Annotated in this window: 92 protein-coding genes, 1 tRNA gene and 12 pseudogenes (1 of these 105 only partly in view); 51 read left to right on the top strand and 54 right to left on the bottom strand. The window is 61.0% G+C overall.

The annotated features are described in order from the left end of the window. The 3 genes in view from WDB88_RS16185 to WDB88_RS16175 are tightly spaced (at most 16 nt apart) and all read right to left on the bottom strand, a layout consistent with a single transcriptional unit that may run on beyond the window. Positions 1 to 757: the 5' portion of a hypothetical protein gene (locus tag WDB88_RS16185; protein ID WP_330629551.1), read on the bottom strand. The gene continues 77 nt to the left of window position 1, outside the view; only the first 757 of its 834 coding nucleotides appear in the window; the start codon lies at positions 755 to 757; its stop codon lies beyond the left edge, outside the window. A 16-nt stretch (positions 758 to 773) separates the two neighbouring features. Continuing rightward, positions 774 to 2,312, bottom strand: coding sequence for a hypothetical protein (locus WDB88_RS16180; protein WP_330629550.1), 1,539 nt, complete (start codon positions 2,310 to 2,312; stop codon positions 774 to 776). Then, complete coding sequence (locus WDB88_RS16175; protein WP_330629549.1) at positions 2,309 to 3,160, bottom strand: AAA family ATPase; 852 nt, start codon at positions 3,158 to 3,160, stop codon at positions 2,309 to 2,311. The genes WDB88_RS16180 and WDB88_RS16175 overlap by 4 nt, the downstream gene beginning before the upstream one ends. Positions 3,161 to 3,435: 275 nt before the next feature. Here WDB88_RS16175 and WDB88_RS16170 point away from each other — a divergent pair, with 275 nt between their 5' ends. From WDB88_RS16170 to WDB88_RS16145, 6 genes are all read left to right on the top strand, one after another. After that, entirely contained in the window at positions 3,436 to 5,892 is a 2,457-nt protein-coding gene (locus WDB88_RS16170; protein ID WP_339110021.1) for a tetratricopeptide repeat protein, read from the top strand. Positions 5,893 to 6,064: 172 nt separating this feature from the next. Beyond that, the gene (locus WDB88_RS16165; protein WP_330629547.1) at positions 6,065 to 6,652 is read left to right on the top strand and encodes a polysaccharide biosynthesis/export family protein; all 588 of its coding nucleotides are present in this window, start codon (positions 6,065 to 6,067) and stop codon (positions 6,650 to 6,652) included. Positions 6,653 to 6,657: 5 nt separating this feature from the next. Further along, positions 6,658 to 8,070, top strand: a complete 1,413-nt coding sequence (locus WDB88_RS16160; protein ID WP_339110020.1) for a hypothetical protein — start codon at positions 6,658 to 6,660, stop codon at positions 8,068 to 8,070. A 154-nt stretch (positions 8,071 to 8,224) separates the two neighbouring features. Further along, positions 8,225 to 8,818, top strand: coding sequence for a rhomboid family intramembrane serine protease (locus tag WDB88_RS16155; RefSeq protein ID WP_330629545.1), 594 nt, complete (start codon positions 8,225 to 8,227; stop codon positions 8,816 to 8,818). Positions 8,819 to 9,279: 461 nt separating this feature from the next. Beyond that, positions 9,280 to 9,876, top strand: coding sequence for a sugar transferase (locus WDB88_RS16150; protein WP_330629543.1), 597 nt, complete (start codon positions 9,280 to 9,282; stop codon positions 9,874 to 9,876). Between the two features lie 307 nt (positions 9,877 to 10,183). Next, positions 10,184 to 10,630 carry a VPLPA-CTERM sorting domain-containing protein gene (locus WDB88_RS16145; RefSeq protein ID WP_339110019.1) on the top strand — a complete coding sequence of 149 codons (447 nt, stop codon included), beginning with the start codon at positions 10,184 to 10,186 and terminating at the stop codon, positions 10,628 to 10,630. Between the two features lie 72 nt (positions 10,631 to 10,702). Here the strand turns inward: WDB88_RS16145 and WDB88_RS16140 are convergent, their stop codons facing one another. Together WDB88_RS16140 and WDB88_RS16135 are read right to left on the bottom strand one after the other, a co-directional pair. After that, positions 10,703 to 10,921: a hypothetical protein gene (locus WDB88_RS16140; RefSeq protein WP_339110018.1), complete on the bottom strand. Its 219-nt coding sequence runs from the start codon at positions 10,919 to 10,921 to the stop codon at positions 10,703 to 10,705. A 324-nt stretch (positions 10,922 to 11,245) separates the two neighbouring features. Next, a complete protein-coding gene (locus WDB88_RS16135; RefSeq protein WP_330629540.1) occupies positions 11,246 to 12,469 on the bottom strand; it encodes a glycosyltransferase family 4 protein in 1,224 nt (407 codons plus the stop codon). Positions 12,470 to 12,986: 517 nt separating this feature from the next. Between WDB88_RS16135 and xrtD the strand changes: the two genes are divergently transcribed. Both xrtD and WDB88_RS16125 read left to right on the top strand, forming a co-directional pair. After that, positions 12,987 to 14,576: a VPLPA-CTERM-specific exosortase XrtD gene (gene xrtD / locus WDB88_RS16130; RefSeq protein WP_339110017.1), complete on the top strand. Its 1,590-nt coding sequence runs from the start codon at positions 12,987 to 12,989 to the stop codon at positions 14,574 to 14,576. A gap of 102 nt (positions 14,577 to 14,678) precedes the next feature. Then, positions 14,679 to 15,626, top strand: coding sequence for a sulfotransferase (locus WDB88_RS16125; protein WP_339110016.1), 948 nt, complete (start codon positions 14,679 to 14,681; stop codon positions 15,624 to 15,626). Between the two features lie 3 nt (positions 15,627 to 15,629). Here WDB88_RS16125 and WDB88_RS16120 read toward each other — a convergent pair whose 3' ends face one another. Continuing rightward, a complete protein-coding gene (locus WDB88_RS16120; protein ID WP_330629537.1) occupies positions 15,630 to 16,379 on the bottom strand; it encodes a WecB/TagA/CpsF family glycosyltransferase in 750 nt (249 codons plus the stop codon). A 255-nt stretch (positions 16,380 to 16,634) separates the two neighbouring features. Here WDB88_RS16120 and WDB88_RS16115 point away from each other — a divergent pair, with 255 nt between their 5' ends. After that, positions 16,635 to 17,708: an acyltransferase gene (locus WDB88_RS16115; RefSeq protein WP_339110015.1), complete on the top strand. Its 1,074-nt coding sequence runs from the start codon at positions 16,635 to 16,637 to the stop codon at positions 17,706 to 17,708. Positions 17,709 to 17,717: 9 nt separating this feature from the next. Here WDB88_RS16115 and WDB88_RS16110 read toward each other — a convergent pair whose 3' ends face one another. From WDB88_RS16110 to WDB88_RS16095, 4 genes are all read right to left on the bottom strand, one after another. Beyond that, entirely contained in the window at positions 17,718 to 18,965 is a 1,248-nt protein-coding gene (locus tag WDB88_RS16110) for a glycosyltransferase family 2 protein (protein ID WP_339110014.1), read from the bottom strand. Between the two features lie 90 nt (positions 18,966 to 19,055). Continuing rightward, the gene (locus WDB88_RS16105; RefSeq protein ID WP_339110013.1) at positions 19,056 to 20,735 is read right to left on the bottom strand and encodes a DUF6798 domain-containing protein; all 1,680 of its coding nucleotides are present in this window, start codon (positions 20,733 to 20,735) and stop codon (positions 19,056 to 19,058) included. Continuing rightward, a complete protein-coding gene (locus WDB88_RS16100) occupies positions 20,732 to 21,139 on the bottom strand; it encodes a GtrA family protein (protein ID WP_339110012.1) in 408 nt (135 codons plus the stop codon). Before WDB88_RS16100 ends, WDB88_RS16105 begins: the two co-directional genes overlap by 4 nt. A gap of 423 nt (positions 21,140 to 21,562) precedes the next feature. Then, positions 21,563 to 22,042, bottom strand: coding sequence for a PEP-CTERM sorting domain-containing protein (locus WDB88_RS16095; protein ID WP_339110011.1), 480 nt, complete (start codon positions 22,040 to 22,042; stop codon positions 21,563 to 21,565). A 525-nt stretch (positions 22,043 to 22,567) separates the two neighbouring features. On the opposite strand from WDB88_RS16095, the gene WDB88_RS16090 reads away from it, so the two are divergent. Then, a complete protein-coding gene (locus WDB88_RS16090; RefSeq protein ID WP_339110010.1) occupies positions 22,568 to 23,245 on the top strand; it encodes a sugar transferase in 678 nt (225 codons plus the stop codon). A 1,065-nt stretch (positions 23,246 to 24,310) separates the two neighbouring features. Here WDB88_RS16090 and WDB88_RS16085 read toward each other — a convergent pair. The 3 genes and pseudogenes from WDB88_RS16085 to WDB88_RS16075 form a co-directional block, all read right to left on the bottom strand. Then, entirely contained in the window at positions 24,311 to 24,520 is a 210-nt protein-coding gene (locus WDB88_RS16085; protein ID WP_339110056.1) for a hypothetical protein, read from the bottom strand. Positions 24,521 to 25,006: 486 nt separating this feature from the next. Continuing rightward, complete coding sequence (locus WDB88_RS16080) at positions 25,007 to 25,249, bottom strand: hypothetical protein (RefSeq protein ID WP_339110009.1); 243 nt, start codon at positions 25,247 to 25,249, stop codon at positions 25,007 to 25,009. A gap of 350 nt (positions 25,250 to 25,599) precedes the next feature. Next, a pseudogene (locus tag WDB88_RS16075) lies at positions 25,600 to 25,815 on the bottom strand (IS110 family transposase); the annotation flags it as partial. A gap of 310 nt (positions 25,816 to 26,125) precedes the next feature. Between WDB88_RS16075 and WDB88_RS16070 the strand changes: the two are divergent. The 3 genes from WDB88_RS16070 to tssI (WDB88_RS16060) all read left to right on the top strand — a co-directional run bounded on the left by WDB88_RS16070 (position 26,126) and on the right by tssI (WDB88_RS16060) (position 28,958). After that, the gene (locus tag WDB88_RS16070; RefSeq protein WP_339110008.1) at positions 26,126 to 26,542 is read left to right on the top strand and encodes a hypothetical protein; all 417 of its coding nucleotides are present in this window, start codon (positions 26,126 to 26,128) and stop codon (positions 26,540 to 26,542) included. A gap of 801 nt (positions 26,543 to 27,343) precedes the next feature. Further along, the gene (gene tssI / locus WDB88_RS16065; RefSeq protein WP_339110007.1) at positions 27,344 to 28,207 is read left to right on the top strand and encodes a type VI secretion system tip protein TssI/VgrG; all 864 of its coding nucleotides are present in this window, start codon (positions 27,344 to 27,346) and stop codon (positions 28,205 to 28,207) included. Continuing rightward, entirely contained in the window at positions 28,158 to 28,958 is an 801-nt protein-coding gene (gene tssI / locus WDB88_RS16060) for a type VI secretion system tip protein TssI/VgrG (protein WP_339110006.1), read from the top strand. Before tssI (WDB88_RS16065) ends, tssI (WDB88_RS16060) begins: the two co-directional genes overlap by 50 nt. A 53-nt stretch (positions 28,959 to 29,011) precedes the next feature. Here tssI (WDB88_RS16060) and WDB88_RS16055 read toward each other — a convergent pair. The 3 genes and pseudogenes from WDB88_RS16055 to WDB88_RS16045 form a co-directional block, all read right to left on the bottom strand. Next, a pseudogene (locus WDB88_RS16055) lies at positions 29,012 to 29,404 on the bottom strand (aminoacyl--tRNA ligase-related protein); the annotation flags it as partial. A 23-nt stretch (positions 29,405 to 29,427) separates the two neighbouring features. After that, positions 29,428 to 29,583 (bottom strand): annotated as a pseudogene (locus WDB88_RS16050) (MATE family efflux transporter); the annotation flags it as partial. 452 nt (positions 29,584 to 30,035) lie between these two features. Next, on the bottom strand, positions 30,036 to 30,719 hold the full coding sequence (locus tag WDB88_RS16045; RefSeq protein ID WP_339110005.1) for an AraC family transcriptional regulator: 684 nt from the start codon (positions 30,717 to 30,719) through the stop codon (positions 30,036 to 30,038). A 186-nt stretch (positions 30,720 to 30,905) separates the two neighbouring features. Here WDB88_RS16045 and WDB88_RS16040 point away from each other — a divergent pair, with 186 nt between their 5' ends. The 4 genes from WDB88_RS16040 (at position 30,906) to WDB88_RS16025 (ending at position 37,033) form a co-directional block, all read left to right on the top strand. Further along, positions 30,906 to 31,496 carry an NAD(P)-binding domain-containing protein gene (locus tag WDB88_RS16040; protein WP_339110004.1) on the top strand — a complete coding sequence of 197 codons (591 nt, stop codon included), beginning with the start codon at positions 30,906 to 30,908 and terminating at the stop codon, positions 31,494 to 31,496. A 446-nt stretch (positions 31,497 to 31,942) separates the two neighbouring features. Further along, positions 31,943 to 32,377 carry a hypothetical protein gene (locus WDB88_RS16035; RefSeq protein ID WP_339110003.1) on the top strand — a complete coding sequence of 145 codons (435 nt, stop codon included), beginning with the start codon at positions 31,943 to 31,945 and terminating at the stop codon, positions 32,375 to 32,377. Further along, positions 32,292 to 33,743, top strand: a complete 1,452-nt coding sequence (locus WDB88_RS16030; RefSeq protein WP_339110002.1) for a DNA polymerase Y family protein — start codon at positions 32,292 to 32,294, stop codon at positions 33,741 to 33,743. The genes WDB88_RS16035 and WDB88_RS16030 overlap by 86 nt, the downstream gene beginning before the upstream one ends. Next, entirely contained in the window at positions 33,740 to 37,033 is a 3,294-nt protein-coding gene (locus WDB88_RS16025) for an error-prone DNA polymerase (RefSeq protein ID WP_339110001.1), read from the top strand. Before WDB88_RS16030 ends, WDB88_RS16025 begins: the two co-directional genes overlap by 4 nt. 164 nt (positions 37,034 to 37,197) lie before the next feature. Here the strand turns inward: WDB88_RS16025 and WDB88_RS16020 are convergent. The 3 genes and pseudogenes from WDB88_RS16020 to WDB88_RS16010 all read right to left on the bottom strand — a co-directional run. After that, a pseudogene (locus tag WDB88_RS16020) lies at positions 37,198 to 37,766 on the bottom strand (hypothetical protein); the annotation flags it as partial. 66 nt (positions 37,767 to 37,832) lie between these two features. Further along, a pseudogene (locus tag WDB88_RS16015) lies at positions 37,833 to 38,696 on the bottom strand (IS110 family transposase); the annotation flags it as partial. A 256-nt stretch (positions 38,697 to 38,952) separates the two neighbouring features. Continuing rightward, the gene (locus WDB88_RS16010) at positions 38,953 to 39,339 is read right to left on the bottom strand and encodes a flavin reductase (RefSeq protein ID WP_339110000.1); all 387 of its coding nucleotides are present in this window, start codon (positions 39,337 to 39,339) and stop codon (positions 38,953 to 38,955) included. A 5-nt stretch (positions 39,340 to 39,344) separates the two neighbouring features. Here WDB88_RS16010 and WDB88_RS16005 point away from each other — a divergent pair. From WDB88_RS16005 to pstB, 3 genes and pseudogenes are all read left to right on the top strand, one after another. Further along, positions 39,345 to 39,644 (top strand): annotated as a pseudogene (locus WDB88_RS16005) (DDE-type integrase/transposase/recombinase); the annotation flags it as partial. Positions 39,645 to 39,699: 55 nt separating this feature from the next. Next, a pseudogene (locus WDB88_RS16000) lies at positions 39,700 to 39,858 on the top strand (phosphate ABC transporter permease PtsA); the annotation flags it as partial. After that, positions 39,858 to 40,706, top strand: a complete 849-nt coding sequence (gene pstB, locus WDB88_RS15995) for a phosphate ABC transporter ATP-binding protein PstB (RefSeq protein WP_339109999.1) — start codon at positions 39,858 to 39,860, stop codon at positions 40,704 to 40,706. The pseudogene WDB88_RS16000 and the gene pstB, both read left to right, overlap by 1 nt. Before the next feature lie 183 nt (positions 40,707 to 40,889). Here the strand turns inward: pstB and WDB88_RS15990 are convergent, their stop codons facing one another. The 5 genes from WDB88_RS15990 to WDB88_RS15970 all read right to left on the bottom strand — a co-directional run bounded on the left by WDB88_RS15990 (position 40,890) and on the right by WDB88_RS15970 (position 45,552). Next, on the bottom strand, positions 40,890 to 42,161 hold the full coding sequence (locus WDB88_RS15990; protein WP_339109998.1) for a TRAP transporter large permease: 1,272 nt from the start codon (positions 42,159 to 42,161) through the stop codon (positions 40,890 to 40,892). 69 nt (positions 42,162 to 42,230) lie between these two features. Continuing rightward, the gene (locus tag WDB88_RS15985) at positions 42,231 to 42,710 is read right to left on the bottom strand and encodes a TRAP transporter small permease (RefSeq protein WP_339109997.1); all 480 of its coding nucleotides are present in this window, start codon (positions 42,708 to 42,710) and stop codon (positions 42,231 to 42,233) included. 75 nt (positions 42,711 to 42,785) lie between these two features. After that, positions 42,786 to 43,715, bottom strand: a complete 930-nt coding sequence (locus tag WDB88_RS15980) for a C4-dicarboxylate TRAP transporter substrate-binding protein (protein WP_339110055.1) — start codon at positions 43,713 to 43,715, stop codon at positions 42,786 to 42,788. Between the two features lie 80 nt (positions 43,716 to 43,795). Continuing rightward, complete coding sequence (locus tag WDB88_RS15975; RefSeq protein WP_339109996.1) at positions 43,796 to 44,533, bottom strand: FCD domain-containing protein; 738 nt, start codon at positions 44,531 to 44,533, stop codon at positions 43,796 to 43,798. A gap of 122 nt (positions 44,534 to 44,655) precedes the next feature. Beyond that, the gene (locus WDB88_RS15970) at positions 44,656 to 45,552 is read right to left on the bottom strand and encodes a GntR family transcriptional regulator (protein WP_339109995.1); all 897 of its coding nucleotides are present in this window, start codon (positions 45,550 to 45,552) and stop codon (positions 44,656 to 44,658) included. Between the two features lie 204 nt (positions 45,553 to 45,756). Here WDB88_RS15970 and WDB88_RS15965 point away from each other — a divergent pair, with 204 nt between their 5' ends. The 4 genes from WDB88_RS15965 to WDB88_RS15950 are packed head-to-tail and all read left to right on the top strand — an operon-like array spanning position 45,757 to position 50,298. After that, the gene (locus WDB88_RS15965; protein WP_339110054.1) at positions 45,757 to 46,746 is read left to right on the top strand and encodes a zinc-binding alcohol dehydrogenase family protein; all 990 of its coding nucleotides are present in this window, start codon (positions 45,757 to 45,759) and stop codon (positions 46,744 to 46,746) included. Beyond that, positions 46,743 to 47,864 (top strand): mannitol dehydrogenase family protein, encoded by a 1,122-nt coding sequence (locus tag WDB88_RS15960; protein ID WP_339109994.1) that lies wholly within the window; start codon positions 46,743 to 46,745, stop codon positions 47,862 to 47,864. Before WDB88_RS15965 ends, WDB88_RS15960 begins: the two co-directional genes overlap by 4 nt. Beyond that, positions 47,861 to 49,357, top strand: a complete 1,497-nt coding sequence (locus tag WDB88_RS15955; protein ID WP_339109993.1) for an altronate dehydratase family protein — start codon at positions 47,861 to 47,863, stop codon at positions 49,355 to 49,357. Before WDB88_RS15960 ends, WDB88_RS15955 begins: the two co-directional genes overlap by 4 nt. Beyond that, a complete protein-coding gene (locus WDB88_RS15950; protein WP_339109992.1) occupies positions 49,354 to 50,298 on the top strand; it encodes a sugar kinase in 945 nt (314 codons plus the stop codon). Before WDB88_RS15955 ends, WDB88_RS15950 begins: the two co-directional genes overlap by 4 nt. Positions 50,299 to 50,431: 133 nt before the next feature. On the opposite strand, the pseudogene WDB88_RS15945 reads toward WDB88_RS15950, so the two are convergent. The 4 genes and pseudogenes from WDB88_RS15945 to WDB88_RS15930 all read right to left on the bottom strand — a co-directional run. Then, positions 50,432 to 50,575: pseudogene (locus tag WDB88_RS15945) on the bottom strand (dihydrodipicolinate synthase family protein); the annotation flags it as partial. A gap of 48 nt (positions 50,576 to 50,623) precedes the next feature. Further along, a complete protein-coding gene (locus WDB88_RS15940; protein ID WP_339109991.1) occupies positions 50,624 to 51,334 on the bottom strand; it encodes an IS6 family transposase in 711 nt (236 codons plus the stop codon). Between the two features lie 48 nt (positions 51,335 to 51,382). Beyond that, positions 51,383 to 52,221 (bottom strand): annotated as a pseudogene (locus WDB88_RS15935) (IS3 family transposase); the annotation flags it as partial. Between the two features lie 172 nt (positions 52,222 to 52,393). After that, a complete protein-coding gene (locus WDB88_RS15930; protein ID WP_339109990.1) occupies positions 52,394 to 52,627 on the bottom strand; it encodes a hypothetical protein in 234 nt (77 codons plus the stop codon). Between WDB88_RS15930 and WDB88_RS15925 the strand changes: the two genes are divergently transcribed. Together WDB88_RS15925 and WDB88_RS15920 are read left to right on the top strand one after the other, a co-directional pair. Continuing rightward, positions 52,608 to 53,705: an AAA family ATPase gene (locus tag WDB88_RS15925; protein ID WP_339109989.1), complete on the top strand. Its 1,098-nt coding sequence runs from the start codon at positions 52,608 to 52,610 to the stop codon at positions 53,703 to 53,705. The genes WDB88_RS15930 and WDB88_RS15925 overlap by 20 nt on opposite strands. 151 nt (positions 53,706 to 53,856) lie before the next feature. Then, positions 53,857 to 54,407, top strand: a pseudogene (locus tag WDB88_RS15920) (transposase); the annotation flags it as partial. 200 nt (positions 54,408 to 54,607) lie between these two features. On the opposite strand, the gene WDB88_RS15915 reads toward WDB88_RS15920, so the two are convergent. The 3 genes from WDB88_RS15915 to WDB88_RS15905 form a co-directional block, all read right to left on the bottom strand. Continuing rightward, positions 54,608 to 56,191, bottom strand: a complete 1,584-nt coding sequence (locus WDB88_RS15915; RefSeq protein ID WP_339109988.1) for an ABC-F family ATP-binding cassette domain-containing protein — start codon at positions 56,189 to 56,191, stop codon at positions 54,608 to 54,610. A 299-nt stretch (positions 56,192 to 56,490) separates the two neighbouring features. Next, positions 56,491 to 57,378 carry a GIY-YIG nuclease family protein gene (locus WDB88_RS15910; protein WP_339109987.1) on the bottom strand — a complete coding sequence of 296 codons (888 nt, stop codon included), beginning with the start codon at positions 57,376 to 57,378 and terminating at the stop codon, positions 56,491 to 56,493. Between the two features lie 366 nt (positions 57,379 to 57,744). After that, entirely contained in the window at positions 57,745 to 59,241 is a 1,497-nt protein-coding gene (locus WDB88_RS15905; RefSeq protein ID WP_339109986.1) for a DUF6882 domain-containing protein, read from the bottom strand. Positions 59,242 to 59,724: 483 nt separating this feature from the next. Here WDB88_RS15905 and WDB88_RS15900 point away from each other — a divergent pair. Continuing rightward, positions 59,725 to 60,114, top strand: a pseudogene (locus WDB88_RS15900) (NUDIX domain-containing protein). A 328-nt stretch (positions 60,115 to 60,442) separates the two neighbouring features. Here WDB88_RS15900 and WDB88_RS15895 read toward each other — a convergent pair. Next, a pseudogene (locus WDB88_RS15895) lies at positions 60,443 to 60,934 on the bottom strand (IS110 family transposase); the annotation flags it as partial. Positions 60,935 to 60,978: 44 nt separating this feature from the next. Between WDB88_RS15895 and WDB88_RS15890 the strand changes: the two are divergent. The 4 genes from WDB88_RS15890 (at position 60,979) to WDB88_RS15875 (ending at position 65,203) form a co-directional block, all read left to right on the top strand. After that, a complete protein-coding gene (locus WDB88_RS15890; RefSeq protein WP_339109985.1) occupies positions 60,979 to 62,007 on the top strand; it encodes a Mu transposase C-terminal domain-containing protein in 1,029 nt (342 codons plus the stop codon). Between the two features lie 2 nt (positions 62,008 to 62,009). Continuing rightward, positions 62,010 to 62,963 carry a TniB family NTP-binding protein gene (locus tag WDB88_RS15885; RefSeq protein WP_339109984.1) on the top strand — a complete coding sequence of 318 codons (954 nt, stop codon included), beginning with the start codon at positions 62,010 to 62,012 and terminating at the stop codon, positions 62,961 to 62,963. A gap of 10 nt (positions 62,964 to 62,973) precedes the next feature. Further along, positions 62,974 to 64,512, top strand: coding sequence for a TniQ family protein (locus WDB88_RS15880; protein ID WP_339109983.1), 1,539 nt, complete (start codon positions 62,974 to 62,976; stop codon positions 64,510 to 64,512). A 136-nt stretch (positions 64,513 to 64,648) separates the two neighbouring features. After that, the gene (locus tag WDB88_RS15875) at positions 64,649 to 65,203 is read left to right on the top strand and encodes a hypothetical protein (protein WP_339109982.1); all 555 of its coding nucleotides are present in this window, start codon (positions 64,649 to 64,651) and stop codon (positions 65,201 to 65,203) included. A gap of 253 nt (positions 65,204 to 65,456) precedes the next feature. Here WDB88_RS15875 and WDB88_RS15870 read toward each other — a convergent pair. Beyond that, positions 65,457 to 65,531 (bottom strand) — tRNA-Gln (locus tag WDB88_RS15870). 105 nt (positions 65,532 to 65,636) lie between these two features. Here WDB88_RS15870 and WDB88_RS15865 point away from each other — a divergent pair. Further along, positions 65,637 to 66,824 carry an NAD(P)/FAD-dependent oxidoreductase gene (locus tag WDB88_RS15865; RefSeq protein ID WP_339109981.1) on the top strand — a complete coding sequence of 396 codons (1,188 nt, stop codon included), beginning with the start codon at positions 65,637 to 65,639 and terminating at the stop codon, positions 66,822 to 66,824. A 98-nt stretch (positions 66,825 to 66,922) separates the two neighbouring features. Here the strand turns inward: WDB88_RS15865 and WDB88_RS15860 are convergent, their stop codons facing one another. Beyond that, positions 66,923 to 67,285, bottom strand: coding sequence for a cupin domain-containing protein (locus WDB88_RS15860; RefSeq protein ID WP_330629494.1), 363 nt, complete (start codon positions 67,283 to 67,285; stop codon positions 66,923 to 66,925). Between the two features lie 256 nt (positions 67,286 to 67,541). Between WDB88_RS15860 and WDB88_RS15855 the strand changes: the two genes are divergently transcribed. Next, on the top strand, positions 67,542 to 68,156 hold the full coding sequence (locus WDB88_RS15855; protein ID WP_330629493.1) for a trimeric intracellular cation channel family protein: 615 nt from the start codon (positions 67,542 to 67,544) through the stop codon (positions 68,154 to 68,156). Positions 68,157 to 68,175: 19 nt separating this feature from the next. Here the strand turns inward: WDB88_RS15855 and WDB88_RS15850 are convergent, their stop codons facing one another. The 4 genes from WDB88_RS15850 to WDB88_RS15835 all read right to left on the bottom strand — a co-directional run bounded on the left by WDB88_RS15850 (position 68,176) and on the right by WDB88_RS15835 (position 72,800). Beyond that, on the bottom strand, positions 68,176 to 69,216 hold the full coding sequence (locus WDB88_RS15850) for a DUF475 domain-containing protein (protein WP_330629641.1): 1,041 nt from the start codon (positions 69,214 to 69,216) through the stop codon (positions 68,176 to 68,178). Further along, a complete protein-coding gene (locus tag WDB88_RS15845) occupies positions 69,203 to 70,165 on the bottom strand; it encodes a 2-hydroxyacid dehydrogenase (RefSeq protein ID WP_339109980.1) in 963 nt (320 codons plus the stop codon). The genes WDB88_RS15850 and WDB88_RS15845 overlap by 14 nt, the downstream gene beginning before the upstream one ends. A gap of 198 nt (positions 70,166 to 70,363) precedes the next feature. Then, the gene (locus WDB88_RS15840) at positions 70,364 to 71,599 is read right to left on the bottom strand and encodes an AGE family epimerase/isomerase (RefSeq protein ID WP_339109979.1); all 1,236 of its coding nucleotides are present in this window, start codon (positions 71,597 to 71,599) and stop codon (positions 70,364 to 70,366) included. Position 71,600: 1 nt separating this feature from the next. Further along, complete coding sequence (locus WDB88_RS15835) at positions 71,601 to 72,800, bottom strand: replication initiation protein (RefSeq protein ID WP_330629490.1); 1,200 nt, start codon at positions 72,798 to 72,800, stop codon at positions 71,601 to 71,603. A 577-nt stretch (positions 72,801 to 73,377) separates the two neighbouring features. Between WDB88_RS15835 and WDB88_RS15830 the strand changes: the two genes are divergently transcribed. Next, a complete protein-coding gene (locus WDB88_RS15830) occupies positions 73,378 to 74,793 on the top strand; it encodes an AAA family ATPase (protein WP_330629489.1) in 1,416 nt (471 codons plus the stop codon). 2 nt (positions 74,794 to 74,795) lie between these two features. Then, complete coding sequence (locus tag WDB88_RS15825; protein ID WP_330629488.1) at positions 74,796 to 75,896, top strand: ParB/RepB/Spo0J family partition protein; 1,101 nt, start codon at positions 74,796 to 74,798, stop codon at positions 75,894 to 75,896. A gap of 192 nt (positions 75,897 to 76,088) precedes the next feature. Here the strand turns inward: WDB88_RS15825 and WDB88_RS15820 are convergent, their stop codons facing one another. The 6 genes from WDB88_RS15820 to WDB88_RS15795 form a co-directional block, all read right to left on the bottom strand. Continuing rightward, positions 76,089 to 76,841, bottom strand: a complete 753-nt coding sequence (locus WDB88_RS15820) for an ABC transporter ATP-binding protein (RefSeq protein WP_330629487.1) — start codon at positions 76,839 to 76,841, stop codon at positions 76,089 to 76,091. Beyond that, the gene (locus WDB88_RS15815) at positions 76,838 to 77,647 is read right to left on the bottom strand and encodes an ABC transporter ATP-binding protein (protein WP_339109978.1); all 810 of its coding nucleotides are present in this window, start codon (positions 77,645 to 77,647) and stop codon (positions 76,838 to 76,840) included. The genes WDB88_RS15820 and WDB88_RS15815 overlap by 4 nt, the downstream gene beginning before the upstream one ends. Further along, on the bottom strand, positions 77,647 to 78,444 hold the full coding sequence (locus WDB88_RS15810; protein WP_330629485.1) for an ABC transporter permease: 798 nt from the start codon (positions 78,442 to 78,444) through the stop codon (positions 77,647 to 77,649). Before WDB88_RS15810 ends, WDB88_RS15815 begins: the two co-directional genes overlap by 1 nt. After that, on the bottom strand, positions 78,441 to 79,391 hold the full coding sequence (locus WDB88_RS15805) for an ABC transporter permease (RefSeq protein ID WP_339109977.1): 951 nt from the start codon (positions 79,389 to 79,391) through the stop codon (positions 78,441 to 78,443). The genes WDB88_RS15810 and WDB88_RS15805 overlap by 4 nt, the downstream gene beginning before the upstream one ends. A 31-nt stretch (positions 79,392 to 79,422) precedes the next feature. After that, positions 79,423 to 80,916: an ABC transporter substrate-binding protein gene (locus tag WDB88_RS15800; protein ID WP_339109976.1), complete on the bottom strand. Its 1,494-nt coding sequence runs from the start codon at positions 80,914 to 80,916 to the stop codon at positions 79,423 to 79,425. A gap of 94 nt (positions 80,917 to 81,010) precedes the next feature. After that, positions 81,011 to 81,286 (bottom strand): hypothetical protein, encoded by a 276-nt coding sequence (locus WDB88_RS15795; protein WP_330629482.1) that lies wholly within the window; start codon positions 81,284 to 81,286, stop codon positions 81,011 to 81,013. A gap of 149 nt (positions 81,287 to 81,435) precedes the next feature. Between WDB88_RS15795 and WDB88_RS15790 the strand changes: the two genes are divergently transcribed. The 5 genes from WDB88_RS15790 to WDB88_RS15770 all read left to right on the top strand — a co-directional run bounded on the left by WDB88_RS15790 (position 81,436) and on the right by WDB88_RS15770 (position 86,792). Next, positions 81,436 to 82,209: a M48 family metallopeptidase gene (locus tag WDB88_RS15790; RefSeq protein WP_339109975.1), complete on the top strand. Its 774-nt coding sequence runs from the start codon at positions 81,436 to 81,438 to the stop codon at positions 82,207 to 82,209. Positions 82,210 to 82,284: 75 nt separating this feature from the next. Continuing rightward, on the top strand, positions 82,285 to 83,544 hold the full coding sequence (locus WDB88_RS15785) for a DUF2254 domain-containing protein (RefSeq protein ID WP_339109974.1): 1,260 nt from the start codon (positions 82,285 to 82,287) through the stop codon (positions 83,542 to 83,544). Positions 83,545 to 83,646: 102 nt separating this feature from the next. Further along, the gene (locus tag WDB88_RS15780; RefSeq protein WP_339109973.1) at positions 83,647 to 83,955 is read left to right on the top strand and encodes a DUF6455 family protein; all 309 of its coding nucleotides are present in this window, start codon (positions 83,647 to 83,649) and stop codon (positions 83,953 to 83,955) included. A 58-nt stretch (positions 83,956 to 84,013) separates the two neighbouring features. Beyond that, entirely contained in the window at positions 84,014 to 84,268 is a 255-nt protein-coding gene (locus tag WDB88_RS15775) for a DUF6455 family protein (RefSeq protein WP_330629478.1), read from the top strand. Positions 84,269 to 84,869: 601 nt separating this feature from the next. Beyond that, positions 84,870 to 86,792, top strand: a complete 1,923-nt coding sequence (locus WDB88_RS15770) for a methyl-accepting chemotaxis protein (RefSeq protein WP_330629477.1) — start codon at positions 84,870 to 84,872, stop codon at positions 86,790 to 86,792. A gap of 40 nt (positions 86,793 to 86,832) precedes the next feature. On the opposite strand, the gene WDB88_RS15765 is transcribed toward WDB88_RS15770, so the two are convergent. Beyond that, positions 86,833 to 87,531 (bottom strand): GntR family transcriptional regulator, encoded by a 699-nt coding sequence (locus tag WDB88_RS15765; protein WP_339109972.1) that lies wholly within the window; start codon positions 87,529 to 87,531, stop codon positions 86,833 to 86,835. A gap of 79 nt (positions 87,532 to 87,610) precedes the next feature. Between WDB88_RS15765 and WDB88_RS15760 the strand changes: the two genes are divergently transcribed. From WDB88_RS15760 to WDB88_RS15750, 3 genes are all read left to right on the top strand, one after another. Then, positions 87,611 to 88,957, top strand: a complete 1,347-nt coding sequence (locus WDB88_RS15760; RefSeq protein WP_330629475.1) for a glutamine synthetase family protein — start codon at positions 87,611 to 87,613, stop codon at positions 88,955 to 88,957. Next, positions 88,957 to 90,258 carry an FAD-binding oxidoreductase gene (locus WDB88_RS15755; RefSeq protein ID WP_339109971.1) on the top strand — a complete coding sequence of 434 codons (1,302 nt, stop codon included), beginning with the start codon at positions 88,957 to 88,959 and terminating at the stop codon, positions 90,256 to 90,258. Before WDB88_RS15760 ends, WDB88_RS15755 begins: the two co-directional genes overlap by 1 nt. A 99-nt stretch (positions 90,259 to 90,357) precedes the next feature. Continuing rightward, positions 90,358 to 91,293 carry an MYG1 family protein gene (locus tag WDB88_RS15750; RefSeq protein ID WP_339109970.1) on the top strand — a complete coding sequence of 312 codons (936 nt, stop codon included), beginning with the start codon at positions 90,358 to 90,360 and terminating at the stop codon, positions 91,291 to 91,293. An 84-nt stretch (positions 91,294 to 91,377) separates the two neighbouring features. Here WDB88_RS15750 and WDB88_RS15745 read toward each other — a convergent pair whose 3' ends face one another. The 9 genes from WDB88_RS15745 to WDB88_RS15705 form a co-directional block, all read right to left on the bottom strand. After that, on the bottom strand, positions 91,378 to 92,184 hold the full coding sequence (locus WDB88_RS15745; protein ID WP_330629472.1) for an SseB family protein: 807 nt from the start codon (positions 92,182 to 92,184) through the stop codon (positions 91,378 to 91,380). Between the two features lie 146 nt (positions 92,185 to 92,330). After that, positions 92,331 to 94,118, bottom strand: a complete 1,788-nt coding sequence (locus WDB88_RS15740) for a capsule biosynthesis protein (RefSeq protein WP_339109969.1) — start codon at positions 94,116 to 94,118, stop codon at positions 92,331 to 92,333. Beyond that, complete coding sequence (locus WDB88_RS15735) at positions 94,102 to 94,755, bottom strand: ATP-binding cassette domain-containing protein (protein ID WP_330629470.1); 654 nt, start codon at positions 94,753 to 94,755, stop codon at positions 94,102 to 94,104. The genes WDB88_RS15740 and WDB88_RS15735 overlap by 17 nt, the downstream gene beginning before the upstream one ends. A gap of 209 nt (positions 94,756 to 94,964) precedes the next feature. Continuing rightward, positions 94,965 to 96,221, bottom strand: coding sequence for an FAD-dependent oxidoreductase (locus WDB88_RS15730; RefSeq protein ID WP_339109968.1), 1,257 nt, complete (start codon positions 96,219 to 96,221; stop codon positions 94,965 to 94,967). A gap of 181 nt (positions 96,222 to 96,402) precedes the next feature. Beyond that, a complete protein-coding gene (locus tag WDB88_RS15725; protein ID WP_339110053.1) occupies positions 96,403 to 97,713 on the bottom strand; it encodes an MFS transporter in 1,311 nt (436 codons plus the stop codon). A gap of 183 nt (positions 97,714 to 97,896) precedes the next feature. Then, a complete protein-coding gene (gene uvrB, locus WDB88_RS15720; protein ID WP_339109967.1) occupies positions 97,897 to 100,083 on the bottom strand; it encodes an excinuclease ABC subunit UvrB in 2,187 nt (728 codons plus the stop codon). 143 nt (positions 100,084 to 100,226) lie between these two features. Then, the gene (locus WDB88_RS15715) at positions 100,227 to 101,333 is read right to left on the bottom strand and encodes a phosphotransferase (RefSeq protein WP_339109966.1); all 1,107 of its coding nucleotides are present in this window, start codon (positions 101,331 to 101,333) and stop codon (positions 100,227 to 100,229) included. 20 nt (positions 101,334 to 101,353) lie between these two features. Beyond that, the gene (locus tag WDB88_RS15710) at positions 101,354 to 102,709 is read right to left on the bottom strand and encodes a C69 family dipeptidase (RefSeq protein WP_339109965.1); all 1,356 of its coding nucleotides are present in this window, start codon (positions 102,707 to 102,709) and stop codon (positions 101,354 to 101,356) included. A gap of 9 nt (positions 102,710 to 102,718) precedes the next feature. After that, positions 102,719 to 104,215: an amidase gene (locus WDB88_RS15705; RefSeq protein ID WP_339109964.1), complete on the bottom strand. Its 1,497-nt coding sequence runs from the start codon at positions 104,213 to 104,215 to the stop codon at positions 102,719 to 102,721. A 525-nt stretch (positions 104,216 to 104,740) separates the two neighbouring features. Between WDB88_RS15705 and WDB88_RS15700 the strand changes: the two genes are divergently transcribed. The 8 genes from WDB88_RS15700 to WDB88_RS15665 all read left to right on the top strand — a co-directional run bounded on the left by WDB88_RS15700 (position 104,741) and on the right by WDB88_RS15665 (position 115,208). Beyond that, complete coding sequence (locus WDB88_RS15700) at positions 104,741 to 106,330, top strand: ABC transporter substrate-binding protein (RefSeq protein ID WP_339109963.1); 1,590 nt, start codon at positions 104,741 to 104,743, stop codon at positions 106,328 to 106,330. Between the two features lie 7 nt (positions 106,331 to 106,337). Further along, positions 106,338 to 107,279: an ABC transporter permease gene (locus WDB88_RS15695; protein WP_330629462.1), complete on the top strand. Its 942-nt coding sequence runs from the start codon at positions 106,338 to 106,340 to the stop codon at positions 107,277 to 107,279. A 101-nt stretch (positions 107,280 to 107,380) separates the two neighbouring features. After that, positions 107,381 to 108,211 carry an ABC transporter permease gene (locus WDB88_RS15690; protein ID WP_339110052.1) on the top strand — a complete coding sequence of 277 codons (831 nt, stop codon included), beginning with the start codon at positions 107,381 to 107,383 and terminating at the stop codon, positions 108,209 to 108,211. Positions 108,212 to 108,222: 11 nt separating this feature from the next. Further along, complete coding sequence (locus WDB88_RS15685) at positions 108,223 to 109,839, top strand: ABC transporter ATP-binding protein (protein WP_339109962.1); 1,617 nt, start codon at positions 108,223 to 108,225, stop codon at positions 109,837 to 109,839. A gap of 11 nt (positions 109,840 to 109,850) precedes the next feature. Next, positions 109,851 to 111,392, top strand: coding sequence for a M81 family metallopeptidase (locus tag WDB88_RS15680; protein WP_339109961.1), 1,542 nt, complete (start codon positions 109,851 to 109,853; stop codon positions 111,390 to 111,392). A gap of 24 nt (positions 111,393 to 111,416) precedes the next feature. Beyond that, positions 111,417 to 113,051 carry a gamma-glutamyltransferase gene (locus tag WDB88_RS15675; protein ID WP_339109960.1) on the top strand — a complete coding sequence of 545 codons (1,635 nt, stop codon included), beginning with the start codon at positions 111,417 to 111,419 and terminating at the stop codon, positions 113,049 to 113,051. Then, complete coding sequence (locus tag WDB88_RS15670) at positions 113,051 to 114,466, top strand: amidase family protein (RefSeq protein ID WP_339109959.1); 1,416 nt, start codon at positions 113,051 to 113,053, stop codon at positions 114,464 to 114,466. The genes WDB88_RS15675 and WDB88_RS15670 overlap by 1 nt, the downstream gene beginning before the upstream one ends. A gap of 46 nt (positions 114,467 to 114,512) precedes the next feature. Continuing rightward, positions 114,513 to 115,208, top strand: coding sequence for a GntR family transcriptional regulator (locus WDB88_RS15665; protein WP_330629457.1), 696 nt, complete (start codon positions 114,513 to 114,515; stop codon positions 115,206 to 115,208). Positions 115,209 to 115,343 lie beyond the last annotated feature (135 nt).

Raw genomic sequence — 115,343 nt, 5'->3', positions numbered from 1 at the left:
GACGCGTCTGGTCGGAGAGCTTCTGCTCGAGCGCGTCAATCTGGCTTTTCGAGGTGACTTCGGCCTCGATGACCATGATCACCCCATCGACATGACGCAGGAACCCGTAGGCATCATCGGCCACCAGAAGCGGCGGCAGATCGAAGAGCATCAGATCCGGCGTATAGGCGTCCTGCACGGCATTGAGGAAATCCTCGATCCCGTCGCTTTGCAGCAATTCCGCAGACGAGGGCACCGGCGCGTTATTCATCCCCACCGCCAGATTGTTCCCGTAGCGCATCATATGATCGGCAAAGGCGACCTCGCTATTGATGACCGCGCCCATATTCGATTTGGGCGACTGGCCGAAGATCCGCGCCAGCGTGGGGTGACGCAGATCGAAATCGAACAGCATCGTGCGCAAAAAAGGCAGCCGCCCGAAAGACAGCGCCAGATTGCTGATCACGGTGCTTTTGCCCGCATTCGGCCCCGCCGAGACAATGGCGATCCGCCGTGCCTCGTGGCGACGTATCTCCTCGCGCAACCGCGTGCGCAACAGATCGAAATGCGCACTTTCCGCGGTATTGCCCGAAAGCAGCAGACGGTTGGTCTTGAGCAACTTTCCGTCCAGACGCATTTCAGGCAAGGCCAGCCACGGTGCCGAATGCGCTTCGGCTGTGGGCGCGGCAGTCATGTTCGGACGCGCGCGCCCGTCGGCCGCGAGCCCTGTCGCGCGGTTCGCCCGCGCCTTTTCGAGAGCCTGTTGAAGCTTTTCCATCGTCACAAGTCCCCGTTCAGATATAAAGGCCGACTTTCGCAGCGATCTTCTGGGCGATCACCTCGAAGGGCATGTAGAAAGTGTGGATCATCAGCAGCGCGAAAGGAATACCCAGACAGACGATCAACGAAATCGTCAGCAGGCGTTTGCGGTTACGCTGCACCTCCCCTTGCGTGCGCATATAGGGGATCGTGGCCAAGGGCGTGATCCCGAGACCGTTGATCAGATCGCTCGAACGTTTCACCGTGGTCGAAAGCATCTCGATCAGGACAATCAAGCCCAGACCGGCCATGATGCCACCGGCAATCCCCAGCACAGCGATTTTCTTGCGCGAAGGTTTGATCGGCTCGGTCGGCACGGCGGGTTGCTCGATCACACTGACACGCTGGCCGCGCGACAGGCTTTCGATCCGCTCGCCGGTGGAGGCGGTCGCAAGACGCTGCACCGCGCCATTATATTGCGACTGAGCGTTATCGTAATCGCGCTGCAGGGCCTCTAGGGCGATCGCGTTCGCAGGGATCTTCGACAGGGCATCCTCCACCTCGGCCAGTTGCGCGGTGTATTGCGACTGTTCGTCCTTGAGCTGGTCAAGCTGGCGGTCAAGATCGGCAATCTGCAGGTCGAACACCGCCTCCGACGGGTCTTTCGCCGTCTGGCTGTCATCGCTCTGGTTGCCGCTGATGGTTTTCTCAAGCTGCGTGATCCGGTTTTTGATCACCGTCACACGCGCGCTGTCGGGGGCGTAGACCGCTTCCAGCTCGGCAAGCTGGGCCTTGAGGTCCAGCAAACGCTTCTGCTCAGGGGGCAGATTGGACTGGCGGCTATCGATCCGACCGGTGGTCTCGTAGATCTGGCGCAGGCTGCTTTTCTGTTTTTCAAGTGCGGCAGCGTCGCTGGAAATCTGGTCCAGACGGCGCTGGTAGTCGCGCTGCTGGGTGCGGAAATAGCTCTGGTTCTCGGGCAGCGCATCGGCATGCTCTGTCTTGAACTTCAGAATACGCGCGCTTTGCTGGTTCATTTCGGTTGCCAGACGGGACACTTCGTTTTCGAAGAATTCCTGCGTCTGGTTCGCCGTCTCCGTCCGGTTGCGGGCGTCTTCGTTGAGAATGAAGGTCAGATAGTCATTGACCACCTTCGCCGCGACCTGCGGGTTATGGTTATCGAAGGTGACAACCATCGTTGTGGCCGAATTGCGCCCGCTCGAACTTTCGACATCGGTTGCAGCCCGCATTCCCTGCACGATCTGGTCGGGGTTCAGGGTCGCCTGATCCGGCAGAACGTTATACTTGCGGGCGATCTCCAGCAGGTTCGAGCGCGTCATCAAACGGCTTTCAAACAACTGGAGTTGCTCTTCAGCGGGAGTGTTGACCGTCGATTGCGCCAGCTTGTCGGGGATCTGCGACCCTTCGACCACGATCTGCATCTGCGCGCGATATACTGGAGGGAGGGTAAGAGCTGCGAAAATACCGCTGGACGCGATCAGAACAAAGACAAGCAAAAACAGCGGCAAACGCCGCATGAAAATCGCCAAGTAAAATCGGATATCGGCATTCATGGTGCGGGTTCCATTTCTGTATCGCCAAAGAAGACGCCATCAGCCAAGACTGCGGCAACCGTGGGTGCGGTAATCTGCTTTTCTTCGTCGTTCCAAGCGTAAAGCATTGAAAAATCACATAGTTGGTTCACAAGGCGGGGGATGCCAGCGGTATGGTCATAGATCATGTCACAGGCGTCCGGAGCAAATTCCTGCCCCGTTCCCCCCACGGCGCGCAACCTATGGGCGATATACGCGCCTACGCCGTCGCGGTCCAGCCTATCAAGGTGATAACTTGCCGAAATCCGCTGGGCCAACTGTCTCATATTGGGGCCGCGGATGATATCGCGCAGCTCGGGCTGTCCAACCAGCACAAGCTGGATCAGCTCGTCCTTGTTGGAATTGATATTGGTCAGCATGCGGACTTCTTCGAGCCCTTCCGCCGAAAGGTTCTGCGCCTCGTCGATGATCAAAACGACACGGCGTCCTGTGGTATATTGCTCCAGCAGGAAATCTTGAAAGCGCTGGAACAGCGCCACATATTCGTTGGGAAGGTCATCGGTATCCACGCCGAAAGCATTCAGGATCCAGCGCAGCAACTCGCCCCGTCCGCCTTGGGCGTTCGAAATGAGACCGATGGTCAGGTCGGCATCCATTTCCCGCAAAACGGCTTGGACCAAAGTCGTCTTGCCAGCACCGATCTCGCCTGACACCAAGGTGACAGGCGCGCGCGACAGCAGGCCGTATTGCAAAACCGAGTATGCCCGCTTGTGCTGCACTGACCAGTAGATCAGCGACGGGTCAGGGACCAAGGTAAAAGGACGTTCGGAAAGGCCGAAATAATCTGTGTAAAGCACCACTTCAGCCATGAATGTGGTCCCGATTTATCAACAACACCTATGGCTCCGTGCTTATTGTTTTTTAGTTAACCGTTCGGCTTTCCCTATCTAGCGAAAACTCCGGCAAAGTCGAACTCCACAAGAATAAACCGTCAGCTTCCGGGTAGTTCAATGCGTTTCCGCAAAAAATCTCGCGATTAGCGGGAATTTACCAGTTGTGATATGGGCGGGTGAATGGCGTGTTGTCTCGCGCAAAGCAATGAGGCATGGTGACCCCAAATTTGGATAAAAATGGATTGATCACCTTGAAACGTGTCCTTCTCGCCTTTGTAACTGCAGCTTTTCTGGCCGGTTGCGATTCTGCATCTGAACAGGCGGCCAAGCATCTGGCCCACGCGCAGCAGTTGCTGGATGAGGGCGATACGGCGCGCGCTCAGGTAGAATTACGTAACGCGCTTTCCAAGGACGAGAGTCTGGTCGCGGCCCGGCTGCTATTAGCGCAAATTCTCGAACAGAATGGTCAGTCATCACAAGCCTTTGCGCAGTACCGGAAAATCTCCGAACAGGACCCCAAAAATCTGGAAGCGATTCGCTCTCTGGCATTGCTCGCTCTGGATATGCACGCCTTCGATGATGCGGAACGCTATGGCAATGCCGCTCTTGCGCTGGCCCCTGATGATGCGGATCTACAGGCGCTGGCCGCCACAACGGCCTATCGCAAGGCCAATCTTTCGGAAGATACGGACGGGATGGAAGCCGCCGCCAAGCAGGCGCGCGCCCTGCTGAAGGCCGACTCCAAAAACCTGCAAGCCCGTCGCGTCGTTGTGACAGAAGATCTGCGCCTTGCCGATCTGACCTCGGCCCTGAGCACCATTGACGAAGGGTTGCAGCAGGTGCCCGACGACCGTGACCTGCATAATATGCGTCTGCTGGTGCTGACGCGTCAGGATGACAAGCCCGCTATTGAGGCAGAAATCCGCAAAATGATTACGCTTTGGCCAGAAGATGAAACGCTGGATCGGGTACTGGTGCAATTCTACCTGCAGGCGAATCGCAGCGACGAGGCCGAGGCATGGCTGAAAGGCCGGATCGATCCCAGCTCCGACAAGCCGCAGACGCGGATGGTCTATCTGCGTTTCCTCGCGCAACTGCGCAGCACGGAGGCGATGCGGGACGCGCTGACCCAGATGCTGGACGAAAAACCGCTGCCCCATGATATCGAGGCCAATCTGGCGCAGTTCCGTGCGCTGCGGGCGGGGGCCGATTTCACCCTTGGGCAGCGCGATCAGGGCATGTCCGAGATGGAATCCATTCTGGACGGCGTCTCGAGCGATGACAAAACCGCGCCCGAGACCGAGAACCTGCGCATCCAGCTTGCGCAGATGCGCCTGACGGCCGGAAACCCCGTTGGCTCGCGCGCTCTGGTCGAGCAGGTCCTGAAGGACAATCCCGAACATGTCGCCGCGCTGAAAATGAAAAGCTCGTGGCTGATTGACGAGGACAAAACCGATGATGCCGTTGCCACGCTGCGTTCGGCGCTGGCCAATGCGCCCAATGACGCGCAGGTTCTGACGCTGATGGCCAAAGCCTATCAGCGCGAGGGCCGCAACGAGCTGATGTCCGACATGCTGGCCCGCGCCGTCGAGACCTCGAACCAAGGGGTCGATGAATCGCTGCGCTATGCCCGCTATCTTGCGGGGCGGCAGGGCTATGGCTCGGCAGAGACCGTGCTGGTGGATGCGCTGCGCCGCAAGCCGGTCAGCCAGCCGCTGCTGACGACGCTGGCACAGGTCCATCTGGCGATGAAAGACTGGGGCCGGATGCAGCAGGACATCAAGGCCCTGCGCGAACGTTTCCCCAATGATGCCAACGCCCAGAGCGCCGCAGACGAATTGCAGGCCCAGATGCTCACAGGTCAGGGTCGTGACGACGATCTGGGGCGTTTCCTTGAAGGTCTGTCCAGCCATGCGGGTGGCTCCTTGGGGCCGCAGATTGCAATCATCCGCAACAGCGTGCGTCAGGGACAGGCCGATGTCGCCTATCGGGATGCCCAGAAACTGGTCACGGACTATCCCGATGCCCCCGAAGCCATAGTGCTTCTGGCACAGCTTGAGGCCCTGCGCGGCGAGACCGATGCCGCCCGCACACGCATGACCGCCCTGACCGAGGCGCATCCCGACTTCGAAACCGGCTGGCAGGCCTTCTACGGCCTCGAAATGCAGGCGCGTCAGCCCGATGCCGCGCAGGCCGTGCTGACCCGCGCGCTCGCCGCCCTGCCCGACAGCCGTGCCCTGAACATGCTTCAGGCCGGACGCTCGGAACAGGCCGGAGATATCGACGCCGCGATCGCCATTTACGAAAAACTCTATGCCGCCAATAGTAACGATGTGATCGTTGCCAATAACCTCGCCAGCCTTCTGGCCTCGACCCGTTCGGACAAGGCCTCGCTGGATCGGGCATGGACAGTGGCACGCCGCCTGAACGGCTCGAAAGAGCCCGCCTTCCGCGACACCTATGGCTGGCTGGCCTTCCTGCGCGGCCAGAACGAGACCGCGGTCAGCGAGCTTCAGGCCGCAGCGGCTGGCTTGCCGAAAGATCCTTCGGTTGCCTACCATTATGGCCGCGCGCTGGCGAAAGCGGGCGAAGCCCAGCCCGCGCAGGCCCAGTATCAGCGCGCCAGTGACCTGCTGGCCAATGGCGCGCATGGCTATCCGGGGCTGAAATCCGAAATTGATCAGGCCCAACAATCTCTTGTGCAATAAATGCCGGTCCGGCGGACAAATGGCAAAACTTTGCGCATGAAACCAATGCAACGCAACGAAACACAACCATGACGTGTCATTTTTGGTCTTTCAGGGCTTCCCCCCGGCTCAAGGCTTTGGCAAGACCACAGGCGTGACCATGGTTTTCACCAAGAAAGAAAAAGGTTCAGGCATGTCGAGATTCATTTCGGTTTTCTTTGCGCTGGTTCTGCTGGCCCTGCCAGCAACGGCAATGGCCGCCTATGTCATCAAGCCCGGCGATACGCTGCAAATCGAAGTGGTCGAGGATAGCTCTCTCAACCGCACGGTGCTGGTGCTGCCCGACGGGTCGATCTCCTTCCCCGGTGCGGGCACGGTGCGCGCGGCAGGCAACTCGGTGGATACCGTGCGTCACGCGCTGTCCAGCCGCCTCGCCGCCGAATTCACCGCTCCGCCTTCGGTCTATGTCGCGGTGCAGAAGCTTTATGACACCGACGAATTCATGCCCGAGAAGGCAAAGATCTACATGATGGGCGAGGTCAATTCCCCCGGCATGCTGGAGGTCGAGAAAGGGATCACCCTGCTGCAAGCCATTGCTTCGGCAGGTGGTTTCACCCGCTTCGCGGCCACCAAACGTGTCGAGCTGCATCGCGTGGACCCGCAGACCCATGCCGAACAGATCTACCTGTTCGACTATAAGCACCATAAAGGCATTTCCGGCGGCACGCTGTTGACCGATGGCGATGTCATCTCGGTGCCGGAACGCCATCTGTTCGAATAAGAGTGATGACGAAAATGCACGAGAGGCTCCGGCACAAGACCTGCGGGGCAAGACAGCGTCTTGCCACCAAAGGACCCAAAGCACAGGTCGCGCGGATTGCGCTGGCCTGCGCCACCGGTGCCCTTCTCGGCACGCCCGGTCTGGCGGAAGAGATAAAGGGCAATCACAGCCAGCTTGGCTATAGTCTCGGGATCGAAAGCGGCACCAATCTCGATTTGCGTCGGGAAAATGACGATTATGAATCCCGCCTGAATGCGGGCCTGACCTATGATTACAGCCGCGCCACGCAAAGCTCTGAGTTGCATTTCGGCAGTGACCTTCTGTGGCGTCTGGAGGATGGCGGCGAGACCGTCTTCCTGCCCAAGCTGGCCCTTGATTACAAAACCCAGAGCGCGCGCGATGCGCTGAGCTTCGGGTTGAATTACACACGGACCGAAGTCACCGATCAGTCTGTCAGCTATGACGAAACCGGTTCGGTGCTGGATTATGACGGGCGCGGCCAGCGCGGCGTGGCCGATCTGAAACTGGGGTATCAGGGCGGCATCGACAGTCCGGTCAGCTATAGTGTCGGCTATCGCTATACCGACCTGCAATATTACGATACACAATCGACAAGCTACTCGAACTCACAGCGCGCCTATTACGACCTCGGCCTGACGCTGACGCCCAATGCGTCCAGCAGTTACCAGCTTGCCTTGCATTATGATGACTACAATGTGGACAACATCACCGAGACCGAGCGCCAGACAAGCTCTGTCAGCGTGCTGACCACCCAGCGTCTCGATGCCGTAACCACCCTGCAATTCGGCGTCGGCTATAGCGATGTGCAAACCGACCGGATCACCTATGACGAGCGGGTGAATGGCGCGATCTTCAATCTCGGGCTGGAACGCGAGGACCGTCTGGGCACCTACGGGGTGATGCTGTCGAGCCAGATCGAAGGGTCGGGCCGCCGTCAGGAACTTAGCGCCTCGCGCAAACGCGCCCTGCAAAATGGCACCCTGAGCGCGATGGTCGGCCTGAGCGCATCCGATGAGGGCGACACCAACTGGATCGGCGCGCTCTCGCTGAGCCATGAATTGCCGCGCGACAAGCTCAGCCTGCTGCTGCGCCGCAGGGTCTATAGCAATGATGACAACGAAGATGTCGTCGTCACCCGCATATCGGCGAAGGTCAGCCACGATCTGTCCGAAGTCTCGGCGCTGAATTTCGGCCTGTCTGCCAGCACCAATGAACAGGAAAACGGCACCGATAGCCGCCGCATCGACGCCTCTGTCTCGCTCTCGCGCGAGCTCGCCCGCGATACACAGCTTTCGGCAGGCCTCTCCAAGCGCTATTCGAAAGACACCGCAGACCGCACGGCCGATTCCGAGATGCTCTTTGTGACATTGGAAAAAGACCTGGATTTCCTGCACTGATCGTCACGTCAGCGCGTTAACCAAGTTTTACCTCTCTGCGCCTATTCGGATAGGATGAGGACGAAACGGCGGGCCAACGGCCCCCCGTTGTGACCATTGGTAGAGATTGCGCAGCACGAGGCCATAAGAAATGAACAGGGTCAGGATACCGCGGGTGCTTGTCTTGCTGGTTTTGGCCTGCGTGATTCCGGAAGCCATCCTATCGATCTCCTCGGGCTATTTTCGTGGCTGGATCTATCAGAATTTCGCCTTCTGGCCGGGCCTCCTACAGGGCTGGAGCGGCAATTACCCCGGTCAATGGGCGCTGATGTTTGTCAGCTACGCGTTTTTGCATGGCGGAGTGCTGCATCTGTCTTTCAATATGCTGACGCTTGTCTCTCTCGGGCGGCCTTTGGTCGATGCCTTGGGGCAACTCCGGTTTCTGGTGCTCTATCTTCTGTCCGCCTTGGGCGGTGCGGGCGTCTATGCCCTTCTGGCGCATGATCCGGTGCCAATGGTGGGGGCGTCGGGGGCGTTGTTCGGCCTTGCCGGTGCTCTTGTCGGCGAGCAAATCAGCCTCGCCCGCAAGAATGGCGGCGCCGCGGCGGCGTGGAAGGCACTCATCCCACCGAGCCTGTTCCTGATCGGCATCAATGTAGTGATGTATGTCACCTTGTCGGGGCAGCTTGCATGGCAGACCCATCTGGGCGGCTTCCTGAGCGGGCTGGCGGTGATGGCTGCACTGCAGCATCAACAGCACGGAAGCTGACCAAGGGGAAGGCCCGAGGCGACCCGACGTCACCCCAAAGGTCTACCTTAGGTTGAAATTGCAGCACCCCCACAGATTGCGTAGAGACTTGGTCATCTCACCTCATGGCTGATTCGCATTGCCTTTTCAAATATGTCGAAAAAACAAGCAAAGGGCCCGTTGATAGCGGTAATTCTCGACCTTTCATGAAAGGTGATCGAGAACTCGTGAACTGAAATTTCGGTGTCTTTTCGCGCCCTTATCGGCAGTTTTTCGCCTCAAATATGGAAAAAATTTGATCGTTGAAACGTTAAGTATATTCTCAGAAGCGCTGCGATGCGGCATGATCGGTAACGTTAACTGCTTTAGCCAAGAACTGCGCCAGAAGCTTGGAGATTAAAGTTATGAAATCTGTGTTGATTGCGACCCACTCATCCTCCGGTTCAAAGGGGATTCGCATTCGCCGTGTCTATGCACGCGGTATGAAGCGGTGTTTCGACATCGTCTTCGCACTCCTGATGCTGCCGGTCCTCCTCCCGATTATCGGCGTTCTATGGATGCTGGCCCGCCGTGATGGCGGCCCCGGTTTCTTCGTGCAGCCGCGCATCGGCCGCCACGGGAAAGTCTTCAACTGCTGGAAAATGCGCACCATGGTTGTCGATGCCGAAGCGGCCTTGCGCAAGATGTGCGAGGAAGATCCCGTGAAGGCGCATGAGTGGCATGTGAACCAGAAGCTGATCGACGATCCGCGCATCACCCGTATCGGTAAATTCCTGCGCGCAACCTCGCTGGATGAACTGCCGCAGATCTTCAACGTGCTGACCGGCGACATGAGTTTTGTCGGCCCGCGCCCCTTCCTGATCGATCAGGAAGAGCTGTATCGCGACGCAGGCGGCAAGTGGTATTTCAATATGCGCCCCGGCATTACCGGCCTCTGGCAGGTCGAAGGACGCAATGCCACCAGCTTTGTCGAGCGTGTCGGCTATGACAATAGATACTTCCGTGGGTTGAGCTTGTCGCGCGACATGGGACTGCTGGTCCGTACTGTTTCCGTCGTGTTCAAGCGCACAGGGAAATAACAAAAAAGCAACAGTGCACGGAAAATAGATTTAGTATGCGATGCTCACGAAAAACTACATGTAGTTGTCGCGGCTAGGTTCCATAAATAAATGTATTAAACCACCACGCGCATGGACAGGATTCAGAATAGCCAAAAGCAAAATCGTGCAAATAATAAAAAAAATGTTGCCGCGTTGCAGAAAGCTATCAAATTCGAGATACATTTAGTTTACCATGATTTGCGCGCGTATCGGGATTCTCCCTCAGGTAGATCATGGCGTGCTTTCCCTCCTGCTGGCGAAGCCGGCTTAACAAAAGGTGAAATTTATGAAAAAAACTCTCAAGACCGCAGCACTGGCCACCGCAATCGCGTTCGGCGCAGGCGCAGCAGCCCAAGCGGCAACCCTGTCCGCATCGGGCGCCCTCGTTGGCATGTACTCGCCCTTCACCTACACCTTCACGCTGGACGAAGCTTCCAGCGTTTCGGTGAACGCGTCGAGCAGCGTCATCGACCCCTACTTCAACATCTTCGACACGACCGATTTCACCAACTCGATCGTCTCGTTCAATGTTGGCGATGAGTCGGGCACCTATACCCTGGCCGCAGGCACCTACACCCTGCTCGTGTCCTCGCTGAGCGCGATCACGGGTACCGTTGACGTTGCACTGTCGACCACGCCGGTTCCGGTTCCGGCAGCTCTGCCGCTGCTGGCAACCGCGCTGGCAGGTGCTGGCTTCGTTGCACGCCGCAAGAAAAAAGCATCGCAAGCCTAAGCGCCTGCCTGCCATAATCTCCGGCATACGGGCCTGCCCCAGAGGACTCCTCTGAGGGCAGGTCCTCAAATTTTAGAAAAACAGCGAAACGACCGCCCATCCAAGGGCGATCCAGAACATCAAGCCAAGCAAGGCGGCAGGCAGAATCCACCAGCCCGATCCGATCTTGTAGCCGGACAGCTTCGCGCGTCTGGTCGTGCCAGCACCTCCGAGGCAAAGCCCCTGCGCATCAGATGCCGATGTTGCGACCGGCTTGTTCAGAGCGACATCCCGTCCCAAGACATCCTCCATTCCTCGCGTTCCTTACCCCACCATGCCTTGCATGGCCCACATAGGATCGCATCCGCGCGCCATCCTGACCCCAGAATAACCCCAAAGCCGGATCACGGACATATCTCTTTTACGCAATATTTCGCTTAAATTAGAAATTATCACGGGAACGTGAGCATCGGTCGGTTGCGCCTGTCACATTCGTTAATTTCTCACCATTAAAAGGTTAACGGCGCACAAGTTATGATCATCGCACCAGAAACACTCCGCCGCGACGCAAGACAGAAAAATCGCCCCAACCGCGAAGGGAAGGGGCGATGCATTCGTTAGGCGTGTGAAAGTGATTCACCGGCAGGCTTGGGAATAGATCGCATCCAGCGTCGCCGCGGCCTGCGGATGGGTATAGGCTTGCAGATAGCTCTGGGCGCGCTTGCCCATCTCGACGGCCCGTCCGCGATCTTGTGCAATCTCGGTGACGGCCTTCACGATCCCCTGCGCGAAACTCTCCATAAGATCAGGCCACGCCTCCATCGCCTGCGGACCGGCAAGATGGATCCAGCGTCCGTCGCGATCCGCCTCCATCGGCAGGATCCACCCCGTTTCGCCATGCCGGACCAGTTCGGGCTGGGCGAACGTCCCACCAACAATCGACGGCACGCCACATAGCGCGGCCTCGATGGTCACCCAGCCCAAGGATTCATCGACCGTAGGGAACAGAAGCGCATCGGAGTGACGCAAATGCGACCAGATCCGCGCATTGGGAAGGGTCTGATAATGCGTGATGAAGGGTGCGTCGGCCAAACGGCGCGACAGTTCCTCTCCTGCAATCCGCTGGCCTCCGACGACATAGCTCCGCTCGGTCACCTTCCCGATCACGGTCAGCTCGATCTCCATGCCTTGCGCATGCAGCCGCTCTGCCGCGGTCACCGCCGCCCAAAGCCCCTTGCGCAGCCCGTCACCGCCAATAAACAAAAGCCTGATCGGCCCCTCACGTTTTTCCGGCGCGACCGGCAGTGGATCGGGCGTGCGCACACAGCCACGGAACAGCGTCAGCTTGTCCACCAGATGGCCATACCCCCAGTCTTCGAAACGGCGCGTGGCATAGGCCTTTGCCGCCTCGCTCAGCGGCAGGATGCCACGGCAGCGGTCGCTTGAAAGACGATCCAGCGAACGCTTGAGCTGCGCATCGCTCCACTGCCCCAAAGTGCGCGGCAGTTCCAGTTCGTAGCTGACCACAAAGTCGCCATTGCAGGGGATATGATTGAAGGTATGCACCAGATCCGTGCCCGGTGCGAAGACCCACGGCGAATAATCCCAATAGCTGCCTTTCAGCAACCGGCGGGCCGTCCCCCCATAGACGCCCGAAAACTTGGTGTCGGGCAGGTCAATCCCATAGGTGACATGCTCCAGACCGTAATTCGGTGCAAAGACACCGACACGGCGCGTCACTCCCGCTTCGGACCGGGCATAGAGCGTTTTCTGCGGGGCTTCGATGGCCGTTTTGACATCTCTGCCTTTGGCGGGTGGGGCAAGCGTTTCAATAGGGGAAGAAAGGGATGCATCAGACATAGGGGAGGCCTCGCGCAGTCAGGGGGGGGAAGAAGAGAAGCGAATGGTTAAGGACGAAACCCTGCCATGCAGCGCGCATGGTACAGGATGTGGGGCCGTAAATAGCTTCAACTGTAAGGGGTGCGCCAAGAGTGGCAAACTTGACGTCGCGCCACAATCCTGAGGGGAGGTGGATTTTTGCCGATTCTGCCCAGAATTGCGCATTTCTCCGCGCAAAATGAGGCAGAAAAATATCGGCTCGTGGATTTTCGCTCAAAAATCGGCGCGGCGGCACTTTCTTGCGCAAATCGCTGGTTCACGAAGTTTTTTGCCACATATGCCGCAAAGACACCGTAACAGCCGGCAAAAACGATGCGCTAAAAGGGCGAAAACAACGATCGGCAAAACCTTCCCTTCCCCAGAGGACACAGCTGGGTTAAAAATGCGTTAATAATAACGTTGATTGTTTCGCCAGCCCGATACCCTGCACGCTCCTGCCGGTTTTTCTTGGGGCCCCAATGCGGATAAGGAATTGAATATGACAGACTATCTGGCCGGGACCGATGCCAGTTCATCGCGCATCTCCCCACTGGGCCTGATCTGGTTCGGATTGGCGACGATTGCCGCCGTGGTCTATTTCCACGAAGGTTTCGACGCCCTGCTGACGGCATGGGCCACACCAGAATACAGCCACGGCCCGCTAATCCCGCTGCTGTCTGCCTTTATGTTCTTTCAGGAGCTGAAATCCGAACCGATCTATCGCGGCCCCGTCAATCGCTGGCCCGGCCTTGCCGTTCTGCTCTTTGCGGTGGCACTGGGGGCGCTGGGGAAATTCTCGCAGATCGATGATGTGGTCGCCTATGCGATCATCCTCTGGGTCGGCTCGATGCTGCTGATCAGCTTCGGCTGGACGCAGGGCAAACATTTCTGGGTGCCCGTTCTGCACCTGATCTATATGCTGCCCCTGCCCGGCGTGCTGTATTACAAACTGTCGACCTTTTTGCAGAGCATCTCCTCGGAACTGGGCGTGGCGCTTCTGGGGCTGCTGCAGGTGCCGGTCTTCCTTGAAGGCAACATCATCGATCTGGGCGTTCTGAAACTGCATGTGGCCGAAGCCTGTTCGGGGCTGCGCTATTTGTTCCCGATCATGTCCTTCTCCTATGTCTTCGCCGTGCTCTATCGCGGCCCGATGTGGCACAAGGCCGTGCTGCTGATCTCGGCAGCCCCGATCACCGTCGTGATGAATTCGGTGCGAATCGCGATTGCCGGCTGGCTGGTGCAATATCTTGGCGAGAGCCATCTGGAAGGGTTCTCGCATTTCTTCGAGGGCTGGGTCATCTTCATGTCCTCGGTTGTCATCCTGTTCGGGCTGGCATGGACCATGCTGAAGCTGCAACGCTCCAAGATGAGCCTGCCCGAGGCGCTGGATCTCGACTTCACGGGGCTCTGGCCGCAGGCCAAACGCCTTGGTCTGATCGAGCCGTCCAAGGGGCTGATCGCGGCCACGCTTATTCTGGGCATTTCGGCGATTGGCTGGGAAATCCGTCCGGCTCCGGCCCCGATCCAGATCGACCGCGACCCTTTCGCGCTGTTCCCGCGCCATCTGCAGGACTGGCAGTCGCGCCCGATGGCCCGTCTGGATACCGCGGTCGAACAGTCCTTGGGGGCCAATGATTATTACGGCGCAAGCTTCACCCGCCCCGGCAGCACGACCCCTGTCGAATTCTTCTCGGCCTATTATAACGACCAGACGAAGGGCGGCACCCACTCGCCAGAAATCTGCCTGCCCAGTTCGGGATGGGAGATCGCCAAGCTTGACCGCGTGAATATCGCCCCCGAGGTCGGGCTGAAGCAGCCCTTCCGTATCAACCGCGCGATCATCCAGAAGGGCGAAGCGCAGATGATGGTCTATTACTGGTTCGAAAGTCATGGCCGCCATATCGCATGGGATATGGAAGCCAAGCTGATCCTGCTCTGGGACGGCTTCACCATCCGCCGCACGGACGGGGCGCTCGTGCGCCTGACCACCCCCATCAACGAGGGCGAAAGCCAAGCCCATGCCGAGGAACGGCTGAAAGAGATGTTCCTTGAAGTCAACTCTGTCCTGCCGCGCTTCGTGCCGCAGTGACGGAGGGTCATTCCAATCGCCTATGGCCTGCATGTCGGGTTGGCCATAGGGTCCTTTCTCCAGCAAAGAACAACCATAACGCGAGGAATGTTTATGGATAACATGGCGAAGACGAAAGATATCGTTTTTGTTTACGGTGCCTTACGCTCGGGAACGACGGTCTTCCGGTTAATGCTGGACCACCACCCGATGATCGCCAACCCGGGCGAACTGGATTTCCTGTTCGACTTTCTCTGGCCCGACCCCTCGCATCCGACCCAATGGCGCTATGACATCGACAAGATGCGCCTCGACTGGATCTTTCAGGCCTACGGGCTGATTGTGCCTGCCGATAAAGACGGTTTGGACCTGCTGGAGAATTTCCTCTACCAGATCGATGCGCGGTACGGCTCGAAGCCGGTCATGACCATCAACATCCATCGCAATGTCGATAAGGTCCGCGCCATTTTCCCCGAGGTGAAGCTGATCCACATGCTGCGCGATCCGCGTGATGTGGCACGCTCTTCCATCGGTATGGGGTGGTCGTGCAATATCTATTACGGGGTGGATCACTGGATCAAAACCGAAGCGGCCTGGGACAAGGCGGGCATTGCCCCCGATGATCCCAACACCTTGCAACTCACCTATGAAAACCTGTTCCGCGACATTGACAGCCAGCTCCATCGCGTCTGCGATTTCCTTGATGTGCCGTGGGACGAGGAGATGCTCTCCTATCACAAGAACAGCACCTATGACCCGCCCGATCCCAAGCTGATCGAACAATGGCGTCATAAATGTTCGGCAGAGGATATCGCCTTGCTTGAAGGCAAAGCCCGCGCCTTGCTGGTTGCGCGCGGCTATGTGCCTGCCGGAGAAGGGCATGTGCCAGGCTCTGCCGAGAAGCTGGCGCTTTTCCTGCGCCAGCGCATGTTCCAATGGCGCGGCGGGATCGAGAAGCTGGGCGCGGGCCTGTTCTTCGGTGAAAAACTGACGCGGCATCTCAAGCTTCACCGGCAACACCGCGCCCTTGTCCACCAGATCAACCTGATCAAGCAAAAAAGCGTGCGCTGAGCTTCAGCGCCGCTTATCCGCCATGTAAAGCGCGAAGATCTTCGGCGCATCGATCAGATAGCGTTTCCACAATCTGCGGGGATTGCTGAGCAGACGGTGCGCCCATTCCAGACCCGCCTGACGCATCCATTGCGGTGCGCGGGTCTGATGGCCGGTCAGGAAATCGAGACTGGCCCCGACGCAGAACCCTGTCCCACGGGCAATGCCGCGCGCCTTCAGATCCGCGGCGAAAAACTCCTGTTTCGGGAAAGACAGGCAGAACAGATAGATATCAGCCGGAACCGCCTCTACGGCTTCCAGCGTCGCGCGCCATTCGGGGCTACCCTGCCGCATGAAAGGCGCCTCGACGCGCACCAGATCCAGATCAGGATAAAGCGCCGTCAGTTTGGCGAAATCTTCCGCAGATGGCCCGATGGCCTGAATCCGCAGCCGCTTGGCCGCCCGATCATGCAGCAGGTCCGCGACCATATCCGATCCGGGATAGACCTGCAGATCAAGCCCCCGCCGCCGCGCCAGTTTCTGCAGGATACGGCTGTCGCAGATATGCCAGCGCGCCGCATCATAAACCGGCCGGATCTCCGGCTCTCGGGCGAGGCGCACGATATGATCGACATTGGGCGTCACCACATAATCGAACCGCTCGCCTGCGGGGCGGAAAAGGAGGTCGCGCCATTCCTGCTGCGAACAGAGGTCGAAACGCACAGACAGGAAATCGGCATCTGCCGGCGCAGAGGAGGTAATCAGATCGGTCATGGAAATACCCGTGAAACTGAGCCCATTGAGGGGGGAGGGGACACAAGAGGTATTATGGCATTGCCCGCCGACAAGAGGCAATGCGTTTCAAAGATGCATTCGCGTCAAAGGCGCGGTTTTCTGCGCATAAAACACCGGAAAATAAGGCGCTATCAGAAAAAGAGATTGATCTGCATTCAACTATGCCGTGTAGATTAACCCTATTACCCCGATACCCGCCGCCACTGATTTTCCGACGTTGAAGAGATTTGCCCGATGCCTACGCCAATGCCCCTGTCCCCGCCCCGCCGGAATACCTCGATTGATGCGCTCCGTCTGGTCGCGGCCTTGGGAGTGATCGCGCTGCATGCGGGCCGCTATCCCGAATGGCCCGCGCTGGCCGGAGACCTCTGGACATCGGCCTTTCGCTGGGCCGTGCCGTTCTTTCTGGCGCTCAGCGGCTATTATCTGGCCGATAGCGAACGGCGTTTTGCCAAGATCACCCTGCCCCGCATCACACGGATCTGCGTGATTTTCGCGCTGGTCTGGGTGCTGTACCTGCCTGTTCAGGTCTGGCGCGGCGGGATCGGGTCGATTGACATCGAAACCCTGATCCGTGGCAGCTATTTCCACATGTGGTTCCTGTCGGCAATGGTCATGGGGTTTCTGGCCAATGCCGCTTTCGCCGAGGTCAAAGCCTTCCGGCTGGCCATCGCCTTGAGCCTCCTCATCCTTTTCGCCAATATCGCGGCAGGCTATATCAACCTGCTGCGACCGGGACGTTTCGGGGACACGGTCGTGACCCTGCGCCAGCTTACGGGCTTGCCCTGCCTGATGGCAGGGGTCGCGCTGCATCGGCTAACACATTGGCAGGGGCGCCATTTTCTGGCGATCCTTGCGCTTGGCATGGCAAGCTGTCTGGCCGAGGTGCTGGTGTGCCACCGGCTAGGACTGCGCGCGATGGATCTGCAATGGGGCCTGCATGTGCCCCTGATCACCTTGGGCCTTCTGGGCACCGCGCTGCGCTGGCCTGATCTGGCCCCGCGATGGATGGCCCGCTGGGGGCTGCGCGACAGTCTGACCCTCTACCTGCTGCATCCGCTGGCGCTACTGCTGGTTGCCGCGCTCTGGACGGGGCATCCGGTCAAATGGCTGCCGCCGGACTTGCCCGGCCTGCTGCTCTGGGCAAGCGCCTCCGTGATCACCGTTCTGGCGGCAGCGATCATCGCCAAGCTGCCCCTGCTGAACGCCTTTATGAATGGCGATCTCTCGCGGTTGCTGGCCCCGACAAAGCGCACCGCGACAGATGCGCACCGCGCCGAACACGGCCGGAGGAACAGCCCGCCCTAAGCGTCACCCTCAGGCGGAATGCGACCCCGCCGCCATCTCCGCAGACGGCGTCGCCTTGGGGTCCTCGGGACGCGCCTCGGGCCTCGGAGCCGCGCCAGCCTGCCATTCGGCGTGGCCCTGCGGTGTCAGCCTCCCGCGCCGTTCGGCCGCAACCAAGGGCTCTGATGCGGCAGGGAAACGCTCGACATGGTCAATGATATAAAGCGGGCGGCCCTTGGCCTCCATGAACATCCGGCCCAGATATTCACCGATGACCCCCAGCACCAGCAGCTGTGCGGCCCCGATAAAGAGCATGGTCATCATCACCGATGCCCAGCCGGAGACCGTTGTGAAAAAGGCCCATGAAATCAGGGTATAGGCCAGCAAAATAACCGCCCCTGCAGCCGCAACAAGCCCCAGATAGGAGGCCATGCGAAGCGGTTTCACCGAAAATCCCGTGATGGCATCAATCGCCAGAGATAGCATCTTGCGCAAAGGATAATGGGTCTGACCGGCAAAACGCTCCTCGCGGATATAATCGAACGGCTCCTGTCGCAGCCCGATCCACGCGACCATCCCGCGAATAAAGCGGTGACGTTCGGGCATCGACAGCAGATGGTTTAGCGCACGGCGGCTCATCAGACGGAAATCGCCGGTATCGGCAGGGATCGGTACATCGACCATATGATTGAGCAACCGATAGAACCCCGCGGCCGTGCCCCGCTTGAAGGCGGTTTCCCCCCGCCTTGCAACCCGCCGGCCATAGACCACATCCACCCCCTGATCCATGCGCGCCATCATCGGGCCAAGCAGCTCTGGCGGGTCCTGCAAATCCGCGTCGATAATGAAAATGCGCGCGCCGCGTGCCAGATCCAACCCCGCCGAAAGCGCAAGCTGGTGCCCGTGATTGCGCGCCAGCCGGATGGCCACCACCTGCGGCACATCCCGTGCCATCCGCGCAATCATCGGCCATGTCATATCTCGCGAACCGTCATCGACCAGAATGATCTCGAAATCCTCGCCACACACGGTCTCGCAGGCGCCGAGCAACCGCCTGAGGGTCTCGGGCAAGGACTGCTCCTCGTTATAGCAAGGCACCACGACCGATAGTAACGGCCCTACGGCCATGCGGGTCGCAGGCGGGCCGTCCTGCTGCGGCGCGCGCGCGCGCCCGTCCTCGGGCTTTGCGTCGGGCCGGATATGGGACGGCGCGGCATGAGGCGGCGCGGTATGGGGCGGTGGGGTTTGCGGTCGATCCAATTCGGTTTGAGGCGTCATGATCACTCTCCGGTCACGCCCCCTTCAAGGGCTGTATGAATAGGTGAGAACACAAGGCAACAGGAAATAAACCAAAAGTTGTGCAAACTGCTATCGCGCGACAGTGCCGGACGGCACAGCCGCCAGCGCCTTTTCCGCAGAAAGAGTCTGTAAAACCCTGTAACGGGCATTGCTCCAGACCGGACGGGTGCAGTCCTGCAGGCCGTCGCGCGCTGCGCCCTCCCCGTTGCGCTCGATGACAAGGTAATCCACCGGACGAGAGGTCGGCAACTGCCCCAGCGCGGCGCAATCGCCCGCAAAAACCTGCTGACGGAGCTGCAACAGACGATACCAGCGAATGATCTCCGAAGGGGTGGTGGGCACGAATTTCCAGTTCACCAGAGTTGCCCGCTGGCTAAGCCGTTCCAGCCCCAATCGCGGCATGTCGGCATCGCTGCGCATGTCGCCTTTGGCAGGCGCAATCAGGAACAGCGCCTCGGGCGGCGTCGATCTGCGCATCCATGCGACCAGCTCGGCATCCTCGGCCGACAGGCTATGGGCCAGATCGGGCACAGGCTGATGCGCCAGATTATAACCCAGCATCAGATATTGCGGTGCCACCCATGCCCCTGCCAGCAGGAAGGCCGCCAGAACGGGGCGCAGCATCGGCCTGCGGACCTTCTGGGGCGCCGCCTGCCCCGAGCCATCGGACAGCCGCGCCGTGATCCAGCGCAGCCCCGCCATGAAACTCAGCAGCAGGATCAATGATCCCGGTCGGAACATATAGAACATCCCGAAACGCTGGGTCTCGCGGTCGAGAAAGGCCAGACAGACCGCCAGCACCAGATAGAGGTTCAGACAGGCGACAAGCAGCATCAGACGCCGGTCCCGCGCCTGCGACAGATCCTGCCGCGCAAGGCCGAACGCCAGAGCCGCGATCACCGCCGCCATCAGGACCCCCGGAAACCACGTATGCGCGAACTCGCCCATAGAGACAAAGGGGGCAAGATGGTGCGGATTGCGGAAAACGGCATAGATCTGGTTGAGCGTCATCGACAGCCCTGCCATATCGGGTGTGCCGCCGGCCATCCTCTCGGAAAGGATGATCCAGACCAGCGGGGCCGTCAGCAGCAGATAGATTGCGAAAAACACCGCCATGCGCCGCCCTCTGGCCCCCTTGCGTCCCAAGGCGAACATGCCCAGCACCACCAGCATCCAGAACCCGCCCACAAGGAAATGCATCCATGTGGCCAGCGCGAGGCACAGCGCCGCCGCGAAAGCCGGAAACATGCGCGTTGCGGCACCGTCCGACCATGCCACCGCCAGCCCCGGAAAAATGAAGACATAGGCCAGAACCTTGGCCTCGACGCCCTGAAACAGCCATTCCTGCCCGAAGAGCGATTGCGGGGTGGCGACAAACAGCACCAAGGCGACCGTGGCCCCCGCGAGGCTTAGATGAAAGGCACGGGCCATCAGGCTGTAGCCCAAGGCAAGAGCAGGCAGGCATAGCGCCAGCAACGCAAGTTTGGCCCCGTCAAACCCGAACAGGTTGATCAAACTGCCGATCACGGCAAAACTGGCCACCCGCGCTTGCGAGGCATCGCGCACAGCATGATCGGGGCCGGACAGCTCGGGGTGGAAATGCGCCCAAGCAAGATCGAAGTAATTGACTTCATTGCCGGACCACCCCATGCGCCACATTTCGGGCACCAGCACGAACACCGCCGCAGCCCAGAGCAGCAGAAATGCGGCAGGCCCGGACCGCGCGACAGGATCGGTCAGAAGTCTCATAAAGGACGCTCCTGTCGTTCGGTCGGCGGGCGGAACACGACCGTCCGCGCAAGAAGGAAAAAGGCCGCGCTGTAGCCGATCATCGCAACAGCCTGCGCCAGCCAGGAGGGCCAGAGGCGGAGACCGATCGAAAGGAGCGCGAGATTCAGCAGCCAGCACAACGCCACACACAGCACGAAGCGCAAGGCATGCCGCAAACCGCTTTGCGGGTGCTTGCGTGCGGCAAAAGTGATCCGGCTGTTCAGCACGAAAGAGGTGACCAGCCCCAACACATAGCCGCCCGCATTGGCCCAGACCGGTCCGACCCCGCCCCACATCAACAGCAAGATAGTGCCATAGCCCACAGCCGTGTTGATCAGCCCGACAAGGGCAAAGCTTACCGCCTCGAAGCCTATCCCGCGCATGGAAGGGCGCATAGGGCCGCAATCAGAGGCGTCAAAAAGATCTTCCGCGGGTTCCGCCATTGCCAGAAAACCTCCGAGAAGGACGCAGGGCAAGCTTTTCAGGTGCTCCGGACGACGGATCCCCTCCCCGCCTACGCTCAATTTCAAAATAACAAGAGACATCGCCCTGCCAAGCGCGCCCCCTGCCCTGAAGAAGAATAAAACGGCACTATTTCTAGGGACTTACCGCAGCAATCCCGAGAACGGGCGCCGCAAAATACGCATCCTAGGGTTGCAATGTGAAAAAGATTTGTCACGCGAAAAATGCGTCAGTAACAGAAAAACATATCGGCTTGTGTTAAAGAGATAACCAAAGCTGGCCATTTTCGACACCGCCCCCGAAGGGGCGGCACCAGAGCAACAGAGCCGAGGAGCCCAGATAGATCAGGCCGCTTTTTTGCGGCGGCGCGCAACAAAACCACCCAGACCCAGAGCCCCTGCCAGCAACGGCAGCGCTGCCGGAACCGGAACGGCAGGCACATCACTGATGGTCACGGTCACCGGTGCCGAAGAGGTCGACAGGAAAGCGACGGTCATCGAATAGTCATAGCCTGACGGATTGGAATCAGCGCTCAGATCATAGGTAAAGCTCGACCCGAGTGCTGCCGTCTCCATATCGAAGCTGCCATCGGTATTGATGCTATAGAGAATCGACCCCGCCGAATCCGGCGCATCGATATCGAACAGATACGTGCCGCTTTCAGCCACTTCGAACGAGAAGCTGAAAGATTGATAGACCCCGAGCCCGGGGACCGACAGCCCCGTGCTCACGCCGCTATAGGGGCCGATAACAGCCGCATTGGCGGCAAAACCGGCACCAAGGCTTACGGCAGCTGCAATAGCTGCGGTTTTCAGAAACGTCATGGAAAGCTCCCTCATCCGGAAGAACAGCCGCTGGATCGCGCCAGCTTCGGCTGTCTGGATAAACATGTTTGGAAACAAAACAGATGATACTGCGCTGCAGAACACACCTGCATGCCCCCTTATGTCGTGTGCGCGCGGGCTGAATCAAGAGAAATTGATAGAAATTGATGATGTATCTAAAATATGCTTATTTTCCGTGACGGTTTACAGAAAATGCAGCCGAAACAGGCGAATTTAAGAATCTTTTTTCTAAAAATCCCTCAATGGAGGGTGAACTCTCAGGAATTGCCCTAGATTGACTTTGGACGTAGCGTCCACATGTGAGTTAATAGGTTAAAAAATGATTAAATTTGTAGACCATTCAGAAAATTGGCTGTAATTCATGCATATCATTGCACGTTCTGGTTACCTTCCGTCGGCGTTTGCGGCGAAACCAGCTTGGTTCAGATTAGCTTAACAAGTGTTTCACCACCAAAAGACTGCCCAGCAGCTTGATTACACTCTCCCCATTTGTGGACTTATCTGATGAAATTTTCTTCGACCATGCCGACCTATGAAGGACCGGCCCCTTATGTGGGACACCGACCGGGATTTTATCAACGTCGGGGCAAACGCATTCTGGATATTTTTCTGGCCCTGCTGCTTCTGCCGGTATTGCTGCCGGTCATCGCCGTTCTATGGCTGATGGTACGTCGCGACGGAGGCCCGGGGCTTTTCGTGCAACCCCGCATCGGGAAAAATGGCAAAACCTTCCAATGTTACAAGCTGCGCACCATGCTTGTTGACGCCGAAGCCAAACTGCAAAAAATGTGCGCCGAAGACCCCAAGCTGGCAGAAGAATGGCATGTCCATCAAAAGCTTAGCATTGACCCCCGTATCACCTCCATCGGTCGTTTCCTGCGCGCCACCTCGCTGGACGAGCTGCCCCAGATTTTCAACGTGTTCAAAGGCGATATGAGCTTTGTGGGCCCTCGCCCCTTCCTGATCGATCAAGAATCCCTCTATCGCAACGCAGGCGGCGCCGCCTATTTTGACATGCGCCCCGGCATTACCGGCCTGTGGCAGGTCGAAGGCCGCAATTCCACGACCTTTGTCGCCCGCGTCACGTATGACGATGATTATTTCGACAGGCTGAGCCTGAAAAGCGATCTGGGGCTGATCGTCAAGACCACATCGATTGTCGTCAAGCGCACCGGTCGGTAAGCCACGATTTCTGACGCAGCCCAAAAGGCTTACGGGCGCATGTCCCGCCCTGCATCCTCGTTTGGACCCGACCCGAGGGCAGGTCTGCCATCTTCCGCCTAGAGCCTCGGACCGTCCGGATTTGCGATTCACCACCGGCACAAGCTGTGTTAGGGTCTTGCCACGTCCTGAGTTGGCGTTTCTACAGGTAAAGGCGCGGGTTCTGCCATAACCCGCGCCTTAGCCTTGTCCGTCATACGCAACAGCCGCGCATAATCGGATACCAGCCCCGACAGCCCCTAATCCGAGGCAACGAAAAATGCAGAGCATGATCAAAACTCTTGATCATGCTGCTGTCGTTTTCGGGTTCCCATACCACCTAAAGATGCATTACCAATGCTGCATATAATCTACCTGAGACACTAAGGGCGCGACATCACTCACGGAACTTCCGGTCGCGCCCGATTTTTCTGATACAGACCAAGGATCGGACGCGCCTATTTCTGACGCGGCACCCCACCTGTCTGGGCAGATGCCCGGATCAACCGTCTCATCCCATGCAAAGTCTCGTCGGCACAAACCGCCGTCGGTTTTGCGGGCTTGTCGATGACCGCTGCGTCCAAAAATCTGCTGCAGAAGATGATGAGGCCAGAAATCTGCGAATGTTAGTATTCGCTGCCGCAAGTGACATCGTATTGTCGAAACGAAAACAATTGAACAGCCGAAACTATGTCGTTCTCCCTAAGTTGGCAACTTGTCCGGGGAAAACTGATATCTGTTCGTCGGAATTAGCTTCAGGCAACGTTTGCTTGCCCTGCGTATCATGATCGCCGTTGGTGGCGGGCAGCCCGAATTCGCGAAGCTGACGTTTGGCCAAATCATCTTTTGACCACGGATATGCACTTACGAAGGTTGCCAGAGGTCGCAAGATAATCGATGCAGCGCAGCATACGGCCAGAAGGGCGGGTGTTGTTGAAGAAGTCGGTCAAGATCGCCGGTTTGGAGGCTCGTCGTCGCTGAACCAGGCCGTTGCATTCGGGCAATCCCCCGCTCCTCCGCCTCAAGACGGCATGATAGCCGTTCATCTCATGCTGCGGCCTCCTGCTTGATGCTTCGCGGGCGCAGCTTCGCGAGTTTTAGTAGGTTCTGGGCGATGGCGGCGAGCAGAAATTCGTCTTTGGCGCCGTTTGGTCCGCGTAGCCGCGCCATCAACTCTGCGGCGATCACGCTGTCTTCCGCCGACAGATTGGAATCCCATTTCTCACGGCTCCGGAAGGTAAGTTTCTTGGGTGCCACAGGCTCTCTCCTTGTCTTCGTCATCAAGGAACAACCTAACCCAAGCCCCCGAAATCGCGCAGAGCGCAGCCTCTATAGGCCAGAAGTAAATTGATCCAGTAATGATGATCCTTGAACACCAAATCTCCCGCCAAATGCCGCCGCCCGCGCGATCTGCAAGCACGATCCCAATCTCAAGGACAGCGGGTCCGCCATGCAGTCGAGCTGGGCGCGGTGGTGCCAGCAGCGGCTTGATCCCCGCATCGAACGCGGGACCTCCAAAGAGGTTAAGCGCAGTGACCAATAAGCTCGGGTTGCCTTCAGGTTGGTTGGCACAAAACCTGGCCATGAAACAGCATGCCGCCAATATGGCTGAGAGTGGCGCCCTCACGGTTCTCACCCGTCATCCCACAAGAGTGAAGGACTTCCTTTCATAAATTTGACCACCGGTCTCTGAATATCCCGATGACTGAAGCAGACGGAATGCTGTTTCACCTGCCCTCCTGCTTACTGGCTCATTGAAGCCACTATAGCTGCATGCAGATCCGGGCTCATCTTGGCATCCATAAATCGGTCCAATTTCTGAAGACCAGTTTTAACGCCTTTCGGGCTGGTATCATTCTCGCCCCCTAGCAGGTCATACAGTAGCTCCGCCAGAATTTTCTGGGCATCAGGATCGAGGTTCCTAAAGGCCTCTGTCTGCTCCAGCGATCGAAGTCCATCGTCAGAAACAACAAATTTTTTTCTCAAAAAATAAGCTCCCCAAATGTAGCGAGATTCCTCAGATTTGCATTTATTGGCAACCGTCAGCCGATATGTCCAACCATTCAATGACGCAGGTTGCCCACATGCCCGCTGGCCCCGCTTCACTCGCACCTGATGAAATGGGTCACCTCCTGCAAGCGGTTGGCCAGCTCTTCCGGTGCAAGCGCGTCGGCCCCATCCGTCAAGACCGGCTCCACGCCATTCTGCGCCAGAAACAGCTTTGCAATCTCGCCGCGGATCGCGAAATTCACGTTTTGCGGGATATCCCCGATCTCGTTCTGGATGACCTGCGCATCGAGCTTGGCCACCACCACACCCACGATCCGCCCGCGCGCGTCGCTTAGGGTCCGACTGACGAAATGGGCACTCAGGTAAGCCTCCATGCCGACGATGCATCGCGGCAGCTTCTCGAATGTCGTGACGAGTGCCAATCGCTTAATCTGCTTACGCAACACCAACTGACCATCTCGGTCAAACCCGACGAGGTGGAACGTGTCCTTGCCAATGTCGACTCCGATGGACATCAGCTGATCGAACGTCTTCTTATCCATGCTACTTCTCCAACTTACAGACATAGGCACAGCCTAACCTGCTGGGTGAAGCAGCCGGTACATCCCATTAGCAGACCTTCCCCTCTGCATAAGATACCGCAGCTCAGCTTCTCGGAAGCGGTCGCTTAGCATAGTGTGATCGAGTTCAGGAGCCAGCACTCATCTCGGAGTGACGCACAGCCATTTCGCCACTAATCCTACTCGTTGTTGGCGTCGATCTTATAATATACTTTGAAGAAAGGTCCGGAAAACGGGCATGGGTCGCTAGCTGGCCTATTTTGAAGGTCAGATTCACGCCCAAGGTGATAGTATGGTTCCCAATTACCTCATCGCATCACTCTCCACCGCCGCCGACACGGCAATCAAAAATGCCCTGATGGCGGGAGCACTTATGCAGCGCAAGCCGTCCAACGAAGTCGGATTTGTAGCGGCAGTGGTACGTCGTGGCGTCTCCGACATTGCTCGGGCTTGGTCGCCATTGCTTCTTCCGCACGGCTTGTCAGTCGGGGTGCATGGGGTGTTCTGTCACAAATCGCCAGAAGCCACCTTCACTGACATTAACGGAAAGACCGTTAAATGCGAGCTCGCGGACCTTCTGGTGGTTGTTGAAGACTACTTGGGCGGTCGGCCTGGTCGGCGTTGGGCAGCCTTAATCCAGGCGAAAATGGCCGCGTTGGGCGGCGGCAAAACGCTAACTAACTCTGGCACTTGCGCCAACTCTATCTGATGTCACAGTAGCCGTCGTTCACTTTGCCAAAAAACTTTGCGTCTAGCGCGCGAGATTTCGCTACATGCAAACACCAAGGAAATCCGCTTGATTGTGGCCGCTACGGACTTATCGACAAATGGCCTATACCGGATTGGCGTCAGCAGGCGCCTGCGCGTGTGATGCCTGTGGGGGGCGATCGGCTGGGGGCATTCTTGGCGCGAATGGTAGAGACAGGGCAGGTCGGTTTTGGTCGCGAGGCAACCGGCCACGCCGATGATTGGTCGCGAACGGTCGACGAGCTCATGACACAGACTTATTCGCAGTATTTTACATATAAGGCTGGCTTTAAGAGGCCCCAACTTCGCGGATATAGCGCTTGTACGCTAACTATATCTGACCGATACGATTTACTTAGATACCGTTTTTCTGGGGTAGGCTTTCCTCCGTCAGACGGACGACCTGATGATCCGGATGACGATGAAAGACCGACCGGGATCAGCATGATGCGAATTGCAATCGGTTCAAATGATCACTTGGAGTAGTCGCTAAGGAACCTCAGAGAACTGCGACTGGGCGATTGAATTGACCAACTTGCCTCGCGCCAACTTTCCTATGTTCGAGAAGCAAAACACTCCTAGGCCGCGAGCGGCCCAAACCTGCCGTTCGTGCATAGCTCCATGAGTGTCCGCTACGGGCGTGGCAATATTTCGCCGAACTTCTGCCTCCAATCGGCCAAAAGGCGCCAGATCGAGTCTATGTGTCTTGCGGAGGTCATGGTTGCGCGCGATCAATCGCGGGTGATTTAAGCTCGGTTCATTCATGTCTGTATTTTTCTCGCAGGATGCCCGTATGGGGCGGCTCACCACGGTTCTCGGCACGGATGAGCTGGTGCTGCAGCGGTTCGATGGGACCGACCATATCAACGCGCTCTATGACTATCAGGTGGACTGTCTGGCCTCTTCGGCGGATATCGATTTCGACGCGCTGATCGGGACCCATGCCTCCGTCGCGCTTGTCACCCGCGAGGGGAGTGACCAGTATTTCGATGGCATCGTCACCGAGGCGCGCTGGCTGGGCACGGGTGACAATGGGCACAAGTACCGCCTGCGCCTGCAGCCTTGGTTCTTTCTGGCCAGCCTCCGCCGCAACCAACGGATCTTTCATAACAAGACCGTGGCCGAGATCCTGACCGAGTTGCTTAGCAGCTACTCGGATGCGGGCCAGCTGACGGTTAGCCTCGCCAATGATTACCCCGAGCTTGAATACACCGTGCAATACCGTGAATCCGATATGGCCTTTGCCACGCGGATGATGGAGCGCCATGGCATCAACTATCATTTCACCCATTCCGAAGGCGCGCATGAGATGGTGCTTTCCGATGCCGTCGAGGCCCATGCGACCATCGGTGCTGTGCCTTTCAAGCCCGATGACGGCCACCATCAGGCTGATTTTGTCCACTTCTGGGACTGGCATCCGGCGCGGCGCATCACCACCGGCGCGATCCGCCTGACGGATTACAACTTCAAGACCCCGAATGCCGCGATGGAGACCGATCAGATCGGCGATGCCGAGTACGCTCAGGGGCAGATCGAGAGCTTCGACTGGCCCGGCGATTATCTGGCGCGGGCGCGTTGTGGCGCAGCTGCGCACGCAAGGCGAGCGCGGTCAGGATCGCCGCTTTGAGGCGGTGGGCGACATCATCACCCTGCGCGGTGGCACGCGGGTCGATCTGGCGGGCGACACCGTTCCGGGGACTGGCGCGGAATATATCTGCCTCTCGGCAAGCCATTCTTATACTTCGGATAATTACGGCTCGGGCGGGACCGAGGGCGATGGCTATGCCTATTCGGGGCGCTACATTCTGATGCCGTCCTCGGCGCCTCTGGTGCCCGAACTGAAGACCCCGCGCGCCGATGTGAAGGGCCCGCAGACGGCGGTGGTTGTGGGCGATGGCGAGATCGATTGCGACGAATACGGCCGCATTCTGGTGCAATTCCACTGGGATCTGGACGCCGATTATTCCATGCGCTGCCGCGTGTCACAAAGCTGGGCCGGCAACGGCTGGGGCGGCATGGTGATCCCGCGGATCGGGATGGAGGTCGTGGTCGAATTCCTCGACGGCGATCCCGACAAACCGCTGGTGACGGGCTGTGTCTATAATGGCGCTAAGGACCGCCCCTATGACCTGCCCGCACATAAAACCAAATCCGTCCTACGCTCTGATAGCCATAAGTCCAGCGGCCATAACGAGATTTCCTTCGAGGATGCCACCAGCAAAGAGCTGATGTTCTTTCACGCCCAGAAGGACCAGACGAGCCATATCCTCAACCATCGCGCAGCCCGCGTCGAGGAAAGCTCGATCGACAGCGTGGGCAATAACAAGCTGGTCTCTACACTACCGCCCTTCGCAAGCGTCGCCAGCGTCTCAAGATAATCACCTGGATCCAGTGAAAGATAATGAGGCTCGAAGGCAGAGCCCGTCACATATGGTCGCAGCGAAAGCGCCACATCGAAACTGCCGAAGCCCAGATCCGCATAGACCGACGACAGCAGCGAGACAAAACGGAAAACCTCCGCCTCGACTTGGTCAGAGCGGCAGATGACATGCGCATCATCCTGCACGAAGCCGCGCGGGCGGAGCAGCCCATGCATCGACCCCGACGGCTCATCGCGGTGACAAGCGCCGAATTCCGCAAAGCGCATCGGCAGATCACGCCACGACCTCAAGCCCGCGTTGAAGATCTGCAAATGGCCGGGGCAGCTCATCGGCTTCAGTGCCATATCGCGCCCGCTCTCGCGCGGCACGACAAACATGTGTTAGCTGAACTTTTCCCAATGGCCGGACTTTTCCCATAGGCTTCGGGGCAAAAGCTGCGGGGTAGGTGCCGGACCAGAAGGCTCGACATGCCGCCACCTGTCAGGGTGGTCAATGCCGTCAACAACATGACCACCGGAAATGCCAGACTGACAGCAGCAAGGGCCTGAGCCCCGATGAACCGTCCTACAAAGATGCCGTCGACCACATTTAGCAGGCCGCTGGTCGACATGACCGCCGCCATGGGAAGGGTGTTGGCCCAGAAAAGTCGTCTGACCGGCAGGGTCAGAAAAGGATTTTCAAGCGTATTGGTAGCGCGTCCGACAGACATCGCTCACTCCTCCTGAGAGGCATTTCGAATTTGGAGGGGGCCTGCATTACCCACCTGCGAAATGCTTCGAGGGTGAGATGTCGTCTCGCTCCGGGCTTCACCGTGACTCGCGTCCGCAGGCGGCAGGTGCCCGGCACCATGCCGCCTCAGTACAAGGAATTCGCCTTTGAGACAAGGCCGGGCACTGATGGCAGTTCGGATTATGTTCCCAAAACGCAGCACAGACGAGGCAAGCGCCCCCGTGCGGTCGGCTTGGGCTCGAAGCTACCATTAGCTTTCAAACGGGTGTTATGTCGCGCCTAGCCTGCGCGACATAACCGCTACAAACGTCCGCAATGCGGACGAAGCGGGCGTTCTTCGAGGTATTAGGTTCTACCCAGTAGCATCTGTGATGGCGTCTGGCCAAAGTGGTCCTTGAAAGCAGTTATGAACGATGAAACGTCCCGGTAGCCGATGGCAAAGGCTGTTTCTGTTACGGAGCGCCCCTCCGACAGATACCCCAATGCGGCTTGCAGACGAAGCTGCAAACGCCAAGCACCAAAATTCAGACCGGTCTCGGCCTTGAATAGCCGCGCCGCTGTTCTTTCGGTGACGCAGGCTTGTTGAGCAAAATCGGCGAGGGTTCCGCTTCGTCCTGGGTCGGTCAGTAGAGGCCGCGTCACGCGACGCAATCGGTCGCTGACAGGAAGCGGTAACACGACGTCGAAGGCCGGAAGCCGCGCCAAACAATCCAGAAGAACCTGAAGCATGCGCGCCTCCTCAGGCGAGCCGGGGCCTTGCGAACCAAAGGCGGCCACGGCGATCAACAGGGCATCGGACAACCGGTCGATGGAAACGCCGATCTCGTTTTGTCGGACGAAGTCGATTCTGTCGGGATCAATGTAGCAGGTAGTGAGCCAGAATGGCGCACGCGAAGATATGCGATGCCGTCTGCCTGGCGGAATCCAGACAGCCCGCTGCGGAGGAATGACGAAACGTGCCGCCTCGGTCTCGACCGCCAGCACACCCTCGCTGACATGCAGAAGTGCAATCTCTGATGACTGTGCCAAGGCCCTGAAAGGCTCTGGTGGCGGTCGGAAAGCACGAATACCGCAGCCGTAGCGTTATCTGGATCGATAAGATTTCGAATTGTCTGTTTGGGCATATCATATGTCATTATACGGCGAGTATGACATTCTCCGCCGTGCTAAGTCCAGTGCATCCGGAAAACAGTATCCGAGCAAAGGAGATGAAACATGCAGATCGCAATTCTGGGAAAAGGCAATATGGGCACGCCGCTGGCTACCCTCCTCCGCAACGCAGGACACCTGGTGGACAGCGTGGGCCGCGCGGACGATCCCGTAGCAGCAATATCGCGCGCGGAGGTCGTCATCCTAGCTCTCAAATACGAACAGGCGCTTGCCATTTTGGCACAACCCGCGATCAAACAGATGCTCAGCGGCAAGACGGTCATCGACATCACCAATCCGCTTTCCGAGGACTTCATGAGCCTGACTACGGGGCATAGCACTTCTGGCGCGGAAGAACTTGCTCGGCTGTTGCCAACCTCTGCCGTTGTGAAGGCGTTCAACACGATCTTCGCCTCGGTTCTGGCAGATCATGCGGAAGGAACGCTTTGCAGGCTCCCGGTATTCGTCGCCGGCAACGATAGTGCGGCGGTTGAATGCGTTACGACGCTGGTGCGGGGCATGAACCTCAAGGCGATTGCAGCGGGTGACCTAACCAACGCCCGCTATCTCGAACCGATGACGGAAATGATGATCCAGTTTGGCTACGGGCTTGGGCATGGTGACCGTATCGGCTTCTCACTGGAAACGGCAGCATAGACCACGAGAACGGAACACTCCGCCGCAGGAGGCCTGTTCTACGGCGGAATTTCCGGCACTCACCTAGGTGGCTACCCCATAGCCTGCACACATTATCGTAGCGCGTGTCGTGTCAACTTTGGGCTCAAACTGGTCATGCGGCGGTGCGGCGGCCCGATACGAGGGCCGCGATAAGCCGTCGACGTGTTCGGCCCACTCCGGACATTTGCAAAACACAACATAAACGTCCGCTTGCAAAGCATGTATCATCATGGCGCGACACCATCCTTGGAGTCGCGGGGCTTTGGCCTTACACTGCCCCAATGCACCCCTTGATAACTCCTCAACCCTCCTTACGATCGACACGGGTCCACGAAGTCTGTGGTCCAGCGGCCTGTGCCTTTGCGGTGCTCTGTGCCGGCAAGAATGGGCTCTGGATCAGGGAGGCATGGCTGGCGGATATTGTTTTGCCGCAGGGGATGGAGGCCTATGGGGCACCATCGGACATCCTTCTCGCACGGCCCAACAGCCAGACTGACGCGCTGGCTGTGGCCGAAGAAGCACTGAAGGACGGGGTGGTGCCCTTTATCGTGCTGGAAATCACCCGCCCGCTGGATCTGCGCGAAGGCCGTAGGCTGCAGCTGGCGGCGAAAGCAGGCGGTACGACGGGGCTATGCATCATTCCCGAGGGTATGGGGTCGAATGCCGCCGAGACCCGTTGGCGCGCGACGCCGGTGTTCGATCCCGCGCAGGAAGACTCGACTCTGATGCACTGGGAAATTATTAAGAACAAATCAGGAACACTTGGAGTCTGGTATGTTCGCTGGGACCCGCAGACGCATCATCTGCATGTGGTTCCCCCGGTTGGCTTCCAACCGGGTTCTGCGGGGCTGCCCGAATGAGGCCCCTTTCGCGCTGATCCGCAAGGAGGGAAATACCGAGCGCCTTTATTGTCTGAACGAGGCCGCGCAATCGCTGGGCCTGCATCGCGGCATGAGCTTGGCAGATGCCCGCGCGCTTTGCCCCGATCTGCGCATAAAGCCTGCGCGCCCCGATCTGGATGCGCGGTTTCTGGGCGTGCTGCGCCGTTGGGCGATGCGCTATTGCCCTTGGGTCGGGCGCGAGGGCGAGGATGGGCTGGTGCTGGATGTGACCGGCTCGACCCATCTTTGGGGCGGCGAAGAGGCCATGCTAGCGGATATGCGCGCGGCCATGGCGCGGGCGGGTGTCGCGCTGCGGCTGGGTCTTGCGGCCACGCGCGGAGCGGCTTGGGCGCGGGCGCATTATGGCGAGGACGAGGATCTGGCGCATCTGCCGGTGGCCGCTCTGCGGGTCGAGGCCGAAATTGTCACCGCGCTACAGCGGCTTGGCCTGCGCACGATCGGCGATCTGCAAGGGGCCGCCCGCGCGCCACTGGCCCGCCGTTTCGGGCCGGATCTGCTGTTGCGGCTGGATCAGGCGATGGGCGCGGTGCCCGAGCCTGTCACCCCCGAGCCCGAGCCGCCGCATTACGCCACCCGCATGACCCTGCCCGAACCGATCGGGCTGGTGAGCGATGTGATGGGCGTGACCGAGCGCCTGCTGGAGCCGCTCTGCACCAAGCTTCTGGCACAGCATATGGGCGCACGGCGGCTGATGCTGACGCTGCGCCGCGTCGATCAGGCGAGCCAGCAGGTCGACCTGCGTCTGGCCGCCCCCATGCGCGATGCCGCCCGCATCCTGCCGCTGTTCCAGCGCGGGGTCGATACGGTTGATGCAGGGTTCGGCATCGACATGATGCGGTTGGAAGCCGTGCAGGTCGAACCACTGGCCGTGCAGCAGATCGGCAGTGCAGACCACAGCGCGGACCGGCTGAACGATCTGATCACGCGGATCGGCACGCGGATCGGACTGGAGAATATCCAACGTTTCCAACCGACCGACAGCCATATCCCCGAACGCAGCTTTATGACGGTGCCCGCCGCCCATAGCCTGCCCGCCAGCGACTGGCATGTGCCACGCCCACGCCCGATTACCCTATTCCCGCCCGAGCCTATCATGGCCAAAGGGGCAGAGCCGCCCGCGCGCTTCCGCTGGCGGCGGATGACCTTCACGACAGGGCGCGCCACGGGCCCCGAACGGATCGCGCCGGAATGGTGGCGCGAGGATCCGGCTTGGGCCTCGGGGCTGCGCGATTACTGGAAGATCGACACGCGCGAGGGCCGCAGGCTGTGGCTGTTCTACACGCCGCAAAAGCCCGGCTGGTATGTGCAGGGAGAATTCGCATGAGCTATGCCGAACTCTGTGTGACCTCGAATTTTACGTTCCTCACAGGGGCATCCCACCCCGAGGAACTGGTTCTGCGCGCCACCGAACTGGGGCTTTCGGCCATTGCGATCACCGACCGCAATTCGCTGGCAGGGGTGGTCCGGGCCTATTCGGCGCTAAAATCGCTGCGCGAGGAACTGACCGAAAGCCTGCGCGTGCGCTCTTCGCATCAGGTCGATAGCTGCTCGCGCCAGGAGGTCGGCCTGCCGCAGGATCTGCCCGTGCCGGAGGTGCCGCGTCTGCCCAAGCTGATCGTGGGGGCGCGGCTGGTGCTGCGCGATTGTCCGGTGGACTGGGTTGCGCTGCCCACCGACCGCGCCGCCTATGAACGGCTGTCGCGCCTCTTGACCTTGGGCAAGCGGCGGGCAGAAAAAGGCGGCTGCGATCTGGATCTGGCCGATCTGGAAACGAGATGTCAGGGGATGATCCTGATCGCGCTGCCGGATGCCGATCTTGCGCCCGAACCTGTGCAAAAGCTGGCGCGGCGCTATCCGGGCTATGTCTTTCTGGGGGCCGCGCCGCGCTATGATGGCTCCGATCAGGCGTGGTTTCGGGCCTGCGCGGCGCAGGCTTTGCGCTGTAACACGCCGATGGTGGCAGTGGGCGATGTGCTGATGCACCGCGCCGCCCGCCGCCCGCTGGCCGATGTGCTGACCTGCCTGCGCGAAGGGATCACCATCGACCGGATCGGCACGCGGGCGCTGCTGAATGGCGAACGCCGCCTGAAGGGCGCGGAAGATATGGCGCGGCTTTACCGCCATCATCCGGCAGCGATCAAACGCACAGCAGAAATCGCGGGGCGCTGCAGTTTCAATCTGTCAGAGCTGCGCTACGACTATCCCGATGAGGGCAGCGATGGCGAACCCCCGCAGGCGCGGCTGGACCGGCTGGCCCGCGAGGGGCTCAAGCGCCGCTATCCGCAGGGCGCGAGCGAACGGGTGCATCTGCTGATGGCCAAGGAACTGGGCACTGTGGCGGAACTGGGCTATGCGCCCTATTTCCTGACCGTGCATGATATCGTGGCCGAGGCACGGCGTCGCGGCATCCTGTGTCAGGGGCGCGGGTCGGCCGCCAATTCCATCCTGTGCTACCTGCTGGGCATCACCGATGTCTCCCCCGATATGATCGGCATGGTGTTCGAACGTTTCATCTCGCGCCACCGCAAGGAGCCGCCCGATATCGATGTCGATTTCGAGCATGAGCGCCGCGAGGAAATCATCCAGTGGATCTATGAGCGCTACGGGCGCGACCGCGCGGGCCTTTGCGCCACCGTCATCCATTTCCGCACCCGCGCCGCCATCCGCGAGGTGGGCAAGGTTATGGGGCTGTCCCAAGACCTGACCGCGCGGCTGTCGGGTGATATCTGGGGGCAGTCAAATGGTGGGGCGGACTCCGACCGCGTGCGGGCACTGGGGCTTGACCCTTCCGACCGGCGGCTGGGGCTGACGCTGAAGCTGATTGGCGAGATCATCGGCTTTCCGCGTCATCTCAGCCAGCATGTCGGCGGGTTCATCATCACCCAAGGGCGGCTCGATGATCTGTGTCCCATCGAGAATGCCGCGATGGAGGGGCGGACCTGTATCGAATGGGACAAGGATGATATCGACGCGCTTGGCATCCTGAAGGTCGATGTGCTCAGCTTGGGTATGCTGACCTGCCTGCGCAAAAGCTTCGATCTGCTGGCCGAGCATGAGGGGATCCATCACACGCTCGATACCGTGCCGCAGGAAGACAAGGCCACCTATGCCATGCTGACCCGTGCAGATGCGGTGGGGGTGTTTCAGGTGGAAAGCCGCGCGCAGATGAATTTCCTGCCGCGGATGAAGCCTGCGACCTTCTATGATCTGGTGATCGAGGTGGCGATTGTCCGCCCCGGCCCGATTCAGGGCGGCATGGTCAAACCCTATATCCGCCGCCGTCAGGGGCTTGAGGCGCCCGAGCCCTTCGGCCCCGCACTGGAGGCCGTGACCGCCAAGACACTCGGCGTGCCGCTGTTTCAGGAACAGGCGATGCAGATCGCGGTGATCGGCGCGGGCTATAGTCCCGAAGAGGCCGACCGGTTGCGCCGCTCGCTGGCGTCCTTCCGGCGGATGGGCACGATTGGCGAGCATCGCGACCGTTTTCTGCGCGGGATGATGGCGCGCGACTATCCAATGCAGGTGGCCGAGGCCTGTTTCGCCCAGATCGAGGGCTTTGCCGATTATGGTTTCCCCGAAAGCCATGCGGCGGCCTTCGCCATGCTGACCTATGTGTCCTCATGGCTGAAATGCCATCATCCGGCGGTCTTCACCTGTGCGCTTCTGAATTCCCAGCCGATGGGGTTTTACGCACCCGCACAGCTTGTGCGTGATGCCCGCGAGCATGGGGTCGAGGTCCGCCCCATCTGCGTCAACCATTCAGGCTGGGACAATAGCCTTGAGCGGCGCAGTGACGGCACACTGGCCCTGCGGCTGGGGTTCCGGCAGATCAAGGGCTTGCGAGCCGAAGACGCGGGCTGGATCGTGGCTGCGCGCGGCAATGGCTATCCCGACCCCGAAGCCCTGTGGCTGCGCGCGGGGATCGCGCCTGCGGTGCTGGAACGTCTGGCCGAGGCCGATGCCTTTGCCGCGATGGGGCTCAACCGCCGCGATGCGCTCTGGGCGGTGAAGGCGATCCGCGCGCCCGCGCCGCTGCCACTGTTTTCCGATCCGCTGGATGGCGAGGGGGTGCGCGAGCCTGCGGTGGCGCTGCCGCAGATGCACTTGGGCGAGGAGGTGGTCGAGGATTACATCGCCACCCGCCTGACGCTGCGCGCCCATCCGATGGAGCTGTTGCGCCCCGCACTGCCCGGCCTGACCCAGCATAGCGATCTGGTTCACGCGCCCTTGGCGCGCGTCACCGTCTGCGGGCTGGTCATCACCCGCCAGCGCCCCGGCACGTCGTCGGGGGTGGTGTTCCTGACGCTCGAAGACGAAACGGCGGTGTGCAATGTGGTGGTCTGGCCCAAGATCTACGCGGCCTTCCGCCATGCGGTGATGGGCGGGCGGCTGTTGCGCGTGACGGGAATGTTGCAGCGCGAAGGCATCGTCACCCATGTGATCGCCAGCAGGATCGAGGATATCTCGGCGCGGCTGTCCAACCTTGGCCACCCGATGGGCGCGATCGTCGGCCAAACCCATCCACCCGCCGATGACGCCCCGCGCCCGCGCCGCACGGCCCACCACCCCCGCGAACAAGCCAAACGCCTCTTCCCCAGCCGCGATTTCCATTGAAGCTGCCGTTCATGTTCATCGCGGCGAATGTCCGTTCTCCGCCGATGTTGTTGAAAAAGTCGGCCGAAATCGCCGATTTTGAGGCTCGCCGCCGCCGGGCAAGGCTATTGCGATCGGGCGATCGCCCGTCGCCCCGCCTCAAGGCAGTAATATGGCCGTTCTGCTCATGCTGCGGCCTCTTGTCTGACGCTTCGCGGGCGTAGCTTTGCAAGTTTTCGTAGGTTCTGGGCGATGGCGGCGAGCAGGAATTCGTCCTTAGCGCCGTTTGGTCCGCGTAGCCGCAACCGTGTCAGAACGTGCCGTCGGTCCGTTCCGACTTGTCGATCACCGGTATGAAGGGGATGATGCTGCGTTTCTCGACCAGCCAGCCCAGGTTCTCGGCATTGCCGTAGGCGGTGTCGGCGGCCAGCCAGTCCGGCTTGGTGCCAAAGCGTTTTTCGGTCCTGTCCAGCATCGTGCGCGCAGCTCCAACTTCGGCTTGGCGGATGGCTCCGTTCCGCGGGGAAACGATCCCCCGGATCATTTCCTGTTCCGCTTCACCTTCAACATCCATGATCACCGAACTCTTGGTGTCGATCAGGTAGTTGGTGGCATAGGCAAAATAGGGGCGACTTTCCTCGGCGCGGGTCCATTGTGCTGCCGGATCGGACTTGGCCACGAACTTGGGCTGGACACTGGATGCCGCGCCAAAAGCAGCGTCATCCAGTGTCTCCAGATATTCCCGTGCAGCCCTGTTGCCGGCTTCGCGTGCGGCCTCGGGGCTCCAGTCTTCCGCCGCGATGGACCGGACTTTGACCTTGGCGGCCTGAACGAAGAGCATCCTCAGGTATCGACTGCCACGTTTGGAAATGCGGCCGAGCACCGTTCGGCCACCCGTGCTGTATTGTCTGGGAACCAAGCCGACCCATGCCGCAAAATCCCGTCCGCGCCCGAATGCCTCTCCCGTGCCAATCGCGGCAACCATCGCCGTCGAAATCATCGGTCCGATACCAGGAATGGTCATGACGTTGACGCAGTTCTCCTCGGTGCGGCTGATCTGCTCGATCTCTTTTGAGACCGCGTCGATCCGGTCATCCAGCCAGAGCCAGTCGCCGTATAGACCGATCAGGATGGCCCGCATGCGCGGCGATATCTCGTCTTTGCGTTCCTCGAGGATGGCCTCGAAGGAGTTCTTCAAAGCCCGAAGCCCTTTGCGCACCGTGATGCCTTGCTCGATCAGGAAGGCGCGGATCTGGTTGATAGTCGCGGTCCGGCGCGACACCAGACGCGAGCGCACCCGGTGAAGGGCCTGCAGGTCGAGCTGGTCCTGGCTCTTCTCCGGCACGATTGGTAAGTTCGGGCGCAGCGCCGCTTCCGCGATGGCCTCGGCATCATTGTAGTCGTTCTTCTGCCCCTTGACGAAAGGCTTCACATAAATCGCGGGGATGATGCGCGGCTCGAAACCAAGCTGGCGTAGGGTCCGACTGACGAAATGAGCACTCAGGCAAGCCTCCATGCCGACGATGCATCGCGGCAGCTTCTCGAATGTCGTGACGAGTGCCAATCGCTTGATCTGCTTACGCAACACCAACTGACCATCTCGGTCAAACCCGACGAGGTGGAACGTGTCCTTGCCAATGTCGATTCCGATGGACATCAGCTGATCGAACGTCTTCTTATCCATGCTACTTCTCCAACTTACAGACATAGGCTCAGCCTAACCTGCTGGGTGAAGCAGCCGGTACATCCCATTAGCTGACGTGCGATCCCTGCGATGCGGCTGAACGGAAGCGGTCAAAGAGGGCATCGTGGAGCATCATCGGCAGGCCAAGGTCCAGATCGTGTCAAATTGAGGACGAAAGCACTGCCAGCCGTTGCTTCAGGAGCCGTTGGAACGATCTCTCTGCAAAAGTCATCACCCGTAGATACCGATTGACGATCTATAGGGCATCCTTGGCCATGAATTCCTCGACGCTCGGTGTGATCCGCTCGAACTGGTCGAGTTGGCGCGCATAAAGGTGCCCGCCCAAGCGGCCCACGGCATCGATCCCGATCTGGTCGACATAGAGGGTATCAGGATCGATCAAAGCTTCGCGCACGAACATCCGCTTCACTTGCCCCAGCACGATGGTCCGCGCGGGGCTGACGGGCACGGTCTGCGTCAAATGGCATTCGAAAGCCGCAGGGGCCGCAAGAATACGCGGGCAGCTGACGCTCTCGCCCGCCACGGTTTCGAGGCCCGCAAGCGCCAGCTCGTCCACATCGGCCGGAAATTTGATCGAACAGATCTCCATCTGGTCGACCAGCGCATGGTCGGAAATATGCACCGTAAACTCGCCGGTTGCGAGGATATATCAAGCCAATTCGAGAACTCGCTCCGGGTGCTGATCACCGGGCGCACAAGGGCCTGAACAATCGCATCGAAGGGTCCCACCGGCCGACCCGAAAGCGCGAGAAGCTCATGGGCAAGTTCAAGTCCGCAAGGCAGGCTCAGAGATTCCTCGCTGCGCATGATCAGATCAACACGATCTTCCGCCCGCGCCGCTATCGCCTGTCCGCCACATCCTACCGCCACGCCAGATCCGACGCCCATGCCCTCTGGGCTGAATACGCCCTTAAAATGACCGCCTGACAGACACCCTGTCGGCCCAACTCGCCGATCGCCAAATAAGTTGGCAATGCCCCTGCAGCCCCTCGCCTCGCTGCAGATCACCGTCTACCAATTCGCGTTATCTCCCTATGAAAACTGGCAATCGCTGGCATGGGCGGGCGCACTTCTGATCACCATTGCCGTGCTGGGCCTCTCGATTGCCGCCCGCCTGATCACCCGCCGGAGGGACTTCTGATGACCGAGACATTTTTCACCACCGAGAACCACCATGCCACACGCAGAGACGCCCGCGTAGACCGGCTCGCCTTCAAGGGGATCGACCCGCGCGCGCCGACAAAACTCGATATCCGCGGGCTCAATTTCCATTATGGCAAATCCCATGCGCTGAAGGAGATCAACCTCGCGATCCCCGAGCGTCAGGTCACGGCTTTTATCGGCCCCTCGGGCTGCGGAAAATCCACGCTGCTGCGCTGTCTCAACCGGATGTATGACCTTTATCCGGGCCAGTTTGCGCGTGGCGAGGTGATGCTGGATGGCGAGAATATCCTAAGCGAGACGATGGATCTGAACGCGCTCAGGATGAAGATCGGGATGGTGTTCCAGAAACCCACGCCCTTCCCGATGACGATCCGCGAGAATATCGCCTTCGCGCTGCGCCTCAACCGCCTCATGCCGAAATCGGAACTCGACGGGCGGGTCGAGGCGGCGCTGAAGGGGGCCGCCCTTTGGGACGAGGTGAAAGACAAGCTCGATGCGTCGGGTCAGAGCCTGTCGGGCGGGCAACAACAACGCCTGTGTATCGCACGCACCATCGCCGTCGAACCCGAGGGGATCCTGCTTGACGAGCCTGCCTCGGCGCTCGACCCGATCTCGACAGGGCGGATCGAGGAGACGATCCATGCGCTGCGCGAACGCTTCACCATCGTGATCCTCACCCATAACATGCAGCAGGCCCAACGCGTGAGCCAGCGCACGGCCTTCATGTATCTGGGGGAGTTGGTGGAAACGGGCGAGACCGCCCAGATTTTCGAAGCCCCCGCAGAACAACGCACCGCCGATTACGTGCGCGGCCATTTCGGCTGATGCCGCACTCAAAAGGTCGCGGATGAAGTGATGTTGCCATAAGAGACAAGCTGCCCCATGCGCGGGACAGCTTTCGATCTCGGGACACGAATGCTTTGCCTGCCGAGACCACCATTCGCCAAGGAGCCTGAAGGCGGGCGCTTGTCTCTCGCCTTCAGGACGGGCCGCACAGGTGGTCGGACATCATATCAATGCGAGCGACAGGGCCGGAATGAAGGTCACGAGGATCAGGGCGATCAGCAAAGCCAGCAAGAACGGCCAGCCCTCCCGCAAGAATTCGGCAAACTGTGTCTTGGTCAGGGCACAGACCATCAGCATAACGGTCCCGACCGGCGGTGTAAGTGTGCCGATCGCCAGATTGAGGATCATGACAATTCCGAAATGCACGGGATCGATCCCCAGCTGAACGACAACCGGCTTCAGCAGCGGCACGAGGATGATCAGCAAGGCATTGCCTTCGATGAACATGCCAAGCACGAGCAACAGGACATTGATCGCAGCCAAGAACAGCCACGGGTTCTGGGTCAGGCTCATGATCCAGTCGGCCAGCATGACACCGGCACGTTCGAGCGAGAAAATCCAGCCCAGAGCCGAGGACATCATGATCACCAGAAGCACGGAAGCGGTCTGACGAGCGGTCGTGCCGAAGGCACTGGTCAGATCAGACAGCTTCATCTCGCGATAAACAAAGAGCCCGATCAGCAGGGTGATCACCGTCGCAACCGCGCCCGCTTCGGTAGGTGTGAAAATACCAAACCGGATTCCGCCGATAATCAGAACGATCAGGAAAATCGCAGGCCATGCGGATATCACTGTGCTGCGGGTTTCCGTCAACGAGGGCGCGGCAGTGCGCGAGGGCTTGTAGCCGCGCTTGCGTGCCACGAAATAGACGGTGATCAACAGCAGCGCCGAGCAGGTCAACCCCGGCAAGATCCCCGCGATGAACATATGTCCAATCGAGACATCGGCCACCAGCCCGTAGATAATAAGCGCGATGCCGGGCGGGAGAATAGGCGTGATCAGCGATGAGGCCGCGGTGATGGCCGCCGCAGTGCCGCGCGAATAGCCCTGACGGATCATATCCGGAACCAGCATCCGGCACATCATCGCCGCATCCGCAAGGTTAGAGGCCGAAAGCCCACCCATCAGTGTGGAGAGCATCACATTGGTATGTCCCAGACCACCCGTCAGACGGCCAACCAGCAGATCGGCCACCTTCAGAAGGCGCGTGGCGATGCCCGTGGTTCCCAAGAGCGTGCCCAGCAGAATGAAGAAGGGGATCGCCAGAAGCGAACTGTTCTGGGTCGGCGCGATCAGGCGTTGAACCGCAATCTGGATCGGCATCTGGGCGAAAGCCAGAAAATAGATCAGGATCGCTGCAAACATCGCGAGATAGATCCGCATGTTCAGGGCAAATAGCGCGAACATGAAGGGGATAATGATGAACCATTCCATGGAAAACTCTTGGTCTAGAGACAGGCTGCGCCCCGACCTTTCTGGTGGGATGCTTGATGGGGAGCGGTATCACTCGCGCAATGCGTCATCCTCATCGCGCTCCATCGTCCAGCCGCGCAGCAGCCGATAGGCAATGACGAGGGCAATGCCGAGCGCACCGACCGTGACGGCGATATCGAGCCAGAACCACGAGATCTTGAGGATCTGTGTCTTCTTCAGAGCGGCGCTTTCGGCGAGCTTGTAGCTCAACCATGCCATCGCTCCGAGCAAGACCACAGAAGCCAGCGCTACGAGAGAGGCGATCACTTTTTGAACGCGTTCGGGAAGCAGAAGGGTAACAATATCGATGCAAAGATGGCGGCGCTCTATCTCGCAGCCGATCGCGCCGAGAAAGACGATCCAGATCATCAGGATGCCGGACATCTCCTCGGTCCATTGCAGCGGCGCGCCGAGTGCATAGCGCGCAATGACCGCGGCAAATGTGATTGTGACGAGCGCTGCAACCAGCAAACCGCCCACGAGATCGAGTGTTTTGAAAAGGGCTCTCATAGCATCTCCTGAACGAGGGTGGCCATGCGTGGCTGAAAGGGATCAGGCAGCGCGGTGGCTGCCTGATCTGTCATATCACTCGGCGAGTTGAGACTGGATGCGGTCGTAAAGCCCGTCGGACCATTCGGGGAATTGGTCATAGACTGCCTTTGTCGCCTCCTTGAAGGGGGCGATATCCGGATAGGTCACCGTGACACCCGCCGCTTTCATCTCTTCGATGATCTTGGCGTCCTGCTCGGCGGCAAGCTCCTGACTATAGAGCCCCGCTTCATGGCCAGTCTCCTCAAGCATCTCGACAACCGAAGGGTCGAGGGTGTCGAAATAGGCCTGACCGCCCAGCCACAGCGAGGTATTCTGCAGGTAGGAAATCATCGAGAGTTCCTTGGCCTGCTCGTGCAGCTTTTGCCCGTAGAGCACGGGGAGGGGGTTCTCCACCCCGTCGATGGTGCCCTGCGTCAGGGCAGGATAGACATCGGCCAGCGGCATGGGGGTCGGTGTCCCGCCCATCGCCTCGATGGCGCGGATCTGCATGATGTTGTTGGGGGTACGGATCTTCAGCCCTTTGAGATCGGCAGGGGTCTCGACCTTGGTTTTCGTCAACAGCTGGCGGGTGCCATAGAGATAGTTCGAGATGACGATATGGATGCCCTGTTCCTCAAGCTTCGCTTCCTTTTCCTTGAACCAGTCCGATTCATAGATTTTGAACAAGCTTGCGGCATCATCTGTCAGATAGGGGCCGAACAGGATCCCCAGATCCGGGTCGTAATCGGTCAGAAAGCCCACATCCGCGATGGTGATGACATTCACGCCCAGCATCGCCTGCTCGATCACATCCTTTTTCGCGCCCAGCTGTGACGACGGATAGAGCTCGAGTTCGACATCCCCACCCGATGCCTTGTCGACCAGTTCGGCCCAGCGGTGCATCACAAGATCCACCGGCTCGCCGGGGTTGTTTTCATAGGCCACACGAATGGTGGTCTCTGCCGCAAATGCGGGCAGGGCCATTACAATTGCGGCTGTCGCTCCCAGTAAAGTCTTGTACATGTTCATTCTCGTCTCCTCCTTACGAAATGATCTGTTGTGTCTTAGGGCGCAGCTATGTGCTCTGACTGCCGAGCGTGCTGGACAGGCCAGAGCGAAACCGATGCCCCCTCCCTTTTCGAAAGCCAGTCGGCCAGCACATCTCCCGAGTGCTGGAAATGCGCGCCCATCGCCGCGACCAATGCGTCGGCATCGCGTGCGGCAAGCGCGTCGATGATGCGGGCATGCTGGGTCTGGGCAGTGTCAGTATTGAGTTTCTGAGACTTGCCGACCTCAAGGTAGTAGCGCAGCGGCGCTGCGAGGACTTCATACATATGGATCAAGACGCTGTTGCCCGATGCCTCGACAAGGCCCATATGGAACCGGTAGTCGGCCTCTGCCGCCTCTGCGGCCGTCAGAGCCCGACCGATTGCGCGATTGGCTTCGCGGATCCGCAAAAGGATCTCGTCCGTCACATGGCATACCATCAGCGGCGCGGCGCCCGTCTCGGAAATCCGGCGGAAGTTCAATACATCCGAAAATGTGCGTGGCGAGGTGTCGAGAAACTGGGTGATTTCGGCAAACATCATATCGAAATCGGCTTTACGGACCCGCGCTCCGCGACGGGTCTTCTCGATCAGTCTGAAGGCCTCGAGATGGATCATCGTCTCTCGAACGGTATTGCGTGATACGCCAAAACGCGCGGCCAACTCGCGCTCGTTGGGGAGCATATCGCCCGGCTCATAGCGCTCGGCAATTTCCTGGCGCAGGATGTCGCGAATGCCCTCGACGGTCGTTGTCATGCGCTGGCCCTCCCCTGCCTTGGCACTATGGTTGGACCAAGAGACCAAATTAAACAGCAGCGGTCAAGAAGAAGTTGTCACGAGAAAGGGCGTCAGTCAGAGGTTATCGCTAACAGGCGGGTTCAGCCTGTGCTGATTGACGCCTTAAGTGTGCGGTTTGCCGTCATGAGATGTTCATCAAAAGCCGCCTTGGCTTCGCCGTCATCACGGGCAAGCCAAGCGCGGATTATGCGCAAATGCTCGCGTAGAGCGACGCGGTTGCGCTGTGTCTCGTCCAATTTGTTCCATTGGAAATGGTAATGCACGATCAAGGCGATGCGCGATGAAAACTCGTCAAAAAACCTGTTTTGTGCCGATGCGCAGATGAGCCGGTGGAAGGCGGCATCAAGCGCGGGAAATTCCACCATAGCCGCATCCTCGCGCGCCAGAAGAGAGATATGGCGGCGTTCCATTTCGATCATCTGCTCGACGATCACCGGGTCGCGAGTGGCGAGAAGCCGCGTGAAGGCGGCCCCCTCGACCAAGGCCCGCATCTCGATCAATTCATTCGCGAAGGTCTCGGTGAAGCCGCGCAATACCCAGTTTTTACTACTATTTTTTTCAAATAACCCGTTGGGCTGATAGCGGATCAGAAGTTCGCGGATCTGCATGACGGGAACATCGAGACGCCTTGCAAGCTCGGCTTCGCGCAGGATCGATCCCGGAGGAAGGTCTGTTCGCAAGATCCATTCCAGAAAACGCGACTCGGCCAATTCGGCTGGCGCAATCGATTCGCTTTGCGAAAAATAATCCATCGGCACGGGGTGGCGCAAAACGGTTTTATCGCGTCCCGACCATGTGATCAGGCCATGTTCCACGAGATGGGTCAGCGCGCCACGGATTGTGGTGCGGCTTGCCTGCAGCCTTTGCGCCAGCTCCGATTCGCTCCCCAGCCGCGCACCGGTCTCCAGCTCCAAAAGGACATCGAGCATATGGTTGACCGCCTGTTTCAGTGTCTGCTGTCCGCGCGACATCGGCATATCCTTTCAGGCCCTGCCCAGTCGGGCAACTTTTAAGTGTCTGATTATGCGATCTCTATGATGTTACGCAAATGTCTGACTGATTGTAACCAGAATATGTTTTTTATAAATAAAGAACAGATTGCTTTTCATGTCGATCAGGGCGTGCCATAGTCGAGGCAACGCCAGACTGGCCGAGGGAGGACCAAGATGACCGTATCCGCTATGAAAGCCCTATTGTGCGATGAGCCCCACGCCCTGAGCGTGGTCGATCGGCCACGCCCTGACGCCAAGCCCGGCCATGTGCGGCTTCGCATTGCCGCCATCGGGATCTGTGGCACGGACTATCATATCTACGGGGGCAATCAGCCGTTTCTGGCCTATCCGCGGGTCATGGGGCACGAGCTTTCGGCCCATGCGCTTGACGATAGTGCCGACGGTCGCATCAAATCCGGCGATCTGGTCGTGGTAAACCCCTATCTCTCCTGTGGCAAATGCCGTGCGTGCACCATCGGCAAACCCAATTGCTGCTCCGATATTGCGGTCCTCGGTGTCCATACGGATGGCGGCATGTGTGAAGAAATCGTGGTGCCCCAAGAGAACCTCTATCCGGCGGGCGATCTCGACCCAATTGCAGCGGCGATGGTTGAGTTCCTTGCGATCGGCGCCCATGGTGTGCGTCGCTCGCGACTGGATACGGAGTCGAGCGCGCTTGTGGTAGGCGCAGGGCCCATCGGGGTCGGTGCGGCACTCTTCGCGCAGATTGCCGGTGCGCGTGTCACGTTGCGCGACAACTCGCCCGAACGGCTCGCGCTTGCGCAATCGATCCTGCCCGAGGCCAAGGTCGAGCTTGTCTCCGACGCAGGTGACGCCGTGTTCGACACGCTCTTCGATGCCACCGGCAATATCAACGCGATGAATGCCGGTCTGAAGTTTCTCGATCACGGTGGCTCCTATGTGCTGCTTTCGGTCGTCAAAGGCGATCTGAGCTTTGCAGATCCGGAATTCCACAAACGCGAGACGACGCTCATCGCGTCGCGAAATGCGCTCAAAGTCGATTTCGAGCATGTGATGGCCTGCATGGCGCGCGGTTTGGTTCCTGTGGCGGCGCTCGCGACACATCGCACGACGCTCGAGGGGGCGGTGGCCGACCTGCCCAAATGGGCCGAAGATCGTGGCGCTGTGGTGAAGGCATTGATCGAGATGCCGGCATGAGCGCGCCGACACCAATTGTCCAGTTCGGTACCTCGCGGTTTTTGCAGGCACATGCCGATCTGTTTTTCTCCGAAGGCAGCCCCGCGCGCAACATCACTGTAGTGCAGAGCTCTGGTGATCCGGCGCGCGCGGCGCGCTTGGGTGCGATGGCCGCTCACGACGGATATCCTGTGCTTATCCGCGGCCTGTCAGAGGGGCGTGTGATCGACGAGACAAGCCGTGTGACATCCGTCCGCCGGACCCTCTCGACGGTATCGCAGTGGGATGAGCTGACGCGCATCATCGTGGAGGAAGCCGAGGTCATCCTGTCGAATACAGGCGATGCGGGCTACGAACCGCGCACCGCCGATAGCGATCCCCTGCCATCGCAGGAACAGAGCTATCCCGCCAAACTCTACCATCTTCTGGCCGCACGCCATGCCGCAGGCGGCGCTCCACTCACTATTTTCCCCATGGAGCTTATCCCCAATAACGGAACCGTCCTGAAAGCGCGCGTGATACAGATTGCCGCGCAACAGGACGCAGGCGCGGACCTGACCGACTGGCTCGAGCGCTGCTTATGGGCCAACAGCCTCGTGGATCGGATCGTGTCCGAGCCGATCGAGCCGGTCGGGGCCGTCGCCGAACCCTATGCGCTCTGGGCCATCGAGAGCCAACCCGGACTGGAGGCGCCCACCTCGCATCCAGCCGTTCAGCTGGTCGCGCGGCTCGAGGAAATCGAGCGGCTCAAGCTGCATATTCTCAACCTCGCACATACCGCGATGGCGGCGATCTGGCTGGCACAGGACGGGCCGGAGCGCCAGCCAGATGCGATCGTGCGCGATCTTCTGGCAGGCGAGACCGGTGCGCGGGTGAGGGCCATAATCGAGGCGGAGGTGCTTCCCGGTTTTGCCTGTCATGGAATGGAAGCGCAGGCCCGTGCCTATCTGGCGCAGACCCTCGAAAGGTTTGCCAATCCGTTTCTGGACCACCGGATTGCCGATATTGCCCAGAACCACATCCAGAAACTCGAGCGCCGGATCGGAGCCTTCCTGCAGTGGGTCCGTGCCGCCGACCCCGCATTTTGCGCGCCGCAGCTCGACCTATTCCTGCAGGCTGTCGAAAGAATAGACCAATGAACCTACCCGAACTGATCATTCTGGATCCACAGGATACGGTCGCCGTGGCGCTGCGCGACATCATGGCAGGCGAGACGGTCGAAGGGATCGTCGCAGCCGACCCGATCCCGCGAGGGCATAAGATCGCCCGCCATGATCTGCGCAGGGGGGACGCTGTGGTCAAATACGGGCAGGTTATGGCAGTCGCCTCCGCGGATATCGCGGCAGGGGCGCATGTGCATTCTCATAACTGCGCCCTGCCCGATCAGCATTCCGACCAGTCATCGGTCAAGGGCAGCCTGCCCGTTCCTCCGGCACGACAAACATTCGAGGGCTATGCGCGCCCCGATGGCCGTGTGGGCACGCGCAACTATATCGGCATCATGGCCTCGGTGAACTGCTCCTCGACAGTCTGCGACGCGATTGCCGCCGAAGCTAACCGCATTCTCAAACCGAAATATCCGCAGATCGACGGATTCGCGCCCATCGTCCACGATCAGGGCTGCGGCATGACCAATCAGGGCGAGGGCTTTGACACCCTCGTGCGCACGCTCAAGGGCTATCGGGACCACCCCAACTTCGGGGGCGTTCTGATCGTGGGGCTGGGATGTGAAGTCAACCAGCTGACGCTTTACAAGCCAAGCGACTGGACCCGTGAGCGTATCAAGACCTTCAATATTCAGGACGTCGGAGGCTCGCGTTCGGCCGTGCGGCGCGCCGTCGAACTCTTGGAGCCGATCGCAGCGGCGGCCAATATGGACCGCCGTTCCACCCAGCCCGTTTCAAAACTCACCCTCGGGATGCAATGCGGCGGCTCGGACGGGTTTTCGGGCATTACGGCCAATCCGGCGCTGGGGGTCGCGTCCGATCTTCTGGTGGCGGCGGGCGGCACGTCAATTCTCTCCGAAACACCCGAGATCTTCGGCGCAGAGCATCTTCTGATCGCGCGTGCGGATGCTGCCAATGGCCAGAAAATCCGCGACATGATCACCTGGTGGCGCGACTATGTCGGCAAGAACGGCGCCTCGCTCGATAACAACCCGAGCCCCGGTAACAAGAAGGGCGGGCTTACGACCATTCTCGAAAAATCGCTCGGGGCCGTGGCCAAGGGCGGGCTTTCGCCACTCTCCGGCGCCTATGCTTATGCCGAGCGGATCGACCAGCACGGGTTTGTCTATATGGATAGCCCCGGCTATGATCCTGTGGCAGCCACAGGGCAGGTGGCTGCGGGCGCCAATCTTGTGGCCTTCACGACGGGGCGGGGGTCCTGCTTCGGGTCAAAACCCACCCCCTCGATCAAGCTGGCCTCCAACAGCGAGCTGGCGCGCGCCATGCCCGAGGATATCGATCTCGATTGCGGCACCGTGGTCAGCGAGGGCGTCGGGCTGACACAGATGGGCCAGAAGATTTATGATCTACTGCTTGATATCGCGTCGGGCAAAAAGACTGTTTCGGAAGAATTCGGCTATGGCGACAACGAATTCGTCCCATGGAAAATCGGAGCGGTTCTATGACGCAGCGCAAAGGGCTTCTGGCTGTCGGTGAATGCATGGTCGAGATGTCGGGAGGCGAGAATGACCTCTATCGGCTGGGCTTTGCCGGCGATACGCTCAATACGGCGTGGCATCTGAGATCGGCACTGACGCAGCGCGGCCGTGCCGATCTGGCGATCTCCTATCATACCGCGCTTGGCGATGACAGTTTGTCGGACCGGATCATCGGATTTTTACAAAAGTCACAGCTGGGGGTCGAGACTGTTCAACGCATTCCAGGGCGCCGACCGGGGCTCTATATGATCGAGCAGCGCAATGGCGACAGGGATTTCACCTATTGGCGCGAAACATCCGCAGCGCGGCAAATGGCAGATGACGCCGACGCGCTGCACGCCGCTTTTGCTAAACCGGAGTGGATCTATTTCTCGGGCATAACGCTGGCGATCCTCTCTGCGGACGCGCGCGCGACGTTCCTGCAGGCTCTGGAGACCGCACGCCAGAACGGAGCGCAGATCGCATTCGACCCCAATCTCAGACCGCGCCTCTGGCAGGACGGGCCCACCATGTGTCGCACTGTCGAGGCGGCGGCTGCGCTGGCCGATATCATCTTGCCGAGTTTTGATGATGAAGCCCATCATTTCGGTGATGCGGATCCAGTGGCGACCTGTGCAAGATACCGCGCCCTGTCTCCCCGATCGGAGATCATCGTAAAGGATGGGCCTGCGCCGCTGCATCTTGCCTTGCCAGACGTAAAACCGGTCGAGATTACAGTGCCTCCCGTGACGATGGTGGTGGATGCGACAGGTGCAGGTGACGGGTTTAACGCGGGCTATATTGCCGCGCGCCTATGCGGCCTGTCCGCGAATGAAGCGGTGCAGTCCGGTATTGCCCTCTCTGCTTCCGTCTTGGGATATCACGGGGCGATCAAGCCTCGCCAAGATCAGGCGATGATCCTAGCGTAGAGGCCTATCTGCACAACGGGCGGACGAGGCGGGCCCACAAAAAAGATTGGCCTGCATGAGCGCCACCAGATCGCTCACTTCTGGCCCTCCTGACAGCCGTTTGGCGCAAAGGGGCAGAGAGAGACATCTCGAATTACAGCCCATAGGCCTGTAGCACGGTCTCGATGTCCGCATCGGTCTGCGGATCGGGCAGCAGAGCGGGTTGGCGCGAGGCGCCGACCGACGGGTCTCGCAGGTAAAGCGCGCGTTTGACCAGTGCGGGGGGTAGCCCAGGGGCATTGCCAACTTATTTGGCGATCGGCGAGTTGGGCCGACAGGGTGTCTGTCAGGCGGTCATTTTAAGGGCGTATTCAGCCCAGAGGGCATGGGCGTCGGATCTGGCGTGGCGGTAGGATGTGGCGGACAGGCGATAGCGGCGCGGGCGGAAGATCGTGTTGATCTGATCATGCGCAGCGAGGAATCTCTGAGCCTGCCTTGCGGACTTGAACTTGCCCATGAGCTTCTCGCGCTTTCGGGTCGGCCGGTGGGACCCTTCGATGCGATTGTTCAGGCCCTTGTGCGCCCGGTGATCAGCACCCGGAGCGAGTTCTCGAATTGGCTTGATATAGCTGCGCAGCCTGTCGGTGACGATGACACGTGGCGCGCCGAACCGGCCGATCAGCCCTTTAAGGAAACGTCTTGCTGCCCTGGCGTTCCGCCGGGACTGAACCAGAATGTCTAGCACGTGACCTTCCGCGTCGACGACCCGCCAGAGCCAGTGTTTCTTCCCGCGGATCGCGATAACGACCTCATCGAGGTGCCACTTGTCGCGGCCGCCTGGCCTATCGCGCTTGATGCAGGACGCAAAATGGCGGCCAAATCGGTTGCCCCATTTGCGGACCGTTTCCCGGCTGACGATCACGCCGCGCTCCGCGAGCAGGTCTTCGACATCCGCCGTGCTCAGCGCGAACCGGTGGTATGCCCAGACCGCGTAGGCAACGATCGCGCGGGGGAAGCGGTAGCCTTTCAGGCGTGGCAGATCGGACGCCGCTTTCATGCCGGATGCCTAGCCGACACAGACTTCCCGAACAAGTTGGTAATGCCCGGGGCCGTTATCGGACCGTATAAACTCGGGCGGACCTCGAAGGATGAACAGATCGGTCAGCACGTCGATGACGTCGACCGAGTTGAGCTTGCGTTTGACACGGATCACCAGCACCTCCCGGGTGAATTCGTCTACGATATTGAGCATCCGATAGGCCCGCCCGTCTACCGTCCGGTCCTGGACAAAATCGTATGACCAGACATGGTTCGGGCGCTCGGCCCACAATCGGACGCAGGAGCCATCCGCCAGCCAGAGCCGCCCACGTTTCTTCTGCTTTTGCGGCACTTTAAGCCCTTCACGTCGCCAAATCCGTTCGACCCGCTTGTGATTGATGCACCATCCCGCCTGATGCAACAAACCGGTGATTTGGCGATAGCCATATCGTCCGTATTTGCGCGGCAGTTCGATGACGTCGGCCGTCAAAAGCGCTTCGTCATGACGACCTGCGGGAACCTTGCGTTGGGTCGATCTGTACTGTCCAAGCGCCCGACAGGCGCGGCGTTCAGAGATGCCGAGTTCCTGCCGGACGTGGTCAATGCACTGGCGGCGACGCGAAGGGCTTAGAAGTTTCCCTTTGCGGCTTCCGTCAGGATCAGCTTGTCGAGCGTCAGATCCGACACGGCGCGCCTGAGCCGCGTATTCTCTTTCTCGAGTTCCTTCAGTCGCTTGAGCTGATCGCGGTTCATCCCGCCAAACTCACGCCGCCAACGGTAGTAGGTTTGTTATGTCACGCCAATCTGGCGCACAGCATCCGCCAGTTTCGCGCCTTGACCCTGCAAGACCTCAACCTGACGCAGCTTCATGACGATATCTTCCGGCTTCTCGCGTTTGCCTGCCATCTAAGTAGTCCTCCATCATGCGGGATAAACTATCCCTAAAGGTGGACCACTTCAGGGGGGCAAGACCAGGCGATCGCCGCGGCGGACTGCACTTGTTTGACCCACTAAATATTGTCCATTTCTGGGGTAATTTGTCCATTTCGGCACAGACCAAATGACCACCAGTCGCACATCAATCCGCAAAGTCTTTTTTTAGCAATGGCTTAACATTCTTTCGGATTTGCAGCCTTTTATGCGCCTTAGCATCGCTCTGCTTCGGTCGGCGGCGTTGACGGCCAAAAGCACTTTCGGCATCCCCTAGGGCAAATCCGGCCGGGTTCTTTCCAATATTTCCCTCTTGCAGGTCTCTGCTCGAGGGCATGGCGCAATGCCCAGAAAGGACTTCCATGACGAAGATCAAGTTCATCGATGCCCGCTTCGCCGATCCCGACGAAACCGAGTTCTCCCTTAAGCGCCGCTTCGAGTGGCATCTGCGCAAGATCCGTGCTCTTCAGGACGGGGTGTCTCCAAAGGCTCCCGGAGACTTCGAGGATGAGCTGCGCTGGAACGAGGACCTCATCGCCGTGCCGCTCTCGGAAAAGGACCGCAACAAGGTGCTGCGTCGTGCCCGCCGGGTTATGGGCGCGCGCGCCAAGGCTTCGGGTCTCAGCCATCTCAGTTCGGATGATCGGCGCGCGCTCGAGGTCTTCAGGAATGGCGCGGATCTGGTCGGCATCGGCAGCGAACATCGCGCCGATGAGATTGCTGCGGCGATCCATGCCGAGATGCCCTGGATGGCGGCCGCCACCGACTTTCTGTGGAAAGCGATGCGCCGCTCGGTGCGGGCGGGTGAGCCTGGTTTCCGGCTGCCGCCTGTCCTTCTTGATGGCCCACCCGGGATAGGCAAAAGCGCGTGGTCCCGAGAGTTGAGCCGTCACCTCCGCGTTCCGCGTTGCGGGATCGAAGGTACGGCCGAGCAAGCCTCCTTCGTGGTCAACGGCTCGCAACGCGGCTGGGGCACTGCCTTCCCGGGACGCCCTTTGCAAACCATCGTGCAGAGCCTCTGTGCGAATCCGATTGTCGTGATTGATGAGATCGAGAAGGCCGGGACCCCGACCTCGACCAAGGGGCAGGCCTACGGGCTAACCGATGGCTTGCTGCCCCTTCTGGAGCCGTCTTCCGCTGCGGCGTGGAAATGCCCCTATTATCAGATCGGCTTCGACATGTCCTGGATCAGCTGGGTCCTGACTTCAAACAGCCTCTATCCTCTTTCGGCACCGTTTCTGAGCCGTTTGGAAGTCCTGCGCCTTACTGGACTGAGCAAGGGCGATCTCATCGCATTCGCGGAACGGGAGGGTGCAAAACGAATATTGTCCGAGGCTGCTCTGGGCGGAATCTATCAAGTAATTGAGCAATTCTCCGATACGCATCAGCTTAACCTGCGTCATGTATCCAGGATGCTGGCGAGGGCGGAGGCAGAGGCAAGCAGCCCGCTGCTGCATTAAGCGGCAGGAAGCACCGTAGTCGTGGTGGAGGCCGGCTCCTCACGCTGAGCCCAAAAGGCTGGGAGCGACCGGCCTTTGGCAGCCACTTTGTTCTGCCTAAGTAATCAACATTTTTGCGAAGTAGCACCTCGCATCGCCGATGGGTATGATAATGACAAGAAAACGAGAGGCACCGGAAGATATCTTCCGTAAGCTTCAAAAAGTAGAAATTCTGCGGGGGCAATGCGTGCCAATAGCGGATGCCGTGCGCCAGTTTGATGTGACGCCGCAAACCTATTATCGGTGGCGACGGGAGTTTGGCGGCATGAGCTGCAATCAGATCAAGCGGCTGAAAGATCTGGAGCAAGAGAATTCACGGCTCAGACGATCGGTATCAGAGCTGACGCTCGACAAGCGGATCCTGACAGAGGCAGCTCAGGGAAACTTCTAAGCCCCTCGCGCCGTCGCCAATGCATAAACCATGTCAGGCAAGAAGTCGGCGTTTCCGAACGCCGCGCTTGCCAAGTCCTAGGGCAGCATCGCTCGACCCAACGTAAGGTTCCTGCGGCGCGTCAAGATGAAGCTCTGCTGACTGTTCATATCGTCCAGATGGCGCGCCAATATGAAAGCTACGGCTATCGTCAAATTACCGGCTTACTGATCGCGGGGGGATGGAGTGTGAATCACAAGCGGGTCGAACGGATCTGGCGGCGCGAAGGGCTTGCCGATGAAAAACTACAGACAAGAGCTGGCTTTTAAATGAGTGCTGATGTTCTGCGCATGTTTGCAGGCCACTTCGTATATAACATTTTTCTGGTAACTCCCGACACGCAAATCTGGACCACGTCGCATGGCCCGAAGCGGACATTTATAATTTGGTGCTGCAAATCCTAGGTCGAATGTCGTTGATGCGGACGAAGCGGTCATATCCCAAGATCCAAGGTCCTCTCCGGTGCGAGGGATTCAATGAATGCCGTGTCATGGCTGATCGCTAGAACGGCCCCATCATAAGTAGCCAGCGCAGCCTCAAGGGCCATGATACCATCCAGATCAAGGTGATTGGTCGGCTCGTCCAAGATCAGCAACGGCGGCGGCGGGGTGGCGCCTAGGGCACAGGCCAGACCGGCGCGCAGACGCTCGCCGCCGCTCAACTCCCCCGCGTAACGCAAGGCATCCCCGGCGCGGAAACCGAACCTGGCCAGTGCCGCGTGCGCGGTATGGGGATCAGCCAAGGGGTTGAGGTGACGGAAATTGTCGCGAAGGGACAGGGCTGGGTCGATCAGCTGGACATGCTGATCCAGCACGGCAAATGGTACCGAAAGTGCCACGAGGCCCATTTGCGGCACGATCTGTCCGGTGATGATCTTCAGAAGCGTCGTCTTTCCGCTGCCATTCGGCCCTCTAATGACAACGCGCTCGGGGCCGGTCACGGTCAGCGACAGGTCACGGATCAAGGGATGATCGGGGTCATGGCCGCCGGTCACCCTTTCCAGTCGCAGCACCGTTCTGCTGGTCGCAAGGCCCGTTGGGGGGACGTCCATGCGCAAGGGCTGAAGGATTTCGATCTTCTCTCGGGCGGCGGTCAGCGCTTTATCTGCGGCCTCGCGCCGGGCCTCGCGCAGACGGACACCTGCGCCGCCCGACGCCTCAGCCCGTTCCCTGGCGGCGTCCATCAGGATTTTCGGCTGATTACCCTTCGCGCGCGCCCGCTGTCCGGCACTGTCCTTGCGAGCCTTACGTTCGCTTGCCTCTTGCGCGCGACGGGCCACGTCGGCGCGGGTTTTCTCGGCATGGGCGAGGTCACGTACAGCCGCGTCCAACTCGGTGGCCTTCCGCTGCCGGAAATCACTGTAACTTCCGCCATACCGAGCCGCGCCAAGCGAGGTGAGTTCGACGATGGAGTCCATTTCTTCCAGAAGTTCACGGTCATGGCTGACGATGATCGCACCACCTGTCCAACCCCGGATGAGGTCGATCACCGCCATGCGTCCGTCCCGGTCGAGATTGTTCGTTGGTTCGTCCAGCAACAGGAAATCCGGTGCGGCAAAGATCAGGGCGGCAAGGGCGGCACGGCTGCGCTGACCACCCGAAAGCGTCGCCAGAAGGGTCTGCGGCCCGACCGGCAAGCCACAGCGCAAAAGCTCCGCTTCCATCCGCGCGGGAAGGGTCCAATCCGCGTCGGCCAGTTCATCGACATCCGCAAGGCCCGCCTCTGCGCGATCAAGAAGGTCGAGCGCGGGTCGTGCGCCAAAAAGATCGGCGATGACGTCATCGGGCCGCTCCAACGCTTCCTGCCGCATCATTGCAATGGAGCCGGTCACGCGGACCTGTCCCGCAGCGGGAAGCTGATCACCGGAAATCAGGCGAAGGAGGGTGCTCTTGCCGATGCCGTTGCGCCCGACGATGCCGGTGCGTTCCGGGCCGAAAGTCAGGTTGAGGTCGGTAAGAAGGGGCGCGTCGTCAGGCGTGGACCAGGACAGGCCGGAGAGGGAAACGGATGCAGGCATGGGGCAGAACTTCTCGCAGCGAAATCGAAGGGGCGAATGCGGCGAGGTTCAGGTCCATGTTGATAGCATCTCCAGTTTCAGGATGTCTCAAACGTAGGGGGCGCCCGGCGATTTTACAAGCCAGAACCAACGGAACTTTTGGGCTCGAAGCGGCCCTTGGCCTTCAACGGATGTGTCGCGCCGAACCTGCGCGACACATCCGCTGCAAACATCAGCAATGCGGACAATGCGAACCTTGGCGCATTAGATTACAATGTCTGAAATTGCGACGCGGCAGCCCTGCGGCTTCACTTAGATATCTAGATTAGATCGAAATCTGACAGGAACTTTTCTCCGACTAGGTTGACCAATCTCTGCATCTGCGCATGGTCCAATCTGAATGCTTCGTCTTCCGGCAGCACGGCCGGAACTAGCTCGACAAGACCGAGCTTTAGAATATCGCTCGCGGCGCCATTCTCGATAACTCCCTCCACCTCTTTGGGGGGCTGTTCTTTTAATGGCCAGTTTTCCAATTCCGGAGCTATAGAGAACTTTCGAGGAACTATCACTCCCGGCTCAAGTTTGAGTCCCGTGGCTAGCACGCTCGCAACGATTGTCAGTCCATTCCTCATCGTCAAGTTTTTTAGAGACTTGGGGCTTGGATAAGCGTTTACAAGCTTAGTTCTATACTCAGTCAGAGGCTTGATCGGGACACTTCGAACTTCTCCTAACGACTCAAGGTATAAGTTCATTGTTGTCCGCTCAGGATTGCCATGGACCACGCCAGAGAGCGTGGCGGCATGGCGACTCGACGTCAGTGGGTCACGTGACGAAAGGCTACCTAGTCCAGCAGCGAGATTAGTAAGTATGCCGCCGTCACAACGTCTCTTGTATAGAGAGATGAGCTCCTCTTCACGGCGCAAGCAAGCCGCCTCGTCACCGCCAAAAACTCGGTCAACTCGATAGAAAACCTGCTTACCATTGCTGATTATCTTGCGTATTTTGTTACACTTAAAGGGGTTGCTCTTATAAATTTTTGTTTGGCGTAGTGCTTCTGTTTCATGCTGAAGAAGCCGCGAGCCCTTTCCTTTCCCAACGTAGAATGGAACAAATTCAGGGGTCAAAAGCACGTAGGTATAGAATGAACTAGGCGGGAGGTTCTTCACGAACTGATCTGCCAAAACGCGGTCGCCCTCAAAAGCAAACATTGAAATCCCAGCCAAGTAATCACCCTGCTTATTATCCGACCCTCGCCGATACTGCAGCATTCGTCAATATGGGCTCGAAGCGGTCATGCGGCGTTGCAGCAGCCCGATACGAGGGCAGCGCTACCCTGTCGACGTGTTCGGCCCATTTCTGCCGTTCATGGGGCGGCCTATCGCTGCCGTGCAGCTTCCCCAAACAGGAAATCCATGGCATCGTGCAGCAAAACTCAAGGCAGAATGTCGCGGACAGGTGCCTCGCCGCGTGGCATGGCGAACAACTGGTTAGATCCTGTTAACGTTCTGACTTACGAAAACTCACCGGTAAATCCGCCAAGAGAGCAGGACGTCTCGTTAGATTTTGCAGCGGCGTCAGATCAGGTCGTAGGAGACTGCGTCGGTAACGTCTCGCACGCTCTCTAGACGCCACATTGTCCCCTCAAGCATCGGGATCGCGGTTTGGCGCAGCGTATAGCAAACTTGTCGTCCTGTGGCTCCTGCGAAGCGGCCCTTGAACCCCACCGTAACCGTCGCCTCGGCCCCTGTAGTCTTTACCTCGCCAAACCATTCTATGCGCTCGGGCGCGAGATCGGGGTCGGAGGAAAGCGACGAAGGCGCGGTGGCGCGCTCCGGCGTGGCCCACGTCAGTAGAAGGTCGACCCATGCCTTGTTGCTGAGCAGTGTCGCCGCCTCGTCTGCCTCGCACAGAACATGTCTTTCCTGCCGGAACCGTGCCGCAGCCTGACTGCGCGCAAAGGCGGCACGTTCAAAATCACAAAAGGCGGCAATAGCGTTTTTCACCAGGCTTTCAGGCGCAAGGTCCGCCCGCGTGGCGGCAAGTGCAGCAAGTGCGGCCCGCACCTGCGTCTGTTCGTGCGCGTTGGCCTGCGCCTCAAAGATAGCGGGCGCGCTCAGGTAGGCCGATTTCAGAAAATGATCGCCCTGGTCCAGCTCCGCTGCCCGCGCCTGCGCCAGCAAAATAAGACACTTTGGCTCGGGCAGGATCGCTCTTTCGGCAATAGCAAACGCCGCACGGGCGCGCGGCAAATTCCCGACCGCTAGCCGCGCTATTCCCTCGGCAAAATAAACCCAGCCGGTCGGCTCCTGATCCACCGCGTAGCGGCCAAGCGCGGCCTTGATTTGCTCGAGTGCGGCAAGTGCTTGCCCTGCATTGCCTGCAATCAGCGCCGCATGCGCCCGGGCCGCGAGCGGATCGAGCGCACAGAGCTTGTCAAAGGGCAACAGGTTTTGCTGCCACTGGTTCAACGCCTGATCAACGGTGCGACGCAGCGCCGCCAGCTGCTCGGCCACAGTTGGCGCCCTTGGCCGCGTCAGCAGCCGCTTAAGGAACGAGGGCTCGCGCGCCGTGTTAAGCTGGGCCTCGCTTAGCACCATCAGCACCAGCCGTCCGTTCGAGTGCGCCGGATAAACCAAGTCGCAGGGCAGATGCTCAGCGGCAAGGCCAAGCAAGGCGATGGCATCGCGGTAAGTAATTTCGGTAGCGTCCCGCTGTCGGATCACAGCCAATTCCTGCGGCAGCAGCCCTCGTAACACTGTCGCGGGCGAGGTAAGCTCGGCACGCAACGACGGGTTGGCATCGGCCCACAAAAAGCTTTGCCCATCATGCGTACCAAGAAAGGCCACCCGCGCCTCCAGCGTATCGCCGGTGTTCAGCGTTGCAGTAAAACGCCCGCCGTCCTGTTCGACGTTCCAGCTTTTCACCAGCTCACCGTCGAGCACCTTCGGCCCGCCCTCAGCAAGCGCACACAATCTGCCGTAAAGCGGCTTGGCCTGATCAAGCCCATCCAATCCACGAAACAGCACTCGCCAAACCGGCGGCAACTGCCAATCATTCAACGGGTAAGGCATACTAGCCTCCATATGTGCGGTCGGCCAGCTCGGAGCACAAGATTCTGGCAATAACGGTGGCACCCTACTGGCGCTGCCGACGGGACACAACGAATGCAGTGCAGCATCCTGCCCCTAAAAAGCACGGGTGAAGCGGTCGGCCAAGAACACGTGCTTAAAAACATGAGATAGCTTCGGAAAATGCCTAACTCGGCAAAAGGCCGCGAGCGGCTCAAGCAGCTTTTGTCCGCTCCAAGCGCTTGTGCTGAACCTCGCCGGCGCACCGTCGCGCAGATGCAGCGAGGCTGCGCCGACGTGCTCGGCCCTTACCTGCAGTTCGCCTGGACCACCAACGCCGCAGCGCAGCTTCTCCAAACCGGCCATCAGTGACACGGTGCAGCATAGTCTAGGGCCCCAAGGTCCGCGGTGCGGACATTCCTGCCATTGGGAAAATATGGACCTTGCGCTATGGAGAGCCGAAGTAACAATCACGAGGAAAGACTCATGGAAATCCGCATAGCCGCCGCTGCCATCCTTCGGGGAGATGGAGCAACCCTGCTTGTCCGGAAGCGCGGCACGTCTGCCTTTATGTAGCCCGGCGGAAAAATCGATGGCGATGAGACGCCTTTGAACGCTCTCCGTCGTGAGCTTTTCGAGGAGCTTTCGCTGGTTCTCCAACCCGAAAACGCGGAATATCTCGGTCGGTTTTCTGCCCCCGCTGCCAACGAACCCGGCTGTCTCGTAACGGCCGAGATGTTTCGCGTTCAGCTAGACGATGACGTCGAAGCGCAAGCGGAGATCGAAGAGGTTCGCTGGGTGCAACCGGGGTCGCAGGACCAACTTGATCTAGCTCCCCTTACGCGTGACATCGTTCTCCCTGCGATCTGGTGCTGATCTCGACGGTCCGGTTTGGGCTCAAAGCGGTCATGCGGCGCTGCGGCTGGCGGCATGGCTTCCCAGGTACACCACCATGACGCTCACGGCCCAAATGTATGTACCGGCTGCTGTTCGCAAATGATTTCTGGCATGATCTCGGAAGTCGCTCATATGTATCCGGCCTGTTGATCGACACGCGGGTCGTGGCCTTGTTGGGGTTACGCACGCGCCGTGATCTAATTAGCGGAATGGTCATCAAGGACCGTTTGGGCCGTCAGATTCTGGGGACGTAATTGTTCCGTTCCATGCTTTCGATCTGTCGCGAACTCCTTTAGGTCGCCCCGGCTCAAATACCGGCAGTGACCTCGTCTCTCGGTGCGTCAAACGCGGTTCTGTGTCTGAGGATACTCCAGGCCATGCGCGCCAGTTTGTTGGCCAGCGCCACGGCCAGCTTGTTTCTGTTCATCCTCTCCGATGCGCGGATCAACCAATCGCCAAAGCTGAAGTCAGGCTATCGATTGGCCCGCATTAGAATGACCTTGGCGGCCTGAACGAAGAGCATCCTCAGGTATCGACTGCCACGTTTGGAAATGCGGCCAAGCACCGTTCGGCCACCCGTGCTGTATTGTCTGGGAACCAAGCCGACCCATGCCGCAAAATCCCGTCCACGCCCGAATGCCTCTCCCGTGCCAATCGCGGCAACCATCGCCGTCGAAATCATCGGTCCGATACCAGGAATGGTCATGACGTTGACGCAGTTCGCCTCGGTGCGGCTGATCTGCTCGATCTCTTTTGAGACCGCGTCGATCCGGTCATCCAGCCAGAGCCAGTCGCCGTAAGGGGGCGTGGGCGGACGCTGTCGGGGCTCTGACTCCTTGGGACATGCATGGCACGCCCGAGCTGATCGTCTTTGATGGTGGCTCTGCCTTCAAGTCGATGCGCTTTCGCATGGCGGCCGAGGATCTCGGTGTAATGTGGGAGATGGCGATGAATGGTGTGCCGGAAAACCGCGGAACGATCGAGCGCGCATTCGGCAGCTTCCGGAGCGACTTCGCGCCGCGTCTGTCGGGGCACACGTTCTCCAGCATCATGGAGAAGGGCGATGCGGATCCCGAGAAGCGCGCAGCGCTGAGCCTGGACGACTTCACCTTCGCGCTGCTGCGTTGGGTGATCGACATCTACCACAACACGCCCCATCACGGGCTGGGCGGCGAAACTCCTGTGAAGGCCTGGCGTCGCCTGTCGAAGCTGCATGGCGTGACGCCGCCGCCGGATGCGGAGATGATGCGGCTGTGCTTCGGCCACGAGCGCGAGTATCGCCTCGACAAGACGGGCATTACCATTCTGGGCGTGCGCTATCAATCTGAAGCGACCCAAGCGCTCTTCCGTCGCGAGGCGCCCGAGAAGGTGTCCGTGCGGTGGCACCCCAAGGACATCGGCGCCATCTCGGTCAAAGGGGGCAATACCTGGTACGAGGTGCCTGCGCTTGACCCGTCGCTGCAGGGGGTCGCAGCACAGACCTGGTTGACGGCTGTCCGTCACGTCCGCGACGCGAACCCGAAATCGAACCGGCTCGACAATGTTGCTGTCCGTGACGCCATCAGGGCGATCAAAGAGCGCAACGATGCCGCGATGGCCGCGGCCGGCCTCAACCTCGAGGACTGGTCCGAGAAACGCTGCGCGAAGGAGGAGAAGAAGCTTCTGGCCGGTATCGAGTTCGTTGAGCGCAAAGAGCTGCGCAACGCAAAAGAGGGTCTGGGCATGGAAATCCCCGCCTCCTCCGAGCTGACCGTGGCGGCTGAGAAACCCTGCACGGCGGAGACGCCCGCCAAACCTGCGAAGCGGACCACCAAAACGCGCAGCGTCACGCCCACCTCGTCCAAATCCAACATGACCATCGAGGAGAACTGATCATGGCAAAAGCTGATACCGCAAAGAGCGCCTTGGAGCGGGTCCGCGGCCTCCATATCGGTTCCGCGCGTGACGCCGAGGCGGCACTGCATCTGACGCGCCTTCTTGCCACGGACGAACAGGGGGACCTGACCCCTGTCGCCAAGCGCTTCACCCGAACCGGGGAAACCCGCGGGGTCATGCTGATCGGCGGGCCGGGAAGCGGCAAGTCCCATCTGTTGGAGCGCACGTTGTCGAGGCTTGCGGTGCTGCAGGAGGGTGAATACGGGCGGCCGCGTTATCTTGGCTGTTCGGTGCCCAGCCCTGCAACGTTCAAGAGTATGATCCTCGCTCTGCTGGAAGAAAGTGGCTACCCCGACGCCAATCCGCGCAGGGAGGCGTGGTCTCTCTTGCAGGACCTGCGTCACCGCTTGCAGCTTCTCGGGATCTCGGTGCTCTGGATCGACGAAGCGCAGGATCTGTTCTGCGCGGACCGCAAACTGATCCTGCGAGCGCTGAAATCCCTGATGCAGGGCGACGATGCCGTCATCGTGGTCCTGTCCGGCACGGAAGACCTCGCCGGGGTCATTCGGACGGATCCGCAGGTAAAGCGCAGGTTCACCGCGATGGTACTGCCCGATCTCGTGGAGCAGGTCGATAGCGCTAGTTTCCGCGAGATCATCACGCAATACTGCGCGCGGGTGGGCCTCGGGGCGCCGATTGAGGCGGATCTGATCGGACGCCTCTTCCACGGGGCACGCTATCGCTTCGGCCGGGCGCTCGAGCACCTGCTGCAGGCCATAGAAATCGCCATCGGGCGCGGTGACGAAGATCTGGACATCGGGCATTTCGCGGCGGCCTATGCAATGAACGAAGCCTGCACAGCTGCCGACAATGTGTTCTACGCCGAGCACTACTGGCTCTTGAAGCCCGATGAGATCGAAGAGGAAGATCCCCCTCGCCGGCGCAAACGGTGAGGGCAGTTTCATGACCACGCTTTTCCCCATGCTGCCCTTCATTGATGATGAGACGCCTTTGTCTTGGGCGGTGCGGCAGGCCGCCTTCCATACGCGCGGCCCTGTTCCGGCGTTTCTGCAGGACCTTGGCATTCCGCTTGTAGCGCTTGCCCGCGGCGACGAGCAGGCAGTTCGGCGCCTTTGCGAGAAGGCGGGGCATGATCCTGCGGCGGTCCTGCGCAATACGATCTCCGCTGTTGGTCCTCGGCGCTACCGGTTGCGCGGGCTCGACTTCGCTGCCGCCTTCACCTGCGGTCCAGTCACCCGCGTCTGTCCCGCCTGTCTCAGCAAAGATATGGCCGAGGCGCGATATTCCAATGCCGCACTGCGTCATCGCCTCCTCTGGAAACTGGCGCCGGTCAGGACCTGCGCGGTTCACGGGATCGCGCTCCGTGACCTCTGCGCGGGGACGTGGGACAATCTCGCAGGCGCGCTTCAGGCCGTGACGGCCCTGGATGTTGCCGGGCAGCAAGTGCGCGATGTGGTGCGCACGGTCTCCCCGCTGCAGGCCTACGTTGCCGCGCGTCTGGAGCATATCGCAGGGCCCGCATGGTTGGATGGTCAGGATATCGACCAGGCTGTACGGGCGACAGAAATGCTGGGTGCGCTCGATCTCTTCGGCCCGAAGATGAAAGCCTCGGAGATGAGCCAGGATATGTGGGATGCAGCCGGGCGTGCAGGTTGGCCCATCGTCTTGAGTGGCGGCGCGGCGATCCGTCAGAATCTTATGGCGCGCGTCACGTCCTCCAGAGGCAAGCGCGCAGCACCTCGCGCGGTCTTCGGCATGCTCCATACGTGGTTGTCCAGCCACCGACCAACCCAGAATCCGGAGCCTATTCGGGATATTCTTCGCGATGTGATCGTCGAGACCACCCCGCTCAGCAAGGGGCAGATGCTTCTGGGTAAGCCGGTCACAGATCCCCACCTGAGCAGCGTCGCGTCGATCGCAAGGGCGGAAGGTGTTGATGCGGGAACGATGCGCGATGTCCTGCAGATGGCGGGGCTGTTGGACGCTGAGGACGTCGCGCAGCGCAGCAATCGGCTGGTGGTCGACTACACGGTCGCGCGCGATTTGATCGACATCGTGAAACATGCCGTTCCCGTCTCTTGCCTGCTGACCATGCTTGGGGCTTCCCATGCGCTCGTCGAGCTGCTTATCGAGATCGGCCAGTTGCAGCTCGTTCGGGGGCAATATGCGCTCGCCAGCAAAATCGGCAAAGCCGTCAACGGCCAAAGGGTGAAGCCGATCCTTCGGCTTCTGGAGGCGAGATTTCCGTTGGTTGAAGAGGTGCCAAAAGGCTTCGCCTATCTCTCCAGGGCTGCCGAAAAATCCCGCGCCGAGGCGAAGTTTATCCTCGAAGTGATGTTCCTCGGCCATCTGAAACGGGGCTATCGGGTGTCCGGCGCACACGGGTTTGCAGCGCTGGTATTCGATCCGGAGGAAATCCAGGCGCTGGCCGAATCCCCTCCGCCCGGTCTCTCCGAAGCCTCGTATTTCCTGATTAGCTGACCCACAGAACTCGACGTTCCTTTGAAACCCAGATCATGCCGCCTTCGGGCGGCATTTTTTTCTGAACTTTCGATGGCCATTTTCTCTGTGTAAAATGGACAAATGGTGGCCTCAGTGCAGAAGCCGGCATTTTAGGATGTATAATTTCAATAGCTTATGGCGCATCAAAAAGTCTCAATGGACAATTACTAATGGGTCCAACAGCACTCTGCACCATGTCACCCGGCTGCTGAGCGAGGGTCGCCTGGCATCCGCCGTTTTGACGTATCGTGAATCCGGCGTCCTCGGCCTGCGCCTGAACCCGACCGATCTGGTCCAGGCTCTGGAGCAATCGAACGTGCGCGATCTGACGCTGAGAGAGGCGCAACTCGCACTGGGCGTCAACGAGGCTTCGATCCGGAAATTACGCTATACCGGATGCCTCCCGAGCTATTCTCTTGCGGTCGACTCCGTGGTTCCACGACGGATCCTGATCCCATGGGATGCCATGAAAGTCTTCCAAGCCAAGTACATGTCGGTGAAGGTCGCAGCGCGGCAAACCGGGCTGACCGGCACCGAGATACGCTACCTGGCGCGGTCGCGGGGCCTGGGCTTCGCGCCGGAGTTGGGCGATCTGCCATTCTACCCCACCCACGCGCTCCTGCAGATCAACGCGGAGGCCCGCAACGAGATGGCCGCAGCCTCAGACTGACTTTTCGGAAATTCAGAAATACCAAAGTCCCGTGCTGATCTCAGCACGGGGCTTTTTCTTATGCCAGAGAGCGCGGTTCCGTCGCACGATCAGTGCGCCAGTTTTTCTTCCCGCAGTTTCGAAGCTTGATAGGGTCGGGAGAGCATGTTCCGGTCGGCTCCAGAAGCTCAATCCCAAGTCTTCCCCGGACAAATCCCAAACTTGGGCCGGATAAACCCAAATTCATACCGGACTGGACACAACAGGAAGGAGTTGGCTGGGGCGGTAGGATTCGAACCTACGGTGCGCGGTACCAAAAACCGGTGCCTTACCACTTGGCTACGCCCCAACTCTCTGTCAGTGAGGGGGCTTTTAGCCAAGCCGCTCGGAGGGTGCAAGAGGAAAAATCAGAAAAGATTTGTCGCCGCCCAAACTTTCGTGCAGGGAAGATCGCATGATGAGATTTGACGCAATAATCATTGGCGCTGGCGCCGCAGGCCTGATGGCCGCAATCGAAACCGGACGTAGCGGAAGGTCGGTCTGCCTGATCGATCATACCGCAAGACCGGGGGAAAAAATCCGAATCTCCGGCGGTGGCCGGTGCAATTTCACGAATCGCGAGCTCGACCATCTGACCGCGCGCGACCGATTCCTGTCGCAAAACCCGCGCTTTGCCCTCTCGGCACTCTCGCGCTACAGCCCGCAGGACTTCATCACACGCCTCGACCGCGCGGGCATCGCTTGGCACGAGAAACACAAAGGCCAGCTCTTCTGTGACGGCAAGGCCTCGCAGATCGTCGACATGCTCACCCGCGACCTGCGCGAGGCCGGTGGCACGCTCAGCCTCGACACCACCGTCGAGACCATCACCCGCGAGGGCACCGACTTCCACGTCACCACCTCGCAAGGCCTCCTGACAGCCCCCAAGCTCGTCATCGCCACGGGCGGCAAATCCATCCCCAAAATGGGCGCCACCGGCATCGGCTACAAGATCGCCGCGCAATTCGGCCTCTCGCTCACCGAAACCCGCCCTGCCCTCGTACCGCTCACCTTCGCGGAACAAGAGCTGGTGAAAACCAAACCGCTGGCCGGCACCGCGATCCCCGTCACCATCCAGCACAATAAGACCCGCTTCGACGAGGATCTGCTCTTCACCCATCGCGGCCTCTCGGGCCCCGCCATCCTGCAGATCTCGAGCTACTGGCGCGACGGAGACCCGCTCACCCTCGACCTCCTGCCGGGCCAGAACATCGCCCGACTGCTCGCGGATCAACGTCAGGAGAAAGGGCGCATGGCGCTGCATAACGCGCTGGCCCGATGGCTCCCCGAGAAGATCGCGGCGCTGGCGGTGGCCGAGTCGGGCCTGCAGGGCCGTCTGGCCGACCAAAATAACGCCAAACTCGAGCACCTCGCCACCTATGTCCATCAATGGCAGATCAAACCGGTGGGCTCCGAGGGCTACCGCACGGCGGAAGTCACGCTTGGCGGGGTCTCCACCAAAGACCTCGACGCCAAAACCATGGAAGCCAAATCCCAACCCGGCCTCTTCTTTGTCGGGGAAGTGGTCGATGTCACCGGCTGGCTGGGCGGTTACAACTTCCAGTGGGCCTGGGCCTCGGGCTTTGCCGCAGGCAAGGCCTAGACCGGCTTCCACGCGAACGGGGAACGAAGGACGGGGGACGGGCCGCAGGCTGCGGTCTCCCGTCCGCCAGACCGCAGCCTGCCGACCCCGCCCGACCATCAGGCCTGCTTGTAATCATACATGTAGATCTTGCGGATCGGCTCCAGAACCTCCCAGCGGCCACGCCACCCCAAGGGCATCATCAGCGCATCGCCCGGACCATATTCGGTATGGCGACCATCGGGCTGGACCACCCTCAGGCGGCCCTGCAGAAAATGGCAGAATTCCGACCCGCCCTCCATCTCCAGCTCGAACTGGCCCGCAGTGCACGCCCAAAGGCCCAGCTCCACCCGTCCGTCCGCACTGCTCCAGAGCGTTTTGGCGGCCTCGCTCATCCCCTCGGTCAGCGCCCCTTCCAGCGGGCTGAACGCGCCCAGATCCGTGGTCAGCGCATCGGGAAAGCTTTGAAAATCGATCATCATAAGTGTCCTGAAACCGGAAAAGATACCGCAGTGTCGATGAGGCCGCCGGACGACGCAAGCGCGATTCCACTCCGCCCGCGCGGCACGCAACCTGCGAAGGCAGACCACGACGCGCCCCCGAAATACGCCACAGACCAGACGCACGAAATTTTGCCCGTAAAGTAACCGCAAAAGAGCAACAAATAGGCTATTTAAAAACACCCGATTCCGGATTACATGCCAGCCCGAAGTGCCCGCCACCCTATCGGAGCCCGTTATGACACCGCTCGCCTCTTCCGCCCTGTTCTGGCTGGATATTGCCGGTATTGCCGTTTTTGCCGCCTCGGGCGCACTTGCTGCGGCAAAAGCCAAGCAAACGCTTGTAACCTTTGCCTTTTTCGCGTCCATCACGGGAATCGGCGGCGGCACATTGCGCGATCTTCTGATCAACGCACCGGTCTTCTGGGTGCATAATTCATGGGTGCTGACCACCTGTCTGGTGGTCAGTTTCGCGGTCTGGAAGACGCCCAAACGGTTCTGGAACGAACGCGCGATCGACTGGTTCGATGCGGTCGGGCTGGCGGCCTATTCGGTCTATGGTGCGGCAAAGGCGCTTGCCTTCGGGGTCTCTCCGCTGACAGCGGCGGTCATGGGGGTGATTACCGCCTGTGCGGGCGGCATTTTCCGCGATGTACTGGCGGCCCAGCCCTCCATCATCATCCGCCCCGAAATCTATGTCACCGCCGCCGCCGCCGCCTCGGCGGGGTTTGTGGTGCTGACATTGGCCGGTTGCCCCTTCGCCATCGCGGGGCCGCTGGCCGCCGTCTTCGGCTTTATCCTGCGCGCACTGGCCATTGCCCGCGGATTGTCGCTGCCCTCCTATCGCGGCTAAGCGCCCCCCTCGGGGGGGCTCAGGCCCGCACCCGCCGGTTATAGCGCACCGAAGACAGCAGCGCCAAACCGATAAACCCTGCCCCCAGCAGCCCCGTCACCAGCTCGGGGATCGGCATCAGGGTCTGCACGAACATGATCACCGACAGCACGAGAATCGACCAGAACGCCCCGTGTTCAAGATAGCGGAACTCGGTCAGAGTGCCCTGCTCGACCAGCATCAGGGTCATCGCGCGCACATACATCGCCCCGATCCCCAGCCCGATCGCGATCAGGAACAGGTTCTGGGTCAGCGCGAAGGCCCCGATCACCCCGTCAAAACTGAAGCTGGCATCCAGCACCTCGAGATAGAGAAACGCCCCCAAACCGCCCTTGGCCACCATGCCCGCCGCCTCGCGCCGGTCCAGATAGGCCCCCAGCAGCTCGACACAGAGGAAGGTCGCAAGGCCAAACACCGCCGCAAACAGGAACTCATCCTGCGAGGCTTCGGGCAACGCGGTGGAAAAGCCCATCATCACCAGCAGGACCAGCACGATTTCCGTGCCCTTCACCGCCCCGAACCGGCGCAACCCGCGCTCGATTCCGGTGATCCAGTCAACATCCTTCTCGGCATCGACAAAATAGCTCAGCGCCACCATCATCAGGAACGCGCCGCCAAAAGCGGCAATCTGCAGATGCGCCCCGTGGATGATCGCCGCATAGCGCGCAGGCTCCGTGGCGGCCAGATGCACCGCCTCAAGCGGGCCGATCCCCGCCGCCACCACGACGATCAGCAGCGGAAACACCACCCGCATCCCGAAGACCGCAATCACGATCCCCCAGGTCAGAAACCGCCTGCGCCATTTTTCGGACATCTGTTCCAGCTTGTTGGCATTGACGATCGCATTGTCGAAAGACAGCGAAATCTCCAGCACGGCCAGAATCGCCCCGATCAGCAGGAACCCGAACGCCCCCGACAGCGTGGCGCTATAATGCAGCCCCAAGCCGAAGGCCCCTGCCAGCGCCAGCACCGTTATCGCGAAGGGCCAGTAAAAATATTTCAGCACATCAAGTCTCCACATATCGGCCCAGATCGACCGGACTGACCAGTTCTGCGCCAGAGAAATGCGCATTCAGATTATCGACCACAAGCCCCGCCATCGCATCGCGTGTTTCTTCGGTGCCCGAGGCATGGTGCGGATAGAGCGTCACATTGGGCAACGCTACCAGATCGGGGTTAGGATCTGGTTCATTCTCGTAGACATCAAGCCCCGCATGGCCCAACCGCCCGTCGCGCAATGCCGCAACCAGCGCCGCCTCATCCACCACCGATCCGCGCGCCACATTGATCAGCAGCCCCTCCGGCCCCAGCGCCTCGATCACCGCATCGTCGACCAGATGCCGCGTGCCCGCACCACCGGCGACAATCACCACCAGCACATCGGCCTGTGCGGCCAGATCGGTCAGCACGGGCACATAGGTATAGGGCACCGCCTTCTTGCGCCGGTTCCAGTAGCGCAGGTCCATCTTCATCGCCTGCGCCCGCTCCGCGATCGCCAGACCGATCGTGCCAAGCCCGACAAGCCCCAGCACCTTGCCTTTCAGACTGCGCCCCAGCGGCATCGGACCCTGACGCGCCCAGATCCCCTCGCGCACCCAAGCCTCGCCCGCCACCAGACCACGCGCGGCCCCGAGCATCAGCATGATCGCGCAATCGGCCACATCATCGCAAAGCGCAGGGCTGGAATTGGTCAGCGCAATCCCGCGCCGTGCCAAGCCCTCCAGATCGAACCCGTCAAACCCCGCCGAAGAACAGGCCACAATCCGCAGATCCGGCAGCGCCGCCAGAATATCGGGCGTGACCTTGCAATGCCCGTCGGTCACCAAGGCCGCACAGCCCGCGCCCTCGCGCGCCAGAAACGCCGCGCGATCCGTGGCCAGATCGGCACGCAGCACCCGATATCCCGCCTCAAGCCGTGCCATTGCCTGCGGACGCAAAGGCCGCAGCACCATCACCCTTGTGTCGTTCATGCGTGTCTTCCCCTTCCATTGCTGCGGCCCGAGGCCTGCGCCGCCCGGCCCAAGGCGGCTTGCACATCATGATAGGGCGCAAAGCCCCTGCCGGCACCCCTCCTTGGGAAACACCCCACCGCAACAATGCCCCAAAACGGCGACAAAGCCCCAGAGGTTAAAGATAACACATTGAATATACTTTGTAATCCAAGAGACCTAGCCCTTCAGGCGGGCCTCCAGCCCGTCCTGCAACCGCGAGACCCCCTTGGCCAAGGGGAGCAGATCGGCCTGTAGCGCGTGATAGATATCGGGCTTGCCCTTGAACTGCCCCTCCACGGGCCGATCATCCGCCCCGAGTTCCGGATACCAACCGCCACGCGCCTGATCCACCAGATGCGCCTCCCCAAAGGCCCATAGCCTGCGATACCACTCCTCGCCCGCAAAGGTACCCGTTTTCAGGAGCGCCGATATCGCCCCGATCCCTTCACATACTGGCCACCAATAGCGGGCGTTACGGTCCACCTGCCCGTCGAAATCCAGCGTATAGACAAAACCGCCCCTGCGCCCCCATGCCAGCCGGAGCGCCTCTTCCACCAGACACCGCGCCGCCTCGGGCAAATCCTCATCGACCCGCCCGCGCAGATCCCAATATTGCAAGACCAGCCGCGCCCATTCCACCGAATGTCCGGGCGTCGTGCCTGCAGGCCGGAACACCGGATCGCCCTCATAGCCGCGATCCACCTCCCAACGCTCGGAATAATGCTCTGGAATCCGCCAGTTATACCGGGGAGCAATGCGGCGGATAAACACATCGATCAGCCGCCCCGCCCGCACCAGAAACAGCGCCTCGCCCGTGGCCTCATAGGCCGCCAGATGCGCCTCGGTGGCATGCATATTGGCATTCATACCGCGATATTTGTCCAGATGCGCCCAGTCTTCCGACCAGTCCTCGACAAACAGCCCCGCGCCCTCATCCCAGAAACGCTGCTCCAGCACCTCGGCCACATCGGCCAGAAGCCGGTCCGCCTCGGGATGCCCTGCCCGCTTGGCCGAAGCCGCCGCCAGCAGCACGAACATATGGCCATAGGCCTTCTTCGTGCCATCCGCCACGCCCGAGCGCACCGCATGGAAAAACCCGCCGCGCTTGGCGTCACGGTGCGCGCGCCACACAAACCCCATACCGGCATCCACCATATCGGCGCCCTCGGCAAAGCCCAGCGACAGGCCCAGACTATAGGAATGGATCAGCCGCGTGGTGGTGTGCAGCTCTTGCGGGCCGGGGATCGGCTGCCCCGCATGGTCCAGCACCGCAAACCGCCCGCGCCCCTTCAACGAGGCCAGAAAAAACCGCAGCTGCCGCTCGGCATCCTCGCGTAACCATGCGTGATGATGCGGGTTTTCAAGCCACGTATCGTCAACCTCCAGCATCTCGCGCGGGGCAACAGGGTCCATCTCACACCTCGAATGCATCGGGCGACAATTCCCGCCAGAAGGCCGCAATAGCGGCCGCATTCAGCGCCGACATCCAGCCGTGACGCTCGAAATCATCGCGCTCGCTGCCTTCAAGACGCGACAAAAACAGCCGCTTATCGGCATCGCGCTGGGTGGGCGTGCGGCTTGCGGCCAGATCGCGGATCACCGTCAACTGCTTCACCCGCTCGGCCAGCGCCGGATCGGGGGCGGGGTTTCGCGGCGAAACCTTATCCGAGCGTTCGGGCCGGTAATCATCCTTCAACGCGGCACTCAGATAGCCGATGGCATTCTTCACAGCCCCCTGCCCCGCCACGTAATCCACCTTCTGGCGCACATAGTCCTCGCCATGTTCGGTGATCCATTGCCGCGCCAGCCGGTCCGACACGCCCAAAGCCAACAGACGCGCATAAACCGGACTTTTGCGCAGCCCCTCCCCGTCATCCAGATCAAGGATCGCCAGCTGCGGGTTCTCCCCGATGCGGAAACGGATCTCGGTCACCGACCGGCCCATCTTCTTGAATTCCGGCGTCACCATGATGTTGGAGGACTTGTTCACCTCGGCTACGGCAGGCTTGATGATCTTGGCGTTCAGATGTTTGAACACCTCGTAATAATCGCTATCGGCCACGCCCATCAGCCGCCGGAACAGATCAAGGCTCCACCAACCGGTCGATCCCGTGCGCACGAAACGATAGCAATTCTCGTAAAGCGCCAAGGCATGGCCAGAGGTGAACCGGCGCTGGATATTCAGGTTGATCAGCGCGAAGACCTTGGGATCATTCAGTTTTTCGGCCAAGGCAGGCGAATAGGCATATTCGCAGACACCGCCCTTCAGCTTGGCATAGGACAGAAGCGAGCTGATACCCCATTCCTGCTTGCCCTCGCTATCGAGCATATCCCACTCGGCCACCGTCTCGGCCAGCCCGCGCAACGACTGCTTCAGCGTGTCCATGTCGTTGGAATTATAGCCGATCATCAGGCACAGGGTGCGCGCGTCAATGCGGTGCACCTGCTGGCTGATCAGCGTGTCATAGGCGTTGAGCAGCAATACATTGGACAGTTTGCGCTGCAAGAGCGTCAGCTTGCCCGACACATGGATCGCCGCCACATGTTTCTTGACTGCGCCGCGGCGCAAGGACCCACTCAAATGGTCCTTAGGGATATCATCCAGCTCGTTCATCCTGCCCGGCCTTTTTTATGCCTTGTGAAAGCGGGCAGAGATTCGCCCGCAAGCTTTGCGATCTAGCCGATTATTTGCCGAAAAGGTACCCCATGACAACAGATTTCCTGGCACCTCTTTCGTCTCCCGTAAACGGGCACCCAAGGCGAAACCCGCCGGTTTGAGGTACCCGCTTACAGGAGAAATCCGGCCCGAAGGCCCGCTCCCGTGAATCGGTACCTTTCAAAATCGGGCAGTTATCCACAGCCGGAGTCCCGATTTGCAACCGGAATCTGCCAAAACCGCGCACATCCCCGAGAATCGGACCCTTTCCCACCGGAATCGGGTACCCTGCCCCCCGTATCCGGTATCCGTTCCTCCCGTAGATAGGTGCCAGACATCATCTAACAGTATGTTTTTATTTCTGAATCTCTGCCGTAAAGATTCTAAATATTACAATAAAGATTCAAAACACCCGTTCGTATGTTCTCTAAATCCTCGATTTCAGGAATATTCCGGCCAAGATGATTCCCATTGCGCGCTGCATGTGCGATAGTTGCCGTGATATCGCGAGAAACAGCGAACATGCTGAGGTTTCATGGCAAGCAAATCTGGAAATGGCAGCCGTACCGATCTGCCCCCGTATTTCAATATAGACCCCGAAGAAGCCGCCGAGAAGCTCTCGGCGAGCATCGACACCGCCCGTTTCGCCCGTGCCGCGGCCTTCGCCTCGCGCGGGCGCGATGATCTGGCGCGGCGCGGCTATGCCCCCGATGGCAAAAAGCGCCTGCGGAAGTTTTCGATCTGGGAAATCTGTAAATATCTTATTCCTGTCGCGCCCGCCCATCTGCGCCGTGTGCTGAAGGCCAATCCCGAATTGCCACAGGGCGACGGGGACAGCGGTTCCAAATGGTTCACGCTGGAAGATATCCTGATCCTGCGCGAGCATTTCGCGGAAGAAGGCGCGCAGAACCGGCAGTATAAACCGTGGCGACCGGAAGGTTTGCCGGCGAAGGTCGTGGCGGTTGCCAATTTCAAGGGCGGCGTCGGCAAAACCACGACTGCCGCGCATCTGGCGATGTCCGCCGCGCTGGACGGCTATAAGGTGCTGGTCATCGACCTTGATAGCCAAGGCTCGATGACTTCGGTGATGGGCGGTCAGGTGGCCGATGAATGGCAGACCGCCTTCCCGCTGCTGGCCCGCGACTATGCCACTGCATTACAAGCCGAAAATCGTATCCGTGAAGCCGGTGGCCAACCGACCTACGCCTTGGACGAAACCCTGAAAGAGGCGCTGGAGGTTTCGCCGCGAAACCTTATCCAGAAGACGCATTGGCCCAATATCGATCTGATCGGGGCGCAGCTCAATCTGTATTGGGCCGAATTTCAGGTCCCCGTCTGGCGGATGCAGCTGCGGAGCTGGCCCCTGTGGGATGCCCTGTCAAATGCCCTGAGCGACGGCGGCATTCTGGATGACTACGATCTGGTCTTTCTCGATACGCCTCCCGCACTTGGGTACCTTACGATCAATGCGCTTGCGGCGGCGGATATTCTGCTGGTGCCGCTTGGAGCGTCTTTCCTTGAATTCGACTCTACGGGCCGGTTTTTCGATATGATCTATTCGACCTTTGCCTCTATCGAGGATGGTGAAAACCGTCAGCGGCGGGCGGATGGTTTGCCGGAGATCGGCTTCGAATGGGATGCTGTGCGGGCGATTGTGACCCGTTTCGATGCGGCGCAGCAGACCGATCTGGCCAATGTGGTGCAGGCCTATTTCGGGGATTTCATGACGACCTACCGTCAAGAAGTGACGGCTATGGTCGGGCAGGCGGGCGAGCAGGTTTCGGGGATCTACGAGATCGATTACCGCGACTTCAACCGCGATACCTATATTCGCGGACGGGAAACATTCGACCGCACCTGGGCCGAGGTGAAGGAGGTGATCCTTGGCACTTGGTGGCGTGATATGAAGCTGAATGAGGCCGAACTGGCGGGCCAGAGTGAGGAGGGCTGAGCATGGCTAAACGGAGAAAACTGATCGCGCCGAGTGCTGATGATCTGAGCCGTCTGGAAGACGAGTTTCGCCGCGAAACCTCCTCGCGGGCCTTTACGGCGGCCCCGATCGCGCAGGTCGCGGCGGAGACGGCCAGTTCCTATGACCCGCGTCCGGCAGAGGATCGTGAACGGGCCGCGCGCGACCGTAACGATGCGGAAAGCTTCCGCCAGAAGACCGAAGCCGGACTGGTGATGCTGGAGATTCCGCTGGCCGAGATTGATGCGGATGCGCTGGTGCGCGACCGTGTCGTGCTGGATGCGGAAGACATGCAGGAATTGCAGATGTCGATTGCCGCCAACGGGTTGCGCCTGCCGGTCGAGGTCTATCCGCTGGCCGAGGACGGGCGTGGTTTCCGTTATGGGCTGTTGTCGGGGTATCGACGTTTGCGCGCTGTGCAGGCGTTGCAGGAGCTGACCGACAAGCCGCAATACGCAACGATCCGTGCCGTCTTGCGCGACCCCGAGGCGATGGGCGGCACCTTTGCCGCGATGATCGAGGAAAACGAGATCCGCGCAAATCTTAGCCATTTCGAACGGGGCCGGATTGCCGTGATTGCCAGCCAGCAGGGCGCGTTTATCAATGTGGAGGCGGCGGTGGATGCGCTGTTTCCGATGGCATCGAAAGGCAAGCGGTCGAAAATCCGGTCTTTCGCGCTGATCTTCGAAGAGCTGGGCGATATGCTGCGCTTCCCCGAGATGATGAAGGAGCGTGACGGGCTGAAACTGGCCGCGGCATTGCGCGGCGGGGCGGAGGCGCGGCTGCGCGATCTGCTGGCGCAGAGAGAGCCGGAGAGCGCCGCGGACGAGGCGGAGATGGTGCAGGAGGCGCTGGCCCAGCTTGAGCCGGTCGAGGCCGACCCTGCGCGCGGAGGCCGCCCGAAAAAGCCTGCGCCACGGGCCGAGAAGGCGCGGGAGGTGCGCAAGCTGACAAGCGGGGTCACGCTGCGCTCTGTGCCGGAGCAATCGGGCTGGTCGATCCGGATCGAGGGTGGGCCAGTGGATGGGGAAATGGTCGATGCGCTGCTGGCGAAGCTGGCCTACTGGTTGGAAAGCCCGCAATAGATCCGTCCTGTAAACGGGTGCTTCAGGGGGCTGCCGGAGGGGCGGCCCTTTTGCTTTCTGGCTCCTGCATATGGGCACCTATGGCGTGGGGCTGGCCATTTGGCACCTGTTTACGGTACTCCTGTAAACGGGTGCTTTTGAGGGCTTTGGGGTGCCGAACCGGCCCGAAAACGGCTCCGATTCGGCACAGGATCAGGGCGTTAGGGGCAGTTCTGCGGCCATGAGCCGTTGCGTATAGGGGTGGGTCGGGGCCTCCAGCACCTGCGCGGTCGGGCCGGTTTCCACGATGCGCCCCGCCTGCATCACCGCCACGCGGTCGCAGAGCGCCTCCACCACAGCAAGGTTATGGGTGACCAGCAGGATGGCAAGGCCGTGGCTGTCGCGCAGGTGGCGCAGCAGGTCGAGGATCTGGGCCTGCACGGCCAGATCGAGGGCCGAGGTGGGTTCGTCCGCGACCAGCAGTTTCGGGCGCAGGATCAGGGCGCGGGCAATGGCGATGCGCTGCCGCTGGCCACCGGAAAACTGGTGGGGGTATTTCTCGGCATCTTCGGGGGCCAGCCCGACCTCGGTCAGGGCCTGCGCGATGCGGGCATTGCGTTCGGCGCGGGGCAGGGGGCGCAGATGCAGCGGTTCGGCCACGCTGGTGCCGATCTTGCGGCGCGGATCGAGCGAGCTATAGGGGTCCTGGAAGACCATCTGCATATCGGCGCGCGCGGCCCTGAGGGCCTTGGGCGGCAGGGCGAAGAGATTGCGACCCGCCAGATGCACCTCGCCCGAGCTGGGGGAATCGAGCGCCATGACGATCCGCGCCAGCGTCGATTTGCCCGAGCCGGACGCCCCCACCAGCCCGAGGATCTCGCCCTGCGCAAGCTGCAGGTCTACCGCGCTGAGCGCGGGCGTCTCGCCGTAATGGCGGGTCAGGCGATGCAGGCGCAGCAGGGTCATGAGGCGGGGCTTTGCGGGGCCGCGGTGCGGCGGGGCTGGGGCTGGCGGGGGGGCTGGCGGCGGGGCAGGGCGGCGATCAGGCGTTTTGTATAGTCTTGTGCGGGGGCGTGCAGCACCTGCGCGGTGGGGCCGGTTTCGACATGGGTGCCGCGATACATCACCATCACGCGGTCGGCTATGCGGTTGATAACGCCCAGATCATGCGAGATGAAGAGCATGGTCAGGCCGAATTCGCGGCGCAGGCTGTCCAGCAGGTCGAGGATGTCGGCCTGCACGGTGGTGTCCAGCGCGGTGGTCGGTTCGTCCGCGATCAGCAGGTCCGGCTGGCGGGCAAGGGCGATGGCGATGCAGACGCGCTGGCGCTGCCCGCCGGACAGTTCATGCGGGTAGCTGCGGGCGCGGCTTTGCGGGATCTGCACGCGGTCGAGCAGCCCGAGCGCATGGCTGCGGGCGGCGGCGCGGGACAGGCCGCTCAGGCGCATGCCTTCGGTGATCTGCCGCCCGATGGTCATGGCGGGATTGAGCGCGCTCATCGGTTCCTGAAAGATCATGCCGATACGTGCGCCGCGATAGGCATCAAGGGCCTTGTCGGGCAGGCCCAGAAGGTCGGTGCCGTCAAACAGGATGCGCCCCGTCGCGCGGGCTTTGGCGGGCAACAGGCCGATGGTTGCCAGAGCCAGCATGGATTTTCCCGAGCCGGATTCCCCGACAATGCCAAGGGTTTCGCCTTTGGCGACCGAGAGCGAGATCCGGTGTGTGGCGCAGACATCGCCAAAGCGGATGGACAGGTTGTCGATATGGAGCATCACGCCCGCCCTTTTGCATCAAGCCGGTGGCGGATGCCGTCGCCCAGCAGGTTGAGCCCCAGCACCGCAAGCGCGATGGCAAGCCCCGGTGCCAGTACCAGATGCGGGGCCTGCGTGAGATAGGTCTGGGCGTCGGACAGCATCCGGCCCCAGCTTGGGGTCGGGGGCGGGCTGCCCATGCCCAGAAAGCTCAGCCCCGCCTCGGCCAGAATGGCCAGCCCAGTCTGGATCGAGAGTTCCGCGATGATCTGGCCCGAGATATTGGGCAGCACATGGTCGAGGGTGATACGGGCGCGCGATTTTCCGGCCATGCGCGCGGCAAGGATATAGTCCTGTGTCCAGACGCGCAGGGCCTCGGCGCGGGTGATGCGGGCAAAAACGGGGATCATGAAGAGCGCGATGGCCAGAATGGCGGTGGGGCCTCCGGGGCCGAGGACCGCGCCCAGAAGGATCGCCGACAGTACCGGCGGAAAGGCGAAGAGGATGGCGTTGGCGGCCATGACCGCGCGCGCGATGCGGCCCTCGGCCAGTGTGCCAAGGGCGGTGCCCACCAGCCCCCCCGCGAGGGTGGCAAGGCAGGCTGTGCCCAGCGAGGTCCACGCGCCCGCCATCAGGATCGAGGCGACATCGCGCCCGATCTGGTCCGTGCCCAGAAGCCCGTGTTCCAGGGGCGCTTTCAGGCGGGCGAGGAGGTTCATCGCGGTCGGGTCCTGCGGGGTCCAGAGGCGCGACAGGAGGGCGGTGGCGGCAAAGCCTGCGGTCAGCGTGCCGCCAAGGGCAAGGGAGAGGCGGCTCATGACCGGCTCCGCAGGCGCGGATCAAGCGCGAGATAGGCCAGATCGACAAGCGCGTTCGACACAAGGGTGAGGGTGGCAAAGAGCAGCACGGTATTCTGCACCACGATCAGATCCCGCTGCGCCAGTGCCTGATAGGCCAGACTGCCGATACCGGGCAGGTTGAAGACATTTTCCACCAGCACCGCGCCCGAGATGAGAAAAGGAATTTGCAGCCCCAGCATGGTCACCACCGGCACCAGCGCATTGGGCAGCACGTGCTGCCACAGGGCGCGCTGGCGCGACAGGCCCTTGGCGCGGGCGGTGCGGATGAAGTCCTGACCTGTGATATCGAGCACGGCGGTACGGGTGACGCGGGTAAGAACGGCGGCCTGCGGCAGGGCCAGTGCGATGGCGGGCAGGATCAGGGACAGCAGCGCCGAGGGCCCCGTGTCCCATCCCTCGAAGCCACCGGACGGAAACCAGCCCGTGCCAAGCGCCAGCCCGAGGATCAGCAGCAGGCCGATCCAGAAATTTGGGATGGCGATGCCGAACTGGCTGAGGATCTGGCCCAGAATATCGACAGGGCCATTCGGGCGATCCGCCGACCAGACCCCAAGGGGCAGGGCGATGGCAAGGGCGAGGGCGGTGGCCAGCGCCGTCAGCGGCAGCGTCACCAGAAGTTTCTGGCCGATCAGCGTGGCCACTGGCGTGCCATAGGTATAGGAGCGCCCCAGATCGCCCGTCACAATGCCCCCCAGCCAGTGCAGATATTGCCAGACGAGCGGCTGGTCGAGGCCAAGCTGGCGGCGCAAGGCGGCAAGGGTATCGGGCTGAGCCGAGGTGCCCAGCATGATCTGTGCGGGGTCTCCGGGCGCCAGCGAAACCGCCAGAAAAATCACCACCGAGGCCGCCAGAACCGTCAGGGCCAGCCCCGCAAGACGTTTGAAAACCGTTTTAACCCAAGGCATTCGCATTTTCCTGAAATTACGGAAAAATCTGTTAGTCGCTGGTCCAGCGCACATCCGTCATGTCATTGGCGGGCACGGGACCATTTTCCCAGACCCCCGTCAGTCCGGCCTTCCACACCCCCAGCTTGGGGTCGGAATAGAGGAAAAGCGCGGGCAGGTCATGGGCGAGGATCTCTTGCGCCTTGTGGTAACCGGCGGCACGTGCGGCCTCGTCCCGCGCTTGCGAGATTGCGGAAAGCGCGGCGCTGAAGGCCTCGCTGTGATAGTTGAAGTAATAGGGCGAGCGCGCATAGATGCCGATATCCATCGGCTCGGCATGGCCGATAATGGTCATGTCGTAATTGCTGTCCTTGAAGACATCCTGAATCCATGTGGCAGGGAAGGTCGAGGGCTCGATCGTTGCGGTCACACCGATCTGCTGGAAAAAGGCCTGAAGAATTTCGGCAGATCGCTGAGCATAGCTGCGGGTGGGCACCTTGAAGGTGAAGGCAAAACCATCGGGATAGCCTGCCTCGGCCAGAAGCTGTCGGGCGCGGGCCGGATCATAGGGATATTCGCCGGTCAGATCCTCGTAATAGGGGCTGGCGGGCGAGAAATGCGTGCCGATGGGCGTGCCATAGCCCGACTTCACCGCCTCGATCAGCATGGAGCGGTCAATCGACATCTGTAGCGCCTGACGCACGCGCAGGTCATCGAAGGGTTTGCGGGCATTGTTCATGCCGGCCACCACCTCCATCTCGCCGCTGCCGACATGGGTGGTAAAGCGGGCATCCTTGGTGAAACGGTCGAAAAGCTCGGGCGCGGCAAATTCGGAGATGATATCGACCTGTCCCGATTGCAGCGCCGCGGATTGCGCCTGCGGGTCCGCGATGAACCGTGCGGTGACATGCGACAGGGCGGGCTTGGTGCCCCAATAGCCGTCCCATGCCGACATCAGGACGCGGTCGCCCTTGCGCCATTCATCGACCTTGAACGGGCCGGTGCCCACAGGCTGCGTGGCATTGCTGGCGGCAGAGGCGGGGTCGACCATGACGGCTGCGGGAAAGCCCAGCCAGTAGAGCAGGTCTGAATCGGGGTGGGACAGATGCAGCACAAGGGTCTGCGGATCGGGGGCCTCGACCGTCTCGATGGCCGAAAATAGTGCCTTCTGCCCGTTGGTGGACTGATCCGAAAGCAGCCGGTCGAGTGTGAATTTCGCACTGGCACTGCTGAAGGGGGTGCCGTTGTGGAACTGCACATCGGGCTGGAGCGCGAAACGGTAGGTCAGCCCGTCTTCCGAAATCTGCCAGCTTCTGGCCAGTTGCGGCTGGATCTGGCCGTTCCGGTCGATCGCGACGAGCCCCTCGAAGACGTTTTCCCATGTGACCTGTCCCGCTGCGACGGGCGAGCCAGAGGTGGGGTCGAGGCCCTGCGGCTCGACTGCCTGCACGAAGGTGACATCCGTGCCGGATCGGGCCAAGGCGGGCGAGGTCAGGCTTGCAAGGCAAAGCGAGACAGCGAGGGCGCGTTTGAGCGTTGAAAACATGGGCGTTCCTGTTCTAACCGGTCCGGCTGGTTTCTGAATGCCCTTTTTCAGGGCAAGAAACCATAGAAAACAGAAAGCGCGCGGCGCGCAGGGGTCAGTCTTCGGAGGCGGTGTCGCCTTCGGTGGTATCGATCTGCTTCATGCGATAGACGCCCTCCGGCAGGTTGAGGGAGGCCGCCAGTTCGCGAAGCTGTGCATGAGAGAACACGACCCGTTGGACCGTGTCCGTTTGTTCGTCTAGCTGCTCGACAACAACACAATCCTCGAAGGATTCAATCTTGATGTCTTCTTGCAGGTAATCCCGTGGGTCATCGCCCTCGTCAACGAGGGTGATCACGGTGGCGTCAAATTCGTGCTCGATGGTGAACATAAGGAAAGTCTGGCAGATATTCCTGCCGCCCGCCAGAGCAAATCGTGCCTTGTTTACACTGCCTTGAAAATTGATCGCACAGGCTCTTCCCACCTATGGGGAAGGGGGCTAGGCTGAACGAATGCCCCTTTGGAAAGGACCTGCCCATTATGCGAATTTCGGTCTTGTGTGTTTCGGCTCTTGTGGTGCCTGCGTTTCTGGCACTGGCGGGCTGTGCGACCGATCCGATGGCAACCAGCGGGGCTGCGGGGCGCGACGGGGAAGCGATGAACTTCACCCAGAGCACCCAGCTTCTGTCACCCGAGGCCGCGGCAAAGAACTTCATGGCCGCCGCGCATCGGATGGAGCCGGTGATCGAGGACTACTGCCGCCATCACCAGCTGGCCCAGACCCATAGCTGCGATTTCCGGATCATGGTGGATGACCGCCCCGATCCCGAGCCGAATGCGTTCCAGACCCTTGACGAGCAGGGCCGCCCCGTTCTGGCCTTCAACCTGACGCTGATCTCGCAGGCGATCAATCAGGACGAGCTGGCCTTTGTGATGGGCCATGAGGCGGCGCATCATATTCTGGGGCATCTGGCGCTCAAGGCCGATGATTCCGAGACGGGGGCCGTGCTGATGGGCACGATCATCGCCTCGCAGGGGGCCTCGAACCGTCAGGTGCGGCAGGCGCAGCATCTGGGGGCAGAGATGGGCGCGCTGACGCGGGCCAAGGATTACGAGATGAAGGCCGATAGTCTGGGCACGGTTCTGGCCTATCGCGCGGGCTACAGCCCGATCCGCGGGGCGCAGTTCTTCAAGCGCATCTCGGACCCCGAGCAGGATATCTTCAGCAGCCATCCCTCGAACCGCGCGCGCATGGCCAATGTGCGCGCCACGATGCGGGCAATCGAGAAAAAGCGTGTGGCGTCCAAGGTCTGACAGGCTTGGCAGACGGGGCTGATGCGCTAGATCCGCACTGCATGGCATGGGGACATGCGCGATGAAGGAGGCGGCATGTCGCGTTGGCGCTGGCATATCAAACGGGTGTTCGAGCGGATCTGGGTGCGGGTCAGCGCCTTCGGGGTGCTGGGGGTTCTGACCGCCTTGGGGGCTGCGGCCATCGGGCGGCTGGTGCCCGAGGATCTGGGGTTCAGCGTCAGTGCCAATGCCATCGAGAGCCTGCTGGAGATCATCGCCTCGTCGATGCTGACGGTGTCGACCTTCTCGCTGTCGATCATGGTCTCGGCCTTCAGTGCCGCGCAGGGATCGGCGACGCCTCGGGCGATCACGCTGCTGCAATCGGACCGGCTGACCCAGCATGTGCTGGCCTCTTTCATCGGGGCCTTTGTCTATGCGCTGGTGGGGATCATCACTCTGGAAACCGGCATTTATGGCGATTCCGGTCGGCTGGTGCTGTTTGCGGTGACCATTGCGGTGGTGGCGGTGATTGTCATCATGCTGCTGCGCTGGATCCAGCACCTGAGCGAGTTCGGGCGCCTCGAGGACACCGCCTCGCGGGTGGAGGAGGCCACGCGACAGGCGTTGATGCGGCGTGCCGAGGATCCGGTGCTGGGCTGCGCCGACTGGCAGGAGCCGCCCGTGGGAAGCTGGCCGGTGATGGCCGAAGGGGCAGGGCATGTGCAGCATGTGGACCCCGATTATCTGCAGCAGATCGCCCAGATGATGGATTGCCGGATCTGGATACTGGCGCAACCGGGCACCTTCGCGCATCCGGGAACGGTGCTTTTGCGGTGCGATGCGCTGCTGGAGGATGCGCAGGCGCGGCGCGCGGCGGAGGACAAGATGCGCGCGGGGTTCAGCATCGGCCATGCGCGTTCCTATGAGCAGGACCCCGAATTCGGGCTGCGCGCCATGTCCGAGATCGCGTCGCGGGCGCTGTCGCCTGCGGTCAATGATCCGGGCACGGCGATTGATATTCTGGGGCGGTTGATGGTGGTGCTGGTGGATTGGGCCCGCCATCGCCCCGCGCCGCAGGAGGTGCGCTGCCTGCGGGTCATGGCCCGCGAACTGGATCCCGAGGGGCTGATCCGTAATGCGTTCGATGCGATCGGGCGCGACGGGGCGGCCCAGATCGAGGTGGCAACGCGTTTGCAGGATGTGCTGGCGGGGCTTTGCATGACCGACCGCCGTTTTGTGGTGCCGGCCCGTGCGATGGCGCAACGGGCGGCGGCGCTGTCGGAACAGCAGATGGCCCTGCCCGAAGATGCGGCGTCCATTCGCGCCCGCGCGGCGGCGTTGGGAAATGTAACGTAGGGTTGCGAAGCGCCGGTTGATCCATATCAAAGTTTAACCGATGCCGGTGGTGCACCTTTGGCGGCATGGGGCCAAAGCGGCCCTTTATGTATGGGGGCGCTGATGACCGATCCTAGAACGCTGAACAAACATGCCGCGCTTGTCTCCCGTATGGGCGATGTCGTGGGGGTGGATTTCACGCAGGCCAAAGCCAAGGGCCTGATGTCGGATACGGGATGGAGCGAGACGGTCACGCGCTGCACGAAATGCGCGAATCCGCAGGCGTGTCAGGGGTTTCTGGCCGCACAGGAGGCGCCGGAAGACCGCGAGGGCGTCGTGGCGCAGGCCCCCGATTATTGCAATAACCGCCTGCTGATGTCGCGTTTGCGGCGCCTTATCGACACCGATGACCGACCGATCGCGGCGGAATAGCGGCAAGACACCTGCCTTGGCCCCGCCTCGGGGCCTTTTTATTTCCAGAAAGAATTTGATGATCATTGATCAAGAGAACAGTCTGCATTTTTGGTTGCTGCGCGGGATGGCGCGGCGGGCGGGGATGGATGTCACCGACTTGCTGCACCGTCAGGCGCTGCCGCGCCACGAGTTCGACCGGATGGTCGATCTGTGCAGAACCTGTTCGCATGCCTGCGACTGCCTGTCGGAGCTGTCCTATTATCCGGCACATCCCGAAGCCCCTCCGAATTTCTGCAAGAACGCGCGTAATCTAACAATATTGCGAAACTGATAAATAATGCTTGCCTTTTGTTCTTCGGCCTTCAAGTATGCGCTCGGTGAACATGGTCCGGTCCCGCAGTGTCTTTGCAAGGGCAGTATAGCGGGGGTGGAACATGGCAAGGTGTTTGGGGTCTTCCCGTCGGGCAGATCCGTGTCGGTGTGAGTTAGCCATAGATTGCCTGCCTCTTCGAGAGGTGTATCGCAGCGCGCATCGGCTTGGGCCATGCGCGTGGCGAAGTGCTGCCATGCTCATTCCGAAGTATTCATTCGCGTCAGGACAGGCTAGAAAGGTCTCAAGGAATTCTTGAGGCTCCTCCTCCTCCCTGAGCCTCGGGACTACGCGGCGGCTTCCTCTCCTCCTCCCTGGAAGCCGCCGTTTCCTTTTCTCCCTTCGCCTCAAGATCTGCCGCTGTGTTGACGCATGGTGATTCTGCAACTCCGTGGGGAAACGGGGCCTTCTGGCGCTGCCTGTTTTCGCGGCATAGTGGTGGGCGGATTCAATAAATACAAATATTCCAATGTGTTATTTTGTGACCATTCCGGTGTTCGGCTTATATTAAGTTTATCAGGCGATAACCTTTCCAATCGGATTACACACGGGATGTAACAAATTGGCTTGGTTCAAATCACTGCGGGCGCGCCTTTACGGGATCGTTCTGCTTGCCGCTTTAGCCCTGTTCGGGACGTCTGAACTTTTGCTGAAGTTTTCTGTCGATAATGCCTATCATATGCGCGAGCAGCACCTGCGCGATGTGACCCAGACGGCGGTCAGTATTCTGGAGCATCTGCAGAAACAGGTCGAACAGGGGAAAATGACCCCCGATCAGGCGCGCGAGACCGGTCGCGAGGAACTGACGGCCCTACATTTTGAAGGCAGCGGATATTTTTTCGTTTTCGATACCGATATGGTCTATCAGGTCCATCCGCATAAGCCGGAATGGATCGGCAAGGACCAGTCTGCCTATGAGGATGTCAAAGGGCAGAAGATCTTTGTGGAGATGGGCAAGATTGCCCAGACACAGGGCGGTGGTCCGCTGGTCTATTATTTCAACAATCCCGATACGGGGGCGGTGGAAAGCAAATTGGGCTATGTCACGCTGTTCCCCGATTGGAACTGGATCGTCGGGACCGGATCCTATGTCTCCGATATTGCGGCGTCCCTGTCCCATCTGCGCACAATGAGCCTGGTCACGATGGGGATCAGTCTGGCAATACTTGCGGTGATCTCGGGGCTGCTGGCGCGGGATACGGTGCGCCAGATCACCCGGATCAAGGGCCGGATGGAAGCGATGGGCGCGGGCGATACCGAAACGCCGGTGCCCTATATCACCTCCCAGACCGAGATTGGCGCGATGGCGCGGGCGATCGAGGGATTCCGGATTGCGCTGATCGAGAAGGCCGATCTGGACAGATTGCAGGCGCAGGCCGAGGCCGAGCGTCATCGCGCCGAGGAAGAGGCGATGCGCAAGCAGACGGAGCTGCGCGAGATGCAGGCGGTCGCCGAACGCGAAGCGCGCGAGAAAGAGGACCGGTTGCGCGAGGAAAACGAGGCGCAGCGCCGCGCCGCCGATGCCGAACGTCGCCGCCAGATGGAAGAGCAGGAACGGGTGGTGGGCCAGCTCGGGCAGGCTCTGGCAGGGATGTCGGATGGGGATCTGACGGTTGCGATCCATCAGGCGTTCCCCGAGTCCTACGAGGGGCTGCGGCGCGATTTCAACGCGGCCATCAAGAATATGGCCCGCATGGCCGGAGCGATTCGCGAAAGCGCGATCCGGCTTGAGGCCGAGACGGTGCAGATCGACCGTGCTTCGTCCGAACTGGGGCGGCGCACCGAGACTCAGGCGGCATCGCTGGAGGAAACGGCAGCGGCGATGAACGAAATGTCGTCTTCGGTCTCGAACGCGCTGGAAAATGCCCGCAATGCGACCTCGGCCGTGTCGCGCACCTTGCAGACCGCGACCGATGGCCACCATATCGTGCAGGGCACCGTGGAGGCGATGGCCGAGATCGAGAGAAGCTCCGAGCAGATCAACCGGATCACCTCGGTGATCGACGATATCGCGTTCCAGACCAATCTTCTGGCGCTGAATGCGGGGGTGGAAGCGGCCCGTGCGGGCGAGGCGGGGCGCGGCTTTGCGGTGGTGGCCTCCGAGGTGCGGGCGCTGGCGCAGCGGTCGTCGGAGGCCGCGCGCGATATCTCGCAGTTGCTGTCCACCTCGGAAGTGCAGGTGCGCAGCGGGGTCGAACAGACCAACCGCTCTTCCGAGGCGTTGACCCAGATCGAGGCGCTTATCCGCGAGGTGGATGGTATGGTGCGTTCGATCGAGGCCGGGGCCTCCGAGCAGGCCGCGGGCGTGTCCGAGATCACCAATGCGATCAACCAGCTTGATCAGGTGACCCAGCAGAACGCGGCCATGTTCGAGGAAAATTCGGCGGCGGTCAGGGCGCTTTCTGCCGAGACCCGTTCGCTGAAAGAAGAGGTTTCGGTCTTCCGTATCGAGCCGGAAGAGGAAAGCGAACAGCGCGTGGCCTAAGATGGAAAACCGAGGAAAGGCCGCGAATCCGCGGCCTTTTTCATGAGGTTGGACCTGTTTCGGGCAGGCCCAAGGCCCTGCGCCCGACGCGAATCGAGCCATCTGTGATATCGGCACGCAGCGCGGTGCTGAGGGCCTCGCTTGCGCGGGCGCGCAGGGCGGCCAGCATCTCTTTATGGCGGTCGATCTTGTAGTGGTCGGTGATGCCGCCAAGCACATGGCGCTGGAACGGCCCGAGCTGTAGCCACAGGCTTTCGATCATCGGTTGGGCCGCATGATCGGGGTTGGCGCAATAAAGCATCCGGTGGAACACCTGATTGAGCCGTGTCAGCTCGTCCAGATCCTGACGCTGGATGGCCAGATCCATCTCGCGGTCAAGCGCCTCCATCTGGTCGATCTGCCGGTCCGTGATATGCGGCAGCGCCCGCAGGGCGGCATGGGTTTCAAGCATGACCCGCAGCGCGATCAGCTCTTCGAAACGCCCCGCCGTCATCTGCGGGATTTGCAGGCGGCGGTTGCCCAGCACTTCGATGCCGCGTTCGGAACTGAGACGGCGCACGGCCTCGCGGATCGGGGTCGGGCTGAGTTTCATCTGCTCGGCTAGCCCGCGCAGGGTCAGCTGCGTGCCGGGGGCGATCAGCCCCAGCATCACCGCATGGCGGAGCCTTCGGTAACAATGGTCCTGCACCGTATCACCGGCATAGGGAGGCAGATCTGGAATACATGTTTCTTTGCTCATGGTCACCACGACGAGTTGACAGACTCTCATAATGCTATCACAATGGAAAAAATGCTATCACATTTTTGCGGGAGCAATCATGACAAGCCGCGTCAAACACGACCTGGAAAACGAGACGGATGTCGAGACCGTCTTTGCCTGTATCTGCGACCTGAACGGGGTCATGCGGGGGAAACGCCTGCCGATTGAACATGTCGACAAGGTCAAGAACGGCTCTTTGCGGATGCCCTTGTCCTTGCTGGGGATGGATATCTGGGGGGAGGATATCGAAGGGTCGGAGCTGGTCTTCGATACGGGCGATGCCGACGGGATCGGTGATTTTACGGGGCGGCCGTTGAGCCTGATCAGCTGGACCTCGCGTCCGGCGGCCTTCGCGCAGCTATGGATGGCCAATGAGGATGGCACGCCTTTCATGGGCGATCCGCGCCGCGCGCTGGCAAGCGTCTGCGACCGTTTCAAGGCGCTGGGGCTGACGCCGGTGGTGGCGACCGAGCTGGAATTCTACATTGTGGACCCTTCGGAGGCCACGCCGCAGCCGCCCTGTTCGCCGGTGACCGGCAAGCGGCTGGATAGCGATGGCGCGCTGTCGCTGGACGAACTCCAGCACTTTGACGAGCTGTTGAACGAGATCTATGACGCCTGCCGCGCGCAGAATATCCCCGCCGATACCGCGATTTCGGAAAACGGGGCAGGGCAGTTTGAAATCAACATGATGCATGTCGATGACCCGCTTCGGGCTGCCGATGATGCGGTGCTGTTCAAACGGCTGGTGCGCGGGATCACCCGCAAGCACGGCTTTGCCGCGACCTTCATGGCAAAACCCTACGGCGACCGCGCCGGTTCGGGGATGCATGTGCATTTCTCGTTGCAGGATAAGGACGGCAATAACGCCTTTGACAATGGCGGCGAAGAGGGCACGCCCCTTTTGCGCCATGCGGTCGCGGGGCTGTTGCGCACCATGCAGGAGAATGCTCTGGTCTTCGCACCGCATGAGAACTCCTTCCGCCGTCTGCTGCCGGGCAGCCATGCGCCGTCGTCTGTGGCTTGGGGCTATGAGAACCGCACCGCCGCGATCCGTATTCCGGGCGGTCACCATAAGGCCCGCCGGATCGAGCATCGTGTGGCAGGGGCGGATGCCAACCCCTATCTGGTGCTGGCCTCTATTCTGGGGGGCGCGCTTCTGGGGATCGAGGGCGAATGGCAGCCGCCGGAACCGATTGAAGGCGATGCCTATTCGCTGGATCTGGACCATCTGTCGCTGGATTGGGCCTCGGCTATTGACGCCTTTGCCCGCGGGCCGCATATCGAGCAGATCTACTCCAAACGTCTCAAGCGGATGTTCGTGCAATGCAAGCAGCAGGAGCTGCGCCGATTCACCCGCCATGTGACCGATTTCGAATTCCACAGCTATCTGGAGGCAGTCTGATGTCTGTTTCTTACGCCGGAACGGGTGCCCATACGGGCAGCTATTATGCGGCTTCCGCCAACCCCGCACCGCTGCGCCCGCAGCTGGAAGGGGCGCAGGAGGCCGATGTCTGCGTCGTCGGCGCAGGCTTTTCGGGGCTTTCGACCGCGCTGCATCTGGCCGAGAAGGGCTATCAGGTGACGGTCGTCGAGGGCGCGCGCATCGGCTGGGGCGCGTCGGGGCGCAATGGCGGGCAGATCGTCAACGGGCTGAACGCCAGCCTGCAGAAGATCGGTAAATCCTATGGTCAGGACACTGCGCGCTTTGTGGCGGGGCTGGTGACCGAGGGTGGCAAGATCATCCGCGAGCGCGTCTCGACCTATGGCATTCAATGCGATCTGAAGGATGGCAATGTGTTTGCCGCCTTCAATGATATGCATATGCGCGAGCTTGAGGAGAAAAAGCAGCTTTGGGAGAGCTATGGTCTGTGCGACCAGCGGATGCTGACCAAGGCGGAAATCCGCGAGCATGCCGCGACCGATCTTTATGTGGGCGGCATGATCGACCCCACGGGCGGACATATGCATCCGCTGAACCTGTGCCTGGGTGAGGCGGCGGCCATCGAGGCCAATGGCGGCACGCTCTACGAGATGTCGCCGGTGGTGTCGGTGGACACGCAGGCGGCACGTCCGGTGATCAAGACCGAAAAGGGGCAGATCACCTGCCGCATTCTGGTGTTGTGCGGCAATGCCTATCTGGGCCATGTGGTGCCCGATCTGGAAAACCGCGTGATGCCGGTCTCGACGCAGGTGATGGCGACCGAGCCCTTGGGCGAGGCCCGCGCGGCCGAGCTGATGCCCGCCGATACCTGTATCGAGGATGTGCGCTATATCCTTGATTACTATCGTATGTCTGCCGACAAGCGGCTGTTGTTCGGGGGTGGCACCGTTTATGGCGGGACCGATCCGAAGGACATCAAGGCCAAGCTTTGGGGCAATATGATGAAGGTCTTCCCGCAGCTTTCCGATGTGAAGATCGACTATGCGTGGTCGGGCAATTTCGCGCTGTCCTTCTCGCGCGTGCCGCAGATGGGACGGCTGGGGAATGCGACCTATTACGCGCATGGCTATTCGGGCCACGGCGTGACGGGATCGCATACGTTCGGGCGGATTCTGTCGGAAGCGATCGACGGGGATGCCTCGCGCTTTGACGTCTTCGCCAAGCTGCGCTGGATCCCCTTCCCCGGCGGGCGGACCTTCCGCGTGCCCTATTCGGTGATCGGTTCGTGGTATTACGAATTGCGCGACCGTCTGGGGCTTTGACCGGACGACCGGCTTTGAGATCGGCTGCGGGCAGGGCTTGTGTTTCGACGCAAGCCCTGCCTATTTGCGGCCATTGTTGTTTATTGGAGGTCGCGCGCCATGACCATCACCCATCTTGTGACCCATTCGGGCGGTTTCCATGCCGATGAAGTGTTTTCGACAGTCGTTCTGACACGGCTTTTCCCTCAGGCCGAACTGGTGCGTACGCGTGATCCGCAATGGCTGGTGCCGGCAGAGGACCGTGTGATTTACGATGTGGGCGGCGATTTCGATCCGGCCCGCAATATCTACGATCACCATCAGCGCGAGGCCCCTGTGCGCGAGGACGGTGCGCCGCTGAGTTCTTTCGGGCTGGTCTGGGCACAATTCGGGCGCGATTATCTGCGCAGCTCCGGCGTGCCGGAGGCCCATCTGGACGAGGTGCATGACGGCGTGGACCGCAGCTTCGTGCAGCCGGTTGATCTGGTCGATAATGGCAAACTGTCCCCTGGCGAGGCGGGGGCGCTTCAGGCGATGACCCTGCCGGGGCTGATCGAGACCCTGCGTCCGGTCTTTGACGATAAGGACCCCGAGGGGGAAATCCGCACATTCTGGCAGGCTGTAGGCATTGCGCGCGCCTTTCTGGAAGCGCGGGTGGCGCGTTCTGCGGCGAAGCTGCGGGCGGCGGGCATGGTGGCAAAGGCCATTGTCGCCGCCGGTGAGGGGCGTATTCTGGAACTGCCGACGGGCATGCCGTTCCGTCCGGCAGTGGTGAAGGCAGGGGCTGACCAGCTTTGGTTTGTCGTGACGCCGCGCGGTCCGGAAGACTGGACCTTGGGCACGATCCGCAAATTTGACGAGGGGTTCGAGAACCGAGCCGATCTGCCTGCCGCTTGGGCGGGGCTGAACGGTGTGGCGCTGGAGGAGGCCTCGGGCGTCAAGGGCGCGAAATTCTGCCATAACGGGCGGTTCATCGCCGCCGCCAATTCGCGCGAGGCGGTCATGGAGATGGCGCGGCTGGCGGTGGAGGACGCTTTGGCGCGCGGGGTCGTGTGAGGGGCGCTGCCCCTCTTGGGGCCTGACGGCCCCAATTCACCCCGGGATATTTAGAGCAGCTGGAACGGGTGGGCGCAGGCCGTCCTATCGCAGAATGGGCGGTTTGGACGGGTCCATGCCGGGGCCTTTGGGTTTTTCCTGCGGCGCGGCGGGAGCTTCCTCATGCTCATGCTCGGGGAGGTGCAGCACGAGCGCCTTGGCCAGCAGGCGTTGGGCGGCCTCGCTGTCTTCGTCGAGGAAGGTGACATCCAGCTCGCCCGCATCAAGGCCGGAGAATGTCAGCGCCTCGCCCATCGCTTTGGCGATGGCCGGACGCGCGCTTTCAGGGGTGCCCAGCAGGGCCAGAACATGGCCTTTATGACCGTCTTCATAGGTGACGCCGCCCAGAAGCGCGTGGGTGGCCGCGCCGATCAGTTGGTCGAATTTGGCTTCGAAGGCCGGAAGCAGTAGCCCGAGGATGGCGGGCGGAAGGGCGGGGGCCTCGAAGCTGACGGGGCGGCCTGTTATATGGGACGGGCTATGGGTCAGCGTTTCGCTGAGCCAGTCGAGGGCTTCGGGCGGCAGGAGCATGGCCGAGGGGGCCACGCCCAGATTGATGCCGAGGCCGATATTTTCTCCCACGAGATTCTGCGCGATGATCCGGCCGGGCAGGGCGGCATAGGGCATCGGGCCGTCGCAGAAGTCGGCCATGCGTTCTTCGGTATCGAAGGCAAGCACGAAGGCCCCGTCCTCGGCTTCGAAGACCTGCGGGCGGATGTCCTGCCCCTCGACCTCGTCTTCCAGCAGCAGGAAGAGTTCGGCATCGGCAAGGCGGTCGTAAACGGCCAGACGCAGGGCATCGTTTTCCGGTTCGGCGGTCATAGCGGCATGGGCGCGGTCATAGGGGGTCATCTGGAATCCTTCCGAGAGGCGGGCCGCAGGCAAGGCGGGCGGCTTCGGCCCAAAGCCCTATTGCGCGCGTTGGAGTATGGCAAGCCCGAAGGTCTTGTGGACCTGCGGGCTTGTGGCATTTTGGCATTTTGCGCGGGCGGGGAGGGTCAGCTTGAGACTTGCTCGCGCAGCACCGAGGCTGTGAGAGAGAGCATCATATAGATCCCCGCAAAGATCAGGAAGGCCACCACCGTATCCTCGAACGCGCGGGGATATGTCGGGGCATCCGGAGCGATGGGGCGCACGCCCATTTCCAGATAGCGCACCTGTTTATTGGCTTCGAGTCTTGCGGTTTCCATCTGCTGGGCCGCCTGTGCCAGAAGGCCCTGACGGGTGGCCAGATCCGCCTCTGCGATACGCAGATCACCGGTCACGGCGGCGAGCGAGGCGGTGGAGGAGGTCTTCTGCGTCAGTTGCTTGCGCAGATTGGCGATCAGGGCTTCGAGGCGGCTGATATCGCCTTGGACACCGGCCACGCGCGCGGCATTGGGGCTGGGGTTGTCTTGCAACTGGCCCAGTTCGAGCCGCTTCTGCTGGAGCTGCGTTTCGAAGGCCGACACCTGCCCCATCACCAGACTGCTTTCGGAGACGGGGTCAAGCACCCCCTGTTTCTCCTGTAGTTCCAGCACTTTCTGTTGTGCTGCCAGAACCTTGGCCTCGGCATCGTCATAGCTGTCGCGCGCGCCCTGCATCTGGTCGCCGCGCAGGCGGGAGGTCAACTGGTCCACCTGTTCTTCGGCATAGGAGATCAGCGCCTTGGCAAAGCGGGCCGAGGTTTCCGGATCGGCGGCGATGACCTCCATCTTGATCACCCCCTCCGAAGGATCATAGCCGATTTTGACGACCTTCTTGTAAAGCGCATAGGCCTCGTTATCGCTGGCGGGGGTGGGAAGACGTTGCAGCGGGTCGATGAATGCCTGCTGGAAGTGCTTTTTGAACCCCTGTTCCGCGTCGAGGCGCTTCATGGCTTCCAGCGATTGCAGGAAGCTCTGGACCGTGACGCTATCCTGATTTGTGGCCAGCTGCGTGCCCGAGAACAGGCTGCTGATCCCGCTGGAGGCGACGCCATCGGCTTTCTGGATCACGAATTCGGTCTTGGTGGCATAGGTGGGCGTGGCCATGACGAAATAGTAATAGGCCGCAACCACCGTTGGCAGCAGGACGAAAAACGCCAGCCGTGTGGCCAGCAATATCAGCTTGCGCCGCCGCCTGCGGGTGATATCGCGCTGGATGGCGAGGATCTCGCTGGCGCGATGTTCCTCGGTCATCATATCGGCGGGCGAGGGTGTCGCGGTGGCGACGGCCATCGCATTCGTTTTGGTCAGGCTGCGTTTGGGCGGCACGGCGGGCAGGTTTTCGGTTTTGCCCGGTTTGACCAGCGACAGGATATTGGAGCGGTCCAGCGGGTCGATGCCCTTGCGACGCAGCAGCAGCACCGCCTCGAAATCCGAGGTCGCCGCGATATTGTGCTTTTGCGCCATACGGCGGGCAAGGCGTAGCTGACGACCGGTCAGGCCTTCCTTGCGGATGGCCTCGATCTCTTCCTCCAGCGTCAGCTCGTCCTTGCCGAGAACCTGCTCGGCCTCGGCTTCCTGCTGCATCCGCTGGGCATCGGCAAATTTCATATCGCCGAACCCGTCATCATGCTGTTCGAAAATGGCGGCCGGATCCTTGGCTGCGTCCTTTTCCTCCATCGCGCCCAAAGCGGCATTGCGGGGCCGCTCCGGCTGCGGTTTGGCCGGTTGCGCGGCATCCCGCGACAGGGTCGCGTCGGTTTGGGGCGCACTGGTTAGGGCGGCGTCGGGCGTTCCTGCGGGGGCTGCGACCGGCGTGGCTTTGGCCTGAAGCGCGTGACGGCGGATGCGATATTTGGTGGTCCTAGGCTGTGTAGTCATACATCCGCTTCGCTTCTTCCAGAGTGTCGAACATATAAAGTTGGCCATCGCGGAGCACGGCAGCCGTCCGACAGAATTTCTCTAATGTCTCGGCTTGGTGCGAGACGACGATCACCGTCGAGCGTTGCAACCTTTCGCGCAGGATGGACCCTGCCTTGCGGTTGAACACCACATCGGTGGTCGAGGGCATTCCCTCGTCAATCAGGTAAATATCGAATTCCAGAGCCAGCAGCAGCGAGAAGGTGAACCGCGCTTTCATGCCCTGACTATAGGTGCCGACCGGCATATCGAAATATTCGGCAATGCCGCAAAGCCAGCGGCAGAAGGCCTCGACGTAATCGGGGTCGAGACCGTAGAGCTGCGCGATGAACCGCGCGTTTTCGCGGGCGGTGTGTTTGGTGACCACGCCGCCCATGAATCCCAGCGGAAAGGACACGCGGCAGGTTTTGCGAATCGTGCCTTCGTCGGGCTTTTCCAGACCGGCCATCATGTTGATAATGGTGGTCTTGCCGGTGCCGTTGGGGGCAAGGATGCCAAGCGAATTGCCCAGCTCCACACGGAAGCTGGCGCGATCAAGGATGACTTTGCGCTGCTTGCCCGTCCAGAAGGACTTGCTGACATTTTCAAACTCGAGCATTTCCCTCCCACCCCTGGTTGTGACGCTCTGCGACGGTCGGCTCGTCTTACAACTAGCTTATCGTCGTTAACAAAGCTCCTAAGATCACAATCGGGCAAGATTATGTCGGGTTGGCCGAAATATATGCGGTGTAATTTTGCTATTGTTCACGCAGAGGCAACGACGACGCGGATCTTTGCATTTTGCGTCGCGCGAGCGATTCGGTTTGCCTAGCGGTCCAGTGCATCGCGCAGGCGGTAATAATGGAGGGCGAGGGTGCCATAGAGGGGATGCAGCCCGTAGAGGGGCATCTGGGTCATTTTGGTCTGGACCGGCAGCGGCATCGGGCGTCCGGTCAGGAAATGTTCGGCAATGCGTTGGCCTAGCGCCGTGGCCAGCGCCACCCCCCGCCCGTTGAAACCCGTGGCCGCAAAAAGACCGGGGGCAGGGGTCACAAGCCGTATCCGGTGGTCGGGGGTCATCGCGATACGCCCGTACCAGTAATGCTCCATCGTCAGGCCCGCACCATAGAGGCGGCGGATCTCGGCTTCGATCATGCGGAAGCGCCGCGGGCCCTCGGGGGCGGTGAAATCGCCGCGTCCGCCCAGCAGCAGCCGGTTTTCCGGCCCCAGCCGGAAATAGGTGCCGACCCGCCGCGCTTCAGAGACGGGGGTGCGGCGGGGCAGGATACGGGCGCGCTCTGACGTGCTGAGCGGTCGTGTCGCGATCTGGAAACTATGCGCGGGCAGTGTCGCGCGGCTCAGCCCGCGATGCAGATCCGGCGGGGTGTAGCGGTTGGTGGCCAGCAGCACGCGCTCGGCTGTGACCTGCGCGCCCTCGGGCAGGGTGGCGACCCAGTGGCGGCCCTGCCGTGCTATGCTGCACACCGGCGAACGGGCATAGATCTGCACGCCTGCGGCCAAGGCCGCAGCGGTCAGGGCGCGCACCAGTTTCAGCGGGTGCAGCTGGCCGGCGCGCCGGTCGATCCAGCCGCCCTTGAACCGGTGGCTGCCGGTATGCGCGGCCATCGCCTTGGCGTCGAGCCAACCGACATCGGCCCCGCGGGCCTGCCATTCGGACATGCGCCGTTCCAGTGCCGGAAGAAGCACCTGTTTGTCTGCCGCCTGAATCCAGCCGGTGCGCTCGGCATCGCAGTCCAGCCCGAGCCGCGCGACCAGATCGAAGAGCATGGTCGCGGTCGATCCGGCAAACTCTGTCGCTTCCGGCCCGAAGAGGCGGTCCAGCGTGTCGGGGTCGTCCTTCAGGCCGGGAATGACCTGCCCGCCATTGCGCCCCGAGCCGCCCTCACCGGGATCTGCCGCTTCGAGAAGGGTTACCGCCGTGCCCGCTTCGGCCAGATGCAGGGCGGTGGACAGGCCCTGCAAGCCGCCGCCGATCACCAGCACATCGCTGTGCAGGCTCTCTTGCAGGGCGGGCAGGACTGGCCCTGCGGGGGCGGTGGCGGACCAGAGCGATGACATCGGCATGGGGCAGGCTTTCGGCTGTGTTCCGGTGCAGATTGGGCAGGGTCTTCGCCAATGTCGAGCCGGATCGGCGGTTTCGCATGGCTGTGCCGGAGTCCGGGCCGAGCCTGCCCAATTCGGGAGCAGTTCAACGAAAAACCCCGGCCATTGGCCGGGGCAGTTCGGACAGATAGGGCGGTTGGTCCTAGATCTTCTCGCGGCCAATCGCGAAGATACAGGCCAGCGTGATCAGCGCCGCAGCCCCCATATAGTAGCCCACATAGGCCAGCCCGTAATTGGCCTGCAGCCATGTTGCGGCATAGGGGGCAAGCGAGGCGCCTACGATGCCGGCAAAGTTGAAGGTGATCGACGAGCCGCTATAGCGCACGCGGGTCGGGAACGGGGCGGCCAATGCGGTGCCGATCAGGCCGTAGGTCAGGCCCATCAGCATCATCGACAGCGTGACGAACAAGAGGATCGCGCCTTCATTGGCCACCATCAGAACCGGCACGAGGAAGGAGAAGGCGGCGATCAGGATGGTGGTGACAATCAGCACCTCGCGGCGCCCGAAACGCTCGGCCGCAAGCCCTGCAACAGGGATCGCCAACCCGAAGATGATGGCGCCCCAGAGCTGCATCACCAAGGCGTCCGTGAAGGGGATTTCCAGCACTTTCACGTTATAGGACAGCAGATAGGCCGTGCCGATATAGAACAGCACGAAGGTCACCATCGCCACGAATGTGCCAAGGAAGATCGACAGTTTGTGATTGGCAAAGAGTTCGAACACCGGCACCGCCACACGTTCGTCCTTCTCGATCGCCTCCTGGAATGCGGGGGTCTCGGTGATCGACAGGCGCACCCACATCCCGATCACCACCAGCGCGATGGAGGCGACGAAGGGAATGCGCCAACCCCAGCCAAGCAACTGTTCTTTCGGCATGAATTGCAAAAGCAGCCAGAACAGGCCCGACGACAGGAACAGACCCACCGGCGCGCCCAGCTGCGGGAACATACCATACCAGTTCTTCTTGCCCTCGGGGGCGTTTTCGGTGGCCATCAGCACCGCCCCGCCCCATTCGCCGCCCAGACCGAAGCCCTGGCCAAAGCGGCACAGCGCCAGCAGAAGCGGCGCGGCGACCCCGATCTGCGCATAGGTCGGCAAAAGCCCGATGACGACGGTCGAGACGCCCATCGTCAGCAACGCCGCCACCAGCGTGGCCTTGCGTCCGATCCGGTCGCCGAAATGGCCGAACACGACCGCGCCCATAGGCCGTGCGAAGAACGCGATGGAGAAGGTCGCGAAAGAGGCCAGCAGAGCGGTCATGCCGTCTTCATTGGGGAAGAACAGCGTGGGGAAGACCAGCACGGCGGCGGTTGCATAGACGTAGAAATCGAAGAATTCGATCGTGGTCCCGATCAGGCTGGCCAGCAAAACCTTGCCCGCCGAGTTTCTGGCGGGGGCTTTTGCGTCGGCGAAGCCATTGGCTGAGGATATGTCCGACATTTTATTTCTTATTCCAGTGTGTATTGTTTGCAAAATTGCTAACCTTGGCGGGTTATCGGAATAAAAGAGTCTCTGTAACCCGCTATTTTGTGAGCATGCGCACAATATTGCCGTCCGTTGCGCGCCTTCTCGCGGCAAAGGGGAGCCCTCCGCGCAAGATTGCCCTGCGCGGTGTTCGTGTCGGAGATAGGGGGGTTAGCGTTTTTTGCGCCGCTGGACGTTGCCGCCGCGTTGGCCGGGGCGGCCTGCGGTGGATCTGCCGCGGGCATTGGTGGCGGCGTCAGAGGCCTCTTCCACCGCCGATTGCCGCGCCATCGGGTCATCCGAGACGGCCAGCTCTACCGCCTCAAGCCGCTTGACCTCGTCGCGCAGGCGGGCGGCTTCCTCGAATTCAAGGTTCTCGGCGGCCTTGCGCATCTCGGCGCGCAGGCTGTCCAGATGCGCCTGCAGGTTCGCCCCCGGTTTGACCTTATCGACCTTGGCGGTGACACGCGACATATCGGTGTCGCCCTGATAAAGCCCCGCGAGCACATCCTCGACATTCTTGCGCACGGTTTGCGGGGTGATGCCATGTTCCTCGTTATAGGCGATCTGCTTGGCACGGCGACGCTCGGTCTCGTCGATGGCGGCCTGCATCGAGCCTGTGATCTTATCGGCATACATGATCACGCGGCCATCGGCGTTCCGCGCCGCACGGCCCACCGTCTGGATCAGTGAGGTGGTGGAGCGCAGGAAGCCTTCCTTATCGGCATCCAAGATCGCCACCAGCCCGCATTCGGGAATATCCAGACCCTCGCGCAGAAGGTTGATGCCGATCAGCACGTCAAAGGCGCCAAGCCGCAGATCGCGCAGGATCTCGATGCGTTCGATGGTGTCGATATCGCTATGCATATAGCGCACCCGCACACCCTGTTCGTGCAGATATTCGGTCAGATCTTCGGCCATACGCTTGGTCAGCGTGGTGACCAGCGTGCGCAGCCCCTTCGCCGCGACCAACCGGATCTCATCCAGAACGTCATCGACTTGGGTCTCGACAGGGCGGATCTCGATCACCGGATCCAGAAGCCCCGTCGGGCGGATCACCTGTTCGGCGAAGATACCACCTGTCTGCTCCATCTCCCATTTGCCGGGGGTGGCCGAGACAAAGACCGACTGCGGGCGCATGGCGTCCCATTCCTCGAACTTGAGGGGCCGGTTATCCATGCAGGACGGCAGGCGGAAGCCATGTTCGGCCAGCGTGAACTTGCGCCGGTAGTCGCCGCGATACATGCCGCCGATCTGCGGCACGGTGACATGGCTTTCATCGGCAAAGACGATCGCATTATCGGGGATGAACTCGAACAAAGTGGGCGGCGGCTCGCCCGGTGCGCGGCCCGTGAGATAGCGCGAGTAATTCTCGATCCCGTTGCAGACGCCCGTGGCCTCCAGCATCTCGAGGTCGAAATTGGTGCGCTGTTCCAGCCGCTGGGCTTCCAGAAGCTTGCCCTCGTCATTGAGTTGCTTGAGCCGCAGCCCCAGCTCTTTCTTGATGCCCTTGGTCGCTTGGTTCAGCGTCGGGCGCGGCGTGACATAGTGGCTATTGGCGTAGATCCGGATCTGGTCGAAACTGTCGGATTTCGCCCCCGTCAGCGGATCGAATTCGGTGATCGCCTCAAGCTCTTCGCCAAAGAAGGCAAAGCGCCATGCGCGGTCCTCAAGGTGAGCAGGCCAAAGATCGACCGTATCGCCCTTCACTCGGAAGGACCCGCGCACGAAGGCCGCATCAAGGCGTTTATACTGCTGCGCCACCAGATCGGCGAGGAACTTGCGCTGCTCGTAAAGCTCGCCCACCTTCAGATCCTGCGTCATGGCGGAATAGGTCTCGACCGAGCCGATACCATAGATACAGGACACCGAGGCCACGATGATTACATCGTCACGTTCCAGCAGCGCCCGCGTGGCCGAGTGGCGCATCCGGTCGATCTGCTCGTTGATCTGGGATTCCTTCTCGATATAGGTGTCCGAGCGCGGCACATAGGCCTCGGGCTGGTAGTAGTCGTAATAGGACACGAAATATTCGACGGCATTCTCGGGGAAGAAGCCCTTGAACTCGCCATACAGCTGGGCGGCCAGCGTCTTGTTGGGCGCAAGGATGATCGCGGGACGCTGGGTCTCTTCGATGATCTTGGCCATGGTGAAGGTCTTGCCCGTGCCCGTCGCCCCCAGCAGCACCTGATCGCGCTCGTTGTCCCGCACGCCCTGAGACAGCTCGGCAATGGCCGTGGGCTGGTCGCCTGCGGGCGAGAATTCCGAATGCATGACAAAGCGCCGACCGCCTTCCAGCTTGGGCTTGGTCAGCACATCGGGGCGTTCGGTGGGCAGATTGGTGTTGTTATGGGGCATGAACCTCTACCTATCGGGGACGCCCATAGATGTGGCATAGGCGGCGGGGCTTTCAAGTGGATAAGCCCGATCAGGGGAAAAATGTTCACGATATTTCCCCGTTTTTTCCAGCCGCCGCCCGCAGCGGGCAGGGCGGGGCGATCTTACAGCAGACGGGCAGAGAGCGCCGCCGGATTCTGGCTGAGATACCAGTCAAGCTGCGCCCAGCCCTGCGCGGTATTGCGCAGGATATAGGCACGGTTTTCGGGGAACTGACCGGCCCGCCAGAGCGTGAGCAGCGCGCGGGTCACGACGCGGGCGAAGACCAGATGCGGCAACAGGCGGCGCTCGGCCTTGGAAAGCGGGGCATGGGCAATATGGCCCTCGAAAAGGCGGGTCGGTCCGGCAAACATCCCGTCCTGTCCCTGTTCGGCGGCATCGCGAGGCAGCTGGTTGAGCATGGCGGTCGACAGGTCGATGGCCACAGCCGTTTCGACCACATCGCCGAAATCGATGATGCCGGTGATTGGTTGCGCCTTGCGGCGGTCAACCAGCAGGTTCGAGCGGCTGAAATCATTATGCAGGATTTGCCGCGGCAGGGCCTCGATGTCGTCGCGCAGGGACAGGATCTGGCGAAAGGCACGGGTCAGGGCACTTCGCTGACTTTGGTCAGGCACGTGGTCCAGAAGCTCTGCCAGCCTCGGCAGGTGCCGGATATCCCATGCCAGCTGGCGGGCGGCAAAGGGGTGGCGGAAATCGCTCATGGCCAGCCGTAGCTTGGCGTTCATTTCGCCAATCCGGTATTGTTCGGGGCCAAGCGGGGGCAGAGTGTCGAGCAGATCGCCCTCAAGATAGGTCATCATCCGCGCATGCCTTACCCCGTCGGCCAGCGGCAAAGCCACAAGCGCGGCACCATTCAGCGCGGGCACAATCTGCGGCACAGGCAGATCGGGGGCGTGGCGGTTCAGATGGGCGAGCGTCTGGATCTGAAGGTCGAGTTCGGCGGGTGGCTCTGCCGGATTGGCGATCTTGAAGATCAGCCTGCGATCCTGTTGGCGGAGCGCGAATGTATCGTCCTTTTCGGTGTCCAGCCGCGTGATATCGCCGGATAGGCCCCAGAGCTCCCGCGCCAGACGGGCGGCGTGTTCCGGCCCGACCGTCTGACAGCGGGTCGAGAGCGACCCGAGGTCGATCCTTTCCGGCGCGCCTGTCGCAGGCAAAGCGGCAAGCGGGCCGGAAACAGGGGGGAGGCAGGGATCGGGGTTGGACAAGGCGGGCTCCGTCCTGAGGTCTAGGGGCTGGCGTGCAAGGCAAGGTCTTCGCGTGCATCGCGGCTGGTGCGGGGGATGGCGCGATTGATGTCCGCCAGATAGTCTCCGCGCGGGTCGGGGCTTCGCGGGCGGTCGGCGCGGTCCTGCAATCCCGCATCGACGATCTCGCGATAGCTGCGGGCCGCGCGTTGGGAAATGGCGTTACGGGTGGCGGCATCGGCTTTGCTGGCAAGGGAAAGCTCGGCCCTCGCCTTATGGGGCATGCCGTTGAACTGCGCTCGCAAGCCTCGGGCGAGGCTGGTATAATCGGGGTCGATAAGCCGTTGCAGGCGCTCGATATCCCACCATTGATCGGGGTCGGTATGGTGGGCGGGCTGGCTCCAGCCTTTGGGCAGATCGGTATCGAGCCAGACCGGAATGAAGCCCGACAGGCAGGGCGAGGCAAGGCTGACCCAGATCTCGCGCGGGGTCTGCGGCGTGGCTGGCAGGGCCACGATCATCGAAGCGGCGGTTTCCGAACCGGAACTGGCGCTGACCCCATGCATGCAGACACAGGCCTGGCCGCCCGCCGCCGGATGCCGGTCCGGATCGCCGCCATGATCGCGTAGCACGTCGATCATCTCGGTCAGCCCGATCCCGCCCTTGGGCAGGCCCGCCACTTTGGCGCGCGACATGGCAAGCCGCGCATGGCAGGCGGGCAGATTGGCGCGGGTGCTATCGGTATAGGCGCGCGCCCAGTCAAAGGGCGTGCCTGCCGGATGCCAGCCCTGTTCAGTGGCAAAAGCCTCGGCCTGATCCGAGATCAGGTCATAATCGCGCCCGATCGAATAGACATTGGAAATGGCGGCCCATTGCGTGACCTTGCGGGCCACCCAATGGCGGCCCGCGCTTTCCACCACCCAGCCTGAGCGGCCATCGGCCAGCAGGAAGGCGTTGTGATAGACCATCTCGCGGGTCAAAGCGGCATGGCCCCCCTGACCATAGGTCTCGATCAATCCGGTCAGCACCTTCAGTCCCTCATCGGCATCACGGGCGCGTTCCAGCGTGAGGCGCAGGAGGTCCATGCCCAGAAGGTTCGGCCCCCCATCGGCCGCCAGCCGCGACCAGACGGCCTCATTGCCGATGGTCAGCCCATGTTCGTTGACCCCATGCTCGAACCCCCAGATCCACCACGGGCGCGAGCCGATGCAGGCATAGGTCTGCCCGACCTGCGGCAGGTCGATATAGGTGGCCTGCACGCGGGCATCAGGGGCATGGCGCGCGGCCTCCACCTTCGTCAGATATTGCGCCTCATTCGGCGCGCGGTCCGAGTTCTTGGCAAAATAGCTGCGCCCGTCTTGGGTCAGGCTGCCCAGAACCAGTATTGTGTCGCACATGGGGCCTCCTTAGCCGAGCTTGGTCACATGGACCTGCGGCAGGCGGCCCTGATTCCACTTGCCTTCGATCGCGCGCTCGACCTGAGCGGCCAGTTGCAAAAGCAACCCGTCATTGCCTTGGGCGGCATGGATCTGCATCCCCAAGGGCAACCCATTGGCATGAACGGCCAGCGGCAGCGACATACCAGGGGTGCCACAAAGATTGTTGAGCGGCGTATAGGCGAAGAACCCCCAGAGGTTCTCGAACCAGTCTAGCGCCGAAGGGTTATCGGTGGTGGTCAGATATTCGGTGGTGCCGATGGTGGGGGTCTCGCGCGCGGTGGTGGGGGTCAGCAGGATGTCCCATTCCTGAAAGGCTGCGCCGAAGGCTCGGGCGGTCTCGTTGAAATCCAGCTGCATATCGGCGCGGGTCGTATAGCTGATATCCTTGCCCTGTTCCCAGATGCGGATGTTCATCGGCTCGAAAAGGTCTTCGGGGGGCTTCTCCAACCCCTTCATCCGCAAGAGGTTATTCACCACCTGCGCGAAATTCGAGATATAGCAGGTGGTCTGGGCGGCATAGGCTTTGGCGAAATCCACCTTGGGGGTGACGAACTCCACATAATGGCCGAGGCTCTCGAAGAACTCCGCCACGCGGATGAGTTCGGCTGCAATATGGGGCGTGGCCGCATAGGGTCCCCATTCATGCGAGACAGCAATCTTCAGCCGCCGCGGGTCATTCTGGATCTGTTCCAGGAAGGGCGTCTCGGGGTGCCAGAAGGGCATGAATTCTCCCGGCGCTCCGCCACGGCAGTGGTATACAAAGGCAGCGGTGTCGCGCACCGTGCGCGAGATGCAGCCCTGCGTCGAGACCACCGAGGAGAAATCGGAATTGGCGGGCGCAATCGAGAAGGTCCCGCGCGACGATTTCAGCCCGATCGCCCCGCAGCAGCCGGCGGGAATCCGGATCGAGCCACCCCCATCGGTGCCATGCGCAAGCGGCAAAACGCCCGCGCCCACCATCACCGAAGACCCCGCAGAAGATCCGCAACTGGTGAACCCCGTGTCCCAAGGGTTGCGGGTGACATAGACGGCAGGGTTCTCGGCCGAGCTACAGCAGCCGAATTCCGGCGTTGTGCTGCGCCCGATGATATTCAGCCCCGCCTGTTTGATCTTCGTGGTCAGAAAGGCGTCTTTCTCGGGCCGGTTGCCTTTCAGGTAAAGCGAGCCCTGTTCCTGCAGCCGCCCCGCGACTGTCGGCCCCAGATCTTTCATCAGGAAGGGCAGCCCCGCGAAGGGGCCTTGGGGATTGGTGCCATGTCCCGCGCTATCGGCCACGGCATCGTCAAAGACCTCGACAACGCCACAGATTTCGGGATTGACCGCACGGATCGCGTGGGCCGCCTGAGCGGCGACCTCTTCGGCGGTGACATCGCCCGCACGGATAAGCTGGGCCAGCCCCAGCCCGTCATGGGCGTACCATTCGTCCCAACTCATTGTAAGGGAGGCGTCTATTGTGTCGGTCATGCGGGTCTCCGGCGCTTGGTGGCAAGCAGGCCCTGCCAGCCCCTGAGCGGGGAGGTACAGGTGCCAGTGGCATGGGGGATATGCGGAGAGGGAGCGATTGTTCTGCCCCCGATCCTGTCTCTCTATCGACGCTACAAAATTGTCGACAATAATCAATGTCAAAAATTTTGGCCTGTTTTACAGAACGGTTCTGCCACGGCCTGCAGATTTGGCATCAGTGAGAGATTTTTTGTTAAGGTGCTGAAAAGATTGCCGAATAGATTGAATTTATAAGGTGTATTATGGAGGCCTATGGCAAAATATTCCCTGAATAAATCTGCCTAAATAATAATCTTGATTATCATATATGTATGATATGGTTTGATTTTTACGCCGCGATCCTCGGGCATCCCTTTGACCGATCACATAAAATTTGAGCTTTTGAGAACTGGGGCTTGCTTGGAGAAAAGATCTGCCCTTACCCTGAACGAGTGATTGTCGACAATCACCAACAATCCAAAGCACGACGTCCAACAGGAGATCATCATGTTTCTTCCGAAGTCTTCTTCGGGGCTGCTCAAGGGTGCGCTGGTATCAGTGCTTTTGGGAGCCAGCTCTGTCGCCGCCCATGCCGAAACCACCATTACCGCCGTGATGAATGCGCCCCTGCGCGCGCTCGATCCGGCGATCAGCACGGCCTATATCCTGCGCAATTACGGCTATATGGTCTATGACACGCTGCTGGCGCGCGACGAGGCGGGCAAGGTCCAGCCGCAGATGGCCAGCTGGGCGGTTTCGGAGGACGGGCTGACCTATACGTTCACCCTGCGCGACGGGCTGAAATGGCATGATGGCACGCCGGTGACGGCGGCGGATTGTGTGGCCTCGATCGCGCGTTGGGATCAGGTCGACAAGACCGGTCAGGTGATGGCCAAGCTGATGAGCGCAATGGAGGTCGTGGACGATAAATCCTTCACCATGACCTTTGCCGAACCGACGGGGATCGCGCTTCTGGCGCTATCGAAGCCCTCGGGGATTGCGCCTTTCATGATGCCCAAGGCCGTGGCCGAGACGCCGATTTCCACGCCGATCACCTCGACCATCGGCTCCGGCCCGTTCAAATTCGACAGCGCGTCCTATCAGCCGGGGGTGCAGGCGGTCTTCCTGAAAAACGAGGACTATGTGCCGCGTGACGAACCCTCCAGCGGGATGGCGGGCGGCAAGGTCGTGAAGGTGGATAAGGTCATCTGGACCGCCATGCCCGACCCGATGACCGCCCTGACCGCCATGATGTCGGGCGAGGTCGATTTTGTGGAACAGGTGCAGCAGGATCTTCTGCCGCTGGTCGATGGCAACCCCGATTTCTACACGCAGGCCTTTGCCAAACAGGGCAGCCAGAACCTCGTGCGGCTGAACTGGACGCAACCGCCCTTTGACAACCTCAAATACCGCGAGGCCGCGATGGCCGCCCTTGGCCAGAAACCCATGCTGAACGCGCAGGTGGGCACGGCTGAAGACAGCTCCAGCACCTGTGCCGCCGTCTTCGGCTGTTCGGGTCCCTATGCCACCGACTATAAGGCCGAGGAGATCATCAAGGCCAATCCCGAGAAATCCAAGGAACTGCTGCAAGAGGCGGGCTATGACGGCAAGCCCATCATGCTGATGCAGGCCACCGATCTGGCGTCTCTGGCGCCGCAGGGTCCGGTGATTGCCCAGCAGCTGCGCGATGGCGGCTTCAAGGTGGATGTGGTCGCGATGGATTGGGCCAGTGTCGTGGCGCGTCGCGCGTCCAAGGCGCCGGTGGCCGAGGGTGGCTGGAACATCTTCTCGACGACCAATGTGCTACCCGATGTGGGTGATCCGGTAGGCTTTATCGGCACTGCGGCAGGCGGGGATAGCGCGTGGTTCGGCTGGCCGGATGTGCCGAAGATCGAAGAGCTGCGCGCCTCCTTTGCCGAAGCGCCCGACACCGCGTCTCAGGTGCAGATCGCCAAGGAGATCGACCAGCTGGCCATTGATAACGTCGTGATGATCCCGATGGGGGAATTCGCCAATATCAACGTGGTCTCGGCCAAGCTGCAGGGCATGCCCGAAGCGGAAGCCCCCGTCTTCTGGAATGTGACCAAGTCGGAGTGATCCTGACATGCTGCTGTTCATCACCAAACGTATCCTCTCGGCCATTCCGGTGCTGTTGATGGTCGCGATCATCGTGTTTCTCGTGTTGCGCCTGTCGCCGGGGGATCCGGCGGTGATGATTGCGGGGCCCAATGCGACTCCCGAGCAGCTTGACCAACTGCGCGAGAGCATGGGGCTGACAAAGCCCCTGCTTGAACAGCTGGTGATCTGGCTGGGCAATATGGCCCATGGCGATATGGGCACCTCGTTGATTTCCGGCAAACCCGCGACTGAACTGATCATGGACCGTTTCGGCCCGACGCTGGCGCTGAGCCTCTGCACCGTGGTGCTGGCGATTGCCGTCTCGATCCCGCTGGGCGTAATTGCGGCGTGGCAACAGGGCAAATGGCTGGACCGTCTGGTAATGGCGGGCTCGGTTGTGGGGTTCTCGGTGCCGGTGTTCATTATCGGCTATGTGCTGATACTGGTCTTCTCGCGTATCTTGGGCTGGTTTCCGGTGCAGGGCTACCAGCCGCTGGCCAATGGTTTTGGCGGCTTTATCGAACGGCTGGTGCTGCCCTCCGTCGCACTGAGCTTTCCCTATATCGCGTTGATTGCCCGCATCGTGCGCACCAATGTCATCGAGGTGATGGGCGAGGATTACATCCGCACCGCCCGCGCCAAAGGCTTGCGCGAACGCTCCGTGCTGATGAGCCACGCGCTGGGAAATGCCGCCGTGCCGATCATCACCATCATCGGCGTGTCGATTGCCATGCTGATCGGCGGTGTGGTGGTGACAGAGTCGGTCTTCAATATTCCGGGCCTCGGGCGGCTGGTGCTCGATTCCGTTCTGGCGCGGGATTACACCGTCATTCAGGCCGTGATCCTTTTGTTTTCCGCCATCTATGTGGTGATCAACCTCTGTGTTGACCTCCTGTATGGCGTCTTCGATCCGCGCATCCGTCACTGACCAAGCTCAGGAGGACTTTCATGAAATCCGATACTTCCGCCCTTGATGATGCGCCCCTCAGCCTGCCGGAGATGGAGGGCAATGGCCGGAAATCCGGTCTGATGGCAGCCCTTGGCGGCGTCTTCTCCAGCTGGCCTGCCAAGATTTCCGGCGCGGTGCTGCTGGTCATCGTGCTGATGTCGGTCTTTGCGCCGCTGATCACCGCCCATGACCCGATCCAGCTTGACCCTTCGGTGCGGCTCAAGCCGCCATCGCCCGAGCACCTTCTTGGCACCGACAGCTATGGCCGCGACATGTTCTCGCGCATCATCTACGGGTCACGGATTTCGCTCGCGGTGGGGGCGGGGACGGTGGTGATCTCGATCCTCTTCGGGATGGTGATCGGCGTGCTGACCGGCTATTTCAAATGGATCGATGCGGTGCTCAGCCGTGTGATGGACGGGCTGATGGCCATTCCGGGGGTGCTTCTGGCGGTGGCGCTGGTGGCGATTTCGGGCGGCACGCTGACCACGGTGCTGATTGCGATCTCCATCCCCGAGATCCCCCGCGTGGCGCGGATGGTGCGCGGCGTCATCATGGGGGTGCGCAATGAACCCTATGTCGAGGCCGCCTCGGTTCTGGGCACCTCGATGGGCAAGATGGTCTGGCGGCATATGCTGCCCAATACGGTGGCGCCTTTGCTGGTGCAGGGCACCTATATCTTTGCCGCCGCTATCATGACGGAATCCATCCTGTCCTTTCTGGGCGCAGGCGTGCCGCCCGAAATTCCGTCTTGGGGCAATATGATGGCCGACGGGCGCAAGTTCTTCCTGCTCAAGCCCGAACTGATCTTCTTCCCCGGTGTGATGGTGTCGCTGACCGTGCTGAGCGTGAACATGCTGGGTGATGTGCTGCGCGACCAGCTGGACCCGCGCATGGCGAAACGCCTCTGAAAGGACGTGTTATGAAGGATGAAAATGTTGTGCTCTCGGTCGAGGATGTCAGCATCGACACCCGTCCCAAAGGCGCCCGCCCGATCACCCGCAATATCAGCTTTACCGTGAAGGCCGGAGAGACGGTTTGTGTGGTGGGCGAAAGCGGCTCGGGCAAGTCGATCACCTCTATGGCGGTGATGGGGCTTTTGCCGAAAGACGCGCTGCAGGTCACCACGGGGCGTATCCTCTTGGATGGCGAGGATGTGCTACAGGCCACGCCCGCGCGGATGCGGGCGCTCAGGGCCTCCAAAGTGTCGATGGTGTTTCAGGAACCGATGACCGCGCTTAATCCGGTGAAGACGGTGGGGGACCAGATCGACGAGGTGCTGCGCCTGCATACCAAACTGTCCAAAGCCGAGCGCCGCAAGTCGGTGCTGCAGATGATGGAGCGCGTGCATCTGCCCGATGTCGCGCGCATCTATGGCAGCTATCCGCATCAGCTTTCGGGCGGACAGCGCCAGCGCATCGTGATCGCCATGGCGCTGATCCTGCGGCCGCGTGTGTTGCTGGCCGATGAGCCCACCACCGCGCTGGATGTGACCACGCAGAAGCAGATCCTGAAGCTGATCAAGGAGTTGCAGGAAGAGGAAGGCACGGCGGTTGTTTTTGTCACCCATGACTTCGGTGTGGTCTCGGATATTGCCGACCGGATCGTGGTGATGAACCGTGGCGATCTGGTGGAAACCGGCACGCGCGATGAAATCCTTGCGCGCCCGAAACAGGAGTATACGCGGATGCTGATTTCCTCGGTGCCCTCGATGCAGCCGCGTTTCGCGCCGCTGCCGGATCAGCCCAAGGTGCTGGATGTGATCGGCCTTGCCAAGACCTATGGCAAGGGCAGGACCGAGGTGAAGGCCGCGCAGAACATCAATTTCACCGTCCGCAAGGGCGAGATTACGGGGATTATCGGCGAAAGCGGCTCGGGTAAATCCACCGTGGCGCGCTGTGTGATGCGGCTGACCGACCCCAGCGACGGGGCCGTACGCCTGCAGGGGCAGGACATTGTGCCGATGCGCAATCTGCGCGAGATGCGCCGTCAGGTGCAATATATCTTTCAGGACCCCTACCGTTCGCTCAACCCGCGCCGGACCATCGCGCAATCGCTGATGGAGGGGCTTTTGAACTACGGTATGCCCGAGGCTCAGGCGCGGGCCAAGGCGGCGGCGACGCTTGAGATGGTCAATCTTCCGGCCTCGGTGATGGACCGCTATCCGCATCAGTTCTCGGGCGGGCAGCGCCAACGGATTGCCATTGCGCGGGCCATCGTGATGGAGCCGGATCTGTTGATCGCGGATGAGGCGGTCTCGGCGCTGGATGTGTCGGTGCAGGCGCAGGTGCTGGATCTGCTGGAGGATATCCGCGACCGCACCGGCGTGTCGGTGCTGTTTATCACCCATGATCTGCGGGTAGCTGCGCAGATCTGTAACGCGCTTGTGGTGATGCAGAAGGGGCAGATCGTCGAACAGGGTGCCACGCGGGATGTGCTGATGGCCCCCTCGCATCCCTATACCCGCGCGCTGATCGAGGCCGCCCCTGCGCCCGCGTGGGATTTCCAGAACTTCCGCCCGCTGTTGCGGGCCGTTTGAGAGGAGAAGCCATGCGTGTGCTGCTTGCCGGTTTCCAGCATGAGACCAATACGTTCGCCAAGGATCGCGCCGATATGGCGGCCTTTGAACATGGCGGGGGGTTTCCCGCGCTCTGCCGAGGGGCGGGGATCACTGAGGTGATGACCGAGACCGTCAACCTGCCCGCCGCCGGTTTCCTGCGCGCGGCCAAAGCGGCAGGGGTCGAGGTGGACCCTCTTTTATGGGCGATGGCGGTGCCCTCGGGTCCGGTGACGCGCGGCTGTTACGAGGCCATCGCGGGCGAGATTTGTGATCTGATCACCGCAGCCCTGCCCGCCGATGCGGTCTATCTGGACCTGCATGGCGCGATGTGTGCCGAACATATCCCCGATGGCGAGGGCGAGCTGATCGAACGTATCCGCCAGATCATCGGGCCGGATCTGCCGCTGGTTGTCAGCCTTGACCTGCATGCCAATGTGACCCGCCGGATGGTCGGGATGACCGATGCCTTGGTGGCCTATCGGACCTATCCGCATGTGGATAGCGCCGATACGGGGGCGGCGGCCTTTGATCTCTTGCAAAAGCGGGTGGCCTTGGGGCGGCCTTTCGCGCGGGCGATGGCGGCGCCGGACTATATGATCCCCATCTGCTGGCAATCCACGATGAATGCGCCCGCCGACGGGCTTTATGCCGCTCTGCCGCAGATCGAAGAGGACACGGGCGCGATCAGCCTGTCCTATGCGATGGGCTTTCCGGCGGCGGATTTCGACGAATGCGGCCAGCTGATCTGGGCCTATGGCGCGACACCCCCTGAGGCCGAGGCCGCTGTGGCAGCGCTTCTGGCTCGGGTCGAGGCCGCCGAAAGCGCTTTCCAAGGCACGCTTTACACGCCGGAGGGGGCCGTGGCCCATGCGCTTGAGCGCACCGCAGTTGGCTGCGCGCCGGTGGTGATTGCCGATGCACAGGACAATCCCGGAGCAGGCGGTAGTTCGGATACGACCGGTCTGATCAAGGCGCTTCTGGCGGCGGATGTGCCCGATGCGGCAGTGGGGGTGCTGTGGGACCCGAAGGCCGTAGAGCTCGCGCATCAGGCGGGCGAGGGGGCCGAGGTTGCGCTGTCTCTTGGTGGCCATAGCGATGTCGAGGGCGATAGCCCTTTGCACGCCAGCTTTACGGTCGAGCATCTGTCGGACGGGCAGTTGCGTACGCTTGGCCCCTATTATGGCACGCGCGAGATGCATCTTGGCCCTGCTGCCTGCCTGCGCCTTAGGGGCGTGCGGATCGTGGTGGCCAGCCAGAAGGCGCAGATGGCCGACCGCGAAATGTTCCGCTTTGCAGGCATTACCCCCGAGACGACCCCGATCCTTGTCGTCAAAAGCGCCATCCATTTCCGTGCCGATTTTGCCCCGATTGCGGGTGAGATCATCACCGCCACCGCTCCAGGCGCGATGATGATGCGCGCCACCGACTGGCAGTGGGCGCATCTGCGCGATGACCTGCGGCTGATGCCCGAAGGCCCGACGCAAGCCGAACATCGGGCCGAACACCTTGCGGCGCTCCGCCTTCCTGCCTGATCCGCTTGCCAGAATGGGGTCCTGATGACGATGACCGATATCCGCTCGCCGCATATGTCGCGCAGCCTCTCTGTAACCAAACCCGCAGCCCGCAGCCCGCGGGGTATCGTCACGGCGCAAAACCGCCATGCGGCCCAGATCGGCGCGGATATTCTGGCCAAAGGGGGCACGGCGGTGGATGCCGCCATTGCGACCTCTTTCGCGCTGGGGGTGCTGGAGCCGTGGATGAGCGGGATCGGCGGGGTGGGGGCCATTCTGATACGTCCCGACGGCAAGGGCGTCACGGCGATCGATGCGGGGGCGGTGTCTCCGGCGGCGCTGGACCCGCAGGATTTTCCGCTGGTCGAGGGGAAGGATGGCGATCTGTTCGGTTGGCCCAATGTGTTGGAAGACCGTAATGTGGTCGGGGCGAAATCCATCTGTGTTCCGGGGCTTCTGCGGGGGGTGCAGGCGGCGCATGAACGTTTTGGCCGCCTGCCCTGGGCCGATCTGGTGGCCCCAGCGCAGACGCTGGCGCAAGACGGGCTGGTGGTGGATGCCCATGTTACCGCATGGGCGGCGCAGGAAATGGGACGTCTCCGCCGCAACGAGGCTTTGGCCGCGTGGTTCCTGCCCGAGGGCCTGCCGCCTGTTGCCCCTGCGGCGGTGGCGGGGCGTGTGACACGGCTGCACAATCCTGCTTTGGCCGAAACCCTTGCGGTGATCGCCAAGGAAGGGGCGCAGGCGCTGTATCACGGGCCGGTTGCCAAAGCACTATGCGCCGATATCCAGACCTTGGGCGGCTATCTGGACTGCGCGGATCTGGCGGGGTTCCGGGCCGAGATTTCGCCCGCCGCCACGGCCCCCTTCCGCGACCGCAAGGTGCATTTCGTGCCGGTTCTCAATGGCGGGGTCACGGTGGCCTTGGCCCTGCGCTATTTCAACGAGACACCGCCGGATGGGGCGGCGGTTCCATCGCCGCAAGGCTGTCTGGCCAGTGCCCAGGCGCTGGCGCGGGCATGGGCGCATCGCTTCAGCGAAATGGGCGACGGGGCCGAACGTAGCCTGCCCAGTTGCACGACCCATTTCAGCGTGGTCGATGCCGAGGGCATGTGTGTCTCGATGACGCAGACGCTTCTGTCGCTATTCGGCTCGGCGGTGCTGTCGCCTTCGACGGGGATCTTGCTCAATAACGGGGTGAACTGGTTCGACCCGCGGGCGGGACGGGTCAATGGTCTTGCGCCTGCCACCAAGGCGCTGGCCAATTATGCGCCGATGATGATGACAGGGGCGGGCGAGACCGTGGCGATTGGCGGCTCCGGCGGGCGCAAGATCCTGCCCGCCATCTATCAGGTGCTGATCCATCTGGTCGATCATGGCTATGGCCTGCATGACGCGATTGCCGCCCCCCGCTACGACCTTTCCGCCCCGCCGGTTCTGGTGGCGGATGCGCGGCTGGGGCAGCCCACCATCAGGACGCTTGCGGCGGCATTCGATCTGGTGCTGGCCGACCGCGAGATCCAGCCCAACAGCTTTACCACTTTGGGCGCGGTGCGCCGCCAGCACGGGCCCGATGGGCCGGTCAATGAAGGCATGGCCGAGCCGTGGCACCTTTGGGCCGAGGCGGTGGTCGAAGGCGCGCCGCTAATGCCTGTTCCCCCCTGCCGAGGAGAGATCTGATGAAAGACATGCCGACCGATCCGGCCCTCTGGGCTTGGCCCGCCACCCGTCTGGCCGCTGCGATCAAGGCGCGCGCACTTAGCGCCCGCGAGGTGGCGCAGGCCCATATCGACCGTGTCGAGGCGGTCAATGGCCAGATCAATGCCATCGTCGATTTCCAGCCCGAAAAGACCTTGGCCGCAGCCGATGCGGTGGATGCAAGGCTTGCGCGCGGGGACGAGGCAGGCTGTCTTGCGGGGGTGCCGGTAACGATCAAGGTCAATGTCGACCAGACCGGCTATGCCACGACCAACGGGCTGAAGGCGCAGCAGGCCCTGATCGCCCGAAGCAATAATCCGGTGGTGGAAAGCTTTCTGGCGGCGGGGGCGGTCTCGTTGGGGCGCACCAATACGCCTGCCTTCAGCTATCGCTGGTTCACCAATAACCTGCTGCACGGGGCGACCCATAACCCGCGCAAGAAAGGCCTGACGCCGGGGGGCTCTTCAGGCGGCGCGGGGGCGGCGGTGGCGGCGGGTCTGGGAGCGATCGGTCATGGCACCGATATTGCGGGTTCGGTGCGCTATCCGGCCTATGCCTGCGGTGTGCACGGGCTGCGCCCCTCTGTCGGGCGGGTGGCTGCGTGGAATGCTTCCGGCCCCGACCGCACGATTGGCGGGCAGATCATGGCGGTCTCGGGGCCGCTGGCCCGTAACGTGGCCGATCTGCGGCTGGCCTTTCAGGCGATGCTGCGTCCCGACCCTTGCGATCCTTGGGCCGTGCCTGCGCCGTTTCACGGCCCGCAACTGCCCAGGCGCGCGGCGCTCTGCACCCATCCGGAAGGGGCGCAGACCGCGCCCGAACTGGTGGCCGAACTCCATGCGGCGGCGGACCGCCTGCGGGAGGCGGGCTGGCAGGTGGAGGCGCTTGACACCCTGCCGGATCTGGCTTCGGCGGTGCCCTTGCAACTGACGCTGTGGATGGGCGACGGGTATGACGGGCTTCTGGCCAGCGCCCGGGCCGAGGGGGATCGCGGCGCTTTGGCCGCCCTTGAAGGGCAGGCAGAGTTTGTCAGGTCCCTCGGGCCTGACTGCATCGCCAAGGCCCTGACCGCACGCATGGCGATTGCGCGGGACTGGGGGCTGTTTATGGCCCGCTATCCGGTGCTGCTTTTGCCGCCTTCGGCAGAGCTGCCTTTTGCCGATAATCTTGATCTGGTGGATGAGGCCTCGTATAGGCGGGTCTGGGCGGCGCAGATGTCGATGATCGGCCTGCCGGTCACCGGACTTCCCGCGTTGACGCTGAACACCGGCCTGCTGGCGGATGGCACGCCGGTCGGGGTGCAGATCGTGGCCGGCAAGTTCCGTGAGGATATCGCGCTGGAGGCGGCAGAGGCAATCGAGGCCAGAGGCAAGCGGGTCTCGGTCGCACTGCCCTGACAGGATCTGCCGGTCACATATCCGGCGCCGTGTAGAAAGAGACGCTATGACATTGAAAAACCTGCGCCCCGTCACGCGGCAATCGACCGAAGCCATTGTTATCGACAATTTGCGTGCCTTCATTCTGTCGGGCGAGGTCGCCGCGGGCGGGCGGCTGACCGAGGCCGCGATGTCCGAACAGCTGGGGGTCTCGCGGGCGACGCTGCGTATGGCTTTGCACCGGTTGGCGGGGGAGGGGCTGATTGAACAGATCCCCTATACCGGCTGGCAGGTGGCGCAGCTGTCGCAGCAGGATATCTGGGAAATCTGGACCCTGCGCGGCGCGCTGGAAAGCCTTGCCTCGCGGTTGGCGGTCAGTCGCGATGATCCTCAGGTTTTCGCGGCTGTCGAAGAGGCGTATGCCGAACTGGAAAGCGCCTGCGCGCGGGGCAATATGCGCGCCATCAGTGCCGCCGATTTCGCCCTGCATCAGGTGATCATCGACAGTGCCGACCATGCCCGTCTGGCGGCGCAATATCGGGTGGTCGAACAGCAGGTGCGCATGTTCATTTCCACCAGCAACCTGCATGTGGCCACCGGCCCCGACGATATTATCGCCCAGCACGCGCCGCTGATTGCGGCCTTTCGCGCGCGGGATGCGCAAGCGGCAGCGGATGCGGCATGGTGGCACGACGAGACCGAGGGCCAGAGGTTGATTGCATGGCTTGCGCAGAGCGCCGCGCGGGGGGCTGAGCAAACCTGACCAGAACCCTACCGGATTGATGAAATCTTTAGCTATTCTCTTTCCGGCGGGCATAAGAAATCGCTTGAAATCGCGGGCTTTTGTTCACATATTGTTCCCGCAAGCAGCAATTCGTTGTCGGCCAGCGCACCACTA

It is taken from the genome of Thioclava sp. GXIMD4216 (genome assembly GCF_037949285.1).
Lineage (GTDB): Bacteria > Pseudomonadota > Alphaproteobacteria > Rhodobacterales > Rhodobacteraceae > Thioclava > Thioclava litoralis.
This window is presented reverse-complemented; position numbering and strand designations above follow the sequence as displayed.

Coding starts and splice junctions, on each gene's coding strand:
- WDB88_RS15915 (WP_339109988.1), bottom strand. CDS start 56,191: ATGCCTGCATCCGTTTCCCTCTCCGGCCTGTCCTGGTCCACGCCTGAC.
- WDB88_RS15855 (WP_330629493.1), top strand. CDS start 67,542: ATGACACCGCTCGCCTCTTCCGCCCTGTTCTGGCTGGATATTGCCGGT.
- tssI (WP_339110007.1), top strand. CDS start 27,344: ATGTCTGTATTTTTCTCGCAGGATGCCCGTATGGGGCGGCTCACCACG.
- WDB88_RS15830 (WP_330629489.1), top strand. CDS start 73,378: ATGGCAAGCAAATCTGGAAATGGCAGCCGTACCGATCTGCCCCCGTAT.
- WDB88_RS15805 (WP_339109977.1), bottom strand. CDS start 79,391: ATGCCTTGGGTTAAAACGGTTTTCAAACGTCTTGCGGGGCTGGCCCTG.
- WDB88_RS15925 (WP_339109989.1), top strand. CDS start 52,608: ATGACGAAGATCAAGTTCATCGATGCCCGCTTCGCCGATCCCGACGAA.
- WDB88_RS15820 (WP_330629487.1), bottom strand. CDS start 76,841: ATGACCCTGCTGCGCCTGCATCGCCTGACCCGCCATTACGGCGAGACG.
- WDB88_RS16110 (WP_339110014.1), bottom strand. CDS start 18,965: ATGACGCCTCAAACCGAATTGGATCGACCGCAAACCCCACCGCCCCAT.
- WDB88_RS15785 (WP_339109974.1), top strand. CDS start 82,285: ATGTCGCGTTGGCGCTGGCATATCAAACGGGTGTTCGAGCGGATCTGG.
- WDB88_RS16160 (WP_339110020.1), top strand. CDS start 6,658: ATGACGAAAATGCACGAGAGGCTCCGGCACAAGACCTGCGGGGCAAGA.
- WDB88_RS15890 (WP_339109985.1), top strand. CDS start 60,979: ATGCATGGCACGCCCGAGCTGATCGTCTTTGATGGTGGCTCTGCCTTC.
- WDB88_RS15810 (WP_330629485.1), bottom strand. CDS start 78,444: ATGAGCCGCCTCTCCCTTGCCCTTGGCGGCACGCTGACCGCAGGCTTT.
- WDB88_RS15780 (WP_339109973.1), top strand. CDS start 83,647: ATGACCGATCCTAGAACGCTGAACAAACATGCCGCGCTTGTCTCCCGT.
- WDB88_RS15700 (WP_339109963.1), top strand. CDS start 104,741: ATGTTTCTTCCGAAGTCTTCTTCGGGGCTGCTCAAGGGTGCGCTGGTA.
- WDB88_RS15960 (WP_339109994.1), top strand. CDS start 46,743: ATGAGCGCGCCGACACCAATTGTCCAGTTCGGTACCTCGCGGTTTTTG.
- WDB88_RS16115 (WP_339110015.1), top strand. CDS start 16,635: ATGCCTACGCCAATGCCCCTGTCCCCGCCCCGCCGGAATACCTCGATT.
- WDB88_RS15980 (WP_339110055.1), bottom strand. CDS start 43,715: ATGGCCCTGCCCGCATTTGCGGCAGAGACCACCATTCGTGTGGCCTAT.
- WDB88_RS15765 (WP_339109972.1), bottom strand. CDS start 87,531: ATGAGCAAAGAAACATGTATTCCAGATCTGCCTCCCTATGCCGGTGAT.
- WDB88_RS16040 (WP_339110004.1), top strand. CDS start 30,906: ATGCAGATCGCAATTCTGGGAAAAGGCAATATGGGCACGCCGCTGGCT.
- WDB88_RS15760 (WP_330629475.1), top strand. CDS start 87,611: ATGACAAGCCGCGTCAAACACGACCTGGAAAACGAGACGGATGTCGAG.
- WDB88_RS16175 (WP_330629549.1), bottom strand. CDS start 3,160: ATGGCTGAAGTGGTGCTTTACACAGATTATTTCGGCCTTTCCGAACGT.
- WDB88_RS15875 (WP_339109982.1), top strand. CDS start 64,649: ATGTATAATTTCAATAGCTTATGGCGCATCAAAAAGTCTCAATGGACA.
- WDB88_RS15835 (WP_330629490.1), bottom strand. CDS start 72,800: ATGAACGAGCTGGATGATATCCCTAAGGACCATTTGAGTGGGTCCTTG.
- WDB88_RS15880 (WP_339109983.1), top strand. CDS start 62,974: ATGACCACGCTTTTCCCCATGCTGCCCTTCATTGATGATGAGACGCCT.
- uvrB (WP_339109967.1), bottom strand. CDS start 100,083: ATGCCCCATAACAACACCAATCTGCCCACCGAACGCCCCGATGTGCTG.
- WDB88_RS15795 (WP_330629482.1), bottom strand. CDS start 81,286: ATGTTCACCATCGAGCACGAATTTGACGCCACCGTGATCACCCTCGTT.
- pstB (WP_339109999.1), top strand. CDS start 39,858: ATGACCGAGACATTTTTCACCACCGAGAACCACCATGCCACACGCAGA.
- WDB88_RS16140 (WP_339110018.1), bottom strand. CDS start 10,921: ATGGAGGATGTCTTGGGACGGGATGTCGCTCTGAACAAGCCGGTCGCA.
- WDB88_RS15905 (WP_339109986.1), bottom strand. CDS start 59,241: ATGCCTTACCCGTTGAATGATTGGCAGTTGCCGCCGGTTTGGCGAGTG.
- WDB88_RS15730 (WP_339109968.1), bottom strand. CDS start 96,221: ATGCCGATGTCATCGCTCTGGTCCGCCACCGCCCCCGCAGGGCCAGTC.
- WDB88_RS15705 (WP_339109964.1), bottom strand. CDS start 104,215: ATGACCGACACAATAGACGCCTCCCTTACAATGAGTTGGGACGAATGG.
- WDB88_RS16150 (WP_330629543.1), top strand. CDS start 9,280: ATGAAGCGGTGTTTCGACATCGTCTTCGCACTCCTGATGCTGCCGGTC.
- WDB88_RS15940 (WP_339109991.1), bottom strand. CDS start 51,334: ATGAAAGCGGCGTCCGATCTGCCACGCCTGAAAGGCTACCGCTTCCCC.
- WDB88_RS15670 (WP_339109959.1), top strand. CDS start 113,051: ATGAAAGACATGCCGACCGATCCGGCCCTCTGGGCTTGGCCCGCCACC.
- WDB88_RS16125 (WP_339110016.1), top strand. CDS start 14,679: ATGGCGAAGACGAAAGATATCGTTTTTGTTTACGGTGCCTTACGCTCG.
- WDB88_RS16120 (WP_330629537.1), bottom strand. CDS start 16,379: ATGACCGATCTGATTACCTCCTCTGCGCCGGCAGATGCCGATTTCCTG.
- WDB88_RS16145 (WP_339110019.1), top strand. CDS start 10,184: ATGAAAAAAACTCTCAAGACCGCAGCACTGGCCACCGCAATCGCGTTC.
- WDB88_RS15710 (WP_339109965.1), bottom strand. CDS start 102,709: ATGTGCGACACAATACTGGTTCTGGGCAGCCTGACCCAAGACGGGCGC.
- WDB88_RS15965 (WP_339110054.1), top strand. CDS start 45,757: ATGAAAGCCCTATTGTGCGATGAGCCCCACGCCCTGAGCGTGGTCGAT.
- WDB88_RS15950 (WP_339109992.1), top strand. CDS start 49,354: ATGACGCAGCGCAAAGGGCTTCTGGCTGTCGGTGAATGCATGGTCGAG.
- WDB88_RS15970 (WP_339109995.1), bottom strand. CDS start 45,552: ATGCCGATGTCGCGCGGACAGCAGACACTGAAACAGGCGGTCAACCAT.
- WDB88_RS16030 (WP_339110002.1), top strand. CDS start 32,292: ATGTTCGCTGGGACCCGCAGACGCATCATCTGCATGTGGTTCCCCCGG.
- WDB88_RS15735 (WP_330629470.1), bottom strand. CDS start 94,755: ATGCTCGAGTTTGAAAATGTCAGCAAGTCCTTCTGGACGGGCAAGCAG.
- WDB88_RS15825 (WP_330629488.1), top strand. CDS start 74,796: ATGGCTAAACGGAGAAAACTGATCGCGCCGAGTGCTGATGATCTGAGC.
- WDB88_RS16135 (WP_330629540.1), bottom strand. CDS start 12,469: ATGTCTGATGCATCCCTTTCTTCCCCTATTGAAACGCTTGCCCCACCC.
- WDB88_RS15955 (WP_339109993.1), top strand. CDS start 47,861: ATGAACCTACCCGAACTGATCATTCTGGATCCACAGGATACGGTCGCC.
- WDB88_RS15910 (WP_339109987.1), bottom strand. CDS start 57,378: ATGTTTGCTTTTGAGGGCGACCGCGTTTTGGCAGATCAGTTCGTGAAG.
- xrtD (WP_339110017.1), top strand. CDS start 12,987: ATGACAGACTATCTGGCCGGGACCGATGCCAGTTCATCGCGCATCTCC.
- WDB88_RS15845 (WP_339109980.1), bottom strand. CDS start 70,165: ATGAACGACACAAGGGTGATGGTGCTGCGGCCTTTGCGTCCGCAGGCA.
- WDB88_RS15690 (WP_339110052.1), top strand. CDS start 107,381: ATGGCAGCCCTTGGCGGCGTCTTCTCCAGCTGGCCTGCCAAGATTTCC.
- WDB88_RS16095 (WP_339110011.1), bottom strand. CDS start 22,042: ATGACGTTTCTGAAAACCGCAGCTATTGCAGCTGCCGTAAGCCTTGGT.
- WDB88_RS15665 (WP_330629457.1), top strand. CDS start 114,513: ATGACATTGAAAAACCTGCGCCCCGTCACGCGGCAATCGACCGAAGCC.
- WDB88_RS15740 (WP_339109969.1), bottom strand. CDS start 94,118: ATGACTACACAGCCTAGGACCACCAAATATCGCATCCGCCGTCACGCG.
- WDB88_RS15685 (WP_339109962.1), top strand. CDS start 108,223: ATGAAGGATGAAAATGTTGTGCTCTCGGTCGAGGATGTCAGCATCGAC.
- WDB88_RS15680 (WP_339109961.1), top strand. CDS start 109,851: ATGCGTGTGCTGCTTGCCGGTTTCCAGCATGAGACCAATACGTTCGCC.
- WDB88_RS15745 (WP_330629472.1), bottom strand. CDS start 92,184: ATGACCCCCTATGACCGCGCCCATGCCGCTATGACCGCCGAACCGGAA.
- WDB88_RS16180 (WP_330629550.1), bottom strand. CDS start 2,312: ATGAATGCCGATATCCGATTTTACTTGGCGATTTTCATGCGGCGTTTG.
- WDB88_RS15790 (WP_339109975.1), top strand. CDS start 81,436: ATGCGAATTTCGGTCTTGTGTGTTTCGGCTCTTGTGGTGCCTGCGTTT.
- WDB88_RS15990 (WP_339109998.1), bottom strand. CDS start 42,161: ATGGAATGGTTCATCATTATCCCCTTCATGTTCGCGCTATTTGCCCTG.
- WDB88_RS15800 (WP_339109976.1), bottom strand. CDS start 80,916: ATGTTTTCAACGCTCAAACGCGCCCTCGCTGTCTCGCTTTGCCTTGCA.
- WDB88_RS15775 (WP_330629478.1), top strand. CDS start 84,014: ATGATCATTGATCAAGAGAACAGTCTGCATTTTTGGTTGCTGCGCGGG.
- WDB88_RS16165 (WP_330629547.1), top strand. CDS start 6,065: ATGTCGAGATTCATTTCGGTTTTCTTTGCGCTGGTTCTGCTGGCCCTG.
- WDB88_RS15865 (WP_339109981.1), top strand. CDS start 65,637: ATGATGAGATTTGACGCAATAATCATTGGCGCTGGCGCCGCAGGCCTG.
- WDB88_RS15885 (WP_339109984.1), top strand. CDS start 62,010: ATGGCAAAAGCTGATACCGCAAAGAGCGCCTTGGAGCGGGTCCGCGGC.
- WDB88_RS15840 (WP_339109979.1), bottom strand. CDS start 71,599: ATGGACCCTGTTGCCCCGCGCGAGATGCTGGAGGTTGACGATACGTGG.
- WDB88_RS15695 (WP_330629462.1), top strand. CDS start 106,338: ATGCTGCTGTTCATCACCAAACGTATCCTCTCGGCCATTCCGGTGCTG.
- WDB88_RS16100 (WP_339110012.1), bottom strand. CDS start 21,139: ATGCGCGGGATAGGCTTCGAGGCGGTAAGCTTTGCCCTTGTCGGGCTG.
- WDB88_RS16025 (WP_339110001.1), top strand. CDS start 33,740: ATGAGCTATGCCGAACTCTGTGTGACCTCGAATTTTACGTTCCTCACA.
- WDB88_RS15750 (WP_339109970.1), top strand. CDS start 90,358: ATGACCATCACCCATCTTGTGACCCATTCGGGCGGTTTCCATGCCGAT.
- WDB88_RS15850 (WP_330629641.1), bottom strand. CDS start 69,216: ATGTGGAGACTTGATGTGCTGAAATATTTTTACTGGCCCTTCGCGATA.
- WDB88_RS15985 (WP_339109997.1), bottom strand. CDS start 42,710: ATGAGAGCCCTTTTCAAAACACTCGATCTCGTGGGCGGTTTGCTGGTT.
- WDB88_RS15975 (WP_339109996.1), bottom strand. CDS start 44,533: ATGACAACGACCGTCGAGGGCATTCGCGACATCCTGCGCCAGGAAATT.
- WDB88_RS16090 (WP_339110010.1), top strand. CDS start 22,568: ATGAAATTTTCTTCGACCATGCCGACCTATGAAGGACCGGCCCCTTAT.
- WDB88_RS15930 (WP_339109990.1), bottom strand. CDS start 52,627: ATGAACTTGATCTTCGTCATGGAAGTCCTTTCTGGGCATTGCGCCATG.
- WDB88_RS15860 (WP_330629494.1), bottom strand. CDS start 67,285: ATGATGATCGATTTTCAAAGCTTTCCCGATGCGCTGACCACGGATCTG.
- WDB88_RS15815 (WP_339109978.1), bottom strand. CDS start 77,647: ATGCTCCATATCGACAACCTGTCCATCCGCTTTGGCGATGTCTGCGCC.
- WDB88_RS16070 (WP_339110008.1), top strand. CDS start 26,126: ATGGTTCCCAATTACCTCATCGCATCACTCTCCACCGCCGCCGACACG.
- WDB88_RS15755 (WP_339109971.1), top strand. CDS start 88,957: ATGTCTGTTTCTTACGCCGGAACGGGTGCCCATACGGGCAGCTATTAT.
- WDB88_RS15675 (WP_339109960.1), top strand. CDS start 111,417: ATGACGATGACCGATATCCGCTCGCCGCATATGTCGCGCAGCCTCTCT.
- WDB88_RS16105 (WP_339110013.1), bottom strand. CDS start 20,735: ATGAGACTTCTGACCGATCCTGTCGCGCGGTCCGGGCCTGCCGCATTT.